The sequence below is a fragment of the Heliomicrobium gestii genome (genome assembly GCF_009877435.1).
In the GTDB taxonomy this organism is placed as follows: Bacteria; Bacillota; Desulfitobacteriia; order Heliobacteriales; family Heliobacteriaceae; genus Heliomicrobium; species Heliomicrobium gestii.
This window is the reverse complement of record NZ_WXEX01000006.1, coordinates 57,672-173,014: the sequence shown is the minus strand read 5'-3', so window position 1 is coordinate 173,014 and position 115,343 is coordinate 57,672. Positions and strand designations below refer to the sequence as shown.

Sequence of the window (115,343 nt, the reverse complement as noted above, 5' to 3'; positions counted from 1 at the left end):
AGGCCTCCCCAGAGGAAGAGCGATCTGTTGCAGAGGAAGCCGCCCGGCGTTTGTGTGACCGTTTTCCCGGTTTACAAATCGCCGGCACCGCCCATGGCTATATATCAGCATCAGAACAGGCGGCGCTCCACCTGCAGATCGACGCAGCGAAGCCCCGCCTGCTTTTTGTTGGTTTGGGCGCGCCCCGACAGGAACAATGGATTCGAGACTTTTTTCGGGCGACCACACTGAACGACATCGTTGCCATCGGCATCGGCGGCAGCCTCGATGTCTTCTCCGGACGTGTCCAGCGAGCGCCCCAATGGTGCCAGCAGTGGCATCTGGAATGGCTCTACCGGCTTGTCAAAGAACCGGCGCGGTGGAAGCGGCAGCTAAACCTGCCGCGGTTCGTTTGGGCCGTGCTGCGACAAGGGAAGCGATAAAGCCCCACGATTGGGAGATGAGACCAATGAAACGTGTCGGCTCCCTGGGAAGATCAATAGCGATGGGCCTGATCCTTGTCCTGACCTGGGGCGGACTGCCCATGGGGAAGAGTGCCTTTGCGGCGGGAGCGCCTACGGCGGCGACGGCGACAACGCAGGCCAGGCCCGAACTCTTAAACGACCGGACCCGGGATATCATCGGCGCGTCGCTGGTGGCTGTGCCGGAGGTCATCCACAAAAAAGGGATTCAAGGGCAGGGAGAGGTCATCGCCATCGCCGACAGCGGGCTGGACAGCGGCAATATGAATGATCTCCATCCAGACTTCAAAAGCCTGCCGGGAAACGTGCCGAAAGTCCTGAACATCAAGTCCTGGGCCGATGGACCCATCGCCGACGACAGCGGACATGGCACCCACATGGCCGGCATCGCCGCCGGCACGGGCGCGGCGTCACAAGGAAAATATCGAGGTGTCGCCCCGCAGGCGAGCCTCTATATCCAGGGGATCATCGACAAATCGGGCCAAGTGGCGCCGCCGGAAGATATAAGCAAACTATACGAACCCGCCTACAAAGCGAACGCCCACATCCATGTAGACGGATGGGGAACGCCGGGAAATACATACAACAAAACAGCCCTGGAGACAGACCGGTTTTCTTTCTTGCATAAAGACTTTCTCGCCGTATTCGGTGCAGGAAACAGGGGACCCGATCCGAACAGCCTGACCTGTGAGGGAACCAGCAAAAACGCCCTCGTCGTCGGCGCGTCGGCCAGCGCCCGCCCGAACGGTTCCTCCGGCGGCGGCGATATCCAACAGATGGCCGAGCTCTCCAGCCGGGGGCCGACGACAGACGGGCGAATCAAGCCGGATCTGCTGGCGCCGGGGATGGCCATCATCTCGACAGCGCCGCGTTTGCCCGGAGTTCCCGAAGATGAAGAACACCTGTACCGCCGGATGCAGGGGACAAGCATGGCCGCGGCGGCCACCGGTGGCGCGACAGCGCTGTTGCGGCAGTATTACCGGGAGATAGAGGACAGGAATCCTTCCGCGGCATTGTTGAAAGCTGCCCTGATCAACGGGGCGCGGAACTATACAGAAAACAAGTCCGCCGACAAAACCACCTTTGGTCTCCTCGATGTCGGCCGGACCATATTATCCCTTAATGAGCGGAGCTTTTCCTCGATTGACGATGTAGAAGGCATTGGCCCTGACGGGAAGAAAAGCTATGAAGTGAAAGCATGGACAGATCAAGCGCCCTTGAAAATCACGCTCGCCTGGACAGACCCCATCGATCAAGAGGGACGGCTCGTCAATGATCTCGATGTAACCGTTACCGCTCCAGATGGGACCACCTATACGGGCAATGCGCACATGGGTATAATCGGGCGGGACCAGAAAAACAACGTCGAGCAAGTCATCATCGCAAAACCCCAGTCTGGCACATACCGTGTAACTGTTACCGGCGCGCGGATCACCGTTGACCAGCAACCGTTTGCCTTAGTGATGGGGCAACCGTTACTTGAATCCAGCCCCTCCGGCAACGCCTCTTTGCAGGAGATGACTCGGAATCAGTCAGTGGCGCTGCAATGGGTATTCAATGACCAGTTGAAGAAAGAAGCTGAGGCGACCTTCCCCAGGGGAACCCAGTTCTATCAGTCTCCCCGATGCATCTATGCCATGTCGCGGGCCGTACGATTGCAAGGCGCAGAGGTGGCTGTCGCCGGAGGCAAAAACTATATCCTTCCGATAGAGCCCAGGTTGGCAGATCATGCCTATGCCCTTGATACGGCAGCAAAAATCACGGTCAACGGCCAGGGAACACCGATATGGCCCGTTGAGGCGAAAGGCGCCGCCGCCTTTGTCTGGATCCATCCGGGCAGTCAGAAAGCCATGCAAGTGGATGCGGTTTACCAAAAAACAGAAGGAAGACTTGAGCAATGGTCAACGGAAAAAGAAGAGTTGACGTTGATCGGCGACAAAAAAGTCTATCACGCCTCACCGGGATTGCCCATCCATACCGTCATAAAACCGGAAGGAGAGGCCTTTGTTCCGGGGCCGATCCTGACCAATCGCCAAGCTGACACGATTTTGCCGGGGAGCCAGGTTCGTCTGACCATTGACCCGCAACGACAGGAAGTTACCCAGATTGAGTCTGTGCGCACGGTCGTGCAAGGCCTGCTGACAAAGTCTCCAGATAGAGATCAGATGGAGATGGAAGGGTACGGCGCACTGCCCGTCCTGAGCGGCGCAACGATACGGCGCAACGGTGAGAAAGTAGACCTCCGGGAATTGCGCAGCGGCGACTATTTACAGGCGAACCTCGTCGGACAGGATAAAAAAGCCTATGGCGTGGCAGCCACAAGCGAGTCTCTCTGGGGAAAGATCGTTTTCGCCTCAGCGAAAGACAGGCTGATCTACTTCACCGACCAGTTTCAACGGTTGCACCGTTGTGAGCTAAAGCCGGATGCCGTGCTACAACGCTGGGATATGCCCGTTGATCTCACGGCGATTCCAATTGACGCATGGGGATGGATGACGCTCGGCAGCGACAACAAAATACAAGCGCTTCGTATCATTGAGAGCGCCGCGCCTCGCATGGCCTTGGTCCAGCAGTATGACAAACGGAAAAAAGAGATCGTGACCGCTAAAAATGAGCGGATACCGCTATTTTCTCTGACGGCTGTAACCAAGCAAGGCTTGCCTGTACCGGCCGAACTGATCGCGTCTGGCGCAACGATCCAATGGTCGCCCATTGCCGAACCGGCGAGCGCCGGAGCTCATTATGCCGGGGCGGTGACCGTAGCTGGAACAGGGAAACCGTCCAATGAGCCGCAGATCACCCTGAGCACATCGCTTATTCCCGTCGATCAACAGTTGTTTATTCTTGGCAAGACCAACGGAACCGACATATGGATCTATCCCAGCCTAGGAAATGAAAAAATCCATGTGCCTGTGCTCGCCAACGGGGAATATGCCTGGTGGACAGTGCCCAGTCCCGGAGAGAGCGGGTACCAAATCGTGGCGACTTCTGCGGGTGGGCAGGTGATCGGTAGGTATATGACCATACCAAAACGGAATGGCGGGGAGCTTAAAGACCTCTCTGGACACTGGGCGGAGAAATCCCTGACCCATCTGTGGAGACGGGGAATCATCCGCGGCTATCCGGACCGGACGTTCCGTCCCGATGAGCCCATTGACCGGCAGGAGTTGCGGCTGCTCTATGGACGACTCTTTGGCGGAGATGAAACCAGCGCAGCGGAAAGTGGTTTTTGGATGCAACCAGGCGTCGTCACAGGAAAGCAACTATTGCAATTTGTTCAAGAGAAGCGAGCACGTATGGGATTTCCGGACCGTTTTTCGGACGGGTCCCAAGTAGAAGAAAGTGAGTCGCTTAAATCGGACGAACCAGCGACGAGAGCATTAGCCGCCGTCTTACTGGACGAGTTGATACGAAAAATTGACAGGTACAAACAAATGGAAAGTGGACAGTAGCCATTATCCACCGGACAAAAGATAAACACCGCTTTTAAGCCGTCAGACTTAGAAGCGGTGTTTTCTTCTAGTAGTGTAAAATGGATGATTAAGGCATTGTGGGCGAAATGGAAACTGTTTTTTCAGATGACAATGGCCTGCGGTGTTTCACGTCTTCCCAGACAACACATTTGAAGGAATAATTCTGGTTCTTCGTAAGTTGGAAAGAAGCCTGGAGACGTTTATTTACTAAGTCGCCTGTCAGTGCGGCCATTTGAATGGGCTCGTTTCCGTCAAGTAAAAGAAATGCGATTGTAGCTGGACGGTCAATTCCCTTTGAACTTAAGGGAAATACGTTGGTGCTTATCGTTGCCATTGTACCGTCTATAGACAGGTCCGGATCAGATAAGTTAAAAAGAATTATGGGTTTATTCGGATCTGTGGGGGAACTAACTTTCGCTAATTCGTATGTCCCGTTGGTAATTCCCGCGTCGGAACCGTCAATCCGAACCTCGATGTTATCCCCTAAAATAGTGCCCACTTTGACGTAAGGCGTTATGGTGATGGCTTCTCTGTTTTGACGTGACGTGTTGGGTAGGGTGATTTGTAACACAGAATCGTCAATTTTTCTTACTTGACCACCGAAGTGCGTAATCACATCAAATTCGTCTGGATATACTTGCCAATAGACCATTTTCTCTACACTAACTGACGTGTCGTCAATCGTCACTCCTGGTGGAAACTCAATCGTTACCGTACCGTTAGACTGAAGATCCTCTGGGAAATCGGGATCCTCCTGTAAAGACAAAACCCCTAATTTTTGTTCATTCTTGTCGGCGTCGACAACGGGGAGGTCACTGACACTGTTATTTGTGGCCGCAAATGCGCTCGATGCAAAGGTCAGTGTTAGTAGAAAGAGAACGAATGCTCCAATCACGACTTTCCGATTCACCATAATCACCACTCCTTGCAAAATATTTATTTCCTAATATATCTCGAAATTACAAAAAAATCAATAATGACACAGCCTAACTTGCTACACATTAACCCAATTTTGACATTCCCAAAGTTCCCCGCCGACGAACCTAATTTGGGCCAGAAAAAAAGACTGTCGACAAAGTTCGTTGTCGACAGTCTAGTAATCGGTAGCATCATTGTCCATTTTCTGTTTCCATCATCAGAACCACGGTATGCGTGGCTGATTCCTGGTCCAAGGTAGTAATTTGCCGTTCTAACGATTGAATCTTATTTGACAAGGCAGGTTGTTGCGCCGCAGGGGTCGTGCTCAACTGACCTTTCAGGAAATTGACCTGTGTTACCATATCCTGATAGCTGTTCGTCACATCCTGATTGTCGCTCTTGTTTTCCACCAGCGCGCCAAGTGAGAGCGCCTGAATAAACGCTTGCAGTCGATCAGGCGGCAACTTAACCGTCAGGTTCTGAATGGTAAGTCCTTGAGACTGCTGCAAGCTCACACTGCCAAGCTGTCCGTTGACCTGGGCGATTGCTTTTTTCACGGCTTCGACGCTGGTGTCAAGAGAAGCGACGCGATAGCGAAGAAGTGTCCGTTGAATGACCATGGGCTTGCTTAACAGGTAGGTCCTCTCACTTTTGGCTACGGAGAGATCGTTTGCCGTATCCGGTGGGGGAGCGACCGGCGCAACCGACGGTTGGCTTTTTCCTACCGACGATTGTGGGGTCTGAACGGTCACTTTGGGAGCGTTGGCAGGAGAATTCCCAGACAGGTCGTCTGCCTGACTCGGGGTCTCGCCATTCGCTACAGAAGATTTGCTGACATCCCCTGCACTTTGTTTCGGCAGTGAGTCTGGAACAACATCTTGTTGCGCCACCACGGAAGGAGAAGGACCTGTCGGCGATGACGATTGCATCGCCACATAGACGCCACTTCCTGTCCCAAGGGCCAGCAGAAATACAGCGGCGGAAGCCACCCAGCGACGCATATCAACCGGACGGGTTGATGACGACGGTACGGGAAGCGGTGTTATCTGTTCCCGGGCGATGCGTTCCATTATTTGAGCGGCAAAACGATCAGGAGGCTGCATCTCCAGTGGAAGCTGCCGTAACGCCAGTTCGGCCTGCCGCCACAACTCAAACTCATGAACTTGTGTCATGCCGTTACGAACGGGCTTCATGATGCTCACCTCCTTTGTGTCGTCTCACCAGGCAGAAGAAAGCCAAACTGACCGGCTAACGATGATAAGACACTGCGCATCTGCGACTTGGCCCGGTTGATGCGAGACTTCACCGTGCCGAGAGAAGTCTCGGTCGCCGTCGCAATCTCTTCATAGGAATAATCGTAGATCTCTCGCAGAACCAAGACGGTCCGGTGTTCATCGGACAACTGCTGGAGCGCCTGATGAAGCATGGTCTTGAATTCTGCCGATTCGAAGGCTTCGAGCGGGTCGCCTGTCGTGGCAGCCACCTCTCGACTGGCCTTGGTGCTGTCATTCCAGTCCTCATCCAAAGACTCAATGACCACATTGCGGCCTTTGCGATTCATATTGATCCACGTGTTCACCGTAATCCGGTGCAGCCAAGTGCCAAAATCGGACTCTAACCGGAAGCTTCCGATATATCGATAGGCGCGGATGAACGCTTCTTGCGCCAAATCATTCGCATCATCGAGATTACCGGTCAGGTGTACGGCTAAACCGTAGACACGTTTTTGGTACAGTTCCACGAGCTGTGAAAACGCTTGGCTGTCGCCGGACTGGGCGGCGAGGATGAGATCTTTATGATCAGACAGAATTCCTCTCCCCCATCAATCACCAGAACAAAACCAGTGACATTACATTAGACAAGAGGAATGAGTGGAAAGTTCCACTCATTCCTTTCATTCTGCGTTTTTTTCGTAAACGAGGGTAGCTGCGCGGTCATAGGCGTTCCAGGAGACGGTGGCGCCAAAAGCCTCGGCAACCCAGCGCATCGGCAGGTAGAGGCGGTCATTCGTCATCTCAGGATAGACATCGATCAACGTGGCCTTGTCATTTACGAGCATTACCCGTTTGTCTGTGTACAATTTGACCTTCTGAGCGCCTCTGGTCAGTGTCACTTCATGGGTTTCATCATTCCATTGAATATTCTTGTCAGTTATCCCGAGTCCATTGGACAGATATCGGACCGGCACATAGAGACGGTCATTTTTATAATAGGGAAGCGCGTCCATTTGCCACTCGTCATTGTTGATCCGGTAGGTGTCTTTGCCGAGGGTAAAGGTAACCGACATAGGTTCCTTCTGCGTCTTCGGCGGTTTCGATGAGGCGGGAGTGGTGTCTTTCAGAAGCACAGGGCCTCTGTCGGTTCCGGCGACAATCTTTTGATTCGGCAAGATAACCAGGCTGGTTAAGGTCTGTCCTCCGGGGAGATGCACATTGATAGAAGCCCAGGAAGCTGCGCGATCTTTTGAAATATAGAGCTTTCCCTCTTTATCCGCCACGTACAGCGTCTGATCCTGATTGAAACTGGGCGAAAAGGCCAAGGCGGTAAAGGGAGGATGCTGCTCGATTCCGTCCGTCGCATCGGTCCAAGCCTCGCCACGGCTGGTGGACTTATATACCCTCCCGTGACCGCTGATTGCGAAGACGGAGTCGTCTTCTCTGTAATTCGGCGAGACGTAGTACTGTTCAAAGGTTTCCGCTCCCTGAACAGTCCGCCATGTAGAACCATAATCCGTGCTGCGTTTGTTGCCCACCTCTTGTTCTTCTCGGGTGAAGACGATCCCATCAGGAGTGGATGCAAAACGGTATCCGCCGTTTTCGGATTTCTGGATCCAGTTGGCGTCGCCGGCCGGGGTCAAGTTCAGTTTCCATATGTGCGTGCCGGGACGATTGATCCCGAAAATGACAGCTCCGTTCGAGGCGACAGCAAAATGTACGGTGTCCTCTGGGGCATTACAGACTTTTGACCACTGTTGCAGGGCGTTGTCCCATTTCTCAATCGTCAAGGACTTTTTATCCGCTCCCTTTAGCGCATACAGGGTTCCGTCGTCCTTGACATAAGTGTCCCAGACCTTGTCGTTGCTAAGCAAGGTAAACGCATCATCACTGTTGGCCCGGTAGAGTTTGCCGTCCATCAATAGATAGTACTGTTCCGGCGGCAGATCCTTCGTAGCTTTGATCACCTGTGCAGGAGTTTGCGGCCCTGTAGAACGCCATTCCATTGAAGCGAGGGCAGCAGGGACAAGAGACAGAAAGAAGATGGTCATTGCGAATAACTGAATTAGAAAACGTGTAGCCATGAAACCCCCTCCTTTTGATTTTAAGTACCTTCATTATATCGGTTCTGCGAAAGAGAACACAACTACCTGACGGTGCAGAGATGATAAGGAATAAAATGGATGAATGGCGATGGACAGAAAGGGGTCAGACGGCGCGAACTTTTATATCAGACGGCAAACAGACAACCAATCGACCTGATGACGATAGATAAAGGGGGGATGCTGCCGCGATAAAGACGACAGCACAAAGCCAAGAGACCGGAAGAGAAAAAGAAAGCAATCACTAAAATGTAGGAGGAACTTTTGTGAACAAGCTGAAAAAGACAGTCGCTTCTATTTCCACAGCCTTAATCATGACGACGATGCTGACTCCGGCAGCGATGGCCATGTCCAACAACTCTGTTGATATTGTAAAGAGCATCGCAGACGATGCGACCAGTGTCAAGCTGGGCAAACTGACCTTGAAAGAAGATAGCGATTTCACCAATGATATCCAAGGAGCGACTTCCTTCACCTATACACTGCCCTCGGGAATCAAGTTTGCCTCTAACGCTGTCTACGATATGGTTTACTACAACGACCCCGTTGATGGCGTCAAACCACTCTCCAACAGTGGCAGTCACTATGGATTCACTGTTACCAAAAGCGGCGACTACACCTTGACGATTCAAACGCCTTCCGGCCTCCAGGACAACAATATCCAAGACATGATCTCCATTCAACCGCTGATTAAAGTGGATGGATTTGACGGCGGCGATATTGAAGCGACCGTTAATCCCCTTGACTCCGGCGTCACCGGCGGCAAGTATGTTATCGGCCGTGTGGCAACGGGACAGAAGACCGCTGCTTCCTGCATCAAAGTCCAAACCATTGGTGAGCAGGATGCCCGTGGCGGTATCATTCGCATCGAAGAAAACTATGCCGGATCGCTGGAGAAAGTAACGGCGACGGATACCACAAAAGACCCCCTCTTTACCGTCAAACTGCCCAACAACTACAAATGGATTGACGATGCTCTGGATGCCAACGACACCCTGGTCAACGGCCTGGCCGGCTTCAGCGGCGTCACCTTCACGACCGTTGTCGATGGCGACCGCACCCTGAAGGTATATGGCGACCTCAGCGGCACCGGCGCCGACCGCGGCATCATTGAAATCACCCCTGGCATCAATGTCGGTTCTGATGCGAAATACGGCGATATCGTCGCTTCTGTAGAAGGAAAAACAGGCGACGTGTCCGACGCCGACATCACTGTGGCTACCTACGCCGACTATGGCACAGCCATCGCCGCCAAAGGCGAATTGAAAACCGCCCTGGCCGGTCAGTATGACAACGAATTGACCAAGCTCAGCATCAAAGAAAACATCGCCGGCTCCCTGTTCAAAGGACGTAAAATTCGCGTGGATCTGCCCTCTTGGGTCAAAGTGACCAACATCAAAAACTGGGACGTCAAAACGGGCGCCAGTGATGCCTTTGTCGAGCCGACCGTAAATGGCAAAGACAGCTATATCGAGTTCACCTACACCGGCAACGGCGTCGGAACCAGCAAAGCCGAACTCGAAGTAACGCTGGAAGTCTCCGTGAAGGGCGACGCCCAAGGGGATATCAAAGCTGTTGTATCCGGTCGTGCCGGCGCCCAAGGCGAAGCCATTCTGGGCAAAGCCGTGCAAGCCGTCACTGCCACCGCCGAAGCTCGGGAGCTTCGCGTCGGCGTCAAGAACCAAGCCCTGAGCGATATCGTCATCGCCGAGACCGATAAAGGCCGGATCATGAGCGACAAGATTGACGGCGCCTACCGGAACATCATGGTGGAACTGTCTGACGGCGTCGAATGGTCCTCCACCCCGACCGTCCAAGTGGTCGAAGGCAACCTGGAACTGGATACGGACAACATCTCCAAGGACGGCTCCTTCCTGACGATCCCTGTCAAAGCCGGCAGTACCCAAGCCAGCAAGGTCAAGATCTCCGATATCAAAGCAGACCTTAACCGGACCATTCCCGAAGGTGACGTCACCGCCAAGATCAAAGGCAGCGCCGTCGTGGAAAACGACAAAGACGCCGCTAAGTACTATGACAACACCGGCGCAGAAGTATCCGGCAATGCCGGCGTCATCGACCCCGGCGAATTCGACCAAAGCACCGCTGTCCAAGTGACCGTGGCCAAAGTCATCACCCCGGCTCCCGGCGAACAAAAACGCACCGCCCTCTTCCAAATCGGCAACAGCAAACTGAACATCGGCGGTGTGGAATCGACGATGGATGTAGCCCCCTATATCAAAAATGACCGCACCTACCTGCCCGTCCGCTATGTGGCCCAAGCTGTCGGCGTCAATGACAGCAACATGATGTTCAACAGCAATGACCAGAGCGTCGTCCTCATCAAAGGCGACCGCGTCGTGAAAATGACCATCGGCAGCAACATCATGACCGTCAACGGTGTTTCGATTCAGATGGATACCGCTCCCGAGATCGTCGCCCCCGGCCGTGTCATGCTGCCGGTTGGCTGGGTTGCTCAAGCCCTGGGCATCTCCGCCAAGTGGGATGGCGCCACCCAAACGGTAACCATTAACTAAGAGAGATAATATGGGAGCAGAAGCCGGATTCGTCCGGCTTCTGCTCCACTTTCTCATGCTTGAAGAGTTTGATTCGCCATAAAAAATGGAGAAATATAAGAGGCGAAACAGAACATAACGGAAAGAAAATTTTTTGATTTTTTTTCGACGTAGAGGGAACCTTTCTCTCCTCTGGGTTGTCTAAGAATGCGTAAGGATTTCAGTTAGGCGGAATTATGTTCCCGGCTGAAGTTCATGCGAATTAACACAACAAATAAGAGGAGGAACATTGGTGAGCTACACGAAAAAATTCGTTGCCTCTCTGGCAGCGGCCGGTCTGCTGACTGGTTTGATGGTTCCCTCTGCGTTCGCGATGACGAACAACTCGGTCGACATCGTGAAGAGCATCGCCGACGACGCGACGAAACAAGAACTCGGTAAACTGACTTTGAAAGAAGACAGCGACACCCCGAGCGACATGCAGCCTGGCACTTCCTTTATGTACACCCTGCCCTCTGGCGTGAAACTCGATGACAGCGCTACTGCCATCGGCGGCGACGTCTACAAGTATGTTTTCTGGAACGGTAACCAACTTAGCAGTTCTGGCAACCATGGCCTGACTGTTGCGAAGAGCGGCGACTACACGCTGACCATCAAATTGCCCCCCGCTGGTTCCGAGTACGCAACGTCTAGTGGCGTTGCTGCATCCGACTCCGTTGCCATCAAGCCCTACGTCAAAATTGACGGTTTCGACGGCGGCGACATTGAAGCCAACGTTACCGCTCTTGACTCCGGTCTGAGCGGCGGCAAATACGTCATCGGTCGTGTTGCCACCGGTCAAAAGACCACCGCTTCCTGCGTCAAGGTCGAAACGATCGGCGACAACAGCGGAAGCCAAGGCGGCATCATCCGCATCGAAGAGAACTATGCCGGTTCCATCGGTGCTGTAACCGCTACCTCCGGTACCCCCCTCTTCACCGTGAAGCTCCCCAGCAACTTCAAATGGGTTGACGCTACTTCCACTGGCACCGCCTCCGGCGACTCCTATGTCAGCGGTCTCGGTGGCTTCTCCGGCGTTTCCTTCACCACCAGCCTCGACACGGATAGCCGCACCCTGAACGTCTACGGCACCCTGCCTGCAACGACGACGGACCGTGGTATCATTGAAGTCAACCCGATCATCTCGCCTGACTCCGACGCTGCTTTTGGTGATGTGACCGCTAGCATCGAAGGCAAAGTGGCTGACAACGTTGATGACGCCGATATCGTCGTTGCGAACTACGCTGATTTCGGCACGACCGTCAAGCTGGTCGGCGATGTTGAAAACGTAGTTGCCGGTCAGTATGACACCAAAACTGCCAAGATCAACATCAAAGAAAACATTGCTGGTTCCTTGACCGGAAACCGCAAGGTTCGCGTTGACTTCCCGACTTGGGTAAAAGTCACCGGCATCAAAACATACACCGCGAAAACCACTGGCTGGGAAGCCGAGTCCGCTGTCAAAGCCAAAATCGACGGTAAAGACAGCTATGTAGAAATCAACTACACCGGCGCTCCCTCCCAGACCAAAGCTGAACTGGAAGTTCAGTTCTACCTCTCCGTCAAGGGCAACACTGACGGCGAAATCAAAGCCAAAGTGTCCGGACGCGCTGGCGCTGAAGGCGAACTGGTTGTTTCCAAAGCGACTCTGCCCGTCTCCGCCACGAACGACGCCAAAGAGCTTCGCGTTGGTGTGAAAGAGCAACCGCTGAACGACATCATCATTGCTGAAACCGATAAAGGCAACATCATGGATGACAAGCTGGGCGGCAGCGGCTACCGTGAACTGAAAGTCAAACTGACTGACGGTGTAACCTGGAGCGCTGTTCCGACCGTTGAAGTTGTCGAAGGTGACGTTGACCTCGACAAAGACGGCATCGCCAAGACGGACGATGACACCACCCTGACCATTCCCATCAAGTCCAGCGGTACCAAAGCTTCCAAGATTAAGATCTCCAACGTCAAGGTCGACCTGGACCGCAGCGTTCCCGAAGGTACCATTGAAGCGAAAATCGGTGGCAACGCGATCGTCGAAAACGACAAGACCGCTACCTCGATTTACTATCAAGGTTCCGAATACACCAGCTACTCCAGCCTGCCCTCGAGCACATCCGGTTCCAGCACCACTGTTGACTCCGGTGAATTCGATCAAAGCTGGGCTGTCAAGCTGGCTGTAGGTAAGGTCATCACCCCTGCTGACCAAAACCAAAAACGCACCGCCACCTTCAAGATTGGCGAAAGCAAGATGACCATCGGCGGCGTTGAAACCGTAATAGATGCCGCTCCCTACATCAAGAGCGATCGCACCTATGTGCCCCTTCGCTTCGTAGCGAAAGCCGTTGGTGTGGACGACAACAACATCTCCTACAACGCTGATGACCAGTCGGTTATCCTGATCAAAGGTGACCGCGTTGTCAAACTGCAAGTTGGCAGCAGCGTTCTGACCATCAATGGTGTTCCCATGACCATGGATGTCGCTCCCGAAGTTGCGGATCCCGGCCGTATCATGCTCCCCGTCAAGTGGGTTGCTCAAGCGCTGGGCATCACCGCCAACTGGGATGCTGCTACTCAAACCGTTACTGTCAACTAATTGATTGTTTAAGACAATCAAAAAAGAGCCGGGTTCATCTCGAACCCGGCTCTTCCCACTTCGTCAGCGTGAACTACTGGTCGTAAATTTTTTGAGGTGACTATTATGCGTAAATTTGTAGTCTGCGCCTCTGCTTTCCTTTTGTCCCTGGGCATGACACTGCCAGCCGTGGCAGCTACGACCACTACCGTCGTGAATGCGGCCCAAAGCCAAGCACAATTTACCTTCCAGCAAGCTGTTGATCAAGCCAAAAAAAGTAGCAAGTCCCTTCGGACGGCACAGTTAGACGTGGATCGCAGCTATGAAGTTCGCAACTATCTAGGCGATTCCGTGAAGGATACCTATCAGACGACCTCTCAGGTAGGATATTCGATGGATCAACAATGGTACGGCGCATTTATGGGCTTAAGTCAAGCCGATGTAACCTGGAGAATGAATAAAAGAAACCTTGAAGCTCAAGAAGACTCCATTGTAATGCAGACCTATCAACTCTACAATGGATTAATCCAAGCCCAAGACAAAGTAAAAAACTGCAAAATTCGACTGACCAATGCGCAGATTCAATACAATAATGCTTTTACCGCCAGTCAGGTGGGTACGATCGACAATCCCACCCTGGTTCAAGCCAAGGCAGCGCGCGCAGCCTCGGAAGCCGCGTTAGCTGCTGCCGAAAGCGCCCTTGATGACGCCTATCAGAAATTCAATATCTTGGTTGGGTTAAAAGCGGAGGAACGCCCCGTATTACTCGATAATCCAACCTTTGAGAAAATGAAGACCGATGACGTCGATTTTGTCATTAACAAAGCTGTCAATGACAGTCCGACTGTGTGGCTTGCTGAGAAAAAAGTGGATTTAGCTGAGGCGGCGTACAGCGCCTATTCCTATTCCTTGGGAGGGCGCACCGAGCCGGGTAAAGCCAAGTCTATCGATATTGATAAAGCGGCTGTATCAGCGTCAAGCACGAAAGAACAGATGGAAAAATTGGTGCGTACGATTTATCACAGCATCCAACAGTTGGAGGAGCAATACGGTGGCGCGCAGCAACAGGTTGCTGTGGCGGATGAAAACTTGCGTGTTGTTAAGGTGAAGTTTGATATCGGTATGGCAACCAAAGCGGATGTGGCTGCTGCGGAATCTAAGCTGGTTGATGCGAAGGAGAGCCTGCTTGATATTGTGATTAAGCACCAAAACATGGTCTATGCTTTTCAAAAACCCTGGGCCTACGCTGCCTCGTCTTCCTAAGTATTTCGAGCATGTCCTCAGATATGGGATGAGTATTAAAGCCGCATCAGAACGCATCTGATTGCGGCTTTTTTGTTCGTGTGATAAGCAATTTCTCAATGACAGTTTCTTTCAGAAGGAATTCAGACCTCTCTCATCGAAAGAAATCCCAATACAGCGATTTTGTAAAGCTAGCAAGAAATATAATATAAGGGAAAATGAGGGTTGGTTGTGAAGGTTGACGAGAAATCCGTAAAAGTGAGTGCAAATTATTTTGCCATATGTGTTGTTCTTCTGGTCGGGATTGCGCCGTTTTTTCGAGGATTATTTTTCGAAACGGAGATGGAGATCCATCTTCTGGGGACATCTGTGTTGATGCTGTGCGCTGTGGTATTAATGTTTTTTTCAGGAAAATCGTTACCTGATTCAAGCAAACGAGCAGTAAATCAGATTTGGCGGTCTCCTTACTTTATAGCATTAGGGTTCCTCATGCTGTGCTACGGACTTACCTTCTACGCGGCGATTAATCCTCGAATGGCTTTGTTTACATGGCTAAGACAAGTGGACTATTTAGTTGTATTTATTTTTGCCTTTATCGCTACCCTGTTTATGTATGAAGCAAAAAAGCGACAGGTAGGAAACTATTTGCTATGGTTTCTGCTTGCCATTACCATCATGGGAACCGCTGTGTCTGCTATCGCCATTGCAGCTGCACAGGGATTTGTTACTTTGAATGGAGCGATCATGGACAGTCGGCTTTGTTCGACGTTGCAGTATCCAAACACACTGGCGGCTTTTTTGACGGTGCCGTTCCTGACGGGGATCCACATTACTTCGTCTCTTCGAAACCGCTACGTAACTGCAGTATCGGCTGGTATGACCTTTTTGATCCTCTTGGCGGTTTTAGGCACGCAGAGTCGTGGCGCATGGATGTTGATTCCCTTGTTCATCTTTTTCTATTGGCTCGGCCAAAAGGAAAAAAAGACGAATCTGGCCTGCCTGGTGTTGCTATTTACGGTAGCTATCGCTGTTAGCTCCGGCACGGTCGGTCCGGAAGCCCAGCAGGGAAAACAGAACGGAATGGCGCTGGCGATTACCTTGGCGATTACGGCAGGGGTAGGTGCAGTTTGGCTTGTTGGGCTTCCACACCTGATTAATTGGGAACAAGCGGGAATCGCTGTAAGAGATAGTTCGGTTGGTTCGGAACAAAAACCAAAAAAGCGGTGGAACTCAAATATTGTCGCTATCGGCGGTATCGCCGTCCTACTGCTCGTGATTTTTGGAGCCTATATGCTTTTTTCCGGGAGCGAAAACCCCGTGCTACAGCGGATCGCCTCCATCAATACGGGCGACAACAACTTCAGAGAACGTCTGGTGTTTTATTCCGACGCATGGCGAATGGGTTTGGAACGACCGTTACTTGGCTGGGGGGGCGGCGGTTGGAAAGCCGGTTACCGGGCCTTTCAATCCTTTTTATACAATACGACGGAGGTTCATAATCACTTCCTGCAGGTTTGGGTAGAGACAGGTATCCTCGGTTTTCTCTCCTTTGTGTCCGTTTTTCTGATGATACCCTTTGGGCTGTACTCCCTCTTAAAAATCGATAGTGGTAAAAATGAATTGCATGCGTCATCCATTTGGACCATCGGAATCAGCGCTCTAGCGTTGGCGTTGCATTCAGCTTTTGATTTCAACCTGTCGCTGAGCGCGGTTTCGTTGCTTTTATGGGCGCTCATCGGTGTCTATGGCGCTTGTGAACTTATTGCGGGGACAGGTGTATCGTCGGTGTTCAATCGGGAAATAAATCAAACAACGTCCCGAGCGAATAAAACGAGAAGGTCTGGGGCTGTATCCTTCGCGCTCTTGAATGGCGCACTGTTCCTGTTAATGTTGCCTCTCGTCATTTTTCCATTCCTCTTTCGCGGCGCTGAATCGGAGATAGGAGCTTATCAATCCGCACTCAATCAAAAAGATTTTCAAGGCGCTCTCAATCATTTGCAGCAGACCATGGAAAGTGATCGGTGGAAATCCGATTATCCTATCGCAACAGCCCAACTGCTTGTGACAAACTACGAACGAGCCGCAGATGAGAAAATGAAAGCGCGCATGTTGGAAGAGAGTGAACGATTGGCGCGAAAATCTGTCGAGTTGGACGCCTACAATACAGGCGCCCACATGCTGCTGGCCCAGGTCTTAATCGCGCGAGGCAATTATGATGAAGCGCTCGCAGAGGCGGAACTTGGCAAGTCTCGTTCGCCCTGGCTGGTTACGGCCTATATGGACGCCGCAAAAGTGAATTCTGATGTGGCGATCCGGCAACGGCTTGCGCTTAGCCAGGGACAAGGGCAACCAAATTGGAAAGTGCAGTCGGAACAAGCGTTGAATCGCGTCCTTGAGATTGCGACCGAGGCTAGCAGTAAGAAGGAAACATTACCAGCAGCGTTGAAGAGTCTTTGGAGACATCCACCTGATTTGACGCTCACGCCGGAACTGGCCTTTATGGCCGGCAAAGCGGCGCTGCTGCTTGGCGACCCTGTGAAAGCCGAACAGATGCTGGCCAGCGCCACAGAGCAACGTGATGATGTGACAAAAACGTTAGTGGAGCTTTGGCGAGGGGCGGCAATGAAAAAACGAGGAGACAACAAGGGAAATGAGATCATCGAAGCGGCGCGCGTAACTTCTGTGATGGCATCCAATGAATATTCGGTAATGAAACAACTCGGATTGTGATGAACAGTTTACGATATAAAGACCAAGAAGTGACAGCGAAAACTTCTATCGTCATAAGGCTCCGATTTATGTAGGGATTACCAAAGAAAACCTGAATTAAAAGCAGGAAAAGCGCAGAGAGTCACAGAATTGATCCTCTTTAGTAATCAATCTGACAGGTGGATTACAAGATGTGGGCAATTCTCCAACCTCGAAAAAGCGCATTCCTGCTTATTTTTTTTGATTTTGTTGCCACCTGTTTATTACTCTGGTTGGCAGCGGAGTTAATGTTCCCGGAATCGCTGAAGCCTGAAAACTATGAGGCGATCATCGGAACTTTTCCGTGGATCTGTATCGCAGTCATCGGATCGGCCTTGTTAATGGATCTCTACCATATAGATGGTAGTTTTTCCCGATACAATGTATTCCTTTCTGCGGTCATTGCATCGGGTTTAATCGTCGTCATCAGCGGTGGCGCTAGTTTTTTTATGCGTCTATTTGCTTTCCCACGAAGTGTAATGCTGTTGTTTGGCGTTCTGTTCATTGTCTACTTTTATCTTTCTCGGTGGGCCTATCACCACATCGAAAGCGGACGACCAGGTGTTTTCCTCATCTCGCAAGAAGAGTTTGTTGAGGGAAGGCTAGATGAAGCTAACTTTGAAACCGACACGATCGTGATTCAGGATTTTTCTGATATGAACCTGCGCAAGCAAGCGATTATCGAGGCGGTCAAACATTGCCGAATACTGCGAGTCGAGGTAACGCCTACGGATATCCTCTTGCACGGAGGCAACCTGATCTCAAGAGACGGTCGCATCTATATAGAGGTTACGCCCGGCGTCGGCCAGACACAGTTTACCGATGTGGTTAAGCGAATTTTTGACCTTGCCATTTCGCTTGTTGTGTTCCCGATTTGTCTTCCCTTGATGGCCTTGATCGCTGCAGCCGTCTGGATTGATTCAGGCACACCGATTTTCTACACGCAAGAAAGGGTGACGATGCGGGGACGTCTCTTTCGCATCTATAAATTTCGCACGATGATCCCCGATGCTGAACGACTGACCGGCCCTGCCTTTGCTACAGAGAACGATCCCCGTCTTACAAGGGTAGGGGCCTATCTGCGTTGTTGGCGGTTGGACGAACTGCCCCAAATCATCAATGTTATTCGAGGGGATATGAGCCTCGTGGGGCCACGACCGGAGCGTCCGCATTTTGTGCAGGAATTTGCTAAAGAGATACCGGAGTATCACCTCCGGCACCTTATTCCTCCGGGCATCACCGGCATGGCGCAGATATATGGGCGATATTCTTCGAATGCGGAGGAGAAGCTGATATACGATCTCTTTTATTCGAAGCGACGAGGTCCTGTCAGTGATCTTATTTTATTGATAAAGACCATTAAGGTTGTCATGCAGAGAGATAAGGCGATTTAACGATAAAAGAGGCATCCGTATGTGCTTTGTAGTCCTGATTAACTAGGGTGTGAAGATTATGGACCATGTTGTTAAGGGGAGTAGCGGAAATTTGCCTCAAGAAGGTAAACTGAGGGTTCTCCAACTGATCACGCTATCAGAGACGGGAGGCGCCCAGAAGGTTGTATATGAACTCATTCGAGGGCTAACTGACCGTCGCCGGAAAAATGTTCCTGCCGATGATGTGATGGTAGAATATGAAGTCCTCTTGGCCTGCAAAGACAGCGGCGCATTAATCGAATGGGTGCGTGAATCCTGTCCAGAAGTTTCGATTGTACCCTTAAGATATATGCGACGTGAGATTCATCCCTTGATTGATTTGCGGGCATTTTGGGAATTGCGGCAATTGATTCGTTGTTTTCGCCCGCATATCGTGCATTGCCATAGTTCGAAGGCTGGGATCTTAGGAAGATTAGCTGCATTTTTTACTCATGTTCCCGTGACGATTTTTACGGTCCATGGATGGAGCTTCTATGGCATGTCTGGATTGAGCCAGCGTTTTTTTGTTGTGTTAGAGAAGTGGATGGCCCAAATCACAAACGCGATTGTCTGTGTATCCAAACGAGATGTTGAAGAGGGGATTTCAAGGACGATACTCCCGTCGCGGCATGAACTACAGATCAGTGAAAGTGGAGCATCGTCTTTGCGAGCGAAGGTAATCCACAACGGCCTTCCTTTGGGGAACGGCGAAGATGGCAAGACAGGTAACTTGGCAAAGCAACAGAATGAACTCGTAAGAGAGGCAATTGCAAAACATGCAGTTGCAACAGCTAGTCCGGATCTAAAACAATTGTCCACGGACTTTGAGAAAGAACGGCCGTTTATTGTGATTACTGTCGGTCGTTTGGCGAAAGCAAAAGATCCGTGGCTTTTTTTAGATCTGGTAGAAAAATGCGCAAATGAAAATCCCGATGATCTGTTGAATAGGGTGCATTTTTTTTGGGTAGGCGACGGTCCTCTTTATGAAGAAATGAAAAGTGAGATATGTAAAAGAAATTTGGATGGTTGGGTTACCTTGTTAGGAGAGCGACAGGACATTTTATCTCTGCTAAAGCAAGCAGACGTTTTTTTATTAACTTCTTGTATGGAGGCATTTCCCATTGCGATTCTAGAAGCGATGAAAGTAGGTCTTCCTATACTCTCGGTGGAAGTGGGAGGAGTGCGAGAACAAGTTGAGTCAGGGGTGACTGGACAAATCGTTCCATCGAGAGAGCCGGACGTTTTATGGAAAGAACTCAAAATGCTGCTCTGCGATGCTGAAAAAAGACAGCGCTACGGCGTCGCATCACAAACAAGATTTCAACGCTATTTTTCTGTGGACAAGATGCTTCAAGAGTATGAAGAGTTGTATCGTGAATCCTTAACAAATATCGGTTCTTGACATGAGACGAGTAATAAAGCTATGCTTTAAATGAGTAAAAAAAGTGCGCGTTTTGGAGCGACGTTATGCTGGAAAGCTTGATTACATCGAAGACAAGACTGCAATTATTGTTGCGTTTTTTTACAAACCCCAATAATACAGCCCACCTGCGTCAGTTGGCTGCTGATTTTGGCGAGTCCACCAATGCGGTTCGTGTGGAATTGAAGCGGTTGGTCGATGCAAAACTGCTGACCCATGCATCACAAGGACGAAAAATCGTCTACCAGGCCAATGCAGCGCATCCTTTGTTTCCTGACATCACCAGTATCGTGCGAAAGTCTCTTGGGATTGACAAGCTGGTGGAAATGGTGCTGGGGGGATTGGGAAATGTTTATCTTGCCTTACTGATTGGTGATTACGCGCGAGGGACTGACACTGGACTCATTGATATCATCATCGTTGGTGATGTAGATCAGGAGTATTTACGTCAATTGATTGAACTGGCGGAAAGTCGAATCCATCGTCGAATTCGTCCGCTTGTGTTAGGGTGGGAGGAGTATCAGTCGATGGGAGACAGGTGGAAAAAGGAAGAGCGCGTAGTGCTGTGGGAAACTGAGAAAGTGTTGCTTGGAAGTGAACGAAGATCGTGCGAATAGGAATAGATGCGCGTTACGGCCTTGTAAGCAAAAGACGGGGGATCGGTGAGTACATTCATCATCTGTTAGAGCATTATCCTCGTCTCCTGGAAAGTGATTGGGAAATTACGCTCTTTCTTGACAGTCAAGCCGACCCCGCTGAAATTGAGTATTTCTCCAAATTCGGCTGTTATCGCATTAGAACGCTCGCCACATCCCCCATGGTTTTGTGGGAGCAATGGGCGCTCCCTAATGCAGCCAAACAGGAGGGACTTGCGCTCCTTCACTGTCCCGCAAATATGGCGCCTTTTATCAAGCCTTGTCCCGTTGTTACTACGATTCATGATGTGATCGAGTTCCGGCGGAACACTTTTCAGGACGAGCGACTATCGCTGCGACACCGGATGAGCCGATTGTATCGAATGGGACTCTTGCCAAAGACTGCGGAAAATAGTGAGCGGATCATTACTGATTCATACTTTTCTCGTTCCGATATTTCAGACGTGTTAAAAGGCTCAGACGAAAAGATTCGTGTCGTATACTGCGGCGCCGACGTGGAATGGTACCAAAGTGATGAAAAAGAGGGTATTTTCTTTACTGATAAATGGAATGGATTGAGCAAGCGAAATTATATTTTCGCTCTCGGTGCTCTCGATAAGAGGAAAAATACTAGGGCGTTGATTCAGGCATTTTGCAAAGCGAGAAGTGATTTCCGGTCAGATATCGAATTGGTTATCACGGGAATTGAGCGCCCTGACGCTTTTGCGGATTGTCAAGTGGAAGGCGTGCGTTTGCTGGATTTTGTGACGCGAGAAGAACTCCGGGAATTATACAGGAACGCTCTGTTTTTTGTCTATCCGTCTCTTTATGAGGGTTTTGGTCTGCCGGTGATTGAGGCGATGCTGTCCGGAACGCCGGTGACTTGTTCTAAGACAACTTCTGTTGGGGAAATCGCAAAAGGGAATGCATTGCTCTTTGACCCCACCGATATCGATGATATGGCTTCAAAAATTCGGTTGATGGCTGAAGATGAATTGCTGAGAAGAGAACGAATAGAGACTGGATTCCGTTATGCACGGCAGTTTACGTGGGAAAAAGCCGCATCCGAAACCTTGTCCGTCTATAAGGAGGTCCTTGCGGCATGCAAGTGCTGATGCTGATGGATGAATGCCCATGGCCTCCAAATCAAGGCGATAAGATTCGTAATTGGGGGATCTTGCGAGCGTTGAGCCAATTTGCGCGAGTAGATCTGGTTATTATGCAACCGATTACGGAAGAAGCGCGGGATCGTCTTAAACAGTATTGTGCAACCGTAGAATCTTTTTTCGAGAAACATACGATTCTGAAGTACATGTATGGGATCCTGAATCTTCGAGCGCCTGTTACGTCGGCGATCCGACGCTCAAGCAGAACTCGTAAGAAGCTTAATGCCTTTGTTCATTCTAAGTATATCGATGGACAACACTATGATGTCCTTTGGGGAGCTCAATTAAAGACAGCCTGGTATGTGCATCACTTGCAAACAAATCCCCAACTTTCTCAAACCAAGTTCGTTCTGGACCTATGTGACGCCCTCTCCCTCTACCGAAGACGGATGGCAGAACAACACAGTGGTTCCTTTTGGAAATGGCTAAATCGGTTCGAGGCCATTCGGCTAGCCCGATACGAAGGAAGATTGATCACGGAGATGGATCTATCCTTTGTTGCTTCGGCCATTGACAGAGACTCATTACGGCTTCCACATACCGAGAGTAAAATCGCAGTCCTTCCGAACGGTGTCGATGGACCAAGCGGGGAAGAGTCTCTGCTTCGTAAAGAATTAAATAGGAATGACCAATCAAAGAAAACAATCCTTTTTGTCGGCAATATGAACTACCCGCCAAACAGAGATGCCATTGAGTGGTTTGGGAAAGCTATTTGGCCCATTGTACGCTCGAAACGAAGGGAAATGAATCTAAACATCGTGGGATCTGGTGCGCCGGAATGGTTGAAAAAGGAGCCGAACGTCTCTGTGAAAGGGTACGTTCCCAATTTAGAAGAAGAATATGAGTGCTCCGACGTAGTGATCTCACCGGTGCGCTTTGGCGCTGGGACGAGGTTAAAAATTATTGAGGCAATGATGAATGGTAAACCAATCGTTTCGACAACGCTTGGGGCTGAGGGGATTGGCGCGGAGCATGGAAAACACATGCTCTTCGCGGACACGCCAGAGGCGTTCGCAAAGGCGATAATGGCATATGTGGATGACGAAGAATATGCCTATCGGTGCGGAAACGATGCAAGAGAATCGGCGATGAACAACTTTTCCTGGGAAATAATTGGGCTAAATATTAAAATAAAGCTTGATGAATTACAGAACATCAAAAGAGCAGTGCGATGAAAAGAAAAAATGTTGTCTTCGTGGTCCAACGCTATGGAAAAGAAGTATTAGGTGGCTCAGAGTCGCTGTGCCGTCAAATCGCAGAACGTCTTGCACCTTGGTATGATTTGCAGGTGGTTACGACTTGTGCAAGCGATTATCTCACCTGGCAAGATGAGTTCCCGCCCGGAGAGACGCAGGAGAATGGCGTTTTAATACGGCGGTTTCCGGTTGATCACCCACGGAAAAAAACGTTTTCTCTATTAAACCGTTTGGTCTATCATAGGATATTGCCGAGTGTTTTTGAACGTACATGGATGAAAGCGCAAGGCCCATATTCGACACAGTTGCTCGAATATCTTGAGTCTATACAAGAAAAGACAGACCTATTTGTCTATTTTACTTATCTCTATGGGACGACGTACTATGGTCTAACCCGCATAAACAAAAAATCTATACTGGTACCGATGGCTCACGACGAACCCCCCTTAACATTAACCATTTTTGAGGAAATGTTCTCCAACGCACAGGCATTGCTTTTTCTTAGTGAGGAAGAAAAACAGCTTGTAGAAAGGCGATTCAATATACTTCCTCGACAGTTTGCTATCGGGGGAATCGGGATCGATTTACCCGAAGAAAAAAATCGACGAGAAAGAAAGAAGTATCTCCTGTATATGGGCAGATTGGATGCCGGGAAAGGAGTGGACCAGCTTTTTCAGTATTATGAACAGATGCTGAAAGAGATGGGGGGCGAGTCCCCGGACTTATATCTTCTTGGTAAAGGATCCTATCCGGTGCCGGAACATCCTAAAATCCGTTCACTTGGCTTTGTGAGCGAGGCAGAAAAATGGAGACTGTTACATGAAGCGATGGCCATGGTTGTGTTCTCTCGTTATGAGAGTTTGTCCATTGTTACTTTAGAGGCACTGGCTGCGAACACTCCAGTGTTAGTAAATGGTCATAACCCAGTGCTGGCTGGACATTGCCGACGAAGCCAAGGAGGGCGATGTTTCTACGATTGTCAAAGCTTCGTGAAAGCCGTTAATGAACTGGTAGAAAAACCGGGACTTATCGACATAATGGGCAAAAGCGGTCGAGAATACGTTAGCCAGTACTATACATGGCCCACAATGATCGCAACCTACAGAGCTCTCATTGATTCTGTCATTATGGGTAATGAGATAGGATAAACAAGATTATACATTATTAAAATGGAGGTTTATTTATGGCAAAGAGTGCGCTGATTACAGGGATTACGGGACAAGATGGAGCCTATTTGGCGAAGCTTCTTTTGTCCAAAGGATACGATGTGTATGGTCTGCTGGCCCGACGAAGCACGGATACACTTTGGCGTCTGCGTGAACTGGACATTGCGGAAAAGGTTCGTTTTATCGAAGGGGATGTCACCGACACAAATTCAATCTATCGGGCGCTGAGCAAGGCTAAGCCGAATGAGGTATATAACTTGGCAGCGCAAAGCTTTGTCGGCACCTCCTGGGAACAACCGGGATTGACGGCCCAGGTAACCGGGGTTGGTGTGCTGAATGTGCTGGAAGCCATCCGAAATTTTGATCCGTCGATTCGCTTTTATCAAGCGTCGACAAGCGAACTCTTCGGGCTGATTCAAGAGCCGGTGCAATCGGAAAAGACTCCCTTTTACCCGCGCAGCCCCTATGGCGTAGCGAAGTTATTTGGCCACTGGATCACCGTCAATTACCGGGAAAGTTTCAATCTTTTTGCCTGTAGCGGGATTCTGTTCAACCACGAATCACCCATGCGGGGTGTTGAGTTTGTCACCCGCAAAGTGACGCAAGCCGTCGCCCGGATCAAGATGGGATTGCAAAAGGAACTCCGCTTGGGCAATATCGATGCCAAGCGGGATTGGGGCTTTGCCGGAGACTATGTGGAGGCCATGTGGCTCATGCTTCAACAGGACATGCCCGACGATTATGTGGTGGCCACAGGCAAAACCACATCGGTTCGGGAGATGTGCCGCATCGCCTTTGCCCACGTTGGACTGAACTACGAGGACTATGTGATCATCGATCCCGCTTTTTACCGTCCTGCCGAAGTGGAGGTTTTGTTGGGGAATCCGCAAAAAGCGAAAGACGCACTGAACTGGGAACCGAAAACTTCATTGGAAGAACTGATTCAGATGATGGTAGATGCCGATCTGCGGCGTGTTCGCTTAGAGATGTCGGCAACGGATGCAATTCAGCGATAAGGAGTCGTTGCGTGTTATGAAGGTAATCGTGCTGGCAGGAGGCGGGGGAAGCCGACTCTTTCCGATCTCACGTTCAAGCTATCCCAAGCAATTCTTAAAAATTCATGGCGAAAAGTCTCTTTTGGCCCATACGGTGGAGAGGTTTACCCAGATCATCTCTCCTTCTGATATCGTTGTTGTCACTAACCGCGATTATTTGTTTCACGTCAAGAATGAACTGAAACAATGGGGCGGAGAAGGCGCCCATATCCTTCTAGAGCCTGTCGGAAGGAATACGGCGCCTGCCATCGCGCTCGCCTGCCGCTATTGTATGGATAAACTCGGTTGTGAACAGGACGAGGTCATCTTGGTGACCCCGTCGGACCACCTCATCGATCCTGTTTCTCGTTTCATTGAGAGCGTTCAAAGCGCGGAGTCGACTGTGAGGAAGGGATTCCTAGCAACCTTTGGTATTAAGCCAGATCGACCGGATACTGGTTTCGGTTATATTCTCGCTGGAGAAGCTAAGGAAAACTGCTGTCGAGTCGAGAAATTTGTGGAAAAGCCTGACCTCGCAACTGCGAAACAGTATGTAGCCCATGGGGGATATTACTGGAATTCGGGCATGTTTGCCTTTACGCCATCTGCGTTACAGCAGGAGTTGGAGAAGTATTCTCCAGAGATTTATAGCTACTTTTGTTCCGGCTATGATCACATGATGGAAACATTTGCTGAACTTCCGAATATATCGATAGACTATGCGATTGCAGAAAAATCGAGACAATTCGTTGTATTCCCGTTGCATATCTATTGGAACGACGTAGGCAGTTGGGATGCCATTTACGATGCGATGGAGAAGGATGACTCTGGAAACATCGTACGCGGTGATTGCACAGTCATTGAATGCCGTGATTCATTGTTTATGGGCAGTAACAGACTTGTCGCCGGTATTGGTTTGCAGGATATGATTGTCGTAGAAACGAATGACGCGGTGCTGGTAGCCAAGAAGGGCGAATCGCAACGAGTCAAGGAACTGGTCGACCAACTCAAGGCGAGTAAGCGGAAGGAAGCCTCTGAACATACGACAGTCCTCCGCCCGTGGGGCAGTTATGCCGTGATCACTGAAGGTCCCGGCTATAAAGTTAAACGCATTACGGTGAATCCCGGACAAATTCTAAGCTTGCAACTCCATTATCACCGTAGCGAACATTGGATCGTCATCAGTGGGACAGCGAAAGTGACGATCGCCGATGAGGTGAAGATGATCCACGAAAATCAGAGCGTTTTTGTGCCCAAATCGACATTGCACCGGTTGGAGAACCCCGGCCGCATCCCTTTGCAATTCATTGAGGTGCAGACGGGGCTGTATTTAGAGGAAGACGACATCGTTCGTTATGAAGATGTCTATGGCCGGATTCAATGAATTCAATAGCCTGGGATCACAATAGCAAACAAGAACGAGGGGTGTTATGAAGGCTCTAATCTTCGGGGCGAGCGGCTTTGTCGGCCGGCACCTTACAGCGCATCTGGTCGAATCGGGAATCGATGTTTTCGGCACCTATCATCGGAATGGCGCTCAAGACTTTCCCATCCGTTATTTTCAGTGTGACATGCGTGATGAAAATCGCGTCCATAGCATCTTGACGGAAGTGAAACCAGATTACGTCTACCTACTTGCGGGGCCGGCTTTCGTCTTGGACAGCTTCAACAACCCGCTTCGGACCTATGCGGAGATCGCCTGGGGCACTCTGCATGTACTGGAGGCGATACGAAGGTTGCAATTGCCTGCGCGGTTGCTCTATGTCAGTTCCTCAGAAGTATACGGCCAAAGCGTTCGTCCAGACCAGCTATTGACAGAGAATACGATTCCTCAACCGATGAACCCCTACGCCGCTGCAAAAGCATGGGGTGAGATCGCCTGTTGTCAGTACGCGGTCCAACACGATTTGCCAGTGATGATCGCCCGACCCTTCAACCACACTGGGCCCGGGCAGAACGAACGGTTTGTATGCTCGAACTTTGCGAAGCAATTGATATGGATGAAACAGGGGCGTATCCCCCATAAAATCTTCGTGGGCAACCTGAATGTCGAGAGGGACTTTCTGGATGTGCGCGATGTTGTGAGGGCTTATCACCTGCTGATGACGCGAGGGAAGTCGGGACAGACATACAATGTTTGCTCCGGGAAACCGATTCAAATCGGAGACATTCTGCGTTTGATGATTCAAATGTCCGGATTGGAAGAGGTAAAGGTTTGTGAAGAGTCGAAGCGTGTCCGGATGAATGATCGGATGCGGATCGCCGGTTCCTTTGACCGGCTGAATCAAGAAACCGATTGGAGACCTCGCTTTTCCATGGATGAAACATTACGCGATTTGCTCGCTTACTGGAAACAAAACATCTCAGTGCCTGGAGGAAGATCCGATGTATGATCTAAAGGGAAAAAAGGTTATCGTCACAGGGGGGGCGGGGTTTCTCGGCTCTCATGTGGTGGACCTGTTAAAAGAGCGTGAATGCGGCGAAATTGTAATTCCCCGGAGCAAGGAGTATGACCTGACCAAGGAAGACGCGATTCAGAAATTGCTATTTGAAGCGCAACCCCACGTGATCATTCATCTTGCCGCTGTTGTGGGCGGCATCGGCGCTAACCGGGCAAATCCAGGTAAATATTTTTATGACAATCTGGTGATGGGCGTCCAACTGATGGAGCATGCGCGCCGGCAAGGGGTCGAAAAGTTTGTCGCCGTCGGCACCATCTGTGCATATCCAAAATTTACACCTGTGCCGTTCAAAGAAGATGACTTGTGGTGCGGTTATCCCGAAGAGACGAATGCGCCTTATGGCCTAGCAAAGAAGATGATGCTGGTGCAATCTCAGGCATACCGGCAGCAGTATAGCTATAACTCCGTCTACCTGCTCCCGGTCAACTTGTACGGCCCACGGGATAACTTCGATCTGGAAACCTCCCACGTCATCCCGGCGTTGATCCGCAAGTGCATCGAAGCCAAGGAAGCGGGCAAGAAAGAACTCGTCGTCTGGGGGACGGGAATGGCCACCCGTGAGTTTCTCTTTGTAGAGGACGCAGCCCGGGCCATTGTCCTTGCCACGGAGAGATACGATGAGAGCGAACCGGTGAACATCGGTTATGGACAAGAGATCTCGATTCGGGACTTGGTCGAATTGATTGTCGATTTGACCGGCTTTGAAGGTTCTATCGTCTGGGATACTGAAAAGCCGGACGGACAACCGCGGCGTTGTCTCGATACGACTCGAGCAGAGAAGGAGTTTGGATTCCGCGCCGAAGTCGGCCTGCGAGAAGGATTGCGGAGGACGATCGATTGGTATTTAAATAAGTGTCAATGAGTTGGGGCGGTAACAGGACGAACCCTTTAGGGGGTGAGGATAAACAATGAGTGTAATGGAATTGATCAACCCGGTTCAGATTTACAAAAGACTTTGGGCCAATCGGGCATTAGTGATTCAGTTGACAACAAGGGATATCCAGAGTCGATACAAAGGATCCCTTCTAGGTTTATTCTGGTCCTTCTTGACACCAGTTCTTATGTTGTCAATCTATACATTCGTCTTTAGCGTTGTTTTTGAAGCACGTTGGGGAACCGGAAGTGGTAGCAAGGTAGAGTTTGCACTAGTTTTGTTCTGTGGTTTAAATACCTTTACAATGCTATCAGATGCTGTAGGCCGATCTACTACAGTGATATTAAGTAATGTAAACTACGTAAAAAAGGTTGTCTTTCCCTTGGAAGTGCTCCCTCTCGCGCTGGTAGGATCTGCAATATTTAATGGTGCCGTTGGCTATTTGGTGCTTTTGGTTGGGATGGCAACATTGATGGGGACCCTTCATTGGACGGCGATTTTTCTTCCCATTGTGTTGCTTCCTTTGTTGATTATGGCTTTGGGAGTTACCTGGTTTTTCGCTTCGACGGGTGTTTATATCCGCGATATGGGCCAAGTAGTGGGTGTTTGTCTGAATGTACTCATGTTTCTCAGCCCTATTTTCTACCCCTTGTCGGCTATCCCCGCGGAATTGCAAGGCATCTATTATCTAAATCCTATAACTTATGTTGTAGAGGATGTGCGTCGAGTTATGGTTTGGGGACTGATGCCGGACTGGGGAGTTTGGGTTATCGAGTTAATGGTGGGTTTGGTGGTTCTGGTATGCGGATTCACATGGTTCCAAAAAACACGAGAAGGATTCCCTGATGTCATATGACTTGATTTTTGGGGATTCCAGAGGAGTCGTCGCTTTGTGTTGACCGAAGGCAGAATTCCAGAGAAAAGAATAAAAAAGAGGGAACAGACAGGCAAACAGGTGGTCCCGCCTGAAATGCAGTCGCTGTCGGATGAAAACAGCCATTCCAATGGCGATATCCTTTTATCGGCTCAAGATGTGTCAAAGTGTTATCATCTCTATAATCGACCACTAGACCGCCTCAAGGAGCAATTGCTTTCGTCCGTAGGTAAGCGTTACGGTAAAGAGTTTTGGGCTCTTCGGGGTGTTTCTTTTCAAATCCGGCGCGGCGAAACTTTCGGGATCATCGGTAAGAACGGCAGTGGAAAAAGCACGCTTTTGCAAATCATCGCTGGCATTTTAAAGCCCACAGATGGGTTCTTGCAGGTTAACGGCAAGGTAGCGGCTTTGCTCGAACTGGGAAGCGGATTTAATCCTGACTTTACCGGTAGAGATAATGTGTACCTGAATGGATCCATTCTAGGCCTTTCGCGGATCGAAATAGAGCAGCGGTTTCAAGAGATTGTGGACTTTGCTGATATCGGCCCTTTTATTGATCAACCGGTTAAGTCTTATTCCAGCGGCATGTTTGTACGACTCGCCTTTGCAGTAGCGACCAGTGTTAATGCCGAGTTACTTTTAATCGACGAAGCACTGGCTGTAGGGGACGTTTTTTTCCGCCAGAAGTGTTATCGGCGTTTGGAGGAGTTGCGGAGGAAAGGAACCTCGATTATTCTCGTTTCTCACTCTATGGTTGATGTGGAACAGTTTTGTGAAAAGGCGTTGTTGTTGGATCGGGGAAGGCAGGTTTACTTAGGTAAATCTACGGAGGCGGTAAAGCACTATTACCTGCTCGAACAAGAACAGCGAGTAAATGAATATATGTCTCGTAATAATAATGAGGTAAGTGAATCGGGTACAACGGAGTTTAACGAACCAGAAGTGGTAGAAAGAATGGATGAATCATTCACATGGCCTGTCGAAAGTGCCTTTTTTGATATCGAGGAAAAAGACAATATTGGAAATGGATGGGCCTTTTGTACTCGGGTTGCAATCTGTGACCAAGGTGGACAACCTTGTCAGGTTTTTTCCCAGGGACAACAAGGAGTTTTTTATTATGAGTTCGAGATTAATCGGGATATTGAGGTGCCGATTGGCGGGTTGGTCATTCACAACGATAAAGGAATTATCGTGCACGGTAAGAACACACTTCAGTATGGAACCTCTGTACCCCGAAAAGTTAGAAAGGGTTCTCGGATACGTTTTTGTCAGGCTATTCGTTTTGATTTGGCAGTGGGGGAATATACCTTTATGGTTGCATTGGCGGCCTTGGATAGCGCTACGTATAACCGCCGAGGTATGATGCCGCATCAGGACTTGGAGGGGAGCGTGTTACGACTCGCCAATGTTCAAAACGCCGGTTCGTTTGCTATTGTCTTCAAAAAGCAGGGAGATCCTGTACAACTACAGCATCACGGCCTCTGCGATCTTCCTGGGGAATGCAGAGTTCAGATTCTTTCGTAGATGCCTCGCAACTTTTTTATGAGGGAGGGTTAGAATGAATCGAATTATCGTAGCTGAATACCCTAAGTCAGGTGGGACATGGTTTGTTAGTTTGTTGGGTGATGCATTGTCACTCGATAAAAGAGATATCTACGTCCAGGACGGGTATGACGCTTTTGCAGTGAACAAACATCCTTGGTACGTTGGTGCGGCTTCCTTAAATATCTCGGAGAACTGTGTGATCAAAAGCCATGAAAAACCGGGCTCGTCCCTGCATCCGCAGGGAAGCAAGGTAATCCACTTGGTTCGCGATGGTCGGGACGTCGTGGTATCTAAGTACTTTTTTGAACGCGATTTTTGTGTAAAAAATGGGATATATACAAAGTTTGATGTGCCTTTTGAAGACTATGTGGTCAATGTAGCCTCAGAATGGAAAAAATATGTTCTAGAATGGTTGGAGACTGATGCCCGTTTGGTTCGCTATGAGGAACTATTAGCGAACCCCGCTGAAACCCTGTCCAACACTTTAGACAAGTTGAATATGGTCGTTGAGAAGGAAATTATCGAGCGGGCTATTCGAGCGAACAGCAAGGAGCGGCTGCGTAGTGCCTTGGATAAAACCTTTGCGTACAATACCTTTGTCAGGAAGGGCATATCCGGCGATTGGATAAACCATTTTTCGGTAAGCAACCGTAGAGCTTTTCATGAGGTTGCTGGTGATGTGCTCATCCGACTAGGGTATGAGACAAACGCCAACAGTAAGTGATGAACAACTATTGATTTGGTGCTGATTTTGGGGGAATGAGCATGCTCCAAAGTGTCTTTGAACAAGAAAAGAAGTATTATAAACCGGTTATTTTAAATCCAAACACGTTGGCAGAGATTGCTATGGCGCCGGAAACATGGCAAGAGATCCTTCTGTTTCATCATGAATTAGTCAATGATGACTATACTGGCTATCTCGATGCCTACTACCGGGAATGTGTTCGCCGTTTTGGCCGGCATTGGAGATATATGGACATCGTAAATGTACTCTATGCCGCAGTTAAAACACTGAAGCCGCGCAACTACTTAGAGATAGGAGTTCGACGAGGTCGTACCGTCTGTACCGCTGCCCGTGCATGTCCAGATATGGAGATCGTCGCCTTTGACATGTGGATACAGGACTATGCCGGAATGGAGAACCCAGGTCCAGATTTTGTTCGGCATGAGTTGACGAAACACCGTTTTCAGGGAGAAGTCACCTTTATTGATGGAGACAGTAGCGTGACCGTTCCTGAATTTTTCAAAAATCATCCAGAAAAGACGTATGACATTATTACGGTTGATGGAGATCATTCCGAAGAGGGCGCTTTGCGTGACTTAGATAATGTTATCCCCTATTTGTCCGAGGGAGGCATATTGATCTTTGATGACATTGCCCACCCCGGACACCCCTATTTAAATAGGGTCTGGGTCGATCTGTTACTCAGGTATCCTTTTTTATCGGGCTTTGAATTCCGGGAAATTGGATACGGAGTCGGCTTTGCAATCCGGAACTCAATATGAACGGTCGAGACCGCATCTTGGTAACCGGCGCAAATGGCTTTCTTGGCTCTTTTTTTTGTAATTACTTTTCGGAACAGGGCCATGCTGTTCTTGCCTTAAGCCGAAAGTTCAGTGATACAAGTCCTTGCGTGTGGGAACGGTGTGAGATGACCTTACCTGACAGCAGGTTTGTCGAAAGAGTATGTAGCTTTCGCCCAACTGTGCTGATTCATTGTGCAGGGACTTCCTCAGTGGCGGTTTCCTACGAGGCCCCCTATGAGGATTTTTTGAACTCCCCGAGTACATGCGCCTTCGTGCTGGAAACATTACGCACCGCAGCCGATCATTGCTTTTTTGTTCTGGTTTCAAGCGCCTCCGTGTATGGCAACCCACCCCAGTTGCCGGTGGCGGAGTTGGCGCCAGTGGCGCCCCTTTCTCCTTATGGTTACCATAAGTGGATGTCGGAAAAAGTTGTCGAAGAATACTCTCGTTGTTATGGTATCCGAGGTCTTACTCTACGGGTTTTTTCAGCGTATGGGGAAGGCCTGCGCAAACAGGTAGTCTTCGATCTCTGCCGGAAGCTACTAACCCCGGGCGTGGATGTTGTTGAGGTCTTTGGAACGGGAGAGGAGAGCCGGGATTTTATCCACGTGGCAGACATCGCCTTAGCGATCGACACATTGCTTACTCATGGTGAGACAGGTGTATTTAACATCGCCAGCGGAAGCGAGGTTCCCATCCGAACATTGGTTACATTGATCAAAAGGTGTTTACAGGTTGAAAAGCCCGTTTGCTTCACAGGTTCTGTCCGGGTAGGTGATCCGATGCGTTGGCAGGCGGACATATCGAAGATAAGTCGACTGGGCTTTCAGCCGACTATTATGTTAGAACAAGGCATCAAGCGGTACTGCGACTGGTTTGTAAACAACTACTGGAGACCTAGTCGCTAGAGTACAGGGGATAAAAGGAGATAAGTATGATCCGAGATCTGAAGGTAGGCATCCCGATTATCGGCGGAAAAGGCTGGCTTGGCGGCGTTTCTTATATTGAACTGCTTGTTCGCGCCGTTGCGTTGCTGTCCGAGGATGAACGACCACAAGTACTATTGATCGTTCGTGATGATCAGAGAGAGGATTTTAGCCTACATCTAAGCTTTTTATCCTATTTTGACGGCATTGCCCTCGTTGGCGCCCGTAAAGAGGATATGGGTTTCGAACATTCCAGGATTATGCAGTTTTCTTCTGAATCTGAACTCTATGTATATCTGGACTTTATTTTTCCCGTAAATCTTGATGTGTTGTCAGATGTCTGTTCCGCTTCTTGGATCCCCGATTTTCAACATCAGGAACTTCCTGAATTTTTTTCGGTAACGGAACGTTTACAACGTGATCAAGCGATTCAAAAAATCGCTAAGTTGGCAAGGCTCATTGTTTTTTCCAGTAGATCTTCGCAAGCTATTTTTCATCGTTGTTTTCCACAATCAGCGGCGGAAACAAGGGTGCTGTCTTTTTATACCATCCCCAAAGGGGAATGGTATCAGACAGATCCAGTCTATGTGCAAAAAAGATATGGATTGCCTGAACGGTTTTTAATCTGTTGCAACCAGTTTTGGCTGCATAAGAATCACAGCACCTTGATGGAGGCGATCGCCATTCTCCAGGCGCGGGGAGTGGAGGTACAATTGGTTTGCACCGGTGCGACAAATGATTACCGTACTGCCGATTACATGCCAACATTAAAACGTTACATTAACCGTCTGAACATCTCCCATCGGGTGCATATCCTCGGAACAGTTCCTCGGGAAGACCAGATACAGTTAATACGCCGGAGTATGGCGGTCGTTCAGCCATCTCTTTATGAGGGATGGAGCACCGTTGTGGAAGATTGTCGCGCTCTTGGGAAAAGAATGATCCTATCGGAACTGGATGTCCATCGGGAACAAAATCCTGCTTATTCCGCTTTTTTTTCTCCCATGGATGCTACTGAACTTGCTGATAAAATTGGATTTGCTCTGGAGAAAGGCGAACCAGGTCCTGATCTTCAGCGTGAACAGGAAGCGAGAACCTGGGGAAACGAGCGGGCTCTTATGTATGCCAGGCAATTCTGTCAGATCGTCAGGGACGCTCAGGCAATTTTCAAGGAGCACAAAAGAATTGTTTCACTAAAATCTAAAAAAGTGGCATTATGGGACGTTGAGAAAGTTTCGCTGACCGATGGATTAAGTATTCCCGAACTGTTTCAGCAGGCGAGAGAAGATTTAATCGGTGAAGCCGCTTATTGGCTACAAGTGATTCTACAATACTGTCGACGCCAAAGTTCTGTGATGGTGGTCAACTCCGGTCATGGCGCACTGGTGGCTCTCTTGAATTATGCCGGATTTACTGCTGTTGGATTGGAAACACGCAAATGGTACGGAAAAATTAGCAACCTGATCTTCGACATCCCAGTACTTCCTGATGATAGGGAGGCGGAACAGGCGGCTTTTGATATATTGGTTGTTCTAGATGGACCTTCTGCGTTCGATATTGAGGCTGTGCTAACATCTGTCCGCAAAGGCGGCCTTGTCTTAGTTCAGGTTCCGGCAGGACAGGCGAGAATAGGCGAACTTGATATGATGATCCAACTCTTAGAGGAAAACGGATTCATTCACTTTCAGCGGAGGGAACAGGAGCATTGGTCTTCTATCCTGATTGCCTCATCTCAATCTATCAGTCCTGTTTTGGATGCGGAGTTAAGAGAACGAGTAGCCGAAGCGCCGTTAGAGAGACTGCTCCTAGGACTTATGGATGCCTTCCCATTAAAAGGGATGCTACAACGTCAATATGCGGACAATTTCCGATTAGAGAGCCGACTCGCCGAATCCGAGGCAGACCGAATGGCGCGGTTGTGTGCTATTAAGAAACTTGAGCAGCGTTTAAATGATAGCGAGGCAGATCGGACAGCGAGGTTGCATTCGATAGAGGAACTAGAACAGCGCTTGAGAGAGTGTGAAGCAGACCGAAACGCAAGACTAGAGATAATTAATCATTTAAATGAACAGTTGATCGCTAGTGAGAAGGACCGGGCCAATCGGCTAAAGGCGATTGACGAGATTAGCCGATTATTACGGGAAAGTGAGGAAGATAGGGCGGCGAGGCTACAGGTCATTCACGAGTTGGAACGAAGATTAGTTGAATGTGAGGCAGACCGAGCGGCACGACTTAAAGTTATCCATGAATTGGAGCGAAAGCTCTCTGACATAACGAGGTAGATATAGAATTCCTTTGAGGCAACGGGGCAACAGAGACGCCGCTATGTGTTCGAGAAAGGAGAAAGAAACATGAAAATAGCAATAGATGTTGTCCCCATTCGACCAGATGGAAGAATCGGGGGAGCTATGCATCTCGTTATGGAATTGATTAGAGGATTGGCGATACATCGAGAATTGGAGATAATGCTTTTAACAGCTTCCTGGAATCATCAGTTTTTTATAGATTCGTTTAAAGGGTATAAAGTAGAACATCACTGTATAGAGTGTCCGCAGCAGATGACATTGTTTGATAAAGTAAAACGGCGATTGCGGCAGTTGTTTGCCGGTCTAGACATAGATATATCCGGCGGAATTAAAGGTCCTTTGCGTAGTCGAGGAGTCGAACTGCTTTTCTGTCCCATGACAGCGGTAACCTATTACGAACCAGGGATTCCTACTGTTAGCCTTGTCTATGATATCCAGCATGAGTATTATCCGTCATTTTTTAGCCCGGAGGAATTGACCCACCGCCGGGCATTTTACAAGGTGGTCTGTAAAAAGGCAGATGCGATTATCTGTATTTCAGAATATACTAAGCAAACAATCATTGAGAAATTTAATTTGGCGAAAGACAACGTTTATGTTGCGCCTATCTGTATTCAGGACCGCCTAATCCCGCCAGAGACGGGAGAACAGCAGAGAATATTGCAGGAAAAGGGTCTCGAAGGTCTGCGTTACGGTTACTATCCGGCCAACTTTTGGAAACACAAAAATCACTTGATGCTGCTGACGGCGTTCTCGTCGTTCATTCAGAGGCATCCCGATTCTGACCTGCATCTTGTCTTTACAGGATGCTTGCGAGAGGACAATCCGGAAATCGATGACGCAATCCGGCAGATGGGCTTGCAGGAACGGATCCATTTTCTCGGATATCTGACAGAATCGGAACTAACAACAGTGCTTCATCACTGCGATTTTTTGGTCTACCCGAGCCTTTTCGAAGGATTTGGCATTCCCGTCATTGAAGCGATGGCTGTAGGCAAACCTGTGCTTTGCAGCAACCGGACAAGCCTTCCCGAGGTTGGCGGTGACGCCGCATATTATTTCGATCCGAGAATCCCCGCATCAATAGAGGAAGCGATCGACCGTATATCGACAGACGAGACACTACGAGAAGATTTGGTAAGAAAAGGGCATAGGCAAGCGAAAAAGTACCCGCGCGAAGCAATGATAAACGGGTACCTGCAGGTTTTACTGCAGGTAGTTCAGCAAGAGCAAAAAGACATCTGCACGGTTGATGGCGTTTACGTGGATAAATGGACAGCAGAAGATGTTCGAATTCACTTCATCGGTAAACCAAAGATGCGGACAGTAATGGCAGAACTGCTACATAGCGGTGGGAATCCTGCACAAACCATCGCAATTCACATTAAAAGCCGACAGGTGACAAGTAAACGTCAGCTTATCGCAGGACAACGAGAGGAAATAACATTTCAAGTGCCTCTTGGTGATGACAGTGTACACTTAGCCATTTTCCCGACATTTTGTCCTGCCGATAACGGCAGTCCAGATACTCGGCAGTTGGGGATCCAAATTGTTCGATTGGAAGTTTGGGATGACAAAGGGATAATGGAGACCTTGCTCTAAGGCTTTCAGCACGAGGAGGCTATGAAAACACATGATGAAATTATCAATTGTGACTCCTTCTTATAATCAGGGTCAGTTTATCGAACGAACCATCCGAAGCGTTATCGATCAGGGGATTGAAGGGTTGGAGTACCTTGTTATGGATGGGGGCAGCAAGGACGAAACGATCAGCATCCTGAAAAAATACGATGGATGCCTGCGGTGGGTCTCTGAGCGGGATGATGGACAGGCTGACGCTGTTAATAAAGCGATTCGACAAACCAGCGGGGAGATCATTGGTTGGATCAATTCTGACGATATCTATTATCCCGGAGCGTTTCAGAAGGTAATGGACTTTTTTGCCTCCCACCCAGAGGCCATGGTCCTTTATGGTCAAGCAGATCATATCGATATCCATGATAAGATTATTGAACCCTACTATACGGAAGAATGGGATTACCAAAATCTCCTTGATGTTTGTTTTATCTGTCAACCAGCCGTATTTTTTCGCCGACAAATTGTTGATGAGATAGGGTTGCTTAATCCTCACCTACAGTATTGTATGGACTATGAGTACTGGATTCGTATTGGTCGCCGATATCCCATGCATTATCTTAAAGCAAATCTTGCCGGTTCTCGGCTGTATGCGGATACGAAAACATTGGGAAGTCGGGTTAAGGTACATCGAGAGATCATTTCGATGGTTTATCATGAAACAAGAAAGGTTCCCTCACGATGGATATTTAATCTTGGACATGTAGTAGCGGAAGAAAAGGGACTGACCAGAACTAATGGTGAAGAAAACTTTCAGTTCGTATTAGAAGTCTGCAAGACTGCTATCCGTGCGCATATGCAATTACAAGGCAGGGTTCCCTTCAATGATCTTCGGGCTATGTTAGGTTGGGTTAAACACGCTTTTACTCAACGTAGAAAGGAAATGACGTCATGAAGATTGGTTATGACGTTAGTCAGACAGCGGAGAACAAAGCAGGTTGCGGCTTTTTTGCCGATCAGCTTATTCATGCGCTCGCTAGGGTGGATCGGAAAAATGAATATTTGCTTTATCCGACCTTTTTTGGATACCGCCATCCTGACTTTCTGAAAGCGACTTTCCCGGAGGAGAATGGCAATGTAAAGATGCTCTTGCGTGACCTTTCGTTTAATGAGGTTAACCATTGGTGGAGTAAGCGTGGTAATCGGATGGACCGCCTAGGAAATCCCGATATTATCCATTCGAATAATTACTCCTGTCCAAAAGATGTGAATGCGCGTATTGTTATGACCGTCTATGATTTGGTTTATGTAGAAGTTCCTGATCTGACGACAGAAGAGAACCGATTGGTGTGTTTCCAGGGTATTTTTGATGCTTCCATCTATGCCGATTATCTTATTATGATTTCCGAAGCTACGCGCAAGGCTTTTATTCGGCATTTTCCGCACTATCCTGAAGATCGTATAAAGGTTATACCTTTGGGTAGCCGTCCCTCGATTCGGAAAATCACTGTTGAGAAAGCGAACAATATCATAGAACGTTTATATACATCGGTTGCGCGCGAGGGTAACAGAGATAAAGTGAAACTGGACCAATTTTGGTTAGGTGTTGGCACGGTAGAGCCTCGAAAAAATTATCGACTTCTAATTCAAGCATATAATGAGTTAGTAAAGAGTGGTAAAGGGACAATGCCGCTATTTATCGCTGGTGGGAAAGGATGGAAAGAGTCGGACATCGGTGACTTTGTAAAATCTTGCGGCTTAGAGGAAAAAGTGCACTTCCTGGGATATGTCACAGATGAAGAGCTGTCGGCTTTATACAGTCGATGTTATGCCTTTATTTACCCAAGCTTTTATGAAGGATTTGGTCTTCCTATTCTCGAAGCAATGAATTGCGGTGCCCCGGTGATTACTAGCCAAACGACAAGTATGCCAGAAGTGGTAGGTGAGGCAGGACTGCTCATTGATCCTTATTCAATCAAGAGCCTTATCGATGCCATGTGGCTATTAGAAAGCGACAGTTCCATGAGAGATGTATTAATTCAACGAGGAGCCGAACAAATAAAGAAATTTACGTGGGATGAAGCAGCCAAGAGTACTCTAGAGGTTTATGAAAAAGTGGTAACGATGGAGCCGTGGTATAATCATGACAGAAAATCGATGTAAACCCAATTTGCCTAAAGTGGGTATCGCGGTTCCGAACCTAAACCAGGGTCGCTACCTGCGCGACTGCTTGAACAGTCTTAATGTTCAACAGGGTATTGATCTGCGTATTTGTGTTTTGGATGCAGGCTCAACCGATGACAGTTTAGAAATTATTAGAGAGTATGATAAAAAGGGACTACTTGCCGGTTGGCGCTCGCATTCTGATAATGGACAGGCGGCAGCGATTAATGAAGGCGCCCAATGGCTCGTAGACTGTGATTTTTTTGGTTGGCTTAACGCTGATGATGTGCTAGTTGAGGGTGCATTGGCTATAATGGCTCAAGCGCTCTTTGAGAATCCGAAGGCAGCCTCGGTCTACGGACTCGCATGGATACTCGCAGAAGATGGTTCGATTATTAGGGACTATCCAACCGAACCTTTTGACGTGGATAGACTGGCTAAAGGTTGCTTCATCTGTCAACCAGCAACATTGATACGTATGAGTGCATGGCAAAAGGTGGGCGGGTTAAATGCCGAGCTAGAGATGTGCATGGATTACGATTTATGGTGGAAGCTGAAAGATATTGGTGAGCTAATATATATCCCCAAGCGGTTGGCTGGTTCAAGGGATCACCCGTTAACAAAAACAAGACGGAAAGTAGGTCAGCATTTACAAGAAGCCCAAGCCATATTGCGAAAGTATTATGGAAGAGTTCCATACCAGTGGAGAATGGCTGAGGTGATTCATGAATGGGAACAGTACCATCAACGAAAACCGGTGACTGTTTTCGAACGGATTTATATTAAAATGATGTACCTAAAAAAGATATTCTTATGATCATGTTCGAAATGAGAGATTCTTATAAATAAGTCAATGGGAAGAGAATATGTGAAAATGTTCCATATGTGATTTCGCAACATTTGGAGGTTGGCTAATATTTCATGATTAAACAAAGGGAAGTAAATAATATACTAAACAGATTTACACCTTATTTGATTGCGTTGTTGGCATGTTCTATTGTTGTATACTGGCGATTTGAACTGTGGAGGGCGGACCTTTCCATTCCTTTTTCCTATCATGGTGATTCATTAGGTGTTGCTGCTACAATTAAAGCTTTTATTGAAAGCGGATGGTATACCTATACCCCATTCCTTGGGGCGCCTTTTGGACGTTCTCCTGAAGATTACGCCATGTTTGAAGGCCTAAGTTTTTTAATGCTAAAAGCGATAACGATGTTTACCAACGATTACGCAGTAACTCTCAATGTATTTTATTTACTTACTTTTTTGTTAACTACAGTAACGACATTATATGTGTTTAGGCATTTTGGGATATCTAATTATGTGGCAATACCGGTGAGTGTACTTTATTCTATTGCTCCCTATCATATTCTGCGAGGAACATTTCACTTTTTCTTATCGGTGTATTTTTTGGTTCCGTTAATCGTAATGGTTATTCTCTGGATTTACAGAGATGAAGATTTTCTTTTTAACCACCAACTTTCAATATCTAAGTTAGTAACAGCGAAATCCAAGAACTTACAAAGTATTCTCATTTGCGTTCTAATTGCTTCAACAGGTATATACTATGCATTCTTTGCATGCTTCTTTTTGATTGTTGTTGGAATTGCGATTTTCATTATCAAGAGGAAAATTAATAATTTAGTGTCTTCTTTTTTACTTATTCTTACAATGATTGCAACTGGATTGATTAATGCTCTTCCTAGTCTTATTTATCAGTTTTATAACGGAAAGAATTATGCAGTATCTCAAAGATTACCCTGGGAGACCGAAGTATATGCACTAAAAATCACTCAATTATTTATACCTCCAGCTGATTATGGTATTGGTTTGATCGCAAAAATTCGTAATGTATATTCTGCGTTTCCTCTTATTAATGAAAACTCCTTTTCTTACCTGGGGGTTATCGGTTGCATAGGTTTTCTTATTCTTACTGTTCTTCTTTTGTTTAATGAGAAGGAAGAAAATAAGCTATTACACGGAAGTGTTTTGAATAATTTATCTAGGTTAAATATTTTTGCTATACTTTTTGCAACTATTGGTGGATTTAGTTCGATATTCTCTATTTTAGTTACCCCTCAGATTCGAGCAAACAATCGTATTAGCATATTCATTGCATACTTTTCACTTTTTGCAGTTGCGATAATTCTAAACAACTTTTTTACAAAGTATGTTTATAGTAATGAACGACGGGTAGCCTTTTCTACGTTCATGTCATTTTTACTTTTGTTCGGTTCTATTGATCAGATTCCGAAAGCGATCACTCCAAATTATAATGAATTAAAGGCGGTTTTTTTGCGAGACGCTGCATTTGTTAGTAAAATTGAAGAAGTTACTAGCGATGGTGCGATGGTTTTACAGCTTCCATATATGTCTTGGCCGGAACATGGACCGCTCAATGAGAAGATGGGGGATTACCAACTTTATCGGGGATACCTCCACTCTAATAAGCTTCGTTGGACCTACGGCGCTGTTCGGGGGCGTCCGGAGGACATTTGGTATAAGGAAGTAACCGATAAACCGCTTCCTGAAATGGTTAAATCTATTACGGTGGCTGGCTTCTCAGGGATTTATATTGACCGTTACGGCTATAAAGATAACGGTGCGCAACTTGAACGGGAGATTGCTCTCTTACTAAATAAACGCCCTATTGAAAGTGACGACAAACGACTGGCATATTATGACCTGCGAGATTATCAAGAGTCCTTAAAACGAATTATTCCAGAGAAAGAATGGCAGACGGAAAAAGAGAAACTCTTAGAGCCTGTATTTGTTCAATGGAACCCTGGATTTTCGGCCATAGAAGGAACAGTACAAGCTAATTGGCATTGGTGTTCGTCAAAGGGGACTCTTCAGCTAATCAATGCGTCGAAACAAACAAAAACCATGCAAGTTGACATGAGCGTGAGCACAGGGTTCCCTGAAACTTCAGATCTATCGATTCAAAGCGACCTATGGAACGAACAATTGGGTATTAGCTCGTCTCCTACGAGGTATACAAAACAAATCTCAGTTCCTCCAGGAAGACATACTATACTATTTACAACCGACGCCCCACGAATACAGGCACCGTCAGATCCTAGAGACCTAAGGTTTAAAATCGACAAATTTTCCTTGAATGAAGTAAAAAGTGGCCTTTAATTGGTCGCCAGAGAGGAAAGTAACATTTATGAAAACGATCTTGGTCACTGGTGGAGCTGGCTTTATTGGATCGACCTTTCTTAATATGATGGTGAAAAGGTATCCCGACATTCGCTTTATCAATGTTGATAAACTTACGTATGCAGCAAACCTGCACAACCTAAAAGAAATCGAGAGTTTAGACAATTACGACTTTGTCCAATGTGACATAGCTGATGCGCTGACGGTTCATCGGGTCTTCGAACAGTATAAACCGGACACAGTTGTTCATTTTGCGGCGGAAAGCCATGTTGATCGTAGCATCCTGACACCGGGGGCTTTTATTAAAACGAACATCTTAGGGACCTATAACCTATTAGAGGCGTGTCGTCAGCTTTGGCAGACTGTAGCAGAGGGGAAGATCTTTCATCACATCAGTACCGATGAAGTATATGGCTCTCTCTCTGAAACTGGCTTGTTTACAGAAATGTCCCGGCTCGATCCGAGTAGCCCCTACTCGGCGTCAAAAGCCTCTAGTGATCTATTAGTTAAAGCTTACCATAAGACGTACCATCTTCCTGTGAAGCTCACGAACTGTTCAAACAACTACGGACCTCGGCAGTTTCCCGAAAAACTAATTCCTTTGATAATCCTAAATGCCCTAGCATCAAAACCACTTCCTGTATATGGTAACGGAAAAAACGTGCGAGACTGGTTGTACGTGGATGATCACTGTGAGGCTATCTGGTTGGTTATGACTGAGGGAAGACTTGGCGAAACCTACAACGTCGGTGGAAACTGTGAAATGAAGAACATCGATGTAGTCGAGTCGATCTGCCAGATTGTTGCTGAGGAAAGCGGATGTGATACGGAAGAGTTGCGCAGGTTGATCACCTTTGTGGATGACCGTCCCGGTCATGATCTTCGGTATGCCGTCGATACGTTAAAGATATCGACTGAACTTGGATGGGCGCCGAAAGAAACTTTTAATTCTGGATTAAGGAAAACGGTTCGTTGGTATATGGAGAACAGCGAGTGGATTGACAAGGCCATATCTAGAAAGTAACAAAAGTGAACCTAGTTATTCGTATTGTTAGACCAACTATTTAAAGGAGGTTATGTGGCTTGATTCGAAAAGGAATAATTCTTGCAGGCGGATCGGGTACTCGCTTATATCCGTTGACCCATGTCATCAGTAAACAATTAATGCCCGTATACGATAAGCCAATGATTTATTATCCCTTAACGACGCTCATGCTGTCCGGAATCACCGATATTCTGGTCATTACAACACCCCGTGATAGTGAAGCTTTCCAGACGCAGTTAGGCGATGGCAGTCAGTGGGGGATTAATATCAGTTATGAGGTGCAGGAGAGACCAGACGGTTTGCCACAAGCATTCATCATTGGACGTCATTTCATTGGTAACGATGGTTGCGCGTTGATCCTTGGGGATAATATTTTCTACGGACACCGGTTGAATGATTACCTTCTTCGGGCCTCGAACCAGTCGGAGGGCGCAACCGTATTTGGTTATTGGGTGAAAAATCCGGAAGACTACGGTGTCGTTGAATTTGACGTAGATGGCAAAGTATGCTCCATAGAAGAAAAACCGTTGGAACCCAAATCGAACTATGCGGTAACTGGTCTTTACTATTACGATCACAATGTGGCTGATATTGCCAGGGAATTAACCCCTTCAAGCAGGGGGGAACTTGAAATTACAGATCTTAATAAAGTATACTTACAGCGTGATCAATTGCGCGTAGAAAAGTTGCGACGAGGTATTGCATGGCTTGATACGGGAACTTATGAGACGCTTCTGCAAGCGGCTAACTATGTGGCTACAATTGAACAGCGGCAGGGGTTAAAAGTATGTTGTCCCGAGGAAGTGGCCTTTAATTTAGGTCTAATTGACGCGGAACAACTGGAACGCCTTGCGGAGACTATGAAAAAGAACAGTTACGGCCGTTATCTAATGAACTTGCCGAAGTTTGGTAGACAAGGGGATTGATACCATGGCCGCAACTTGGATTGCAGGCACAGGCAGTTATCTTCCAGAACGAGAAGTCAAAAATGAAGAATTAACGCAGTTTCCTTCTCATGCGCTGCAGATGATCCGGGAAAAAACGGGTGTATCATCGCGCAGAGTAGCCGATCCGAGGGATGCCACGTCAGATTTGGCTTTTCGCGCAGCCCTGGCGGCGCTGGCTGATGCCGGTGAGAGCCCAGGGGCGCTGGATGCGCTAATAGTGGCCACTTCCTCGCCGGACCGACTCCAACCCGCCACAGCCGCCCGGGTTCAAGCATTGTTGGGGGCGGATAAGGCATTTGCCTTCGATGTCAACTCCGTGTGCAGTGGTGGAATATTTGCCATGACTGTAGGCGATTCGTTGATTCGCAGCGGAATCTGTCAGCGTGTATTAGTGATTGGCGCTGAAATCTATACGCGCTTCTTAAATCCCAAAGACTTCTCCACCTTCCCCTATTTTGGGGATGGCGCTGGCGCTGTACTATTAAAACGACGCTTTGAAGTAAATGATAGAGGTATCCTCGCAGGGAATCTAAAAACCGATGGAAAAAGCGTCGATGTGATCCAGATCCCGGCAGGCGGTAGCATGAAGCCGGCTTGGCAAGTTACAGAAGCAAAGGACTATTACTTTTATATGAACGGCAAAGCGGTTTACCAGTTCGCCGTGACACAGGGTTCCCAGGCGATACTCGAATGCTTGGAGCAGGCAAATATACCAAAAGACAACGTGAGTTGTGTAATTGCTCATCAAGCCAATGTTAATATTCTAAAAGAGTTAGCGCATCGAACGAACATCCCTTTTGAACGTTTTTATGTGAACTTGGACAAGTATGGCAATACCGCCGGGGCGTCCACTTTAATCGCCCTGGATGAAGCGCGCCGGGAAGGCCGCTTCTCAAAAGGAGATATTGTCGTCATGGTCGCATTTGGAGGAGGTTTATCATGGGGAGCATTGGCCATCCGCATATAGCAGAAATCCGTAACAAAGTCTTTCAGGCTGTTCAACTGATTGAGACGGATTTTCGAAAAGAACAACTTAGCGATGAATTGACGCTAGAAGAACTTCCGAACTGGGATTCAATGACGGCTATTAATTTTAACATTAGCTTAGAAGAGGCCTTCGGTTGGGAACCTGGGACTGCAGTTTTTAAAGGAAGTAATCGGATCGGGGATGTGGTATCCTTCGCTACAGATAAACGTGTAAACGGATAGATGGGGGAATACTATGGGAAGCGAAGATCTTACACGGTTTCGAAACCTTACTTTCGAGGGCTTTCGGGAATTAGCCTGTGATCCATCCTTAACCCGCTATGAGCGCATCGGTTTTCCCAACTCATATCGGGAGGGAAAGGAAGAGGATATTTTTATTGATATTCTTGGCAAATTACCCAACTTAGCCAAAAATGAAAAAACGGTATTGGATATCGGGCCTGGTTGCAGCGAACTTCCGTATATGTTAATCGAGCAGTGCCGAAATCGCGGACATAAGTTGATCCTTATTGATTCAGAAGAAATGCTCCAGTTGCTTCCGGATGAACCGTTTATTAAAAAAATTCCAGCTTGTTTTCCTGCCGGATGCCGTCAGTTCATAAGCGAGTATGTGGAAAAAGTAGATGTCATCTTAACCTACAGTGTCTTTCATTACGTCTTCGCCGAGATGAACCCATTTGATTTTTTGGATAGCGCTATTTCTTTACTGTGCAATAACGGCGAAATGTTGATTGGAGATATCCCCAATATATCAAAGCGAAAACGTTTTTTTAGTTCACCAACGGGTGTTGCTTTTCATCGAAATTTTACCGGACGAAACGACACTCCTGAAGTTCGCTACAACACCATCGATTTTGGAGAAGTGGACGATTCAGTGCTGTTTTCTCTAATGCAACGATGCCGGATGTTCGGCTGTGATGCTTACCTGATGCCGCAGGCTGACAATTTGCCCATGGCCAATCGCAGGGAAGATTTCCTAATAAAGAAACCGTAAAGGATTGGTTGGGATGATAGAGAAAACACGGAAACTGGTAATCGTTGGTGACAGCGCATTTGCGGAAGTAGCCTATGAGTATTTTACCTATGATTCAGAGTATGAGGTAGTCGCTTTTTCAGTTGAAAAGGAATACATTATCAAGGAGTCCATGCTCGGTCTTCCTATCGTACCCTTTGAAGAGTTGGAACGTGATTACCCACCGGAGAACTATTTTGTCTTTGTAGCCATCGTCTATACCCAGCTAAATCGATTAAGGACTCGCCTGTACAAAGCCGCGAAGGAAAAAGGGTTTGCGATGGCCTCCTACATCAGTCCCCATGCGTTTGTATGGCGGAACTGTAAGATTGGAGAACACTGTTTTATCTTTGAAAACAATGTTATCCAACCTTTCGTTACCATAGGTGATAACGTAGTGCTCTGGAGCGGTAACCATATCGGTCATCACTCTGTGATTAGAGAAAACTGTTTTTTCTCCTCACACGTAGTGGTTTCTGGTTTTGTTAATGTTGGTAAAAACTGTTTTCTCGGAGTTAATGCGACCATAGCCAATAATATGTCCATTGGAGATGATTGTTTGATTGGAGCAAACGCACTCGTTGCGAAAAGTATAGAAAGTAATTCTATTGTGCGAGGAAAGTATGGAGAAATAACCCCTCAAGTGGCACTACGCATGTATGGCGTAAAGGAGTAATCATCTTGAAGTGGAAAAAGAAAGGGTTAATATATGCGCCTTCCGGAGATTACTGGTGGAACCAGTGTTTATACACGCATTTGCCTACTGTAGATGTAGTTGATAATTCCTATATTCGAGTATACTTCGCGTCGCTTGATAAAAAAAGGTATGGCAGAATAGGATATATTGACCTGGATATTGATAATCCCAATCGGATATTGAAGATAGCACCGGAACCGGTTCTTGATATTGGAGAAGCGGGTGGATTTGATGATTGTGGTGTAAACCCCTCATGTATTATTACGGTTAATGATAAAAAATTATTATATTATATTGGTTGGCAACGGAGCGAACGAATCCCCTACATGCTCTTTGCAGGATTGGCAATTAGTAAAGACGGGCAACAGTTTAAAAAACATTCTCGCGTTCCTATTTTGGATAGGACGAATGATGAACCCTATATTCGTTCTGCTACAACAGTTATAAATGAACAGGGGCGAATGAGGGTTTGGTATGTATCGGCATTACGTTGGATCAGTATTAGGGAAAAGGTTTATCCAAATTATGTAATAAGGCATGCCGAATCGAAGGATGGAGTAAATTGGGAAGCTAACCAGGGGATTTGTATTAATTTTCAAAACGATGATGAATTCGGTTTTGGGCGTCCGTGGGTAATAAAGGATGGAGATAAATATAGGATGTGGTATTCTATACGTTCCAAAACGCAGCCCTATAGGATCGGGTATGCCGAATCTAGTAACGGCTATACTTGGGAACGGAAAGATGATAAAGTCGGCATTAATCGGTCAGAATCAGGTTGGGATTCTGAAATGGTTTGTTATCCTTGTGTCGTTGACATAAAAGGAAATCGGTATATGTTTTATAATGGGAATCAGCATGGAGCCACTGGTTTTGGTTATGCGATTCTCGAACAAGATTAAAACATTAGATTTCATTCACTAAATAAATGGTTACTAGATTGGGGTCTTGTGGAATGCAGATAACTATAAGCAGGTATACCCCACAGTCTTATCGTCTTTGGAACGATTTTGTTTGTAATAACAGCAAAAACGGAACATTTCTAATTTGCCGAGAATATATGGATTATCATTGCGATCGTTTTGAAGACTTCTCGTTAATTGTGTCTGATGACAAAGGAAAAATTCGTGCACTTTTACCAGCGAACTTGTTCCAAAACACTATCTGTTCTCACGGCGGATTGACTTATGGTGGTTTTGTTACTGATGTATCAATGACAACTACTGTAATGTTAGAGGTATTTGCAAGTGTTTTGGACTATTTATGTGCACACAAAATTGAGAAATTAGTTTACAAGACCATTCCATATATATATCATAAACTTCCTTCTGAAGAGGATAGATATGCCCTTTTTTTATGTAACGCTAAACTTCTTAGACGTGATGTCTTAACGATTATAAATGATCGCAATAAAATTCAATTTCAAGAGAGGCGCCGACGGAAAATTAAGGTAGCTAAAAAAAATGGTTTGTTTGTTGAAGAAACATATGATTTTACTCGTTACTGGAATATATTGGAGCAATTACTTATGTCTAAATATCAAACGAAACCTGTTCATAGTCTTTTTGAGATCACGATGTTGGCATCTCGTTTTCCTGAAAACATCAAATTATTTGCTTGTTATAAGGAGACAGAGATGCTAGCTGGGGTGGTTATGTACGAAAGCGATCTTGTTGGGCATGTACAGTACATTGCATCAACTGGAGAGGGTAAGAATATGGGCGCTTTGGACTTAATCTTTGATTTTCTTATCAACGAGTACTACAGGCAAAAACCCTTTTTCGATTTTGGTATTTCGAATGAAAAAAACGGGCTCCTATTAAATCAGGGGCTAATTGAACAAAAGGAAGGATTTGGAGCACGAGCCGTGGTGCATGATCAATACGAAATTAGGATCGATGATAAATCATCAGAACTAATTAGGAAGGCTATTGTATGAAAAAACTATCGATTATTATACCGGTATATTACAATGAAGGTTCCTTACCGTACCTATATGACGAATTAGTTGAAATTGAAAAAGAACTTAATAAGCTGGAACTGGAACTGGAACTGATTTTTGTTGATGATGGTTCAACTGATCGATCTTTGCAAGAACTAATGACGATTAAGTTAAAAAGGGAAAAAACTAAAATAATTAAACTATCACGCAACTTCGGTGCTGTACATGCTTCCAAAACGGGATACCGGTTTGTAACAGGAGACTGTTTCATTGTTCTCGCTGCTGATTTACAGGATCCGCCTGAACTTATATTAAAGATGGTACGTAAATGGCTTGAAGGTCACAAGTATGTGATTGCAGTACGTGAAGCACGTCAAGATCCGTTTCTGACTACGCTTTTTGCCCGCTTCTATTACCGAGTATTACGTAAAATTGTATATAAAGACTTTCCCAAAGGTGGATTTGACGTTGCTTTGATGGATAAAGCCTTCTTACCTTATATGCAGAAATGTGCGAAAAACATTAACCCAAGTCTGTATTCTTATTCCCTAGGATTCAAGCCCTGTGTACTCGAATATACCCGTCGTGAACGCAAGTATGGTAAATCGCGCTGGACGTTCTTGAAAAAGTTAAAATTTTTTATTGACTCAATTTTAGGTTTTTCGATTGTTCCGATACGATTTATGTCGATTGGCGGTATTACTGTATCATTTCTTAGCTGTATCTATGGAACTTTAATTGTAGTTAGCGCATTGTTTGGAGAAAAGGATGTCCCTGGTTTTGCTACCCTAGCGTCATTGATGGCGTTTTTACTTGGGATAATTATGTTTATGCTGGGGATTATAGGAGAATATTTGTGGCGTGTTTTTGATGAAGTTAATAACAGACCTGAGTCAGTCATTGATGAAATATATTAAGAAAGAATACATTTTGTTTATAATTGCGGGTAGCATAAATACTCTATTGGGTTACCTAATGTATGCATCCCTGCTCCTGTTTTTTAACTACAATCTTGCGTATTCTATCTCCTATGGAGTGGGTATTTTTATATCTTACTTTTTAAATTCAAAGTATGTATTCAAAAGAAGGATAGAACTAAAAAAAGCTCTTCAATATCCTGTCGTTTATATCGTGCAGTACTTTATAAATTTGGCATTGGTGAACTTTTTTATAAAGATATTAGGGCTACATGAGTTAATCACTCCTTTATTGGTTGTATTTGTATCTATTCCGATTACGTTCGGTCTAAGTAGATACATTATCAAAGGTAGGAGGCGGGCAATGACGATCCATGATTGCAGACTCATTGAATTGCCGAAATTTACCGATCAGCGAGGCAGTTTAACTGCTATTGAGAATGAAAGGCAAATCCCTTTTTCGGTAAAACGGATCTTTTATCTGTATGATATTTCACCAGGGAATAATCGGGGCACTCATGCCCACAAGGAATTGCATCAATTTCTGATTTGCTTATCCGGTGGGTTCCAGGTAACTGTGGATGATGGACACAATCAAAAAATCGTTACTTTGGGGCATCCCTGGCAGGGATTATACATTCCGCCTATGATCTGGGCTACAGAACACTCTTTCCAGCCGCAATCTGTGTGTCTTGTCCTGGCTTCAGATTATTATGACGAAAAGGATTATTTTCGCGACTATAATGAATTTTTGAAGGCGGTACGTTCTTGATGAACTCCATACCATTTCTAAATCTTCAAGACGCTTATAAGGAGTTGCAATCAGCTCTTGATCATGCCTACCAGTGTGTCATGAGTTCTGGTTGGTATATCCTTGGTGGTGAGGTCGAGGCCTTTGAGAAAGAATTTGCTGACTACTGTGGCGCGAAAAGGTGCATTGGCGTAGCTAACGGATTGGAAGCGCTATTTCTCGTATTAAAGGCTTGGGGAATCGGTCCGGGGCATGAGGTAATTGTCCCCTCCAACACGTATATCGCCACTTGGTTGGCTGTATCGCAGACGGGTGCCATTCCGGTGCCGGTTGAGCCAACCGAAGGCACCTATAACATGGATCCCTGCCGGATAGAAAGCGCGATCACTGAAAGGACAAAAGCGATTATTGCTGTCCATCTATACGGGCAAGCTTCTGATATGGACGCCATTAATTCTATGGCTCAGCGGTACGCACTTAAGGTGTTAGAGGACGGCGCCCAAGCCCATGGCGCATTGTACAAGGGTAGAAAAACGGGAAGCCTTGGGGATGCTGCTGCCTTTAGCTTTTACCCGGGGAAAAATCTTGGGGCTTTTGGTGATGCGGGCGCTGTAGTGACCAATGATGAAACGCTGGCACAACAAATCAGGATGCTCAGCAATTACGGGTCAGCAGTAAAATATCATAATGACGTTCAGGGATACAACTCCCGACTCGATGAACTGCAAGCGGCTTTGCTAAGAGTTAAGCTTCCCTTACTTGATGAGTGGAATGGACGGCGAAAGAAATTGATTCAACGATACATGGACGCATTGTCCATGTGTCCGTGTATTCTACCTGAGACATTAGAACAATGCGATCCAGTCTGGCATCTTTTTGTCATTCGAACCAAGGAACGGGATGCAATGGCAGCGTTCTTGAGAGAAAAGGGAATTGGCACCATGATTCATTACCCGGTGCCGCCGCATCTACAGCCTGCCTATCGCACTCTTGGGTACGGACAAGGGGCCTTTCCCATTTCCGAAGCGATTCATCGGGAAGTGTTGAGTTTACCTCTTTGGCCTCAGATGAAATTAGAGGATCAGGATCGCGTTATCGCTGCAGTTAGGGAGTTTTACTACCGGTAAATTAGCAGTCAAACACCGGATAAGTTATCAATTGCAGTATGAGGGCTCGCGAACAAATGACAGGCGGGAAGCTATGCCTTCTATTGGATTGGCAGAACGGGATCTGAAAGCATCGAAATAATTCGCGAAGCCGTAGAAGAAGCACTTAAACCTGTCATGCTCTACTCCATCGGCAAAGTTTTTTCCGTTATGCTCCACTTGGCCCGCAAGGCTTTTTACCCAGCGCCGCCGCCCTTTCCCCTTTTGCATGTAGACACCACTTGGAAATTTTGCGATATGTACGCTCAACGCGAACGCATTACTGACGAATCGGGGATGGGCGTGATCGTCCATGTCAATCAAGAAGGCCTAGTTGCGGGGATTAATCCTTTTCATCACGGTTCCAGCTATTACACGGATGTGATGAAAACCAGGGTTTGCGCCAGGCATTAGAACGATTAGGTTTCGATGTCGTTTTTGGCGGCGCTCGTCGCGACGAAGAAAAATCCCGCGCCATATAGCGGGTTTTTTCTTTTCGTTCGGCTGGACACCGGTAGAATTCTAAGGAACAGCGACCGGAACTCTGGATTTGTACAACACCCACATCCATACGGGTGAGACGATCTGGTTTTTTCCCCCTCTCCAAATGAACGGAGCGAAACGCCGCAAATGCGGGTGGTCCGTTTCCACACCCTAGGCTGTTATCCATTGACCGGTACAATTGAAAGCACGGGGCATCGTTAGTGGAAATCATCGCGGAAACGTTTAATTCGCGATCGTCTAAGCGCTAAGGGCGTCTTATCGATTCGGGAGCATCCCGGCTCTATAACGTACAGGGAAAAAGGACCCATACTTTTCTTAGAAGAACAACACTGCAAAGATACCGTGCGTTTCATTACCTGCGGCAGTGTGGTCGACGAAATATCGACAGGCGGATCGGGTAGAAAATATCGGTCGTGTCGCCGAGGTGGCTAAGCTGATGGCTGATGCGGGTTTGATTGTCATGGTATCCTTTATGTCCCCCTTTCGCCCAGAACACCGGTTAGCCCGGAAGTGTTTGTCGAGGGCGAACTTATCGAGGTCTTTTCGATACTCCGTTGGATGAGTGCGAAAAACGGGATCTATAAAGCCCCCTAATTGTATTTGAGCTTAGACCCTCCAGTGGGCTACAATGAGAACACATGGAGGGGACAAGAAAATGAGACGAAATCGATACCCAAAAGAACTGAAAGAGCAGCTGATCCAAGAAGCCATGGAAGTGGGAAATGCAACACAAGTGGCCCGCCGACATGGGATCGATCCGAAACGACTGTATTATTGGATTCGTGAATCGCAACATAAGAGCTTCCAAGAAGCACCCGCGGATGCAAAGCAAATTGCTCCGTATGTGCCATCCGCACAAGAATTTAAGCAATTGGAATCGGAAAACATGGCGCTCAAAAAGTTACTTGGTGAGAAGGCTTTAGAAATTCAAATATTGCAGGACTTGATAAAAAAGAAGAACCCGGGCTATCGGAAAAACTAGAAGTTGCCGATGAATGGATAGTCCGGGAAGAAGCCAGCACCGCCTTTGTTTTGCGTGTCATCGGCATTCACGAAGCCACCTACTACGCTCGGCGCCAACGTCTACAGAGAGAACCGAAAGAGCGCACATATAATGGCGGACGGCCGCAACCAGGGTATTCATGGACACAAGACGGAAAGCGAATCAGCGATGAACAAATTAAGGAATACCTGATGGAACTCATCGCTGGCGAAGAAAGCGTCTACGGATATCGAAAGCTGGGGATCTGCCTCCATAAACAGCATCAGTTGGTCATCAATCACAAAAAAACCTATCGACTATGTAAGGAGTTGGATATCCTATCGCCACAACGGCGGGCTAAGGCCAAACATCCGCGCCGGCTGGCGCGCAACCGAACCATTACCGCCTCCAACGAACTCTGGGAGATGGACATCAAATACGGCTACATCGCCGGTGAAGATCGCTTCTTCTATCTCATGTCGCTCATCGATGTCTATGATCGCTCTATTGTAGATTACCACATTGGATTAAATTGCGAAGGTGCTGACGCGGCCAATACGCTGAAACGAGCGTTGTGGAAACGAAACTGCTTTGAAAAAGAAACGAAGCCAATTGTGCGAACCGACAATGGACCGCAGTTTATCAGCCGTGTGTTTGAGGAAACGTGTGATCAATACCAGGTGGAACACGAACGGATTCCCCCTAAGACGCCGAACAAGAACGCCCATATCGAATCATTTCATGCAAACCTGGAACGCGAGTGCTACATCAAGCATGCCTTTGACTCCTACCAAGACGCCTACCAGGTTGTCGGAGAATACATTGACTTTTACAACCAGAGGCGAATCCACGGCAGCCTCTACGATATGTCTCCTGCGGAGTTTTGTCGACAGCTGGCGGATGGGAATGTACCCGCCTTTGTTGTCACACTGTAGTATGGGTACCGCACCGTGGAGCCCGCAGGCCAAAGCGCAAAGCCCGACGTCGACCGCCTAATTGACGTACCCTATACAGGCCGACGTCTGTCAAGGGACGCCGAAGGCGTGGCGAAGCCCTTGCCCTTGATAGACGTGGGTCTGTATAGGACTCTGCAAGAGGCGGTGACGGCGGTTCCGAAAAACAGTAGAGTATCTATAATTTTGTGAAACCCTACGAAAAACGGCGAATAAGGGGTCTAGACTCTAGAATTAGGGGTTTGAACCGGGATCCCAAAGGCTTATACGCCAAGTCGCGACGAGGGGAAATAAAGAACTACACAGGTTTAGACATCATTTACGTGCAGCCTGAAACGCCTGAGGTGCATTTTGCGTAAGGTGGAAAGTGGATCCGAAGTCCGTGTAAAACAAATCCTGGTATATTTGAAGGCACCCCGGTGACGAGCCTTGGAGCACACTAGTAGAGGTATCAGTAGTGCCATATTTGGAGCGGATGAAAAATCTCTGTTTTTAAGAGGTGCGATCATGGACGAGATGGTAGAAGCGGTTTCACGGAATTCATTTAAAGCATACGACATTCGCGGCAAAGTGCCCTTAGAACTGAATAGCACGGTTGCTTATCGGCTCGGGCGCGCGTATACGGAACTGTTTCAAGCGAAAAAAGTAGCTGTCGGACGGGACGTTCGTCATTCTAGCCCAGAGTTGGTGAAAGCGCTGACAGAGGGATTGCTGGACGGCGGGTGCGATGTCATTGACATTGGATTGTGCGGAACAGAGCAGATTTACTTTGCCACCTTTCACTGGCAGTTGGACGGCGGCATCATGATCACCGCCAGCCATAATCCCCAAGGCTATAATGGGATGAAGTTGGTTCGCGCAAATGCCCGCCCGATTAGTGGGGACTCGGGGTTGAGGGAGTTAGAAGAGAGGGTTGTTACCAGCGCCTTTGCAGAGCCTGTCGGTGCTCATCGGGGAAACGTGCAGGTGTGTGAAGTGATGCCAGACTATGTCCAACATTTGCTTTCCTATGTCGATATCGCTGCCATGCGCCCCTTGAAGGTCGTTGTCAACGCAGGAAATGGCTGCGCCGGCCCGGTGATTGATGCATTAGAACGCTATTTACCCTTTTCGTTTGTAAAAATTCACCATGAACCCGATGGCGAATTTCCCAACGGGATTCCGAATCCCCTATTGCCTGAGAACCGGGATGCAACCGCTCAAGCGGTGCGTAAACATGGCGCAGATGTCGGCATTGCCTGGGACGGCGATTTTGACCGTTGCTTCTTATTTGATGAGAATGGCGATTTTATTGAGGGGTATTATCTGGTCGGCTTCTTGGCACAAGCTTTTCTTGGGCGTTTTCCAGGGGCGAAAATTGTCCACGACCCTCGGTTAACCCTTAACACGATCGAAATCACTAGGCAACTCGGCGGCGTTCCGGTGCAAAGTAAGACAGGCCATGCCTTTATCAAAGAGAGAATGCGTCTCGAAGATGCTATTTACGGGGGCGAGATGTCCGCCCATCATTACTTCCGTGATTTCGCCTATTGTGACAGTGGGATGATCCCCTGGTTGCTGGTGCTTGATATCATGAGTCGAGAAGGCAAAACACTCTCCGAACTTGTGCAAGAGAGGATCGACCGATATCCTTGCAGCGGGGAGATAAACCGTCGCGTTTCTTCCCCCCAAGTAGTCTTGGAATCGGTAGAGAAAGCCTATGCACCAGGCGGACAAATCGATCGAACCGATGGGATCAGTGTGGAGTATGCCAACTGGCGATTTAATCTTCGGATGTCGAATACAGAACCTTTGATTCGTCTTAATGTGGAGACTCGTGGCGATAGGAAATTGTTACAAAGAAAAACGGAAGAACTCTTAGTTATTATTGATGGTTTCGCATAGGACTGAGGAAATTGCCGATGAGTGGGGGACAGTGACTCGCTCCTATCAAATACCAAGTAGTAATATTGAATTTTTGTTTTCTTTCCCTTTAAAATTAAAGGGGTTTCTAGACAACCCTTTTAGGAGAATTATATGACCATGCCAAAAAGATCTTCCCTTGAATCCGAAAGCATCGAGATTATCCGTGAGGCCGTCGCTGGCGCCCGCAAACCGGTGATGCTCTACTCCATCGGAAAAGACTCCTCCGTGATGCTCCACTTGGCCCGCAAGGCCTTTTATCCCGCGCCGCCGCCCTTTCCCCTGTTGCATGTCGACACGACTTGGAAATTTCGTGATATGTACGCTCACCGGACCCGTATGGTTGCCGAGGCGGGAATGGAATTGCTTGTTCATATGAATCAGGAAGGGGTAACTGAGGGTGTAAACCCTTTTGACCATGGTTCCAGCTATTACACCGATGTAATGAAGACCCAAGGATTGCGGCAGGCGCTTGATGCCTATGGCTTCGATGTCGTTTTCGGGGGCGCTCGTCGCGATGAGGAGAAATCCCGCGCGAAGGAACGGATCTTTTCTTTTCGTGCTCCGGGACACCGTTGGGATCCCAAGGCCCAGCGACCGGAACTATGGAATCTGTACAATACCCATACTCGCCCGGGGGAAACCGTCCGGGTTTTTCCGTTGTCCAATTGGACCGAACTGGACATCTGGCAATACATTTATCAGGAAAACATCCCCATCGTGCCCCTCTACTTTGCCAAGGAACGTCCTGTCGTCAAGCGGGGGGGAACATGGATCTTGGTGGATGATGACCGGATGCGCTTAGAACCCGGTGAGTCGCCGGAGATGCGGATGGTCCGCTTTCGCACCTTGGGCTGCTATCCTTTGACCGGCGCCATCGAAAGTGCAGCCACCACGTTAGAAGAGATCATCGCCGAGACCCTTAATGCGCGCTCTTCGGAACGGCAAGGGCGCTTGATCGATTCTGACCAGCCCGGCTCCATGGAGAAGAAGAAGCAGGAGGGCTATTTCTGATGGCGGCCCAACAAGCAAAAGAGATCACCGCTTTTCTGAAGGAACAAGGCCGCCAAGATACCCTGCGCTTCATCACCTGCGGGAGTGTGGATGATGGAAAATCGACACTGATTGGCCGGTTGCTCTATGAATCCAAAGGCATTTTCGATGATCAACTCGAGGCGCTAGAGGGGGAGTCCAAGCAGTACGGCACTCAGGGCGAAAAGCTTGACTTCGCCCTATTGGTCGACGGCTTGCAGGCCGAACGTGAGCAAGGCATTACCATTGATGTTGCCTATCGCTTTTTCTCCACGGATCAGCGGCACTACATCGTGGCCGATACGCCCGGTCATGAACAGTATACTCGCAACATGGCCACTGGCGCATCGACGGCGCAATTGGCCGTGATCCTGATTGACGCTCGAAAAGGGGTCCTCACGCAAACCCGGCGTCACAGCCGGATTGTGGCGATGATGGGCATTCGCCATATCGTGTTAGCCATCAACAAGATGGACTTGGTGGGATTCGACGAGAGCGTATTCCGTTCCATCGAGGCGGATTACCGCGATTTTGCCACAGCTTTTACATTTAAAACAATTCAAGCAATTCCTTTGTCAGCGTTGGAAGGCGATAACATCGTTCGTTCCAGCGGACGCACGCCCTGGTATAGCGGACCGACGTTGATGCATTACCTGGATGCGGTGTCTTTTGAATCGGTTTCGGAACGTCAAGCCTTTCGGATGCCCGTGCAGTGGGTCAATCGCCCACATCTCGACTTTCGGGGTTTTTGTGGTCGTATCGCCGAAGGTGAAGTCCGCCCTGGTGATGAGGTGCGGTTGTTGCCTTCTGGCGTCACGAGTCGGGTGAAGGAAATCATCATCTGGCAAGGCGGACTTGAACGGGGGCAAAAGGGTGACGCAGTCACGTTGACCCTGTTCGATGAGGTGGATGTCAGCCGCGGTGATGTGATTGCGTCAGCGGAGCATCCCCCCGAAGTAGCCGATCAATTCCAGGCGAAACTCATCTGGATGTCCGAGCACCCGATGGTCCCGGGACGGCCCTACCTGCTGAAAATTCATCATAAGGAAGTCACGGCCACCGTCACCCGGATCAAGTATCGTGAAGAAATCAACACGGGGGCGCAACTCGCGGCGAATCAACTTGCCTTGAATGAGATCGCCATGGTGCATCTGTCGACTAGCCAGCCCATCGTATTCGACCCCTATGATGTCAATCAAACCTTGGGTGGCTTTATCCTGATCGATAAGCTCACTTTCGAGACCGTTGCCGCCGGAATGCTTACCTTCGCCTTGCGGCGCTCTTCCAACATTCACTGGCATGCCATGGAGATCGACAAGCAAGCCCGCGCTGGATTGAAGCAACAACGACCACGCTGTTTGTGGTTCACCGGTTTGTCCGGTTCTGGAAAATCGACCCTTGCTAACCTGTTAGAAAAGCGTCTCTATGCGGAAGGCAAGCACACGTATATCCTTGACGGGGACAATGTGCGTCACGGGTTGAACCGCGATCTTGGCTTTACGGAGACCGATCGCGTAGAGAATATCCGCCGTGTGGCCGAAGTGGCCAAATTGATGGTTGATGCCGGCTTGATCGTGATCGTTTCGTTTATCTCGCCTTTTCGATCAGAACGACGCATGGCGAGAGGGCTCTTTTCAGAAGGCGAATTTATCGAGATATTCGTGGATACACCGCTGGAAGAGTGTGAAAAGCGAGATCCGAAAGGTTTGTATGCCAAGGCAAGGCAGGGGGCGCTCAAGAACTTTACCGGCATTGACAGTGTCTATGAACCGCCGGAATCGCCGGAGATTCACGTACGTACCGAAGGGAACACTCCGGAAACCTGTGTCGCTCTAATCATGAAGATTTTTAGTAATAGCAAATAAGAGATTGGAGACCCAAAAGGATCGGTCTGTCTGTGCAGGCCCATTTAAGTATATGTTGATGAGCTGAATGATGCGTTCAGATATGAACCACAAGAAAATAAGTTCTAATGGGTTAGAAATGTCGGTTGACAAAGATTTCCTAGTGGAGTAATCTATGTTTAAGTTTAACAACTACCAACAAAGTCGTGATTATATTGTTGCAAAACCTGAAAGTATCAAGTCCGTCACAATCATTACAGGTCATGGACGAGATGGAAACCCGGAGGATGTGCCAATCATCGAGTTTGCCATGAGCGATGTAGTGAGTTTTGTTGGGTTTATTGGCTAATATGAATTGGAGGAACGATGATGAAACGAGCCAAGACGCTGTTTCGGTTAATTAGCGCAGGCATGTTACTTTTGACGCTATCAGGATGCAGTCATTCTGAAGCGCCGAACGCCGAGGGAACGACGCAAATCATGCTTGCTGCCTATACGGTTCCCAAAGAAGCCTACCAAAAGGAGATCATTCCGGCTTTTCAGAAACAATGGAAAGAGAAGACGGGGCAAACGGTAACCTTCAAAGAATCCTATGTTGGTTCCGGTGCTCAAGCACGGGCCATCGTCAATGGGTTGGAAGCGGATGTAGCCGCGTTGTCATTGGAAGGTGATATCGAGACGATCCGAAAGGCCGGATTGATCACTCACAACTGGAAAGATCGTCCCTATGCCGGGATGATTACACGCTCCGTAGTGGCGCTAGGCGTCAAGAAGGGGAATCCCTTGGGGATTCGTGAATGGCAGGATCTTGGCAAGCCGGGAGTGACGGTCCTCTATCCCAGTCCACGCACCTCCGGCGGCGCCATGTGGGATATCAACGCCATTTATGGCGCGGGCGTAAAGACGGCGGAAATAGAGACGGGAAAGAAAAATCCCGATAAGGGTGCGGAACTGCTGGCGTCCATTCAGAAGAATGTCAAGGTGATGGATAACAGCGGTCGGGAGTCGATGACCACCTTCGAAAAAGGGCTTGGGGATGTGGTGGTAACCTATGAAAATGAGTTGCTGCTTCGGAACATGGAACAACCACTCTATGACGTGATTTATCCGAAAGCAACGGTTCTAATCGAAAACCCTGTCGCGTTAGTGGATAAGAACGTAGAAAAACATGGAAATCGTGCGGCGGTTGAGGCTTTTGTCACCTTCTTACAGTCCCAGGAAGCGCAACGCGCCTTTGCCAAGTATGGTTTTCGTCCAGTCGTGCCCGAGGTGGTCGCGGAAACGAAAGATAAGTTTCCCCAACCGGAATGGCTTTTTGATATTCAGTATCTTGGCGGTTGGGATACCGTGTTTGAACAACTCTATGGGCCAAAAGGAGTTTGGACGGAAATTGTCGAAGGTAAAAAGGGTGCATAATCTCAACAATGGAGCTTGAATATGTGGACGGTAAGTAAAAACGCTGATACCCCGACAACGATCGCGGACATAAGCGGGTTCGCGCTGCGCGGCGGGGTGATTGGATATCTGTTGCTCATGGTGGTCATTCCGCTGGGGGGATTGCTTTCGCAAGCCTCCCTCGGCGGTTTGGCCGGTTTTTTTACTACCCTTCAATCGCCGGCCGCAGTGTTTGCGTTTAAACTAACAATCGCGCTCGGACTGGTGACAGCGTTGATCAATAGCGCAGCAGGGTTGGTCATCGCCTATGGTTTGGTTCGGTATGATTTGCCGGGAAAACGATTGCTGAATGCGCTGGTGGATTTACCGATGGCCATCCCAACGGCGGTGATCGGGATGATGTTACTTGGCTTATATGGGCTGCAGGGCTTGTTTGGTCGTTGGCTAACGGAACAAAAACTTGCGATAATCTTTGACTATCCAGGGATTTTACTGGCCCTGTTGGTCGTAACGTTCCCTTTTTCGATACGAACTGTGCAGCCGCTCTTAGAAGCCGGCTGCAGTCAGATGGAGGAAGCGGCCAAAACCCTTGGCGCCGGCCGCTGGCATATTTTTTGGTATATCTTGCTGCCTATGATCCGTCCGGGTCTGTTTTCCGGTTTTACGTTGACCTTTTCACGGGCGATTGCGGAGTTCGGTGCGATCGTGCTGGTCTCCGGCAACATTCCGCTGAAAACGCAGGTGGCGTCTGTGTATATCTATGGTTTAGTGGAAAGTTCTGATATCACGGGAGCGGCGGTGATGTCTGTCTGCTTGCTGACCCTTTCGCTGATGATGCTTTTGTTGCAGCATCGGTGGGCGCAAAAATGGGGGGGGATTCGCCGTTGATCCGTTTTTTTGTGGCAGCGTTCATTTATCTGTGGTTCGGAATTTTATTGCTTGCGCCGATGGGGGCTTTACTGGTGGAAGCCTTCACCGGCGGGGTTGCTGCTTTTTTGAGGGAAGTTATGCGGCCCGAAGCGGTGCACGCCCTTTGGGTAAGTATCGAAATAACGCTGGCAGTTGTCTTGATTAACGGATGTTTTGGTGTGTTGATCTCGATTGTTCTGGCTCGCCACAGGTTTCCCGGCAGGTCTTTGGTCAACAGCCTGGTCGATTTGCCCTTTGCTGTCTCTCCGGTTGTAGCGGGGTTAATGTTGGTCTTGCTTTACGGTCCGAATCGTTTGTTTGGGGCTTTTTTTGGTTTATGGGGGATAAAAGTCATATTTGCAATTCCCGGTATGATTCTCGCTACCGTTTTTGTTACGTTGCCTTTTGTGGTGAGGGAACTGGTTCCCTTATTAGAGGCCTTGGGGACGAGACAGGAAGAGGCGGCCTATACACTGGGCGCAGGATCGTGGCAGACGTTTTGGCAGGTTACTCTCCCGTCTATTCGCTGGAGTCTCGCCTACGGGGTTGTTATGACCGCGGCGCGTTCCTTGGGCGAGTTCGGGGCTGTTATTGTCGTATCGGGTAATCTCATTAGTGAAACCCAGTCTGCCACACTCTATATCTACCAGGCGGCTGCCGATTTTAATTTGCGTGGCGCCTATTCGGTGGCTCTCGTGTTATCTTTCCTTGCCGTTGCTCTTGTCGGGCTGTTGGAGTGGGTCAAAGGGCGGCGAGAGGGGAAGCCGTCCTTCTGAGTGAAAAAAGGTGTTTGTGATTGTAAAAATGGTCATGGAGGTGCACGCAGATGAAGATTTCGAAGAAAACAGACTACGCGTTGCGGGCTTTGTGCACCTTGGCGGAGTCCTATGGCGACGAGCCGGTATCCTTGCGGGAACTGGCCGAGAGAAACCGGATACCCAAACGCTTTTTGGAACAGATCATGTTGGACTTGAAAACGAAAAACTGGGTGACCAGTGTGCCGGGAAAGTACGGCGGGTATGTGCTCGCCTGTTCGCCGGAACAGATCACGCTCGGGCAGGTGGTGCGTCACTTTGATGGCATTCTAGCCCCGATTGGTTGTGTATCGGTCACACAATACCAGGCGTGCACCGAGGAGAGTGTTTGCAAATTCCGCCGATTGATGGCGGAAATTCGCGATTTCGTTGCTCGCCAGATGGATTCGACAACGCTGTTGGCTGTAATCGAAGGAAAACCGCTGTTGCCGCCGGGCCGGCCAGATGAGTTCTATTTGGGAAAATAAGTTGACTAGGGAGTAGGGCTACTGTCCCGAGGGAAGCTGGAAAGCTCAACAGGAGGCGCTTTTTTTTGACGGTTGAGGTGAAACAGTTAAGCAAGTCTTACGGGAAGGGACTTCCGCCGGCTGTTGACGAGGTTAGCTTCAAGGTGCTCGATGGCGGCATTACGGCGTTGCTTGGCCCAAGTGGCGGCGGAAAGACAACCTTGCTTCGGCTTATTGCGGGATTGGAGACGCCCAGTGCCGGTGAAGTGCATTTGGCTGGGCAGCGGGTGGATCATCTCCCGCCGCAAAAGCGGGAAATTGGCTTTGTCTTTCAAAATTACGCGCTGTTTATGCATATGACGGTTTTTGAAAACATCGCTTTTGGGCTGAGAATGAAGAAATGGACGAAAAGCGCCATTCACGATCGCGTGAATGAGTTGATGGGGGTTACGGGCATTGCTGGATTGGAAATGCGATATCCCAGCCAGTTGTCCGGCGGGCAGCAGCAACGTGTCGCCTTCGCTCGGGCGTTGGCGGCGAAACCGCGGTTGTTGCTCCTCGACGAGCCCTTCGCCGCTGTAGATGCCCAGATCCGGAAGGAACTGAGGCTATGGCTTCGCCAACTGCATGACGAGATTCCGGTGACGAGTCTATTCGTTACGCATGACCAGCAGGAGGCGTTGGAATTGGCAGATCAAGTGGCTGTCATTCAGCAGGGCAGACTGGAGCAATTGGGAAGGCCACAGGAGATCTATGAACATCCTGTCACCGCCTTTGTCGCGCGTTTCATGGGGGACGCGAATTGGCTCTCCGCCGAGGTGTCGCAAGGAACGGCAGTGGCCGGAGAATGGTCTTTTCCTGCACCCCAGTGGCCTGATGGCACCAGGGTCGATCTGTTGATCCGTCCGGAAGATGTTGAAATCAAACTGTGCTCAGGGGAAGAATGCGACCAAAGAGAAGTGGGGCAATCCTATTGTTTGGGGCAAGTGCAGTCCTTGACCTTTTTGGGTCAGGGGTTTCGAGTGGTTCTTCGGTTGGATAATGGAATGTTGCTAACAGCGTTACTTACGAATGAGAAAGGCGCAACTCTCCAAAGGGGTCATTCTGTTTTAGTCGGTGTGCAAAAGGGAAGGGTTTTTCTCGGTGAGTCGCCCCACAACCGATGAAACTTGTGGTAATATATTCAACACAACCCATTCTTTTTATTGGAGGCATTGTGCGTTGTTGAAAAAAGTGATCTCTATCGGTTTGTTCCTTACCCTTGCGGTAACGGTAACCGGATGCGGTTTCAACCAAACTAAGGCGGCAGACGAGACGACGAATTCCCCTTCGGCAAACAGTGGAGCCCAAGTAAATCCGGCGAATTCCGATGCAGCCGCGGGAAACGCACCGGTGAAGATGGAAGAGGTCCGCAAAGAAGCGGAAAAGGGTGACACATCTGCCCAGTACAAGCTCGGAACGATGCTGGTTAACGGCGACAACACAGAGAAAAATGTAGATGAGGGCCTAAAGTGGCTGAAGCAAGCAGCCGAACAGGGTGATCCCAAAGCCCAAAATAACCTCGGTGTTTTTTACTTTACCGGTAACGGTGTCGCGCCGAACGGGGAAGAGGCGGTAAAATGGTTTCAGAAAGCCGCCAATCAGGGGTATGACAAAGGGCAGTATCACCTGGGATATGCCTATTTAAATGGTGTTGGTGTGCCTCAAAACGCGACCGAAGCCTTCAAGTGGTTCCAATCGGCCGCTGAAAATGGGAACAAAGATGCCCAGATTGCCTTAGCCTTGATGTACGAAGATGGCGTGGGGACCTCTAAGAGCCGGGAACAGGCCCTCGCGTGGTACCAAAAGGCGGCGGCGCAAGGGGATAAAGGGGCCCAACAGAAGGTCAACCTGTTGAAGCAGGCGGCGGCCCAAGGCGCCGGCGGCGTAACCCCGGCGAAGTAGCACTACATAATAGCAGGGTTCAAATGAATCTACATATAACGAAACAAAACAGAGCAAATTCAAGGGAGGCTGTTGTTATGAAGAAAAAATGGAATGGCAAAGTCACTTCTTTGGCGCTAACCTTGTCACTCGCTTTGGCGACGGTTGTGATTCCCGGCGTTGCCAATGCAGGGGATTATACTGTCGGGAAAAACGGAGACGTCTGCAAGGAAACATCCCTTGATATGCGGCTTGAATTTCCAGCCAACACCTTTAAGGCAAAAGGCCAAATTAAGATCAAACCTGTCGATATCGCCAAAATCGCTCCGAACGATCGCTTTTATGTGACCCGGGTGATCGACGCGAACTTCAATAATGCTGCCGGCAACTATGTCGCCTCCTTAGAAAAGCCGATGCGCGTCATTTTCAATATCAGCGATATCGACTTCGCCCGAGCCAGTCAGATGAAAACCGATTTGCCGATCGGTCGTTTTCACGTCGGTTACTGGAACGAGGGTGAAAAGAACTGGGACCTGCTCTCTTCACGCATCTTCTGGGATGGCCATTATGGCGCGGTAGAAGCGGAAACAGGTCATGCCTCGGGAACTTACGCCTTGTTATGGTGCAATCAAGATGAGTCCCTCAGCCCGGTGATGGACAATGCGATCCGTGTTGCCGTTGACTACGAATTGCTCAATGCCCAACCGGCTCCCTATTCCAAAGACGGACGTACGATGGTTCCGCTGCGACTGGTGGCTGAAAAGCTGAAAGCCGACATAAATTGGACAGGCAGTGAACAACGGATCGATCTGGTTCGCGGGCTGGATACGGTGCAACTCTGGGTGGGAAAAACCGATGTGGTTAAGAACAAGAAGCCCTTGACCGTATCTGACCCGAGCACCATCGTTGCGCCGGAGATTGTCGATGGGACGACCTATGTACCATTACGGCTGATTTCGGAGGCCTTTGGCGTGAAAATCGACTGGGATGGCGTCACGAAGACGGTCTATATCAACAATTTTTAAGCTTTTCCCAATTGATTCCCCAACGGATCGGGTAGCCCGGTCTAGAAACGACTGCAGGGAGGCATCGGGGCCTCTTGCAGTCGTTTTTTGAGTGGAATGTCCTTTATGGTTGTAATGGGTGCAATGATGATAAAATAAAGGCATCGCTGTGCGGAAGCTGATGAGATTGAAAGTAACCTTTAACAGTGAAGTATCCCGTCACAATTGACGGAAAGGTCGCTAAAACAGACACATGGCGGCAGTTCGGAGTAACACCGACCCACTGGCGAAAAAATCTGCGAAACATGTTGTATGAACTTTTAATAGCTCGATAACTTTCATATCGGTGTGCTTTGTATATACCATTTTTTCATGTCCATATCGATAAATCTGGATTTTTGAACAACGGGGGATCGAAGCTTGAGTGACTGGTTGCCTGGAAAATGCCTAGTCATCATCCCCGCCTATAATGAGGCGGAAAATATCGCCGGTGTTCTCGACGAACTGAGACAGGTCACGCCGTGGGTGGATGTCGTCGTCATCGACGACGGCTCGCGTGACAAGACGGCGGAGATAGCCGCCCACCATGGCGCTGTCGTTCTTCGCCATCCTTTCAATCTGCGCTACGGGGCGGCGCTACAGACGGGATTTAAGTATGCTGTTCGCTATGGCTACGACTACGTCATCCAGTTTGACGGCGACGGCCAGCATGATCCGGCCAACATCCTCGACATGGCGCGGGCGATGAAGGACACCTGCGCCGATATCGTCATCGGGTCTCGTTTCGTCGACAATAAAAAACACACCAACTGGATGCGCGGCTTGGGCATCAAGATTTTTTCGCTCCTGATCAAGCTGTTGACTCGGCAGGATGTGGCTGATCCCACCTCCGGTCTGCAATTGCTGAACCGCCGTGTCTTCTCCTTCTATTCACGACCCAACCAGTTTCCCGTCGATTTTCCCGATGCCAATGTGCTCGTGTTGATGATCCTGGCCGGGTTTCGCGTGACCGAGCGGCCGGCCTCGATTCGAGAGCGGTTGCACGGCGAGAGCATGCACACGGGCTTGAAAGTCGTCAAATACCTTGCGACGATGATGTACAGCATCTTTATCGCCATCATCAAGGGACGAGCCTACCGGAAGGTCCTGGCCGTCAACGCGGAAGGGAGCCATTCCCGGTGAGTCTAAAACTGATCTGGTTTGTTCGACTGGTCGCCTTTGCCTTTGCGGTCTATGTCATTCGGAAGGTAAAACAAAACCGCCTCAGTGAAAAGGAGTCCATGTACTGGATGGCGGGCACGTTGGCGATCCTCTTTTTGGCTCTTTGGCCGAAACTGGTGGACATCGCTGCGGCCTATCTGGGAGTGGCCTATCAACCGGCGTTGCTCTTTTTCCTGGGCATCCTGTTCATTCTGGTCATCCTCTACCGTCAGGCCAGCCATATCTCCCAACTGAAAGAATCGAACAAGGAACTGGCGCAGATGGTGGCCTTGCTTGATGCGGAAGTGCGGGCTTCGAAGGCAGTGGGAGAGGCGAAGGCAAGCGATGCAGGCGCGGGCCTTACAGATACGCGCCCAACAGCGCGCTGAGCAAATGCGCAATTTGACAGCCATTCCAAAGAATGAGGGACAGAGTTCCATCATGTGTGCTTGTTTTACGCCCATAACCCCGCTATAATGGGGAGTGACTTCTGGCAATGGGGGAGAGTCCATGTCCAGGCCAATCCGGGTTTTACACATCATAGGCGGCGGAGAGATAGGCGGCGCCGAGATCCACATCCTGGACTTAGCCAGACACTTTTCTCCGCAAGAAGTGGAACTGCGCCTCTGTTGCCTCTTTCCGGCGCCGCTCTTGCAGCGCGCCCAAAAACAAGGCATCCTCGCCACCGCTGTGCCGATGCGCAGCAAGGTGGATCTCATCGGTTTTTGGAAGGTCCTGCGGCTGATTCGTCAGACGCAACCGGCCATCGTCCATACCCATGGGGTGAGGGCCAACCTGATCGGACGATTGGCGGCGAAAGTGGCCGGTGTCCGCTGCACCGTGACGACCGTTCATAGCGTCTTAGCGAACGATTATCCCGACCAGTTGTCCCGGTGGATCAACTTCTGGTCCGAGAAGCTGACGGCCGCCTTGACCGAGCGCTATATCGTTGTGGCCGACTTTCTGAAGAAAAACCTCTGCGAGCAGGGGATCGCGCCGGCGAAAATCACCGTCATCCACAACGGTGTCGACGATGAAAAATATACGAATGTTCAAGACAAGCGGGATCTTCGCGCCGAGTTGGGGATCGCTGCCGATGCGCCCCTGGTGGGGATGGTGGGACGTTTCCATCCCGTCAAAGGTCACAAGTATTTGATCGAGGCGGCGAAGGAAATCCTTAAAATCAACAGCAACGTCCGTTTCCTGCTGGTCGGTGACGGCTTTCACCGCGATGTTATCGAGACGGTCATCCGGGAAGAAGGGCTGGAATCTTGCTTTTTATTCACCGGGTTCCGCGAGGACATTGCCGATATCTATCGCACCTTGGATGTATTGGCCTTGCCCTCTCTTTCCGAGGGGCTTAGCCTGACCTTGATGGAAAGCATGCTCTGTGAATGCCCCGCTGTCGTGACGGCCGTGGGCGGCAATCCGGAAATCGTCATTAATGAAAAGAACGGCTTGGTTGTCCCCTCGGGAGACGCCTTGGCCTTGGCAGCCGCTTTGGTCCGGTTGATCGAGAACCGGGAAGAGGCGCGCAAGTTTGGTGAGGCCGCCCGCAGGACGATCGAGGAGCGCTTTACGGCCAGGCGGATGGCCGAGCGTACGCAGAATCTCTATCGGGAATTGGTGAAAGATCAGTAACTTTTGTGAAAGTCAGTAACTGTTCCCTTGTCCGTAAGCGCTCAATGTTCAGGCGCATGGTCATCCAGACCTAAGCATGCGAGAATATCTCCATTACGACATGAGAATGGAGGTATCGAAGTGACATCGCAAGAACAGCTGGCCATCGTGACCGAATGTCGGGCAAGTGGCATGACCGCGAAAGCATGGTGCGAAGAAAGGGGCATTAATTACCGCCAGTACGTGACCTGGGCAACCAAGCTGAACAATAAATCGAATCATCCACCGCAGCAGTGGGCGGATGTAACGTTGGTAAAAGAACGCGCCGACAGTGAAATCAAGATCCAATGCGGGAAATGGATCATCAGTGTCGACCATGGGTTCAGTCCTGTGCTGTTGACCGACGTGCTGAAAGCCATGGATGCCCTATGCTAAAAGACATCCTCGATTACAAGGGGATTTACCTAGCTTGCGGTTCTACCGATTTGAGGCGCTCCGTCGATGGCTTGGCCATTATCGTGAAACAGCAATTCAAGATGGATCCCTTCGGCAACTATCTCTTTCTGTTCTGCAACGGAAGTCGGAATCGGCTCAAAGGCCTAAGCTGGGATCGCAACGGATTTTCGTTGTACTACAAGCGGCTCGATGGGGCGGGCGCCCGGTTCCAATGGCCGAGAGAGCCGGCAGACGTACGAAACATCACCGTATCGCAACTTCGCCTGCTCATGGAGGGTCTCTCCATCGATCCGCCGAAAGGGTTTGGCGAGGTCACCGCCAGGGACTTCTGTTGACGAATCGGCCGTGCCACCCCGGAATCGGATGGGATACAGGAACATTTCATGGTATACTAGGCCCCATGGAAACGATTGATAAGACGGGCCTTTCGCCCGATGTAACTGCATATATTACAAGATTGGAAGCGCAAGTAGAAGAACAGTCGGTGCGTATCGATCGACTGATGGACATCCTGGCGAAATTCCAAAAGACCATGTACGGCCAATCCAGCGAGAAGAGCAAGTACGTGATCGCTGGGGAGGATGCGGATCAACTCTCCCTGTTCAATGAAGCGGAAGCCGAAGTCAGAAGCAAAGCGCCCGAGCCGGATAAGGTCTCCATTGCTGGGTATACCCGCAAAGCCAAGCGCACCAAGGAAGAACTGGCTGCAAACGTTCCCGTTGTCGAGATCCTCTGCGAATTGGATAAAGAAACGCTGGCCTGCGCCGAATGCGGCGGAAGCATGCGGGATCTGGGCAAAGAGACGGTTCGGGAAGAACTGGAGATCATCCCCGCCCAGGTACGGCTGCTTCGGTATGTCCGACACAGCTACGTTTGTGAATGCTGTGAGAAAGAAACGGGAGAAGCCACAATCGTCAAAGCACCGACGCCCGCGCCGGTGATCAAACGGAGCCTCGCGTCGGCATCAACGGTGGCCCATGTCATGTACCAGAAATACGTAAACGCGATGCCCCTGTATCGGCAGGAAAAGGACTGGGCCCATCAGGGCGTGGCTCTTTCCCGAGCGACGTTAGCCAACTGGATCATTCGATCGGCCATCGATTGGCTGATGCCGCTGTGGGAGACGATGAAGGCGCATCTTCTTGCGCAACCGGTCGTTCACGCCGATGAGTCGGTGATCCAGGTGCTGAAAGAGGCCGGGAAGAAGCCCACATCGGAATCGCGGATGTGGGTGTACTGCTCCGGCCAGGCCGAGACAAAACCGGTGGTGCTCTTTGAATATCAGCCCTCCCGATCCGGGGAGCATGCACGGCGGTTTCTGGACGGCTTTCATGGCTACCTGCAAACCGACGGGTACGGCGGATATGACAAGGTGCCGAAGGTTACCCGGTGCGGCTGTTGGGCGCACTTGCGACGCAAATATCAAGAAGCGATGCCACGGAAGGAGTCCTTGGAAGGCTCCGCCGCTGCGGTGGGATTTGAATACTGCAACCAGCTCTTTTCCATTGAGAGAGAGTTGGAACCGCTTTCTCCGGAGGAACGGAAGAATCAGCGTCAGGAACGGTCCAAACCCGTGCTTGAGGCCTATTGGTCATGGCTGGAGACCGTCAACGCGCTCAAAGGCTCGAAGCTGGCCGAGGCGATTACCTATTCCGTCCATCAAAGAGCATCACTGAGTTCATTTTTGGAGGACGGTCGCATTGCCCTATCCAATAACCGGGCCGAGAATGCGATTCGGCCATTTGTCATCGGCAGAAAAGGATGGCTCTTTGCCGACACCACGAAGGGCGCCAACGCCAGCGCCGTGGTGTACAGCATTGTGGAAACGGCGAAGGCGAATCAGCTCAATGTCTACATGTACCTGGTCCACATTCTGAGCAAACTGCCGGCAACGGATTTTACGGCAAATCCATCCCTGCTTGAGGACTTTATGCCTTGGTCGGAAAAGCTGCCGACCTACTGCCGAAATGCAAAATAATTGATGGTAGATGCGAAACCCCGGTACGAACGGATAATCGTACCGGGGTTTGTTGTCTATGCGCCCGTTCATTGAGCGCTTACCCTTGTCCGCTTACTCGCCCTTTGGGGTAGTCGGCTGTTTTGTGAGAAGAAAGACCGGTGGGAATTGTCCCACCGGTCTTTTCAGGTTTTGCTTCAGTTACTTGATACTCGTAGGGGATGAACTACGGCTGGGTGCTTGATGAAACGAAATCGGTATAGTACAATGAGGCCAATGGAAAAGGAATAAAAAGGAAAATTGGTTGAATAAAGGCTCAAATCGTTCGGTAGTCAACCGGTATCACTGGTTATGGTGGTTTGAATGTTGACTACTTGTTTCGTAGAACAAATGAACGAATCTTGTGAGCGGCTCAGTGTGGATAAATCGTGAATCGATGACGAAAGCGATGTTTGGAGGGAGCACTGGTGGAAAACAGAGATATCCGTTGGGTGCAACGGTTTTCAAACTATCAAAAAGCTTTAAGACAACTCAAGGAAGCGGTAGATTTAATGAAGTCACGTGACCTAAGCAACCTTGAAAAACAGGGAACGATTCAGGCTTTTGAATTCACCTATGAATTAGCATGGAAGATGCTGAAGGCCTTTCTAAAAGACAGAGGGAACACGCAGATCTATGGCGCGAGAGATGCTTTCAAGGAAGCCTTTCAACTGGGACTTATTGAGGACGGTCAGCTCTGGATGAACATGATTCAGAGCAGAAATATGACAAATCACGTCTATGACGAGGGCACGGCAAACGAGATGATTCAGTTGATTCGCGATCGGTATTTCGAGGCCTATGAAAAATTGCGGATGAAGATGCATGAACTATACCTGCAAGAGGATTCCCAATGACACCATTAGGGCCTCGCCGGCAACGACACCAGGTAGACGCCGAAGACGATGACCGCCACGCCGGCCCAGCGGGTCCAGGGGACCGTTTCCTGAAAAACCAGCCAGCCGAGAAAAACGCCGAAGACGAAGGCGAGGCTTTGTAGGGGATAGGCGAGGCTGAAGTCCATGCGGGAGAGGATGGCGAACCAGACGCCTGTGGCGATGACATAGAGGGCCAAGCCGCCCATGATCCAGGGGGAGAAGGCGAAGGCGCTCAGGCTGGATAGGTTTGAGAGACTCGATAGGCTGAAGCCCCCGAGCTTTTGCAGCCCCACCTTCCAGAGGGTCTGCCCGGACAGGAGGAGCACGACGTTTGTCAGGATGAGCAGCAGCGAGTCCCAGGCAAGCACCGGTTTTGGCATGGGGAATACCTCCCAGTAAAGTATCGACGGTACGGATAAGGTAAATGATCGGGATGTGGAAAACGATAAAGATGGGGAAGTCAGCGGTTCAGCGGGATTTGAAACGATCGAGATGGGCAGAGACAGGGAAGCCACTCCAGCGCGGGAGTGGCTTTTTTACGTTCATCTGTGAAATCAATCGGGTGACAAACGGGAAGGCTCCCTCAGCCCCCACAGGAGGGCGGCGCACAACCAGAAGGAGGCGACCATCAGGGGCACTTCGAAGACGTTCTCCACGGCGTTGTGCAGCACCACACCGAAGAGTCCGCAGGCGACGCCGATGGCGAGGGCACGGCGAGACGGTGGGGCATGGACGGCTGTTCCGAAGCCGGTGCGGATGACCGCCACCATCAGTGCGATGAAGGCAAAGAGACCGAGCAACCCCGTCTCCGCCGCTGTTTTCATATAGTAGTTATCCGTATAGAGCGTTCGGTATGGCAAAAAATCCTTGTTGTGTTCAGCCGCTGCGCCGCCGTAGCGGCCCAATCCGATGCCGAAGATCGGGCTCTGTTCCACCTTTTCCAGGGCCAGATCCCAGCGCTCCAGCCGCCCGTCCTGGGAGGATTTGTGGAGGTATTCCGGGCTGAGCAGGTAGCTGATCCGGTCGCCCACCGAGGGGGAGGCGATGGGAAGCAAGATGGCGCCGACGATCAGGAGGGCGATCAGCCGGCGATCCTGCAAGACGCTGAAGAGGATGATCGCCGCCGCCAGGGCGAGCCAGGCGCCGCGGGAAAAACTGAACACCATGGAGGCGCCCATCATCCCGGCGCAGCCCAGGTAAAAGAGGCGCTGCCAGGCGTTGCCCCGGTAGGCCAGCCCGAGAGCGATCGGCGTCGTCAGGACGAGGATGCTGCCCAGGATGTTCGGGCTGCCAACGATGGAAAAGGCGCGGGTGGCGATGCTGCCGAGTTCCGCCTGGTCGACCCAGTGCTCCGGCATGGGAACCTTGGCGATGAACTGGTAGACGCCGAAGGCGGCGATGGCCGTTCCAACCAACGTGAAGAGGATCAGGATCAAACCAGCCTGCCGGGGGCTGCGGATCAACTGGACGGCGATGTAGAACCAGAGCATGTGCTGGACGATGACGCGCAGGCCGTCGATGGGAATGATGATCCGGGGGTAGCTGGAATCGATGAGAAAGAGGAAAAACATCAGGCAGATGAAGGCGGTCAGGGCAAAGAAGGTGGGATGGATGCGCCAGCGAAAGTCCTTCCGGACGAGCCATTGACCGATCAGGGCAACGGCGAGCGAGACCAGCAGGAGGTCGTCCCAGAGGCTGGTAAGGGCTGTCTCTTTTAATCGCAGCGCCCAGTCGATGACGGCATAGCTGATGAGCCCGTAGAGGCCGAGTTCCGGACGGAGGAGGATCAGCGTGGGAACCACCAGGACCGCCGGAACCAGCAGGACCAGCGGGTTTTGGATTTTCAGCGAATAAAAGGCCAGCCCGGCGCCCATGAACAGGAGCAAGAGGTACATGACCTGGGCGCTGGCGCCGGTTAAGGCCGGCGCAACAGGGTGGTCTTTCTCCCGGCTCGCTTTATCCCGGCTCACCCGATCGCGGCATACCAGTTCTTCCGGCAAGAGGGAATGGAAGAGACGTCCCAGGAGTGAATCTGTCCACACCGTTTGGACGGTGGCGCTGGAATGAGCGTACAGCATGAGCAGAAAGATGAGGGCCGTCAGGACGAGGCCGGTTTTCGCCGTAATGGCGCCGAGGGCCGCATAGGCGAGGAACAGCCCGGCCAGATAGGCCAGCCCGGCCCGGCTGAGCCCCTCCAGTTGCCACCCTTCTGGACAGGCCAGGTGCCGGACGATGTCCGCCACGACGCTCCCCTTGGTGATGCCTTCTGTCCAAGCGATGAAGGCCTGGCGCAGCCCTTCGATGTTTCTGCCCAACGTCGAGAAAGATGACGCAAACCAAGAGGAGGCCAGGCGGGATTGCAGCCTCGCGGCGGGATCACCGCCGAGAAATCGTGCGACGCCGCCCTTGCCCGCCGTGGTGATGGCTCCTTCCAGCCCATCATGAAACCGGCTGGACAGCCAGAAGGGTTCCAAACGCTGCAGCCAACCGGAAAGAATCAAGACGATCCGGCCGGCGAGACTGTTGACAATTATCCGTTGAACCGTTTGAATGGTATTCAGGGAATTCACCTACCCATCATTTTCGGAGTAAAGGATGACCGGAGTGGATATTGTCTGTATCGGCGCCGCCGAATGGCACGGCATCTGGGCGCGAGCCCAGCAACTGATGGTGCGGTTGGCCAACCGGGGGCACCGGGTTCTCTATGTCGATCCCCCTATCACCTACTTGGCCCCATTGAAGAACCGGGACCTGTTGAACACGCGCTGGCAAAGCGCCGGGCGGCTGGAAGCGGTCGACCCGGGCCGGATCTGGCGGCTGGAACCGCCGGTCTTTCTCCCTTTTCATGGGATGCGGCGGATGATCAACCGGATCAACCAGCGCCGGCTCGCCGGAACGCTGCGACGGACCTTGCAGCAGTTGGGCTGGGACCAGCCGGTCCTGTGGACCTATCTGCCCGGTTCCTGCGATCTCCTGTCCGCCGGCATCGACTGGCGCTACCTCGTTTATGATTGTGTCGACGATCATGCCGCATTTACCGGCCTCATCGATCCGGCGGTCATGGTAGCGATGGAAAATGACCTCGCCCGCCGCTGTGACGCCGTCTTCGCCTCCGCGGCGGCCTTGCAGGAAAAGATGCGCCTCGTCCGTCCCGATGTGACCCTGGTCGCCAATGCGGCCGATGTGGAGCACTTCAGCCAGGCGGCGACGGCTCGACCGGACGACAAGGACCCTGCCGATCTGCCCGCCGGGTTTCGTCATACGATCGGCTTTGTCGGCGGCATCGGCGACTGGATCGATACGGACAAGCTGGCTGAGGCTGCCCGGGCCCACGGGGATTGGGCGCTGGCCTTGATCGGTCCCGTCGAGACCGATGTGTCGGCGTTGCAAGCGCTCCCCAACGTTTTTTTTCTCGGCCGGAAACCCTACTCGGTTCTGCCCGATTATGTGCGTCGCTTCGATGTCTGTCTTTCGCCGTTCCGGCTCAATGAACTGACGATGAGCGTCAATCCCGTCAAGGTGTACGAATACCTGGCGGCCGGCAAGCCCGTCGTCTCGACCGCCTTGCCCGAGGTGCTACCCTTTTCCCCGGTCGTCACCGTCTGTCAGCCGACCGATTCCTTTACCGGTTGCATCGAGGCCGCTCTGGCCGAAGACAGCCCGGAAAAACGAGCGGAACGGATGGATCTGGCCCGGCGCCATTCATGGGATGCCCGTCTGACGGCTATGCTGGAAAAAATCGGGGAATGATGCTTACTGCTTGTCCAGGAGATTGACCTTGGTGACGGTGCCGAGCAGTTGCGTCTTTTGGGTCTTATAGTAGTATTCCTTGCCTGCTTTGATCTCCTGGTTGCCGACGCGCAGGTCGGCCGTTGCCGAGCGGGAGACGCCGCGGAGGACGACATAGACATCTTTCAGGTAGGGATCATCGGCCACAACAAGCTGCCCCTGAGCTGTCGTTTGGGAGAGACGGGTGGGCACGACCTGAATCGATTCGACATGGACGTCCTTCGGATCAAAGACAACGCCGCTGCCCACGAGCGTTTCCTTCGGGTCCAGGTTGGTCGCCACTTCCGGCAGCACCCGCTTGACGACGACCTCGAATTGAACGGCTGTGTCGGTCGTTTGCACCATCGTTTTTGTCTTCGTCGCCAAACCGGCCACGAGGGCGACGACAGCCAACAGGATCAGCAGGTCGAGCGGGTTGATCAGTCCAAAGAGCCGTCCTTTTTCGTTGACGAGTTTCATCGGGGAAATAAGCCTCCTCAAAATCGTTTTATCGATGTCTTCTGTGGCTTGTCACCGGTAAGAAGCAGAGTCGCAGAAAACATACACTCTTTCGACGCTAGGCGCGCTGATCCTCTTTCACGTGGGGAACATCACCTGGGTCGTCATCGAATATTATGCAGAGAGGAAGAATTGTGGCAATGAGGGAAAAAGTGAATTTATCGGTTCAAGACATTCAGGGGATTCTACCCCATAGACCGCCCTTTCTCCTGGTTGACCGGATCATCGAACTCGAGGTGGGCAAGTGGGCCGTCGGTTTGAAAAACGTGACCATGAACGAGCCTTTTTTCCAAGGCCATTTCCCCGGTCACCCCGTCATGCCTGGCGTTCTGATCGTCGAGGCCTTGGCCCAGACCGGCGCCGTTGCCTTGTTGAAGATGCCCGAATATGCCGGCAAGATCGCCTTGTTCGCCAAAATCGACGGGGTCCGGTTCCGTCGCCCCGTTGTTCCCGGCGATACGCTGCGCCTGGAAGCGGAGATGACGGCCTTGCGCAAAACCATCGGCAAAGCGATGGGACGGGCCTACGTGGAAGACCAACTGGTTTGCGAAGCGGAGATGACCTTTGCCATCGAGCAATAGTTAAGCCCCCGTCCCATTGTATTCCCTAGTTCATTGGAGTAAAATAGCAATTGAAATGTCTTTCAGGCAGAGGAAAAATTGTATAGTTTCTGGTTCAATTTGTATTAGGAGGCGACCTAGGTGTCGATGGCACTGGCAGTCTGCGCTGCCTTCCTGCTTGCCCTTATGCTGACGCCGTTGGCGCGTCGGGTGGCGTTCCTCATCGGCGCCGTAGATGCGCCCGGCGGGCGCAAGGTGCACCAGCAGTTGATGCCTCGCCTTGGCGGATTGGCGATTTTTGGTGGCTTTGTGCTGACCGTGTTGGCCATGGCGGTCTTTGACAGCGATTACCTGCGTTCAGAGATCATGGGCATGCTGGTCGGCGGCGCCATTATCGTCTTTGTGGGCATCCTGGACGATACGCGCGATCTTCCGGCGAAGGTCAAACTGCTCGGTCAGGTTGTGGCCGCCCTATCCATCCTTCCCTTCGGTCTGTCCGTCGATTTCGTGACCAACCCCTTTGTCGGGCCCGACGTGGTCGAACTCGGGTGGCTGCGCGCGCCGATCACGGTGCTCTGGATCATCGGCGTGACGAATGCGGTGAACCTGATCGACGGTCTCGATGGCTTGGCGGCCGGCATTGCCGCGATCGCCTCGGTGACGATGGCCGTTGTCGCGTGGACGCAAGGGCAGCTCTTGGTGGCTTCCTTGGCGCTCATCTTGGCTGCTTCGGCGGCTGGGTTTCTCAAGCATAATTTCCATCCGGCCCGGATTTTTATGGGTGATACGGGGGCCATGTTCCTCGGTTTCATTCTCGCCTGCCTGTCGATCATGGGTTTGGCCAAGGTCGCCACGGTCATTTCCGTATTTATTCCCATCCTTATCGTGGGCATTCCTATCCTGGATACGGGATTTGCGATTTTTCGACGGGTGCAAAAGGGACAACCTATTTTTCAGGCCGACAAGGATCACCTCCATCACCGGCTGTTGGCGCTCGGTTTCAGCCATCCCCAGACGGTGATGATCATCTATGGCATCAACACGGTTCTCGGCGCCACGGCGGTTTTTCTCACCACCGTTTCGACGGCGCAGAGCGTCTTTATCCTCATCTTGCTCGCCAGTTTGATTCTTGTCGCCGCCGATCGTGTGGGCATCCTGGGCCGCTCGCCGAGCGCGCCTGAGGTCGCCGCCAGCCGTATCGGAGTCGATGTGGAAGACGAGTCGAATTAAGTTGCATGTTGGTCAGGCCAAGGTGGAGATGCCATTGGTGGAAGCCAGTGGCTCTTCTTATTCCCGAACTGGATAGGGGGATACATAGTTATGGATGAAAAAGGGCTTCCGAAGGCGGGACAACCCGGTCTGACCCTGGAAGAGCGGGGGGTTCTTTTCAGCCAATCGGCAAGTCGCTCGCGTTTCCGGTTTCGGGCTCGACTGGTAGGGGGAGGGCTGGCCCTGGTGCTGTCGGGGTTTGTCCTCGGTCAGGTGGTTATGGCCGGCGCATCGCCGGGAACGGCCGATGACCCGCTGGTGTCCAAAAGTTATCTCGACAAGCTGCTTGGCGGCAACCGGGCGGAATTGCATAACCAGATCGTCGCATTGAATCAACGCGTGGAAACGCTGCAGAAGGCCCTCGAGAAATCGGGGCAAAAGGTGGATTTGCCGCCGATGCCCCAGGGATTCCAAAACACCCCCTGGGACACAACCGATCCGGGTGGCAACGGCGCCGTCAGTTCCTCGACGGACGGTACCCCAAGCCGTTCCACGACAGCCGCCACAGGGAATACGGATGGCGCGAACACCCCGTTGCCGGCTGCGACGACGCCGGGTCTGCGGGAGGGCTCGATCACCTCGCCCTCCGGCGTCAATGTGCGTTTTGGACCGGGGAAAGACTACACGGTGATCACCATCCTGCCCTTTGCGACGCGGGTCACCATTTTGGCCTCCATCGATGGCGTCTCTGATGAGGATAAATGGTACAAAGTGAAAATGCCCGATGGGCGCGAGGGGTTTGTCCGCCAGGACCTCGTTTCGGTCAAATAGGCACTATTCCATCAATCGAAAGGGCGGTAATCTTCGTTGAAGTTGATGGTCACCGGCGGCGCCGGTTTCATCGGATCCCATGTGGTCGAACGCTCCATCGCCCGGGGCGACGACGTTCTCCTTATCGATAACCTTTCAACGGGAAAGCGAGAGAACATCCCCGAGAAAGCGACCTTCATACCCATGGATGTGACTGATGAGAAGATCCGGGACATCATCGCAGCCGAAGCTCCCGACGCGATCATCCATCTCGCAGCCCAGGTGGATGTGCAGGTTTCTTTGCGGGACCCGCTCGAGGATGCGAAGGTCAATATCCTGGGCACGATCAACCTGCTGGAAGCCTGCCGGCAAAGCGGGGTCAAGCGGGTGATCGTGGCGTCATCGGCTGCTGTGTACGGCGACCCGGTGCGTCTCCCTGTCGATGAAGACCACCCGCTGGCGCCGGCCAACGCCTATGGGATCAGCAAGCATACGCCTGAACATTATTTGCGGCTCTACCGGGAATTATACGGTGTCGTGGGAACGGCCTTGCGCTTCGCCAATGTCTATGGACCCCGGCAAGACGCCGGCGGCGAAGGCGGTGTGGTGGCCATCTTCACGGAACGGCTTCTGCGCGGCGTCGCGCCGGCGATCTACGGCGACGGAGAGCAGACGCGCGATTTTGTCTTTGTTGACGACATCGTCGACGCCATGTTGCAGATCCTTGATGCGGGCGAAGACCGGTTGCGCCATACCGTTTACAACGTCGGGACAGGGCAGGCCACCAGTGTCAACGCGCTGTATGAACTGATCCGGGCGCAGGCCGGCGTTGATCTGGCGCCGAAGATGGCCCCGGCCCGCCCGGGCGATATCCTGCACAGCTATCTGGACAGCCGGCGACTCTTCGATGCGGTTGGCTGGACGCCGAAAACAGCGCTGCGGCAAGGGTTGGCCCAGACGGTCGCCAGTTGGCCCTCTGTACGGTGATCGCTACCGCCACCTGCCTGATTCCTTCTTCTATCGCCTTTGATCCAAGACAATAACCAATCGAATAACCTTCGGCGGAATCGCCGGTGACATCAGGAGTTTGGCAGTGGGCCTTCTTCCCGATCCGTCACCGGCTTTCTTTTTGGATGGAATGCAATGTTTTTTGTGGAGAGGAGGGGATTTATCGGTTTTTGAGTCGACAAGATAAGACAAAATGGCGGCATGAACAGCGGTATTCTTCGACTTATTTTTAGGGACAGGCTTTTTCGGGTCATGCTATGCTTACTCCGCCAGCCGGTTGATGAGCTGGTGAATGCGAAACATCGATCGGAGGGGTTGTAGCAATGGAATTGACTTTCCTTTCCAAGCAAGGCGAGTTGTCTATTCCGCGTGATGTTCGGGAAGCCTTTCCACAGGGGGGCTTGGTCCGTTTCCATATCGATCAGGAGGGCCGCCTGGTGATTCGGCCGATAACCCATCTCTGTTGTATCCAACAAGAAGAAGCGGTTTCAACGGAAAAAGCCGGATGAAACACCTTCTTCCAAACGTTACTGGATGAAAGGGTGTCGAACAATGACGATAAAATTTGGCACCGATGGCTGGCGAGCCATCATGGCCGAAGAGTTTACCTTTGGCAATGTGGAGATTGTCGTTCAGGCGATCGCCGATTATGTTCGCGGCGCCGGGATCGCCGATCGTGGCGTCGTCATCGGCTATGACAATCGATTTCTTTCCGATAAGTTTGCGCTGCGGGGCGCCGAGGTGTTGACGGGCAACGGAATCCCTGTGTTGCTGCCAACCTCGGCCTTGCCGACGCCGGTGACCGCCTTTGCGATCACCCACCACCAGGCCGCCGGGGCGATCATGTTGACGGCCAGCCACAACCCGCCCGAATACAACGGCATCAAGTTCATTCCCGAGTATGCCGGACCGGCGCTGCCCGATATTACCGACCGCATCGAAGGCCGGGTGCGCGAACTGGTGTCATCGGAAGGGCCTGCCGAGATCAAACGGATCCGGCTCGACGCGGCCAGGGCGCAAGGGCTGGTCCGTGAGATCGCGCCCATGGCGCCCTACATGGACCAGTTGGCGACCATCGTCGATCTGCCCGCGCTCCAGGCAGCGGGGCTGAAGATCGTCATCGACCCCATGTGGGGAGCGGGGATCGGCTATCTGGAGGCGGTGATGGAACGGTCCGGCCTCGCCTATGAGGTCATCCACAACCATCGCGATCCCCTTTTCGGCGGCAGCCTTCCTGAGCCCTCGGCGGCCGTGCTGACCGAGCTGCGGCGCAAGGTGGTCGAGTCGGGGGCTCATCTGGGACTCGCACTGGATGGCGACGCTGACCGTTTTGGCGTGATCGACGCCGACGGCGCCTTCATCTCGGCCAATCAGGTGCTGGTGCTTCTCTACCACCACCTCCTGACCCACCGGAATCTGACGGGGCCTGTCGCCCGAACAGTGGCGACGACACACATGCTCGATCGCATCGCTGCCCGCCATGGCTTTACCGTCGAAGAGACCCCCGTCGGGTTCAAGTACATCGGCGAGTCGCTGCGGGAAGGGGAAACCCTCCTCGGCGGTGAGGAATCGGGTGGTTTGTCGGTGCGCGGTCACATGCCTGAAAAAGACGGCGTCTTGGCGTGCGCCCTGATGGCTGAGGTTCGGGCGGTCGCCGGCCGCCCGCTGACAGAGGTGCTGGCCGAGATCGATCGGGAATACGGGCGGCTCGTCTCGCAACGGCTCGATCTGCATACCCTCCCCGAGATCAAAGCGGAGATCCTGACGCGTTTGAATGAGTATGCGCCCACCCATTTGGCCGGCGTAGAGGTGATCAAACGGGTGACCATCGACGGCGTCAAGCTGCAGTTGGCCGATGGCGCCTATGCGCTGGTGCGCGCCTCTGGAACGGAGCCGCTCTTCCGCCTCTACGGGGAGGCAAACAGTGAAACTCAGTTACGGGAGATCCAGGAACAGGTGAAGCGAGACCTGCGGCTGTAGCGTCTGCAAAGGGAGTTCTTTTTGCCGACCCTTTTGACACACGCAGGTGGCCTGGTGACGACATTTGCGCGACAACAGAACGGAAAGGTGTTTTCTGAGGAAGGAGTCCGCGCACGCACGCGGACTCCTTCCTGCCTTTGGTCGGAGCACCAGGCAGGAGAAAAGGCGGAAACTGTCGAACCCAATCATTAATTCTAAGATTAGTTCTGAGATATCCTCATTTTACAGATGAAAGAGACCGGTGAAACATCTGGGTCGAAGCGGTGGACCGATGAACGGCGCCCCGGCAACCGCTTCACAAATCCGGTTGGAAAGAAGGATTGGAGGGGCGGCCGTGCCCGAGGCCAGCATTTTAGATAAAATCATCCGTCAGACGATGGAATCGATAGAAAACGCCAAGGAACAGATTTTCGCCATAGCCGAGGATGCCCGGGCAGAATGCGGTCGTGTGCAAAAAGACCTCATTGAGGTTCGGGAAAAGGCGTGCGCTGTCATCGCTCAGGTGGACGTACTGACCCTGAAGGAACGACAGGCCCGGTTGCGTCTGGTGGAAGTGAGCCGCGAACTGGAGCGGTACAAAGAAGAAGACATCCGCCTCGCCTATGAACAGGCCAGAGATATCCAGGTCAACCTGGCTGTGCTGCGGGAACGGGAAGGGCAGCTGCGGGTGAAGCGCGACGAACTGGAGCGACGGTTGCGGCACCTGGAGGGAATGGTGCAACGAGCAGAGCAATTGATGAACCAGGTCGGCGTGGTGCTTGAGTTTATCGGCGGCAACCTAAAGGATCTGCACGTCAAGGTCGAGGAGGCCCAACTGCGCCAGCAGGCGGCCGTGCGCATCATCATGGCGCAAGACCGGGAACGGTTGCGCCTGGCTCGGGAGATCCATGACGGTCCTGCCCAGGGGATGAACAGCTTGGTGCTGCAGGTGGAACTCTGTGAGCGGCTGTTGCAAGTCGATCCGGAACGGGTGCGGCGGGAATTGCAGGATTTGAAAGGGATGCTTCGCGATAGTTTGAGAGAACTGCGCAAAATCCTCTATGACCTGCGTCCTCATGGACTGGATGATCAGGGGTTGATGGAAGCGATTCGGCGGTATACCGCTGATTTTTCCGAGCGAACCGGCTTGGCGATCGAGACGCGCTTCTTCGGCAAAGCCCGTCGTCTAGAGCGGGCCTATGAGCTGGCTGTTTTTCGCATGATCCAGGAGGCGCTGCAGAATGTCTGGAAGCATGCCAAGGCCAAAACCGTCCACGTCGTCTTTGAGATAGCCCCGCAGGCCCTGTCCGCCATCGTCCGTGATGATGGCGTCGGTTTTGATGCTGAAGCGATGTTGTCCGGTCTTGGCGACCGCTATGGACTCTGGGGCATACGGGAAAGAATTGAACTGCTGGACGGTGAATGGGAGATCCTGAGCCGCCCCGGACAGGGAACACAGATCAAGTTTCGCATTCCGCTACAGCCGGAAAATGACGGGGGGTGATGCCTGATGGAGCCGATCCGCGTCGTATTGGCCGATGATCACACCCTGCTTCGCCAGGGGTTGCGCAAGATATTGGAACTGGATCCCCAATTTCAGGTGTTAGATGAGGCCGGCGATGGGCAAGGGGCGATCAACCTCGTCCGGCATCTGAAGCCGGATGTGGTCCTGATGGATATTCACATGCCCGGTGTGGATGGTGTTGAAGCCACCCGCGTTTTGAAGCGGGAACGTCCCCAAACAGGGGTCATCATCCTGACGGCGCACGAAGAAGAAGACCATATCATCCACCTGATCGAGGCCGGTGTCGACGGGTACCTCCTGAAGGACGTGAGCCCGGAAACCCTGTATGGCGCCATCGTCACGGTGGCCCGTGGCGGTTCGGTGCTCAACCCGGCCATCGTGCAGAAGGCGCTGGGCAAGGGTCGACCTGGGGTCACTCATCCCGCCGATGAACTGACGGAACGGGAGAAGGAGGTTCTCCGTCTGATCGCCCAGGGCGCGACCAATGCCGTAATCGCCGGCTCACTCTTCATCAGTGAAAAAACGGTCAAAAACCACATCACCAACATCTTTCGCAAGCTCCAGGTCAAGGACCGCACACAAGCCGCCTTGTACGCCATTAAAAACCGGCTGGTGAAACTCTAATCAAGCAATCGCTTTCGCGGATCGCCTCCCGCCGCTCTTTTGCGTCGGGAGGTTTTTCTTTTGATGAAAAAAGAAGGAAATCCATTTATCATAACGAATGGAATAAATGAAAATAAATGGGTATTCAAGGGGTGCGCCCGATGGTCTGCTTGAAAGGGTATGTATACTTGGCCCGGGGAAGAGGACAGAGTTGGCTCGGGTTTACCCATGATCCCGCCCTGGATCTGACCTTGTTGGGGCCGGAAGGGCTTGAGGTGCTCATTTCCCTCACCCCGAGCCTGCCCATCGGGATCGCCCTTTTTATCCTTCAGGAACTGCGGATGTCGATGCCTGGCGATGGCCCTGTCCGTTCATCGGCCTTGACGCGCAAACTTGCCGGGCTGTGGAACGGGTTCAGCCGCCGCATTGGATGGGGCTTATTTCCTGTTCCTGAAGCCGATCAGGGACAGGAGACGACCGAAGGGGCGACCGGCGACGATGCCCAGCGCCGTCGGGGGCGATGGTGGCCATGGGCTGCCGCGGAGAAGACAACGCCCCCGTCATCCATGGCCGGTGATCGGGAATTGTCCCGCCTGTCAAGCCGGACGGCCCACCTGCTCAAACGTTTCGGCTACGCCCCCCTGTTGACCTCCGGTTTCCCCCTCCATGTGTTCCGTCCGACCGGGGAGACAGGTCCCGGCTACCGGTTAGAGGATATCCGCCATCTGGCCGAATGCCTGGAGGGGCGACTGTTGTTCACGGCAGAACTGGAAAAGGCGATTGCGGAGAGGGAAAGGGAAGGTGGCGTCAACCGGAATTTCCCCATCGGGCAGTTGGAGGATCTTCTGCAGATCCTGGCGCTGGCCGGCGCTGTCGAGATCTTCCCATCTATCCTCCTGAACAGTCCCGATGATGCTCGCTGTGTCCGCTGTGGCCAGTCCGGTCGCATTTCAGTCAGCCGCTGTGTTCGCTGTGGCCGGGAACAGTGTTATTACTGTGAGGACTGCCTGCCCATGGGCGAGGCGAGACTCTGTCGCCCCCTCTATGGGTTGGCCGGCGATGAGGAGTGGCTGGACCGCTGGCAGAGCGAGTTGTTGCCCTGGTTGACCGGCGCCGCCGACGGGGGCGGCCGAACCGGAGGGGACAAGCCACGCCGTCCCGATGCCCAGCGAGAGGATGTGCCGTTGCGCGGCCCCCGGCTGGCCTTCCCCCTGAACCGGATGCAGGAAACGGCCAGCCTGCGTCTCGTGGAATGGCTACATGCCGGCGCTGCCGTGACGGATCGGCCAGTTGGCAATGGCGGTGACGGGCGAGCGTCGACGGAACAGCGATTTTCCGCAAATGGCGCCCTCGTCTGGGCCGCTTGCGGCGCAGGCAAGACAGAGGTCTCCTTTGCGGCCATCAGCCAGGTGCTGGGGCGGGGAGGGAGGGTGCTCTTTGCCGTGCCGCGCAAGGACGTGGTGCTGGAACTGGCGCCAAGGATTCAACAGGCTTTCCCTGGCGAGCGGATCGTCAGCCTCTACGGTGGAAGCGCCGAGAAGTTCGGCCACAGCCGCTTGGTGGTGGCCACGACCCATCAGGCCATTCGCTTTTATCGCACCTTTGACCTGGTGGTGCTGGACGAAGCGGACGCCTTTCCCTACCAGGGCAGCGCCATGCTCTATCATGCCGTCAGCCGGGCCCGCAAGCGGGATGGGCGGATCATCTTCATGACGGCGACGCCCGAACGACAGATGAAGCAGGCCGTTCAGGAAAAACGGCTCACCCTGGTGACCATCCCCGCCCGTCATCACGGCTACCCATTGCCCGTCCCCCGGATCATCCTGGAAAAGGAGTGGCGCTGGCAACGGGAACGGATGATGTTCCCGGAAGAACTGCTGCGTTTTTTACACCGCTCCGTTGAAGGGGAGTTCGCCCAGGTTTTTCTCTTTGTCCCCTCTGTTTTCTTGGCCCAGCAGGTCGGCGAATCGCTGAAAGCGGCGACCCGCATGCCGCCCTTCAACGATTTTAAGGGCGCCTGGGTGGAATACAGCCACTCCCGCGACCCGGATCGAGAGGCGAAGCGGCAGCGCTTCAGCCGCCAATTGTTCCCTCTCTTTGTCACCACCTCGATCATGGAGCGGGGCATCACCGTTCCCCGGGCCAATGTGGTCGTGTTGTTTGCCGAGAACGAACGGGTTTACGACGAGCGGACGCTGGTGCAGATGGCGGGCCGTTCCGGACGTTCGACGGAACGCCCCTATGGAGAGGTGTGGTTCATGGGCACGCGGGTCACTGCGGCGATGCAGGAAGCCGTCGATACGATCCACTGGTTGAATGAACAGGCCCGGCGAGAGGGCTTCCTGCGCCCCGCCGAAGAAGCCCGGGAGGCGAACTGACCCATGGGCGCTTCCTTCAAGATCAGCGATCTTTTTTCCCTGGACACCTTGTTTCCGCCGGCGCCGGACTGCCTCTTCTGCCGGCAGGCGATCACATTAGGGGGCGCAGGCCGGCTCGGCCTCTGCCGGCGCTGCCTGAGGGCGATCGAAACCAGCCGGATGGGGCTGGCGCGCTGCAATCGCTGCGGCAAGTATGTGCAAGCAGAGGGCCGTTGTGTCGACTGTCGCCTGCGGGAACCCTGCTTTTTGCAGGCCTGGAGCATCGGACCCTACGAAGGGCTGCTCCGGCAGTGCGTCCACGACCTCAAGTACCAGGGCTTTCGCGGCGTCGCCCGTCCCCTTGGACGATTGATGGCGGAACGGCTGTGGGACCATGTCCCCGGCAATTCCTGGCACAGCGCTTGGGGGGAGTTAAAGGCGGCTGTTTTGACACCGATTCCGTTGCATCCGGAAAAGCTTTACCGGCGAAACTTTAACCAGGCCCAGTTGTTGGCCGAAGCCGTCGCCGACGCCACCGGGTTTCCTGTCGCCGACCTGTTGGGCCGTCGCGAAGACCGGACGGCCCAAGCGCGCCTCAGCCGGCAGGAACGGTTGCGCAACCTGCGCGGACAGTTTTTTGTCCAAGCGCCTCCGGAGGGAGACGAAAGACAGGAGAATCCCTTGAAATCGTCTTTACTGGCGTCGCCATCGGCGGTCATCCTTGTCGATGACGTCTACACCACCGGCGCCACGGTGCAGGAGGCCGCTCAGACGCTTCAGCAGTGGGGGGTTCGGCAGGTGTACGCGCTCACGGCCGCAGCCGGCATGGGGGTATAATCATTGCCTTTAGAGACCCACCATTAGGCCTATTGTCGCCCTTCCCCCTTTTCAGATATAATGGAAAAAAGTCGAGAGCGGGTGACCTAGATGAACGTGAGAAACTGTCCGCGCTGCAACCGGATTTTCGTTCCCCAGGGCCGCCGGATCTGCCCGGTATGTGTTCGCGAAGATGAGGAAAAGTATGAACGGGTGAGGGAATTCCTCCGGGATCATCCCGGTGCGACATTGCTTGAGGTGATCGCCGCCACCGAGGTGGATGAGGATACGGTCCTCCAGTTCATCAAAGAAGGGCGGATCGAAGCGTCTCAACTCCAGGGCGCCAGTCTGCATTGTGAGCGATGCGATGCGCCGATCAGCAGCGGCACACTGTGCCCATCCTGTCAGGGCGCCCTGGCGAAGGAACTGCAAAAAGCGGCCGGCTCCCTCCGACCCTCCTCGCCTGGGGAGCGCGAGACGAAGAGTCGTCCCAAGGACAAGATGTTCACGGCAGACATGAAAGACTAAGATCTGATCCGTTCAGAAAACCGGTGTTGGGCCGGTTTTTTGTTCTTTTTATCCTTTGCGATCAATCGCATGCCTGGCGCTAAAGTTTTCGCGCGGCGGCAACGATACTAGAAAGTGAGTAACGCATAGAAGCAACAGGCTTCCGATAGATGGCGGGGGTGGCAGCGATGATCATCTCATCGAACCAGATCCAACATGCGCTCCAGGTCTATGGAGCGAAACGGGTCGATAAATCAAAAAATGTGCAGGAAACGGAGAATGGGCAAGGCTGGCGCCGAGACTCCCTGAATGTCTCCGATGAGGCACGACTCCTGCAGGCGAGCTTAAAAGCGATGCGGGAAGCGCCGGAGGTGCGGGCCGACCGGGTGGCCTCCCTCAGCGAAGCCCTGCGTTCCGGCGCCTACCATGTGACGGGGGAACAGATCGCCGAAAAAATGCTGGGTCGCAGTTTGGCCGACCAAACCGACCTGGAATAAGAAAAAGGTGAGGACGTATGCCTTCGAATCAGCAGGTCCCCTTGGGTGTCGCGGGGACAGACACCCAAGAGGGCCTTTTTGAGCAAGTGGTGCAACTGTTGGAGATGCACCACCGGTTGCTGAAGGGGCTGAATGCATTGGCCCAGAAGAAAGAACAATCGCTGGTGAAGGCAGATGTGGCGGAGATTCAAAAGCTCACCGACGCCGAGAACACCTTGATTCTGCAGTCCGGACTGGTGGAAAAACAGCGGCAGCAGGTTACGGTTGCTCTGCTCGCGCGCATGGGCATGGCCGACGACGCCCGCCTCTCCGACCTGTTTGACCGATTGCCCCCCCAAGGACAGGAACGGTTGGACAGATTGCGAAGCGACATCAACACTACGGTGTTGGAACTGGAGCGGCAGAATCAGCGCAACAAAGAGCTGATTGAAAAATCGTTGCAGTTTTACGATACCTACTACGATATGCTGCGGCGCGCGACAGAGGCGCCGGCGCCCGCCTATGGACCGCAGGGAGACGGCGAAGCGATCACACGCTCTTTGATCAACCGTAAGATTTGAATACTTCGGTCATTATTGGGGCGCCCATTGACCACAGGACAGCGCCACGATACCGATTTGCGATGGGAGGATCGCCATGCCGTCTACTTTTTTTGGCCTTGAGATTGCCCGTCGGGGTCTGATGGCCAACAAAACCGGACTTGACGTGACCGGCCATAACGTTACCAACTCGGGGACAGAGGGATACTCTCGGCAGACGGCCGTTCTGGGCACGACGCCGTCGCTTTTTCAACCGTCCATGCATCGCGCAAGCTATGCCGGACAGATCGGAACCGGTGTGAATGTCGACCAGATCAAGCGGTACCGCGACAGCTTCCTTGACATGCAGTACCGCAACGAAAACCGCGCTCTCGGCTACTGGGGTGTTCAATCGGACACACTGGTAAAAATTCAATCGATTTTGAGTGAGGAAACCAACACCGGTCTGTCCCAGGTGATGGACCAGTTTTGGCAGGGTTGGGAGGACTTGACGGCTCACCCGGAACAACCGGCGGCGCGCGGTGTCGTCGTTGAGCGGGGCAAAGCCGTTGCGGAAACCTTTTCCCATATCAGCCGCCAGGTCACTCAATTGGAAACGGACTTGAACGACAAGCTGATGTCGACGGTGGATACGATCAACTCCTATTCCGGACAGATCGCCGACCTGAACAATCAGATCCAGGCCATTGAGGTGTCCGGCGACAAGGCGAACGATCTGCGGGACAAGCGGGATCTGCTCCTCGACAAGTTGTCCTCGCTCATCGATATCACCGTCTCAGAAGATAAATCGGGCATGGTCAGCGTGGGAGGCGGCAACGGGACCCTTGTTTCGGGCGGTTCGACCAAAAAGCTGATGGTTGTCGACAGCCCCGACGCGAACGGCAAGAGCCTCTATGAACTTAAGTGGGACAGCGGCATGGTGGCGTTGCCGAACAGCGGCGCACTGAGGGGGATCCTTGAATCCCGAGGAACCATGGTTCCTGCCGGGTACAGTTCCCGCTTCGGTTCCGATAATTTTGATTGGCAGGCGAAGGTGAGCAACCCGAGCGCCGCGCAGGTTGTCGATGTGACGGCCAGCACCGTCGTCGGCACCTACAAGCTGAATATTACGTCAGCGGGGACCAATGCGGCTTTGCCTGCGATGACCTACACAGCGCCGTCCACGGGTCATAGCGAGACCTACAAGATAACGGGAACCGATGGCGCCCTTTGCCAGTTTCAAGTCGCTTCTTCAGACACCATCGATGATGTGGCTGCCAAGTTTAACGCGCTGACCAGCCATACCGGGGTTACGGCCACCGTGTCAGGAACAACGATCCAATTGACAGCGGTCGATGCCGGCAGCAAGACCTTCAAGTTGGACCGGTATGATGACGCCGCCACTCCCGCGCTGATTAGCTCTAACAGCAGCGCCGGCGGCTCCAATGTGGTGATTTCCAGTCCTGTCACCCTTGATGTGGGCGGTGGCGTGACGCAGAGCGTCGCCGTATCTTCGGTCAGCGGCAATCAGGTGACCTTGGCGAACGGACTTGTCCTCAATCTCAACGGCGCGTCCGGGTCAAATGTCGACGTACAGATCTCCAAGCGCGAAGGCATGATCGCCGACATCCGGCGGAAGCTGAACAAGATGGCCACCGTCTTCAGCGCCGAACTGAACAAAAAGCATATGGAAGGCGTATCGCTGGAGGATATTAAAAAAAGCCCCAACAAGGTGCTCGGACCGAGCGGGATTCGGTTTTTTGTGGATGCTACGGCTTATCAAACGAACTCCACGTATGTTGACCCGACAAACATGGAGAACATGATTGTCAACCCGCTTCTCGACAACTCATCCAAAATTGCGGCCGCCCGTTCGGACATCAGCAAGACGCCCCCGCCGACGACGGCTATCCCTTATGAGGGCAATTCAGACAACTCATTGCAGTTGTCCCAGTTGAAGTACAAAAAACTAGACGAGTTTCCCCAGCCGTCGACCGTTGACGATTACTACCGGACCGTGTCGGGGGACTTGGGTGTTTCCGGTCAACAGGCTGACCGGATGGAGAAGAACCAGACGACGCTGACCGATTTGGTGAGAAACCAGCGGGATTCGGTCAGCAGCGTTTCCCTCGACGACGAGATCACCAACATGATCCGCTATCAACAGGCCTATAACGCCTCAGCGCGGATGATCAACGCCGTCGACGAGATGCTTGACAAGATGATCAATCTGGGCGTCGTTGGCCGATAACAGAATCCTTGAATAACGATTCTGCGAATGCGATGTGAGCGCTGAAGGAGGTAAAGGCGGTGCGTATCACCCAGGCGATGATGACGAATGGGTTTATGCGGAGTCTCAATAGCATCTTGGGAGACATGGACAAATCGGAATACCAGCTGACCTCGGGAAAAAAGAACCGGTTGCCACAGGACGATCCCGTCGGGTCGGTGCAAACGATGACATACCGGAGCGCTGTCTTGCAGACAAACAAATACCTGGACAACGCGACGGAAGCCGGCACGTGGCTGGACAACACCGATACGGCCTTGAATGAAGTCACGAGTGTCATCCACCGGGTTCGCACCTTGATGGAAGAGGCCAATACGGACACGGCGACGGCCGAGTCCCGCCAGGCCATCGCGGAGGAAGTGGATCAGCTCGTCGACCATGTCAGCCAGATCGCCAATACCACCGTCGGCGGACGTTATATCTTCGGTGGAACCAATACGGGAAACCCTCCGGCCGTCGTGGGCGGAACGGGCTTTTACACATGGAACGGCAATGACGGAGAGATCGCTGTGGAGATTGACGCCAAGGCCACGGTGGCGATCAATTCCATCGGAAAGCGCATCTTTGCCGACAGCAGCACCGGCGCCAATGACGGTCTGCTCAACTTCCTTAAATCGGTATCGAATACCCTGAAGACAGGCGCTCAGGCGAACAATCTCGGTCAACTGGATAAGCTGGCCGACAAGGTGCTTGAGCAGCAGGCCTCTGTCGGCGCCCGCGAGAACCGGATTGAGTTTACCAACAACCGGCTCCAGAACTTCAAACTGACGATGACCAATACACTGGCTCAAGTCGAAGACGCCGATATGGCCCAGGTGATCACCGACTTTAAAACTCAGGAAAGCGTGTACCGCTCCGCCCTGTCGACGGGGGCGCGGGTCCTGCAGCCGAGCCTTGTGGACTTTCTCCGATAAGGTGAGAGGAGGGTAACGGGGATGAATGTGCCGAGAATTCAAATCGATCAACAGTTCACCCGCATTCAGTCCCATACCCAACCGCGCCGGTTTGAACTGACCAACACGTGGGCCAAGCTGGATGCCGAGCATACCAATCCGCGCGTCGAGCTCAACCGCACACCGCCGCGGGTGCTGATCGATCAGACGGCGGCGCGGGCAAGTGTCGGATATCGCACCAGCAATGATCTCGAAGAGGATTTCGCCTCCCGGGCCATGCAGTACAGCTATGAGCACATCGCGCGCAAGGCGGCAGAAGGGGATCGCATCGGCGCCATTGAGAATCGAAGCGATCCGATTCCCGACATCGCCTGGGAGAACGCATTCCCGGAAGGCCCCGAGCTTACGATCGCCAGTTTGCCCGGCGCCCGTCCCCAGTTTCAGTATCAGCCCGGACGTGTAGACGCACAGTACGTGCCGGGTGATATCCGTTACCATGTGACGCCAGGGCGGGTGCAGGGAGATTACCAACCCAGCCGGGTGATCACCGAAGTGGTCCAGAAAGGGTATGTGAAAGTAATTCCGCCGCCGCCGAAATTGTCTCTTCAGGTCTAGCGAGAGGCATTCGCGCGTTGATTGCATCATCATGGATAGGCGGAGTGGGGAGGCGTTTGTATTGCAGGTGCATTCGAGCCGCTTTGGAACCGTCGAATATCATCCCGAGGACATCATCCGTTTTGAAGAGGGTTTGCCGGGATTTGAGAGAGAAAAACGGTTTATCCTCATCCCTTATGAAGACAAAGGGCTCTTCTTCTTTTTGCGCAGTTTGGACAACCCTGATCTCGAGTTTCTGACTGGTGATCCCTTTGCCTTTTTTCCCGATTATGAGTTCAAACTGGCGGCGGCGGACCAGCAGGAGCTGGCTCTTGGACGATCAGAGGATGCGCTCACCCTGGTCATCTTTACCGTAACGGATGATCCCAGGGATATCCGTGTCAATTTAAAGGCGCCTGTCGTCATCAACCGGGAAAAGCGATTGGCCAGGCAGGTGATCCTCGATAACGAAAAATACTCGACCCGCCACCGACTGGAGGCTTCATAGGGTTGGCCTGGGGGAAGCCTGAGACGGTTTAAGAAACGGGGAGAAGAGAAATGCTGGTGCTTACGCGCAAAGCCGGGGACACCCTGCTGATCGGGAATGACGTGGAGGTTGTTGTCCTCGAAGTTCGGGGGGAACAGATCAAAATCGGCATCCGGGCGCCCAAGGATGTGCGCATCCTGCGGAAAGAAGTTTTAGAAGCGATTGAAGAGGCGAACCGGGCCGCTGCCATCGCCGGAAACACAGATGCGTTGGCCCGCCTTGTCGGAGGGCTTGCTGTGCCAGGCAAGGCGGAAGAAAAATAACCTGACCGTAATCAGGAAACAAGAATGAAATCTTGCGTTTTTCAAGGCCGCGCCAGAGCGGCCTTTTTATTTTTTAAGTTCACTTGCGATTCTATTTTGATTTTTAACGAAAGCACCCTTTGCATGAAAAAAAGAGAACGGCGGCGAAAATCGGATGTGAGTGCCTCATTCCGTCGATTGACGCCTTTTTTTTATTTGCTGGGTCCAACGATAATAACCATGTAGCCGCTCTGACGAGCGAGGCCAAGGAAGGCAATAAAATTCACGGAGGAATGCAAGATGATCATCAACCACAACATCAGTTCGCTGAACGCGCAACGTCAGCTGGGTGTCACCGACTTTTCTATGAACAAGTCCCTGGAACGCCTCTCCTCGGGTCTCCGGATCAACCGCGCTGGCGATGACGCTGCCGGTTTGGCCATCTCGGAAAAGATGCGCGGCCAGATCAACGGCCTGAACCAAGCGGTGCGCAACTCCCAAGACGCCATCTCCCTGATGCAAACGGCGGAAGGCGCGCTGAATGAGACCCATAGCATCCTGCAACGGATGCGGGAGCTTTCCGTCCAGGCTTCGAACGATACGAACGTCACTGCGGACCGGCAGGCCATCAAAACAGAGATCAATGAATTACAGAGTGAACTAAACCGGATTGCTCAAACGACAGAGTTCAACACCCAAAAGCTGTTGAGCGGCGGTTTCACAAACAAGACCTTCCTCATCGGCGCCAATAGCGGTCAAACGATCACCATCAGCATCACCGGTGTGACGTCGACCAAGCTGAGCGTGAACAGCATCTGTGTCAGTGACTCCTCGCACGCGCAGAGCGCCATCACCTCGGTGAACAATGCCATCGCCACCGTTTCCACGATGCGGTCGAAACTGGGCGCCTGGCAGAATCGCCTCGAACACACCATCGCCAACTTGAACGTGGCTTCCGAAAACCTGCAAGCTGCCGAATCCCGTGTCCGCGATGTCGACATGGCCAATGAAATGTCTGGTTTTACGCGCAGTCAGATCCTCAGCCAGGCCGGCACGTCCATGCTGGCGCAAGCCAACCAGAAACCACAGGGCGTGCTGTCGTTGCTCCGTTAATCACCAAACCGCTTCCACGAAGAAGCCTGCCGGCGCAGCCTGGCAGGCTTCTTGCTATTATTGAACAATGAAATAGCGAGAAAAATAGAGATATTCGCATGTAATGAAACTAATTTTCGAAAATCAAAGGCAGATCACCCATAAACGCCGTTACAAAGTTTAAACCTTTTTTCGACAAGAACGATAATAACACTGTAACTTCCAATACATAGCAGGCCAAGGATGGCCACAGAGAATCAAGGAGGAAAAAACCATGATCATCAACCACAACATCAGTTCGCTGAATGCGCAACGTCAGCTGGGTGTCACCGATTTTTCCATGAACAAATCTCTTGAACGGCTTTCCTCAGGTCTGCGCATCAACCGCGCTGGTGACGATGCTGCCGGCCTGGCCATTTCAGAAAAAATGCGCGGCCAGATCAACGGCTTGAACCAGGCTGTTCGGAACTCCCAAGACGCCATCTCCCTGATCCAAACGGCAGAAGGCGCGCTGAACGAAACGCACTCCATTCTTCAGCGGATGCGTGAACTGTCTGTCCAGGCGTCGAACGACACCAACGTGACGGCTGATCGCAACGCCATCAAGACAGAAATCAACGAACTCCAGAGCGAACTGAACCGGATTGCCAATACGACCGAATTCAACACCCAAAAACTGCTGAGCGGCGGGTTCTCGAGCAAGACCTTCTTGATCGGCGCCAACAGCGGTCAAACGATCACCATCAGCATCACCGGTGTGACGGCGACCAAGCTGAGCGTGAACAGCATTTGCGTCAGCGACTCCTCGCACGCACAAAACGCCATCACCTCGGTGAACAATGCCATCGCCACCGTTTCCACGATGCGGTCAAAACTGGGCGCCTGGCAGAATCGCCTGGAGCACACGATTGCCAACCTGAATGTGGCTGCGGAAAACTTGCAAGCTGCCGAATCTCGGGTTCGGGACGTCGATATGGCTTCGGAAATGTCGAACTTCACTAGAACGCAGATCCTCAGCCAGGCCGGCACGTCCATGCTGGCGCAAGCCAACCAAAAACCGCAAGGCGTTCTCTCGCTCCTGCGCTAATCTTGAAGATGATGCGAAAAGCCTGCCGGATCAGTCCGGCAGGCTTTTCAGCAATCGATAGTCAATGAAATAACTATCTAGAATAAGATATCAGCATATAATCGAATAAAATCTCGCATAATCATCCTAAAACGCCTAAAATCACCTTGTTTCAATATTAAACTCTACTTCCAGAGCAGCGATAATAAGAATGTAGACCTTTATCACATACCAGGCCAAGGACGGCCGGGAAAAAAATCAAGGAGGAGAAAAAGAATGATCATCAACCACAACATCAGCTCTTTGAACGCGCAACGGCAACTGGGTGTCACCGATTTTTCCATGAACAAGTCCCTGGAGCGGCTGTCTTCGGGCCTCCGCATCAACCGTGCTGGCGATGACGCTGCCGGCCTGGCCATCTCGGAAAAGATGCGCGGTCAGATCAACGGCTTGAATCAGGCTGTTCGGAACGCGCAAGACGCCATCTCGCTGATTCAAACGGCGGAAGGCGCCCTGAACGAAACGCACTCCATCCTGCAACGGATGCGTGAGCTGTCCGTTCAAGCCTCCAACGACACCAACGTCACCGCCGACCGCAACGCCATCAAGACGGAAATCAACGAACTGCAGAGCGAACTGAACCGGATCGCCAAGACGACCGAGTTCAACACACAGAAACTGCTCAGCGGCGGTTTTTCGAGCAAGACCTTCCTGATCGGCGCCAACAGCGGACAGACCATCCAAATCACCATCACCAACGTGACGGCCAACGCCCTCGGTGTCAGCGGCACCCTGAGCGTCAGCAACACAACCAAGGCTCAAGCGGCCATCACCTCCGTCAATACGGCCATCGCGACGGTTTCGACGATGCGGTCCAAACTGGGCGCCTGGCAGAACCGCCTCGAGCACACCATCGCCAACTTGAACGTGGCTTCGGAGAACCTGCAAGCGGCCGAATCCCGCGTCCGTGACGTTGACATGGCTGCCGAAATGTCCAGCTTCACCCGTAGCCAAATTCTCAGCCAGGCTGGCACTTCGATGCTGGCGCAAGCCAACCAGAAGCCCCAAGGCGTTCTCTCCCTGTTGCGGTAATCATTAGAATCCGTTCCTAATCGATCGGTGATATCATAGATCACCGGGCCGGCCAAGGAAGGCTGACACAAAATAATCAAGGAGGAAAAAATCATGATTATCAACCATAACATCAGTTCGCTGAACGCGCAACGCCAACTGGGCGTCACTGATTTTTCGATGAACAAATCCCTGGAACGGCTGTCTTCGGGCCTTCGCATCAACCGCGCTGGCGATGACGCCGCCGGTCTGGCTATTTCGGAAAAGATGCGTGGTCAGATCAACGGCTTGAACCAAGCTGTTCGGAACGCCCAAGACGCCATCTCGCTCATTCAAACGGCTGAAGGCGCCTTGAACGAAACGCACTCCATCCTGCAACGGATGCGTGAACTTTCTGTCCAAGCCTCCAACGACACCAACGTCACTGCTGACCGCAACGCCATCAAGACGGAAATCAACGAACTGCAGAGCGAACTGAACCGGATCGCCAAGACGACCGAGTTCAACACCCAGAAGCTGCTGAGCGGCGGCTTCTCTGCCAAGACCTTCCTGATCGGCGCCAACAGCGGTCAAACCATCAAAATCACCATCACCAACGTGACGGCCAGCGCCCTCGGTGTCAGCGGCACCCTGAGTGTCAGCAACACGACCAAGGCTCAAGCGGCCATCACTTCTGTCAATACGGCCATCGCGACGGTTTCGACGATGCGGTCCAAACTGGGCGCCTGGCAGAACCGCCTCGAGCACACCATCGCCAACCTGAACGTGGCTTCGGAAAACCTGCAAGCCGCCGAATCCCGCGTTCGTGACGTTGACATGGCTTCGGAAATGTCCAGCTTCACCCGCAGCCAGATTCTCAGCCAAGCCGGCACCTCCATGCTGGCGCAAGCGAACCAAAAACCCCAAGGCGTGCTGTCGCTCCTGCGGTAAGCAAAACGTAATCAAAAAAAAAGGCCGGCCGGTCAAATCGGCTGGCCTTTTTTGATCATAATGTTTTATCCGGGTGACTCCGATGATATATGAAACGTGATAGGATTTGTTTTTTTTGAAAGGAAGTGGAGCACTGTGGAAATCGGGACGAATGGGATGGCTTTCTCTTCAATCTCTCCCGTGGGAGCAAATGTTCCCGTGAACAGCGGCAGTCCTCAGCCTTCCAAAGGAAATGGGGATGACACGGCCGTTCAACCAGAGGTGGAGAAGAAGCCCGGACAAGAGAAGACGACACCGGATAAGACCAGCTCAGCCTTGCAAGAAGAGGTGAAGCAGAAGTTAGAGAAAAAGGTAAATCACCTCAATGACATGATGGAGCCCTTTAATTCCCATCTGAAGTTTGAAATTCATAAGGAAACCGGAAATATCATGGTTCAGATCATCGACAATCGCAACGATAAAGTAATTAAGGAGATTCCGCCGAAAAAACTGCTCGATATAGCGGCAGCGATTCAAGAAGTCGTCGGGCTTTTTGTGGATAAGCGGGTTTAGGCTACCGCGTAGGATTGGGAGGGTGTACCATGAGTAATCTTCAGATTAGCGGGCTGGTTTCAGGTATCGATACGAAAGGTATCATTGACAAGCTGATGGCCGTCGAATCACAACCGCTTGTCCAGATGGAGAGACAGAAAAAGATACTGCAATTTCGAAAAGATGCCTTTTTTGAGTTTAAGCTCAAAATGAATTCCTTGCGCGATAAGGCGGAGACCCTGTATCGAAACACCGGTTTTTCGGCCACCACAGGCACTACCAGCGACACGAGTGTGGCCACCGTCAAGACCGGTACAAACGCCGTGGCCGGCACCTACAACCTGGATGTCACGACACTGGCAACAAACGCCCGGATTTCCGGAAAAGAAAGCATGATGGGGGTTCTCGCTGCCACCAATGCGGCGCTGACGGGCAGTTCCGCTGTCGCCGCCGCCGATTCAAGCGTGAAATTCTCCGACTTTGCCGCCAGCAACAGCCTGAGCAATGTGCAAAGCGGTCAATTTACCATCAACGGAGTGTCGATCACGGTTGTCAAGGGCGCCGACACGGTCAACTCGGTGTTGAACAAGATCAACGACTCCAATGCCGGCGTGACAGCCAGCATCAATTCGAGCAATCAGATCGTTCTCACTCAGAAGACGGCCGGCAAGTCGCAGACGATCACGCTGGGCAGCGATTCGAGCGGCTTTTTGGCGGCTACCGGTTTAAACAGCGGCACGGCGAGAACAGGGCAGGATTCACCGGAACTGCGCACCTTGGACAGCATCAACACCGATCCTGACTACGCGGGAACGGGAACCATCTTTACAGGCGGTTTTTTTAAGATCAACGGGTACACCATCAGTTACAGCACATCGGACACGGTCCAGTCGATCTTGAATAAGATCAACAACGGCGCCACCGGTGTAACGGCTTTTTATGACCGGAACAAGGGCCAGATCAGCTTTACCTCCGAACAGACAGGCGCAAATCAACAGATTGTGCTCGATGAGCCCGGCGGCGCCGGCGCTCACGGGAATTTTCTTCACGCCATGCTCGGCGCCGACGCGAGCAAGAACATGGCCGACGGCGCTTTCGACTGGGCGACGGACGCGCCGAACGCCAAAAAAGTCGCCGGCACAGACGCCACCTTCAAGATCAACGGCGCTGACATGAAGAGTTCCAACAACACCGTATCTTTCAACGGGATGGACATCTCCCTGCTGAAACAAGGGGCGACGACGACCATCACCGTAAATCCTGACCTCGACAAGGTTACCCAGAATATTCATGACTTTGTGGACAAATACAACGAAACCGTCGACTATCTGTATAACAAGCTCGGCGAAAAGTCCTACCTGTACCACGCTTCCGGTCAAGATGCGAACACGAACCCGACCGACGATGAATTGAAGACGGGCCTGCTCAAATCACAGAGCATTGTTCGCGACGCCTACGACCAGCTTCGCCGGATGGCTTCCGGCAGTGTCATCGGATTGCCCGACGAGATGAACAGCCTCTCAGACATCGGCATCACCGGCAAGAAGTACAGCGAAGATGGGGGCAAAAGCGGGCAACTGACGATTGACGACGATAAGTTGAAGGCGGCATTGCGATCCAATTTTAACGGCGTCATGTCCCTCTTTCAGCAAAAACAAGTCCAGGTCGCCGATTATACGCTGACAACGACGCCCGGCACGACGGAGTATAAATTGCCGAAGACAGGTATCACCTATGGCTCGCTCCCGACCCAGCTCGTTTCCGGATCGGAACAGTTCTCTTTTATCGACGGAACGCCGGGAGACCACCAGTACACCGTCGATTGGAACAACGGCATCGTCAAATTCGGTTCTGATCCGGGGGCGCTGACCTTCTCCAATCTGTACTTCACCTACAACCCGAAGACGGAGTATACGGCCGGTTTAGCCACCCGGATACGGTTCTATACGACAGATACCACCAAGACCGGCGGTTCGCTCGATGCGATCACCGGCAGCAGCGGCAGTATCGAGAAAGAGTTGAAGGTCGTCAACACGGATATGGATAATCTTCAACGGCGTCTGGAACAGAAGCGCAAATCCTACGAACAGCGGTTTACCGCGATGGAAACGGCCTTGTCCAAGATAAAATCCCAGACATCGGCCCTCGCCTCCCTGTAGTTGAAAAACCCATAGGAGTGGATAGAGAGATGTTTACTGGCACTCCGCACCAGCAGAATGCAGCCCTGAACCAGTACCGGAACACGGCTGTGCAGACGGCGGCCCCGGAAAAGCTTTTGCTTATGTTATACGACGGGGCCATTCGCTTTCTTCATCAGGCGATCAAGTACATTGACGAGAAAAAGCCGAATGAAGCGCATCAGAATATCGTTAAGGCTCAGAATATCATCGTCGAACTGACGGTTACCCTGAACATGGACTATCCGATTTCCCAAAACCTGCGGAGCCTCTATGATTTCTTTTTTCAGCATCTGGTTCAGGCCAATGTCAAAAAAGACACGAAAATGATTATGGATATCATCAAGCTGCTTTCCGAACTGAGAGATACCTGGGAGGAGGCGGCGCGCATCGCCAAGACCCAGTCATCCTCTGGTGGTGGGGCATGAGCGCAGCCATAGCGGCAGTCTGTAACGAAATCGACCGGCTGACGAAACAGGCGGAAATCATCACAGAAGAGATTGCGACGCGTATCGCCGACAGTCAGTTTGAAGACATGGATTGGTTGATGGCCCGGTTGGATGATCGGGCACAGGTTTTAGACCAGATGAGCGGTCTTGTCGACCTGTGGAAGAGAACGGCGACTCCAATCACCCCATCCCCTTCGTCACCTGCTCTGGGGCGCCAAAAGGATGAATGGCGGGAAAGCTTTGCTCAACGGATGCAGCGCATCTGCGCCGTCGATGGCGCCATCACCGAGCGCCTGATTCGCCTCAAAGGACAGTGGACGAAAGAATATCGCTCCCTTTTTCTCTCGCCTGCCGCGGGCAATTACGGATTGCTCCCGGACATCAGCGCAAAATTGTATGATCGCCAAGGCTAAAGGGGGCATGGAGGACATTGAGCAACATGTATCAAGAAATTATTGAATCCGGCGTCGAATACCTGCCTCGACTGATTGACGGTCTCCAAGCGTCCGCCGCCTTCTTTCGCCAGGGGAGCGAGACCAAAGGGATTGAGCAGTTCACCAAGGCCTTTGACGGGTTGGAGTGGATTGCGGCGGTGATCAACGGACTTCCTCAATTATCAAAGGGACAAGTGTTGCCGACCGATGTGTTTGAATCGATCCGCAGGACACTGGCGGAACTGGAAGAAGCTTGGTCGGTGCAGGATTTTGTCACCATTGGCGATTTGACAGAGTATGAGTTGGTCACCCATCTGCAAGGCTTGTTGGAATGGTTTGATGGGCAGGCAAAACTGCTGGGCCTAGGCCCAACCCAATGACTCGCGACGCATTGAGGCCGGACGTGCAAGACGCTTTGGGGGAAGACCTGTTGCTCGAAATGGGTCGAAAGAACAATTGGACCCTCTATCATCGCGCAACAGGTCGTTACCTGCATAGCCGCTTTGATCCGGTCGCAGAGGCGGAGAACTGGGTATCCGGTCATCTGGGGGAAGAGAAACCCCAGCGGATCGGGATTTATGGCTTTGGCCTTGGGTATCACGTGTACGCCGCTGCCCGGCGCTTCCCTGGGATTCCCATCGATGTGTTTGAGATTGACCCGCGACCGGCGGGAGCGGCAAAGGCGCTGGGGCTGTTCGAAGGTGAACCGTCCTTTCGCTTGCATACGGGTCAAGGGGCGGAAAGCGCCCTCGGTGAATGGCTCGAGACCTACGATGAAAAAGACGCCTTCTGGGTGCATCGTCCATCGCTGGATCTCATCCCGGAAGCGCGCCGGCGGGTATCAGAGATTTTAGACAGCATGTTGGCGATCCGTATGGCCTACGAGCGATTTGGGAGCCTCATGCATCAAAATTGGGAGCAAAACCAGGACACCTTGCGCACCCAGGCCGGATTCCGCGACTTTCTCGCCGATATGGGAGCACATGACACGGTGCTGGTCGCCGGTGCGGGGCCTTCCCTGGATCTGGTCATGCCCTTTCTGCCGGAATGGAAAAAGAGCGCCTTTCTGCTCGCCGTGGGTTCGGCTGTGGGGTCCTTGCGTGAGCATCTTTGCTTTCCCGACGGCGTCGTCATCAGCGATCCCCAGGATTTCGTCATGAACCAGGTGATTGTCTATGAAGATGTTGTTTGGCCGGCCTTGCTGCTGTTGCCGACCATTCATCCGCGAATCTTTCGGGAGTATCAAGGCAAGAAGTATGTCCTAGCCCAGGAAGGGTTGCAATATGTCGAAGATTGGGCGAAAAGGCGGGGAGAGGACACCCTGCCAACGGGTGGCTCTGTCATCACCCTGGCCTTACATGTGGCTCTGAAAATGGGGGCGAAACGAATCGTTTTCATGGGAATGGATTTTGCCTATACGGGGGGCAAAAAACATGCCCATCAGTCCCCCCATATGCTATACGACGCTTTAGCGAAAACGGACAACTGCATAATGACACAGACAAATGACGGAGGCGTCGCGTCGACAACACGGGCGCTCACTAAGTTTCGCCGCTATGTGGAATCACTCATTCGGCGCCGTAACGATGTGGATTTTATCAATACCGGCGCCGGCGCTGTGATCGAAGGCGCGAGGTGGGTTCCGACGGAACGGGTGGGCGAATTGCTGAAGGATGATTTCGCCAGATAAACGGTAAAGGAAGAGCTGAATGCCGATTATTGATGATAAAAGCGGTAGCAGCGGCAAACAGCCGCCGGTGGAATACTGGCTGACCAATTTGGCCGCACTCCAAAGGCACAGGGCTCCGCTCTATCGACAGTTGGACACCTACGCCCGAGAACTGGGATTATCCGTAGAAAATCTCCCGCAAGGCATCTTCGGCAAAACCTTCGAACTGTTGCCCTGCCGGCGCCAGGGGTGGACACTGGTGTACAAGCAGAATGAGCAAAAGGCCTACCTGCACAGCCAGTACGACCCCTTGCGGGAAGCCGCTGATTGGGCGCGCAGCACCTTGGCGGGACATAACCGCCAACAGCAAGGAAATAAAGACCACCTGATTGTGATGGGAATCGGGTTGGGTTATCATGTGACAGAATTGGTGCAGCACAAAACGATCGAAGGGTATATCGTTGCTGTCGATTCTTCGCTTGAGCACCTGATCGCCGCCTTGTCGGTTCAAGATTGGTCAGAAGCGTTGGCGAATCCTTCTTTCATCCTTGCCGTTGGACCGGACAGCAAAGATTTTTCCGAATTCCTGGCCAGCGCGATCAGTTTTTATGAAGTGGATTCTGTTCGCATCGTCGATTATCGGCCAGTCGTGCGGCTGGATGAGGCCTTTTATCAGAAGATCATTGAAGATGTTTTGTTTGTCCTAAATCAAATCAGCGCCGAATTGGCGACGTTGATGCACTTTTCCGAGCAGTGGCTGGAGAATATCTTCAATAACCTTCCTGTGCTGTGCCGTTCCGCCGGGATTGCAGATTTCGCCGGAAAGTTCAAAGGGGTTCCGGCGATTGTCGTCGCTGCGGGGCCGTCGCTCAACAAGGTCCTGCCGGAGTTGCGCCGTTGGAAGGAAAAAGCCCTGCTCTTTGTCGTGGGAACCGCCTTGAAGCCGGTCATGAAAGCCGGCATCGAACCGGACTTTATCGTCAGCATCGACGGCGGCTCGCCGAATTACTATCACTTTACCGACGGTGAAGCGAATGAACCCTTGTCGATAAAAACCCCGCTGATTTACGATCCGAAGGTATTTTGGCACATCTGCAACATCCACGAAGGCCCCAAGATTGCCGCCGTCACCAGCGACTTTATGGGCGAGTGGCTCTACGCCTTTGGGCCTTATCTGGAGCAAAAAGTCGCCGCCGGTCCCTCCGTCACTAACGTGGCCTTTGAATTGGCTCGCCGGATGGGGTGCAACCCCATTTTCCTCACTGGTCTGGATCTGTGTTATCAGACGGGCTTTACCCATGCGGAAGGAACAGCCTGGCGCAAAACAGAAGCAAAATCGGAGCGGAAGTTGCTGCCGACAGTGAACATGTTTGGCGAACCCGTCAACACAACCTGGGCCTTCCAGATTTTCAAGGATTGGTTTGAGAAAGAGATCCCCAAAACGCCCGATGTCCGCGCCTATAACGCGAGTGTCGGCGGCCTGGCCATTGAAGGCGCCCCCTATGCGACAAATGACCAGATCGAAGCGCTGCTCGATGGCGCAGCCGATTTGAGCGAGGTCAGGGAGCAGATCCGCGAGCTATTGGCGACAACACCGCCCATCATCGATCGCGATCGATTGAAGGCTGATCTGGGGGGCTTGCAGGAAGAACTGGACCGCGCCAAAAAGCTGGCGCAGCGGGCCCGCGATCTCTCCAAACGGATGGGACGGCTGTACGATCGCAAGGAACCGGGCGCGATTGAGCGCAGGATCGGCGGGATGCTGAAAGAGTTGGAGACGATCGATGAAGAACTGAAGGGCATGGGCAATATGAATGTGATGCTCGCCTTGCCTTTTCAGAGTCTGTATTTCGAGTATTTTCGGCGGATCGAGGTTCCGGAAGACGCCGATGAACGCGCGACCGGCCTGAAGGTGTCTGAAGCCGGTCGTATCCTCTACGACTCCATCGTCAAGATGGCGGAAAAATACCACAAGATGTTAAGCAAGACCCTCGAGAGATTCGGTGAAGAACAGTCAGGATAGGGATGAAGGATGAACGAAAGCTACCTAAAAAATAAAATCGTTCTCGTGATCGGCGTCACCGGTTCTCTGGGCAGGGTGCTGCTTCCCAAAATTCTCGCCCATTCACCCAAAGCGGTGCGTCTCTTTAGCCGTGATGAGGCAAAACTCTTTGAGCTTCAGCAGGAATATGGTCCGCGCAGCGACCTGCGCCATTTTATCGGCGATGTCCGTGACGCCGAACGGGTCAGGCGGGCCGCCGAGGGCGCCCAGGTCGTTTTCCACCTGGCCAGTCTGAAGCATGTCCCCCTTTGCGAGTACAACCCCTATGAGGCGGTGAAGACGAATGTCGTCGGCACGCAGAATGTGATTGAAGCGGCATTGGCCAACGGTGTGGAGCGGGTCGTCTATACCAGCTCTGACAAGGCTGTCAGTCCGACCAACACGATGGGGGCCACCAAGCTCCTGGCGGAGCGGCTCATCTCTTCGGCGGTGCAGTGGCGGGGAACGCGCAAGACGATTTTCTCGGCGGTCCGTTTCGGCAATGTGCTCAACAGCCGGGGGAGCGTGATCGAGGTCTTCAAAAAGCAGATCCGCAAAGGCGGACCGGTGACAGTCACCGATCCGGAGATGACGCGATTTATGATGACCTTGTCCCAAGCGGCCGATCTGACCGTGCGCGCCGGCGAGTTGGCCCGAGGCGGAGAGGTTTTCGTTTTGAAGATGCCTGTCATCCGCCTCGGCGACTTGGTGGAGACCATGGTGGAGAACTACGCCCCCTTGGTGAATCGAAAGCCGAGCGACATCGCGATCGATTATATCGGACTTCGCCCCGGCGAAAAGCGTTTTGAAGAATTGATGACCCACGATGAGAGCGTGATCGCCCGGGAATTGCCGGATATGTTTCTCATTCCGGGCTGGAGCGGAGATGTGAAACAGGAAGCAGATAAAGCGATTATTTCCAGCTCAGCGCTGCTTGAACCCATCTCCAAGGAAGAGGTCTATCGTCTCTTGCATGGCGAGGGCATCTTCCAACTGGACAACTAGCCCGCTCATCAACGAGAAGGCTCAGTTGTCACCATTTTCAGGGATCAGTGAGGGAAACATCGGATGAGTAAAGTTGCATTGATCACAGGGATTACCGGTCAAGACGGCGCCTATCTGGCGGAGTTTTTATTAAGCAAGGGATACATCGTCCACGGTATCAAGCGGAGGGCATCGTCCTTTAACACGGAGCGCATCGATCACCTCTACCAGGATCGCCACAGTTCCAATGTCCGCTTTACCCTGCATTACGGGGATCTGACGGATTCGACGAATATCATCCGGATCATCCAAGATGTCCAGCCCGACGAGATCTACAACCTGGCTGCCCAGAGCCATGTGCAAGTGTCCTTTGAAACGCCGGAATACACGGCCAATTCTGACGCGATTGGGACCCTGCGGCTGTTGGAGGCCTTGCGCATCCTGGGGCTGGAGAAAAAGACGCGCTTCTATCAAGCGTCGACGAGCGAACTCTTTGGGAAGGTGCAGGAGATCCCCCAGCGGGAGACGACACCCTTCTATCCGAGAAGCCCTTACGGGGTGGCCAAGATGTACGCCTACTGGATCACCGTCAATTACCGGGAAGCTTACGGCATCTATGGCTGCAACGGAATCCTGTTCAATCACGAGTCGCCCATTCGCGGCGAGACCTTTGTGACGCGAAAGATCACCCGCGCTGCCGCCCGGATTCACATGGGGCTGCAAGAAAAACTGTTCTTGGGCAACCTGGACGCCAAACGGGATTGGGGCTTTGCAGGCGATTTCGTCCAAGCCATGTGGCTCATGTTGCAACAGGAACAGCCGGACGATTACGTGATCGCCACCGGCGAAACCCATAGCGTGCGCGAGTTTACCGAACTTGCCTTCGCCCATGTCGGCATTCCCCTCCGGTGGTCGGGCCAAGGGGTCGATGAAAAGGGCATCCATGGGGAGACGGGGAAGGTGCTCGTTGAGGTGGACCGCCGCTACTTCCGTCCCACCGAGGTGGACATCCTGCTGGGTGACCCTTCCAAGGCTCGAAACGAGCTGAAGTGGCAACCGACCGTGACCTTCCCGGAGTTGGTCACGCTGATGATGACAGAAGACCTCAAGCGGGTGCAACGGGATGTGCTTTGCCAAAACCACGGTTTTGACGTCAAGCACAACGACGAATAACCGGAGGCGATCCCATGACAGGGTTCTTTGCGAATCGCAGGGTGCTGGTGACCGGCGGCGCCGGTTTTCTCGGTTCCTATGTGGTCGACGGCTTACATACGCGCGGGTGCCAAGCGATCTTTGTTCCCCGCAGCAAGGACTATGACCTGACTCAACTGGAGGATATCAAAAGGCTCTACGAGGAATGCAAACCCGACATCGTCATCCATCTGGCCGCTGTCGTCGGGGGGATCGAAGCGAACCGCAAAAACCCCGGCAAGTTTTTTTACGACAACCTGATCATGGGCGTTCAATTGATGGAGTGGGGACGGGTTTACGGGGTAGAAAAGTTTGTCGCCGTCGGCACGGTCTGCGCCTATCCCAAGTTCTGCCCCCCGCCTTTTCATGAAGACGATCTATGGAACGGGTACCCCGAGGAGACGAACGCGCCCTACGGTCTGGCGAAAAAGATGATGCTGGTGCAGAGCCAGGCCTATCGCCAGCAATACGGTTTCAACTCTATTTTTTTGTTGCCTGTCAACCTGTACGGGCCGCGGGATAACTTTGACTATGAGACATCCCATGTCATCCCGGCGCTGATCCGGAAGTTTATCGAGGCCAAGGCTGCGGGAACGCAGGAAGTGGTGTTCTGGGGCGACGGCACACCGACGCGCGAGTTCTTATTTGTGGAAGATGCCGCGGAGGGGATCTTGCTGGCGACGGAGCACTACAACGAATCGTTGCCCGTTAACCTGGGAACAGGCAGCGAGATCGCGATCCGGGAACTGGCCGAGTTGATCGCCGGGATCGTCGATTACCGGGGCGACATCCTCTGGGACACGAGCCGACCGAACGGTCAGCCGCGGAGAATGTTGGATACGTCGCGGGCGAAGGAGAAATTCGGATATCAAGCTCGTGTGTCCCTTGAGGAGGGCTTGCGCGAAACGATCCGCTGGTATCTGGAGAATCGACAGAATCGATAGAATAGAATCGGTAACCGTCGATTCGGCGCGGCCAGCTGGGGAGTGGGCGTATCGCCATAGAAATAGGATTAGATAAGGCGCCTGTGAGGTGGACGTATGTTGGTAGAACCGACGGGGAACCGGAAACGGCAGAAAATCGTAGATAAATCACACTTCGGCGCCATATGCGAACGGCTGCGTGACGAAGGAAAGAAAGTGGTCCTTTGCCACGGTGTCTTTGATCTGCTTCATCCCGGCCATATCATTCATCTCGATCAAGCGGCGTCGCTGGGCGATGTGCTGGTTGTCTCTGTCACATCGGCGCCCTATGTCAACAAGGGGCCTGGACGCCCCTATTTTTCGGACGAGCATCGGATGACCTCCCTGGCTGCGTTGGAATGCGTCGATTTTGTGGTGCTCTCGGAACAGGCGACAGCGCTGGAGATCATCGAGATCGTTCGTCCCGACGTGTATGTGAAGGGCAAGGAGTACGCCGAGGCGAAGAATGATGTGACGGCCAACATCGATAAAGAGATCGAGCAAACGCGTCGCTGTGGCGGCGATGTCCATTACACGGAAGGCGACGTGTTCAGTTCCACACGGTTGCTGAACCGTCATTTTGATGTCCTCCCGCCGGGTGTGCGGGAGTTTGCGGAAGAACTGACGGGCAGGATCCGCTTTGACGAGGTGCGTCGTTTTGTCGAGGCCATGGCTTCGCTAAAGGTGTTGGTTGTCGGCGATATCATCATCGATGAGTATGTGATGTGCCAGACGATGGGCTTGACCTCGAAGGACCGGGCCATTTCGGTGCGCTATGACGGCGAGAACCGCTTCCTGGGGGGGAGTTTGGCCATCGCCAGGCACCTGGCCGGTTTTTCCCAGAATGTGACCGCCACAGGGATCCTGGGTGGGGAGTCTCACATCCATACGCTCATGCTCAATGAGTTGAGCCGCGAGATGTATCTGGACCTGGTCTTTGACGCCGATTACCGCACCATCGTCAAGCGGCGCTATGTGGAGCGCCACGGCATCCGCAACGAGTATGAGAAGATGTTCTCCATCAATTACTTCCCCGACGAAAGGACAGCCGACGGAGAGAAGCGGGAGCGCTATCTGGAAAAACTGCGTCGCACCGTCGCCGATTACGATCTGGTCGTTCTCTGTGATTTCGGGCACGGCGCCATTGACCAGCAGGTGATGGAGATTGTTCAGGAGAAGGCGCGCTTTTTGGCCGTCAACTGCCAAACCAATTCGGCCAACTACGGGATGAACCTGATCACGAAATATAAAAAAGCCGACACCTTCACGATCGATGAACGGGAACTGCGCCTGGCCATGGCCGATCCCCGCGGCGCCGAAGGCGCCTTGCTCACCCGGCTGAGTCAACAACTGGGCGCCCGCCAGGGATGGGTGACCTTGGGCTCGAAAGGCTCCGTCGCCGTTGATCGCGAGGAGCGCCGCTTTGTCCATCCGGCCCTCACCTTGACCGTCCTCGACACCGTTGGCGCCGGCGACGCCTTTTATGCATTGAGCAGCATGTCTGCCTACCTGGAAGCTCCCGTTGAGATCGGGTCCCTGTTGGGCAACATCGCAGGATCGATCGCCTCCAACTACCTGGGCAATTCCCAATCCGTTCGCAAGGGCGATCTGCTCAAGTTTGTTTCTACCGTATTGAACATCTAAAAAAATTTATGTAGCGCAGGTGATCGCATGCTTCGTTCTATCGTTACCGGCGGCGCCGGTTTTATCGGCAGTCATCTCGTCGAACTGTTGCTGGCAGAGGGGCACCATGTCATCGTCCTGGACAACCTCGCCAACGGCAGGCTCGGTAACCTGCCTGCCCGCCCTGAGCGCGGGACGCTGGAGTTTCACCGCGTCGACATCAGCGCCGACCCCTCCCAGTGGGAGGCGCTGTTTCAAGGCGTCGATTACGTCTTTCACCTGGCTGCTTTGGCCGATATCGTGCCGTCGATCCAAAACCCCTTGACCTATTACCGGGCGAACGTGGACGGAACGGTTCATGTGCTGGAGGCAGCGAGAAAACACCAGGTCCGCAAGCTCGTCTATGCCGCCTCGTCCTCCTGTTACGGCCTCGCCAAGCAATTTCCCACACCTGAAACGGCGCCGATCACGCCGGAGTACCCCTATGCGCTGACGAAGTGGTTGGGCGAGCAGTCTGTTCTCCACTGGGAGAGGGTATACGGGCTGCCGGCGCTGTCGCTTCGCCTGTTTAACGTCTATGGACCGCGGGCGCGCACCTCGGGAACCTATGGCGCCGTCTTCGGCGTTTTTTTGGCCCAAAAAATCCACGGCAAGCCCTTCACCGTTGTCGGCGATGGGACGCAGCGGCGGGATTTCACCTTTGTCAAGGACGTCGTCAACGCCTTTTGGATGGCCGCCCAGTCGCCCTTTTCCGGCGAGGTGATGAACGTCGGCAGCGGCGACAGCTACAGCATCAATCGTCTCGTCGAACTGCTCGGCGGCGAGGTGACCTATATCCCGAAGCGCCCCGGCGAACCGGACTGCACCTTTGCCGACACCGCCAAGATTCGCGAACGGCTCGGCTGGAAACCGAAGTATTCCTTCGAAGAAGGCGTGCAGGTGATGCTGGAGCATATCCGCTACTGGGCAGACGCCCCGATCTGGACGCCCCAGCGGATCGAGGAAGCCACCAAAGACTGGTTCCGCTATTTGAGTAAATGAGGGTTGGGAAGGTGACACCGCTGTTTGACCGGTACATGGACGCGATCAAGCATCTTTTGGATCAATCGGAATATTACATACAGCGCGAGAAGGTCGAACAACCGCTTTTTATCGACGAGGTAACAGAACGGATCCGGCGATGCCGGCAGAGCAACGGAACCGTCTATTGGGTCGGCAATGGCGGCAGCGCGGCGATCGCCGCCCATGGGGCCATCGATTGTCTGAATTCGCTGGCCATGAAGGCGATGGTGTTCAGTGATGATGCCGCCTTGACCTGTTTCAGCAATGACTTCGGCTATGCCCAGGCCTTTGCCCGGCCGCTGCGGTTGTTTGCGCAAGCGACGGATCTGTTGATCGCCATCAGCAGCTCGGGAAAATCGGAAAGCATACTGAATGCCCTACAGGTGGCGCAGGAGCGGAATTGTCCGGTCCTCACCCTGTCGGGGTTTGCCTCTGACAACCCCCTGCGGCAGCGAGGCGACTACAACATCTATGTGCCATCGAACCACTATGGGCTCGTCGAATCGGTCCATGGGGTTCTTTGTCATGCCATTTTGGATACATTTTCGGCCATAGAGAAGGGTGAGGCGAGATGGTAGACCAACTCCGGATTGACACGCATAAACTGATATATCATCCGACCCGTGTCAGCGAGTGGCTGCAGGGGAAAAACATCTACCCCATCTATGTGGAGATCGCGCCTTCCGGCGCCTGCAATCACCGCTGCATCTTCTGCGCCCTCGATTACATGGAGTACCGTCCCGTCTTCCTGGACAAAGAGCTGATCCTGTCCAACCTGAAAGAGATGGGCGAAAAAGGCGTCAAGAGTGTCATGTACGCCGGCGAGGGTGAACCGCTCCTCAACCGGCACACGCCGGAGATCGTCTGGCGCACGAAAGAACTGGGCATCGATGTGTCCATGACCTCCAATGGGGTGCTCTTTTCCCGGGAGGCCGCCGAGGAATGCCTCGGCTGTTTCAGTTGGGTGCGCTTCAGTGTCAACGCCGGATCCCCTGCATCATACCAGACCATCCACCGCACCCGGAGCAATGATTTTGAGCGTGTCCTGGAAAACCTCCAGAACGCCGTGGCGCTGAAACGGGACAAGGGCTATCGAACCACCATCGGCGTGCAGATGCTGCTGATCCCGGAAAACACGGGCGACGCCTTGCCGTTGGCCAAGACATTGAAAGAGATCGGCGTCGACTACTTCTCCATCAAACCCTACTCCCAGCATCCCAAAAGCCACGCCGCCTTGAGCACCGCCTTTGACTACGAGCAACACCTGGGGCTGGAGCGGCAGTTGACCGAACTGAAAAGCGATGACTTCCAGATCATCTTCCGCGCCAAAGCGATGCAGAAATTGAAGCACGACAAGGCCTATGAGTGCTGCTGGGGATTGCCTTTCTGGGCCTATATCGACGCCAAGGCCAATGTTTGGGGATGTTCGGCATACCTGGGAGACGAGGATTTCTGTTACGGCAGCCTGAAGAGCGAATCCTTCGCAGCCATCTGGGAAGGGGAGCGGCGGGCCGAGAGCCTGAAGAAAGTCGCCCAGATGGACATCCGGCAATGCCGGGAGATCTGCCGTCTTGACGAGATCAACGGCTACCTGCAACAGTTGAAAAAACCGGGCGACCACGTCAACTTCATCTAACAGAGACGGGGAACCGGATCGATACATCCATCGGAGCGAATAAATATGGAGGTCTGACCATGACAAGGGAAGCGACTCCGTACAGCACCATCAAGATCTTTGCCCATACGGACAAGCTGGAGGCGATCCGTCGCGGGGAGCGCGTCGCCCCTGTCTATATCCGGATCAAGCCCACCAACGCCTGCAACCACAAGTGTGACTACTGCCATTACGCCTCCGGCAAATACCTCGATCTGGAGGGCGCGGAACCGCAGAACCACATCCCCTATGACAAGATGATGGAGATCGTCAACGATCTTGGCGATATGGGCGTCCGGGCCGTCACCTTCAGCGGCGGCGGAGAACCGCTCGTCTACCCCTATATCCTGCCGGCCATGAAGGGGCTGCTGGAGAGAAACGTGGAGATCTCGGTGATCACCAACGGAAGCCGGCTCAACGGCGAGATCGCCGATGTCCTCACCCAGGCCAAATGGGTGCGCATCTCCTGTGACGCTGCCGATGGCAAGCTCTACGCCGCCAACCGGCAGATCCCTGAGACCGCCTTCGCCGAAGTCTGCGCCAACATCGAGCGTTTCGCCAAGATCAAGCCGGCCGATTGCGAACTGGGCATCAACTTTGTCATCACTCGGGAGAACGCCGATCAGGTCTATGGGGCAGGCAAGCTATTTCGTGACCTGGGCGTCAACCACATCAAATATGCGGCGCGGATCACGACCGATGTCCATGGTTATCACGCGTCAACGAAAGCCCATGTCATCGAACAGTTGCATCGGGTCACGGCCGAACTGGCCCGCCCCGGTTTTTCGATCATCAACAAATATGAGGAAGACTTCAGCCTCTCGGCGAGCTTCCAACGGGGCTACCGGTTCTGCGCCATCAAGGAGATCGTCACGGTCATCGCCGCCGACTGCAAGGTCTACTACTGCCATGACAAGGCATACCTGAAAAACGGGATCGTGGGCGACCTCAAGGAAAAGTCCTTCAAAGAGGTGTGGTTCTCGCCTGAGACGATCCAAAAAGTGCAGTGCTTTGACGCGGAGAAGGAGTGCGCTCACCACTGCGTCTACGATGACCGGAACATCCTGATCAACTCATTCCTGTCCCTGAACCGCAATCACGTCAATTTCATCTAATCACGGGGGAATATCGTCCAAACCGCGGAGCGGGAGATAGGATATACACAGCGGGAAGGTGCAAGTGTGGAAAACAAGTTGGATTTGCATGGACTGCAGGCGATCGCCGCTGAGCTGCGGCAGACGGTCTTTCAGACGCTCTGCAAAACCGGCGGCGGACATATCGGCCCGTCCCTGTCCATCATCGAGATCTTGACGACGCTCTATTTCGGCGGCGTCTTGAAGTATGACCCCCGAAATCCCCAGGATCCCCGGCGGGACCGCTTCATCTTGAGCAAAGGCCATGCGAGCCTGGCGCTCTATGCCGCCTTGGCGAAGGCCGGTTTTATTGATGCCGAGGAGTTGGACGAGTACTGCCGTCCCGGTTCTCGCCTGGGGGGACATCCGAACATGCATGAGGTCCCCGGCGTGGAGGCCTCGACGGGCGCCCTCGCCCATGGCTTGTCCTTTGCCGTCGGCGCTGCTTTGGCGGCCAAGCTGGACGGAACCGATAACCGGGTCATCGCCCTGCTTGGCGACGGCGAATGCCAGGAAGGCGCCATTTGGGAGGCGGCCATGTTTTCGGCCCACCAGCGTCTCGGCCAACTGACGGCCATCGTCGACAACAACAAATTGCAGGCCATGGACCGGTTGGACAACATCATCGCCATGGATCCCTTTGCCGACAAATGGCGCGCCTTCGGCTGGGAGGTCCTTGAGGTGGATGGCCATGACATCCCGGCCCTGCTGGACGCCTTGGACCGCGCCAAGATCGACAAGGACGGCGCGCCCAAACTGATCGTGGCCCACACCGTCAAAGGGAAGGGGATCTCCTTCATGGAAGGCGTCCCGCTCTGGCACGTTCGCATGCCCAACGAAGAAGAACGGACCATAGCCGCCCAGGAGTTGGCGCTGGACCGGAAGGGAGCCCTGTAGATGAGAAACGCTTACCTTTCGACGCTGTACGATCTGGCATCGGAGAACCCGGCGATCATGGCCCTTGTCGCCGACAACGGGGCCATCGTCTATGACCGTTTCCGCGCCGATTTCCCGAATCAATTCATCAACTTCGGCATCGCCGAGGCCAATATGGTATCGGCGGCGGCTGGCCTGGCCAGTTGCGGCAAGATCCCCTTTTGCTACACGATCATCCCTTTTCTGACGATGCGCGCCTATGAACAGGTGCGCAATGACGTGTGCTTGCAGAAGCAGAACGTGAAACTGGTCGGCATCGGCGCTGGCTGTGTCTACAGCACCCTGGGGCCGACCCACCATGCCATCGAGGATCTGGCGATCATGCGGGTGTTGCCGAACATGACCATCTTCTCTCCGGCCAGCCCTTTGGAATCGAAAAAGGTGACCGCCGCCGCCGCCCACATCGACGGGCCCGTCTATCTGCGGCTGGGCACGGGTCGGGAGCCGGAGATCTATGATCAGGATTACGACTTCCAGGTGGGCAAAGGCATCGAACTGACTGGCGGCGATGACGTGACCCTCTTTGCCACCGGCTCGATCGCCTATGACGCCTTGCAGGTCGCCCGTGAACTCGCTCAAGAGGGGATCGGCGCTCGCGTCATCAACCTGCCGACGATCAAGCCCATCGACGCCGAACTGATCGTCCAGGCCGCCCAGGCGACAGGGGCGGTGTTGACTGTCGAAGAGCACAACATCATCGGGGGCCTCGGCTCGGCCGTGAGCGAGGTCTTGATGGAAGCGGGCGCGATGGTCCGCTTTGCCCGGCTCGGCATCAGGGATCACTTCTGCAAGGGCTATGGCGCCCATGGCGACGTGAAGAAGATGAACGGCGTCTCGCGGGCCGATATCGCTGAGGCGGCCCGTTCCCTGGTGCGGCAGAAGTGACCGGAGGCTGGCGTGAGGCCGGGGCCGGTCGGCCCCGACCGGTCCTATTTTAGACGGGTGGTGGAGACATGGCGGAGTTCGATTTCGTCTCTGATTTACATAACCGGACGAAGCGCGATTACATCAGCCGCGGCGTCCAGATCGACAAGGCCCACTGCGCCGAGGTCTCCAAGCAGTTTGGCTTCGATTACTGGGATGGCGATCGCA

The 115,343-nt window shown here is 52.0% G+C and carries 108 protein-coding genes and 2 pseudogenes (2 of these 110 cut by a window edge); 103 read left to right on the top strand and 7 right to left on the bottom strand.

The window, feature by feature from the left end:
- Both GTO89_RS08800 and GTO89_RS08795 read left to right on the top strand, forming a co-directional pair.
- Positions 1 to 422: the 3' portion of a WecB/TagA/CpsF family glycosyltransferase gene (locus GTO89_RS08800; protein WP_235920339.1), read on the top strand. Its footprint begins 397 nt before the window's first position; the window shows 422 of its 819 coding nt (coding positions 398-819); its start codon lies beyond the left edge, outside the window; the stop codon is at positions 420 to 422.
- A gap of 26 nt (positions 423 to 448) precedes the next feature.
- The gene (locus GTO89_RS08795) at positions 449 to 3,913 is read left to right on the top strand and encodes a S8 family serine peptidase (protein WP_161261700.1); all 3,465 of its coding nucleotides are present in this window, start codon (positions 449 to 451) and stop codon (positions 3,911 to 3,913) included.
- A gap of 88 nt (positions 3,914 to 4,001) precedes the next feature.
- Here GTO89_RS08795 and GTO89_RS08790 read toward each other — a convergent pair whose 3' ends face one another.
- The 4 genes from GTO89_RS08790 to GTO89_RS08775 all read right to left on the bottom strand — a co-directional run bounded on the left by GTO89_RS08790 (position 4,002) and on the right by GTO89_RS08775 (position 8,150).
- Positions 4,002 to 4,847 carry a hypothetical protein gene (locus GTO89_RS08790; protein ID WP_161261699.1) on the bottom strand — a complete coding sequence of 282 codons (846 nt, stop codon included), beginning with the start codon at positions 4,845 to 4,847 and terminating at the stop codon, positions 4,002 to 4,004.
- A 196-nt stretch (positions 4,848 to 5,043) separates the two neighbouring features.
- Positions 5,044 to 6,045 carry a DUF4349 domain-containing protein gene (locus GTO89_RS08785; RefSeq protein WP_161261698.1) on the bottom strand — a complete coding sequence of 334 codons (1,002 nt, stop codon included), beginning with the start codon at positions 6,043 to 6,045 and terminating at the stop codon, positions 5,044 to 5,046.
- A gap of 5 nt (positions 6,046 to 6,050) precedes the next feature.
- Positions 6,051 to 6,638 carry a sigma-70 family RNA polymerase sigma factor gene (locus GTO89_RS08780; protein ID WP_328793891.1) on the bottom strand — a complete coding sequence of 196 codons (588 nt, stop codon included), beginning with the start codon at positions 6,636 to 6,638 and terminating at the stop codon, positions 6,051 to 6,053.
- A gap of 108 nt (positions 6,639 to 6,746) precedes the next feature.
- On the bottom strand, positions 6,747 to 8,150 hold the full coding sequence (locus tag GTO89_RS08775; RefSeq protein ID WP_161261697.1) for a copper amine oxidase N-terminal domain-containing protein: 1,404 nt from the start codon (positions 8,148 to 8,150) through the stop codon (positions 6,747 to 6,749).
- 284 nt (positions 8,151 to 8,434) lie between these two features.
- Here GTO89_RS08775 and GTO89_RS08770 point away from each other — a divergent pair, with 284 nt between their 5' ends.
- The 60 genes and pseudogenes from GTO89_RS08770 (at position 8,435) to GTO89_RS08480 (ending at position 72,003) form a co-directional block, all read left to right on the top strand.
- Positions 8,435 to 10,702, top strand: a complete 2,268-nt coding sequence (locus GTO89_RS08770) for a stalk domain-containing protein (protein ID WP_161261696.1) — start codon at positions 8,435 to 8,437, stop codon at positions 10,700 to 10,702.
- 271 nt (positions 10,703 to 10,973) lie between these two features.
- A complete protein-coding gene (locus GTO89_RS08765) occupies positions 10,974 to 13,310 on the top strand; it encodes a copper amine oxidase N-terminal domain-containing protein (protein ID WP_161261695.1) in 2,337 nt (778 codons plus the stop codon).
- A 105-nt stretch (positions 13,311 to 13,415) separates the two neighbouring features.
- A complete protein-coding gene (locus GTO89_RS08760) occupies positions 13,416 to 14,552 on the top strand; it encodes a TolC family protein (protein WP_161261694.1) in 1,137 nt (378 codons plus the stop codon).
- Positions 14,553 to 14,762: 210 nt separating this feature from the next.
- On the top strand, positions 14,763 to 17,261 hold the full coding sequence (locus GTO89_RS08755) for an O-antigen ligase family protein (protein ID WP_161261693.1): 2,499 nt from the start codon (positions 14,763 to 14,765) through the stop codon (positions 17,259 to 17,261).
- Between the two features lie 170 nt (positions 17,262 to 17,431).
- Complete coding sequence (locus tag GTO89_RS08750) at positions 17,432 to 18,673, top strand: sugar transferase (RefSeq protein ID WP_161261692.1); 1,242 nt, start codon at positions 17,432 to 17,434, stop codon at positions 18,671 to 18,673.
- Positions 18,674 to 18,731: 58 nt separating this feature from the next.
- The gene (locus GTO89_RS08745; RefSeq protein ID WP_161261691.1) at positions 18,732 to 20,093 is read left to right on the top strand and encodes a glycosyltransferase family 4 protein; all 1,362 of its coding nucleotides are present in this window, start codon (positions 18,732 to 18,734) and stop codon (positions 20,091 to 20,093) included.
- 65 nt (positions 20,094 to 20,158) lie between these two features.
- Positions 20,159 to 20,728, top strand: a complete 570-nt coding sequence (locus GTO89_RS08740) for a winged helix-turn-helix domain-containing protein (RefSeq protein ID WP_161261690.1) — start codon at positions 20,159 to 20,161, stop codon at positions 20,726 to 20,728.
- Positions 20,719 to 21,861 carry a glycosyltransferase family 4 protein gene (locus GTO89_RS17830; RefSeq protein ID WP_161261689.1) on the top strand — a complete coding sequence of 381 codons (1,143 nt, stop codon included), beginning with the start codon at positions 20,719 to 20,721 and terminating at the stop codon, positions 21,859 to 21,861. The genes GTO89_RS08740 and GTO89_RS17830 overlap by 10 nt, the downstream gene beginning before the upstream one ends.
- Complete coding sequence (locus GTO89_RS08730) at positions 21,849 to 23,087, top strand: glycosyltransferase (RefSeq protein WP_161261688.1); 1,239 nt, start codon at positions 21,849 to 21,851, stop codon at positions 23,085 to 23,087. The genes GTO89_RS17830 and GTO89_RS08730 overlap by 13 nt, the downstream gene beginning before the upstream one ends.
- Complete coding sequence (locus GTO89_RS08725) at positions 23,084 to 24,256, top strand: glycosyltransferase family 4 protein (protein WP_161261687.1); 1,173 nt, start codon at positions 23,084 to 23,086, stop codon at positions 24,254 to 24,256. The genes GTO89_RS08730 and GTO89_RS08725 overlap by 4 nt, the downstream gene beginning before the upstream one ends.
- A gap of 35 nt (positions 24,257 to 24,291) precedes the next feature.
- Positions 24,292 to 25,290: a GDP-mannose 4,6-dehydratase gene (gene gmd, locus GTO89_RS08720; protein ID WP_161261686.1), complete on the top strand. Its 999-nt coding sequence runs from the start codon at positions 24,292 to 24,294 to the stop codon at positions 25,288 to 25,290.
- A 16-nt stretch (positions 25,291 to 25,306) separates the two neighbouring features.
- The gene (locus GTO89_RS08715; RefSeq protein ID WP_161261685.1) at positions 25,307 to 26,692 is read left to right on the top strand and encodes a mannose-1-phosphate guanylyltransferase/mannose-6-phosphate isomerase; all 1,386 of its coding nucleotides are present in this window, start codon (positions 25,307 to 25,309) and stop codon (positions 26,690 to 26,692) included.
- Positions 26,693 to 26,738: 46 nt separating this feature from the next.
- Complete coding sequence (locus tag GTO89_RS08710) at positions 26,739 to 27,701, top strand: GDP-mannose 4,6-dehydratase (RefSeq protein ID WP_161261684.1); 963 nt, start codon at positions 26,739 to 26,741, stop codon at positions 27,699 to 27,701.
- Positions 27,694 to 28,632 carry a GDP-L-fucose synthase family protein gene (locus tag GTO89_RS08705; protein WP_161261683.1) on the top strand — a complete coding sequence of 313 codons (939 nt, stop codon included), beginning with the start codon at positions 27,694 to 27,696 and terminating at the stop codon, positions 28,630 to 28,632. Before GTO89_RS08710 ends, GTO89_RS08705 begins: the two co-directional genes overlap by 8 nt.
- Before the next feature lie 46 nt (positions 28,633 to 28,678).
- Positions 28,679 to 29,500, top strand: a complete 822-nt coding sequence (locus tag GTO89_RS08700; protein WP_204758197.1) for an ABC transporter permease — start codon at positions 28,679 to 28,681, stop codon at positions 29,498 to 29,500.
- A 36-nt stretch (positions 29,501 to 29,536) separates the two neighbouring features.
- Positions 29,537 to 31,042: an ABC transporter ATP-binding protein gene (locus tag GTO89_RS08695; RefSeq protein WP_161261682.1), complete on the top strand. Its 1,506-nt coding sequence runs from the start codon at positions 29,537 to 29,539 to the stop codon at positions 31,040 to 31,042.
- Positions 31,043 to 31,076: 34 nt separating this feature from the next.
- Entirely contained in the window at positions 31,077 to 31,787 is a 711-nt protein-coding gene (locus GTO89_RS08690; RefSeq protein ID WP_161261681.1) for a sulfotransferase domain-containing protein, read from the top strand.
- 41 nt (positions 31,788 to 31,828) lie between these two features.
- Complete coding sequence (locus GTO89_RS08685) at positions 31,829 to 32,569, top strand: class I SAM-dependent methyltransferase (protein ID WP_161261680.1); 741 nt, start codon at positions 31,829 to 31,831, stop codon at positions 32,567 to 32,569.
- Entirely contained in the window at positions 32,566 to 33,498 is a 933-nt protein-coding gene (locus GTO89_RS08680) for an NAD-dependent epimerase/dehydratase family protein (protein ID WP_235920338.1), read from the top strand. Before GTO89_RS08685 ends, GTO89_RS08680 begins: the two co-directional genes overlap by 4 nt.
- 26 nt (positions 33,499 to 33,524) lie before the next feature.
- A complete protein-coding gene (locus tag GTO89_RS08675; protein WP_161261678.1) occupies positions 33,525 to 35,798 on the top strand; it encodes a glycosyltransferase in 2,274 nt (757 codons plus the stop codon).
- Between the two features lie 69 nt (positions 35,799 to 35,867).
- Positions 35,868 to 37,424: a glycosyltransferase family 4 protein gene (locus GTO89_RS08670; RefSeq protein ID WP_161261677.1), complete on the top strand. Its 1,557-nt coding sequence runs from the start codon at positions 35,868 to 35,870 to the stop codon at positions 37,422 to 37,424.
- A 31-nt stretch (positions 37,425 to 37,455) separates the two neighbouring features.
- The gene (locus tag GTO89_RS08665; protein WP_204758198.1) at positions 37,456 to 38,352 is read left to right on the top strand and encodes a glycosyltransferase family 2 protein; all 897 of its coding nucleotides are present in this window, start codon (positions 37,456 to 37,458) and stop codon (positions 38,350 to 38,352) included.
- Positions 38,349 to 39,560 (top strand): glycosyltransferase family 4 protein, encoded by a 1,212-nt coding sequence (locus tag GTO89_RS08660; RefSeq protein WP_161261676.1) that lies wholly within the window; start codon positions 38,349 to 38,351, stop codon positions 39,558 to 39,560. Before GTO89_RS08665 ends, GTO89_RS08660 begins: the two co-directional genes overlap by 4 nt.
- The gene (locus tag GTO89_RS08655; protein WP_161261675.1) at positions 39,541 to 40,377 is read left to right on the top strand and encodes a glycosyltransferase; all 837 of its coding nucleotides are present in this window, start codon (positions 39,541 to 39,543) and stop codon (positions 40,375 to 40,377) included. Before GTO89_RS08660 ends, GTO89_RS08655 begins: the two co-directional genes overlap by 20 nt.
- A 104-nt stretch (positions 40,378 to 40,481) precedes the next feature.
- A complete protein-coding gene (locus GTO89_RS08650; RefSeq protein WP_161261674.1) occupies positions 40,482 to 42,701 on the top strand; it encodes a hypothetical protein in 2,220 nt (739 codons plus the stop codon).
- A gap of 28 nt (positions 42,702 to 42,729) precedes the next feature.
- The gene (gene rfbB / locus GTO89_RS08645; protein ID WP_161261673.1) at positions 42,730 to 43,746 is read left to right on the top strand and encodes a dTDP-glucose 4,6-dehydratase; all 1,017 of its coding nucleotides are present in this window, start codon (positions 42,730 to 42,732) and stop codon (positions 43,744 to 43,746) included.
- Positions 43,747 to 43,805: 59 nt separating this feature from the next.
- Entirely contained in the window at positions 43,806 to 44,693 is an 888-nt protein-coding gene (gene rfbA, locus GTO89_RS08640; protein ID WP_161261672.1) for a glucose-1-phosphate thymidylyltransferase RfbA, read from the top strand.
- A 4-nt stretch (positions 44,694 to 44,697) separates the two neighbouring features.
- Positions 44,698 to 45,681 carry a 3-oxoacyl-ACP synthase III family protein gene (locus GTO89_RS08635; protein ID WP_161261671.1) on the top strand — a complete coding sequence of 328 codons (984 nt, stop codon included), beginning with the start codon at positions 44,698 to 44,700 and terminating at the stop codon, positions 45,679 to 45,681.
- The gene (locus GTO89_RS08630) at positions 45,654 to 45,923 is read left to right on the top strand and encodes a hypothetical protein (protein ID WP_161261670.1); all 270 of its coding nucleotides are present in this window, start codon (positions 45,654 to 45,656) and stop codon (positions 45,921 to 45,923) included. Before GTO89_RS08635 ends, GTO89_RS08630 begins: the two co-directional genes overlap by 28 nt.
- A gap of 13 nt (positions 45,924 to 45,936) precedes the next feature.
- Entirely contained in the window at positions 45,937 to 46,695 is a 759-nt protein-coding gene (locus GTO89_RS08625; RefSeq protein ID WP_161261669.1) for a methyltransferase domain-containing protein, read from the top strand.
- Between the two features lie 13 nt (positions 46,696 to 46,708).
- Positions 46,709 to 47,389 (top strand): acetyltransferase, encoded by a 681-nt coding sequence (locus GTO89_RS08620; RefSeq protein ID WP_170294439.1) that lies wholly within the window; start codon positions 46,709 to 46,711, stop codon positions 47,387 to 47,389.
- A 5-nt stretch (positions 47,390 to 47,394) separates the two neighbouring features.
- Positions 47,395 to 48,312 carry a glycoside hydrolase family protein gene (locus GTO89_RS08615; protein ID WP_161261668.1) on the top strand — a complete coding sequence of 306 codons (918 nt, stop codon included), beginning with the start codon at positions 47,395 to 47,397 and terminating at the stop codon, positions 48,310 to 48,312.
- A 53-nt stretch (positions 48,313 to 48,365) separates the two neighbouring features.
- Positions 48,366 to 49,349 carry a GNAT family N-acetyltransferase gene (locus GTO89_RS08610; protein ID WP_161261667.1) on the top strand — a complete coding sequence of 328 codons (984 nt, stop codon included), beginning with the start codon at positions 48,366 to 48,368 and terminating at the stop codon, positions 49,347 to 49,349.
- Positions 49,346 to 50,269 carry a glycosyltransferase family 2 protein gene (locus GTO89_RS08605; RefSeq protein WP_161261666.1) on the top strand — a complete coding sequence of 308 codons (924 nt, stop codon included), beginning with the start codon at positions 49,346 to 49,348 and terminating at the stop codon, positions 50,267 to 50,269. Before GTO89_RS08610 ends, GTO89_RS08605 begins: the two co-directional genes overlap by 4 nt.
- Positions 50,223 to 50,603: pseudogene (locus GTO89_RS17960) on the top strand (GtrA family protein); the annotation flags it as partial. The gene GTO89_RS08605 and the pseudogene GTO89_RS17960, both read left to right, overlap by 47 nt.
- 30 nt (positions 50,604 to 50,633) lie before the next feature.
- Positions 50,634 to 51,041, top strand: a complete 408-nt coding sequence (locus GTO89_RS17360) for a sugar 3,4-ketoisomerase (RefSeq protein ID WP_170294447.1) — start codon at positions 50,634 to 50,636, stop codon at positions 51,039 to 51,041.
- Complete coding sequence (locus tag GTO89_RS08595) at positions 51,041 to 52,147, top strand: DegT/DnrJ/EryC1/StrS family aminotransferase (protein ID WP_161261664.1); 1,107 nt, start codon at positions 51,041 to 51,043, stop codon at positions 52,145 to 52,147. The genes GTO89_RS17360 and GTO89_RS08595 overlap by 1 nt, the downstream gene beginning before the upstream one ends.
- Before the next feature lie 156 nt (positions 52,148 to 52,303).
- Positions 52,304 to 52,647, top strand: a pseudogene (locus GTO89_RS18020) (phosphoadenosine phosphosulfate reductase domain-containing protein).
- A 458-nt stretch (positions 52,648 to 53,105) separates the two neighbouring features.
- Positions 53,106 to 53,231 carry a hypothetical protein gene (locus GTO89_RS17820; protein ID WP_328793883.1) on the top strand — a complete coding sequence of 42 codons (126 nt, stop codon included), beginning with the start codon at positions 53,106 to 53,108 and terminating at the stop codon, positions 53,229 to 53,231.
- A gap of 93 nt (positions 53,232 to 53,324) precedes the next feature.
- Positions 53,325 to 53,651, top strand: a complete 327-nt coding sequence (locus tag GTO89_RS08580; protein WP_161261663.1) for a transposase — start codon at positions 53,325 to 53,327, stop codon at positions 53,649 to 53,651.
- A complete protein-coding gene (locus tag GTO89_RS08575) occupies positions 53,603 to 54,586 on the top strand; it encodes an IS3 family transposase (protein ID WP_328793890.1) in 984 nt (327 codons plus the stop codon). The genes GTO89_RS08580 and GTO89_RS08575 overlap by 49 nt, the downstream gene beginning before the upstream one ends.
- A gap of 206 nt (positions 54,587 to 54,792) precedes the next feature.
- Positions 54,793 to 54,963 (top strand): adenylyl-sulfate kinase, encoded by a 171-nt coding sequence (locus GTO89_RS17950; protein ID WP_407929491.1) that lies wholly within the window; start codon positions 54,793 to 54,795, stop codon positions 54,961 to 54,963.
- Positions 54,964 to 55,111: 148 nt separating this feature from the next.
- On the top strand, positions 55,112 to 56,488 hold the full coding sequence (locus GTO89_RS08565) for a phosphohexomutase domain-containing protein (RefSeq protein WP_328793882.1): 1,377 nt from the start codon (positions 55,112 to 55,114) through the stop codon (positions 56,486 to 56,488).
- Positions 56,489 to 56,620: 132 nt separating this feature from the next.
- Positions 56,621 to 57,520, top strand: a complete 900-nt coding sequence (cysD, locus tag GTO89_RS08560; RefSeq protein WP_161261661.1) for a sulfate adenylyltransferase subunit CysD — start codon at positions 56,621 to 56,623, stop codon at positions 57,518 to 57,520.
- Positions 57,520 to 59,403 (top strand): sulfate adenylyltransferase subunit CysN, encoded by a 1,884-nt coding sequence (cysN, locus tag GTO89_RS08555; RefSeq protein WP_161261660.1) that lies wholly within the window; start codon positions 57,520 to 57,522, stop codon positions 59,401 to 59,403. Before cysD ends, cysN begins: the two co-directional genes overlap by 1 nt.
- A gap of 154 nt (positions 59,404 to 59,557) precedes the next feature.
- Positions 59,558 to 59,731: a hypothetical protein gene (locus GTO89_RS08550; RefSeq protein ID WP_161261659.1), complete on the top strand. Its 174-nt coding sequence runs from the start codon at positions 59,558 to 59,560 to the stop codon at positions 59,729 to 59,731.
- Positions 59,732 to 59,751: 20 nt separating this feature from the next.
- A complete protein-coding gene (locus tag GTO89_RS08545; protein ID WP_235920336.1) occupies positions 59,752 to 60,798 on the top strand; it encodes a sulfate ABC transporter substrate-binding protein in 1,047 nt (348 codons plus the stop codon).
- Between the two features lie 21 nt (positions 60,799 to 60,819).
- Complete coding sequence (locus GTO89_RS08540) at positions 60,820 to 61,665, top strand: ABC transporter permease (RefSeq protein ID WP_161261658.1); 846 nt, start codon at positions 60,820 to 60,822, stop codon at positions 61,663 to 61,665.
- Complete coding sequence (locus tag GTO89_RS08535; RefSeq protein WP_235920335.1) at positions 61,662 to 62,462, top strand: sulfate ABC transporter permease; 801 nt, start codon at positions 61,662 to 61,664, stop codon at positions 62,460 to 62,462. The genes GTO89_RS08540 and GTO89_RS08535 overlap by 4 nt, the downstream gene beginning before the upstream one ends.
- A 50-nt stretch (positions 62,463 to 62,512) precedes the next feature.
- The gene (locus GTO89_RS08530) at positions 62,513 to 62,968 is read left to right on the top strand and encodes an RrF2 family transcriptional regulator (RefSeq protein ID WP_161261656.1); all 456 of its coding nucleotides are present in this window, start codon (positions 62,513 to 62,515) and stop codon (positions 62,966 to 62,968) included.
- Between the two features lie 65 nt (positions 62,969 to 63,033).
- Complete coding sequence (locus GTO89_RS08525) at positions 63,034 to 64,113, top strand: ABC transporter ATP-binding protein (protein ID WP_161261655.1); 1,080 nt, start codon at positions 63,034 to 63,036, stop codon at positions 64,111 to 64,113.
- Between the two features lie 67 nt (positions 64,114 to 64,180).
- A complete protein-coding gene (locus GTO89_RS08520; protein WP_328793889.1) occupies positions 64,181 to 64,891 on the top strand; it encodes a tetratricopeptide repeat protein in 711 nt (236 codons plus the stop codon).
- A gap of 77 nt (positions 64,892 to 64,968) precedes the next feature.
- On the top strand, positions 64,969 to 65,895 hold the full coding sequence (locus GTO89_RS08515) for a copper amine oxidase N-terminal domain-containing protein (protein WP_161261653.1): 927 nt from the start codon (positions 64,969 to 64,971) through the stop codon (positions 65,893 to 65,895).
- A 399-nt stretch (positions 65,896 to 66,294) separates the two neighbouring features.
- Complete coding sequence (locus GTO89_RS08510) at positions 66,295 to 67,056, top strand: glycosyltransferase family 2 protein (protein ID WP_235920334.1); 762 nt, start codon at positions 66,295 to 66,297, stop codon at positions 67,054 to 67,056.
- A complete protein-coding gene (locus GTO89_RS08505; RefSeq protein WP_161261652.1) occupies positions 67,053 to 67,463 on the top strand; it encodes a DUF2304 domain-containing protein in 411 nt (136 codons plus the stop codon). The genes GTO89_RS08510 and GTO89_RS08505 overlap by 4 nt, the downstream gene beginning before the upstream one ends.
- 121 nt (positions 67,464 to 67,584) lie before the next feature.
- Positions 67,585 to 68,715 (top strand): glycosyltransferase, encoded by a 1,131-nt coding sequence (locus GTO89_RS08500; RefSeq protein WP_161261651.1) that lies wholly within the window; start codon positions 67,585 to 67,587, stop codon positions 68,713 to 68,715.
- 120 nt (positions 68,716 to 68,835) lie between these two features.
- The gene (tnpA, locus tag GTO89_RS08495; RefSeq protein ID WP_161261650.1) at positions 68,836 to 69,129 is read left to right on the top strand and encodes an IS66 family insertion sequence element accessory protein TnpA; all 294 of its coding nucleotides are present in this window, start codon (positions 68,836 to 68,838) and stop codon (positions 69,127 to 69,129) included.
- Positions 69,123 to 69,485: an IS66 family insertion sequence element accessory protein TnpB gene (tnpB, locus tag GTO89_RS08490; protein ID WP_161261649.1), complete on the top strand. Its 363-nt coding sequence runs from the start codon at positions 69,123 to 69,125 to the stop codon at positions 69,483 to 69,485. The genes tnpA and tnpB overlap by 7 nt, the downstream gene beginning before the upstream one ends.
- A gap of 65 nt (positions 69,486 to 69,550) precedes the next feature.
- Positions 69,551 to 71,128 carry an IS66 family transposase gene (gene tnpC, locus GTO89_RS08485; RefSeq protein WP_161261648.1) on the top strand — a complete coding sequence of 526 codons (1,578 nt, stop codon included), beginning with the start codon at positions 69,551 to 69,553 and terminating at the stop codon, positions 71,126 to 71,128.
- 446 nt (positions 71,129 to 71,574) lie between these two features.
- Positions 71,575 to 72,003 carry a nucleotidyltransferase substrate binding protein gene (locus tag GTO89_RS08480; protein ID WP_161261647.1) on the top strand — a complete coding sequence of 143 codons (429 nt, stop codon included), beginning with the start codon at positions 71,575 to 71,577 and terminating at the stop codon, positions 72,001 to 72,003.
- A gap of 5 nt (positions 72,004 to 72,008) precedes the next feature.
- On the opposite strand, the gene GTO89_RS08475 is transcribed toward GTO89_RS08480, so the two are convergent.
- Positions 72,009 to 72,404 carry an EamA family transporter gene (locus tag GTO89_RS08475; protein WP_161261646.1) on the bottom strand — a complete coding sequence of 132 codons (396 nt, stop codon included), beginning with the start codon at positions 72,402 to 72,404 and terminating at the stop codon, positions 72,009 to 72,011.
- A gap of 174 nt (positions 72,405 to 72,578) precedes the next feature.
- Positions 72,579 to 74,594, bottom strand: a complete 2,016-nt coding sequence (locus tag GTO89_RS08470; RefSeq protein ID WP_161261645.1) for an O-antigen ligase family protein — start codon at positions 74,592 to 74,594, stop codon at positions 72,579 to 72,581.
- A gap of 25 nt (positions 74,595 to 74,619) precedes the next feature.
- On the opposite strand from GTO89_RS08470, the gene GTO89_RS08465 reads away from it, so the two are divergent.
- Positions 74,620 to 75,774, top strand: a complete 1,155-nt coding sequence (locus tag GTO89_RS08465) for a glycosyltransferase (RefSeq protein ID WP_161261644.1) — start codon at positions 74,620 to 74,622, stop codon at positions 75,772 to 75,774.
- A gap of 3 nt (positions 75,775 to 75,777) precedes the next feature.
- Here the strand turns inward: GTO89_RS08465 and GTO89_RS08460 are convergent, their stop codons facing one another.
- Positions 75,778 to 76,272 (bottom strand): DUF4330 domain-containing protein, encoded by a 495-nt coding sequence (locus tag GTO89_RS08460; protein ID WP_161261643.1) that lies wholly within the window; start codon positions 76,270 to 76,272, stop codon positions 75,778 to 75,780.
- A 179-nt stretch (positions 76,273 to 76,451) separates the two neighbouring features.
- Here GTO89_RS08460 and fabZ point away from each other — a divergent pair, with 179 nt between their 5' ends.
- From fabZ to GTO89_RS08260, 40 genes are all read left to right on the top strand, one after another.
- Positions 76,452 to 76,892, top strand: a complete 441-nt coding sequence (fabZ, locus tag GTO89_RS08455; RefSeq protein ID WP_161261642.1) for a 3-hydroxyacyl-ACP dehydratase FabZ — start codon at positions 76,452 to 76,454, stop codon at positions 76,890 to 76,892.
- 126 nt (positions 76,893 to 77,018) lie between these two features.
- Positions 77,019 to 78,101 (top strand): MraY family glycosyltransferase, encoded by a 1,083-nt coding sequence (locus tag GTO89_RS08450; RefSeq protein WP_161261799.1) that lies wholly within the window; start codon positions 77,019 to 77,021, stop codon positions 78,099 to 78,101.
- Between the two features lie 90 nt (positions 78,102 to 78,191).
- On the top strand, positions 78,192 to 78,911 hold the full coding sequence (locus GTO89_RS08445) for an SH3 domain-containing protein (RefSeq protein WP_161261641.1): 720 nt from the start codon (positions 78,192 to 78,194) through the stop codon (positions 78,909 to 78,911).
- A gap of 45 nt (positions 78,912 to 78,956) precedes the next feature.
- Positions 78,957 to 79,877: an SDR family oxidoreductase gene (locus tag GTO89_RS08440; RefSeq protein WP_328793888.1), complete on the top strand. Its 921-nt coding sequence runs from the start codon at positions 78,957 to 78,959 to the stop codon at positions 79,875 to 79,877.
- 344 nt (positions 79,878 to 80,221) lie between these two features.
- Positions 80,222 to 80,407 carry a hypothetical protein gene (locus GTO89_RS08435; RefSeq protein WP_161261639.1) on the top strand — a complete coding sequence of 62 codons (186 nt, stop codon included), beginning with the start codon at positions 80,222 to 80,224 and terminating at the stop codon, positions 80,405 to 80,407.
- A 43-nt stretch (positions 80,408 to 80,450) separates the two neighbouring features.
- Positions 80,451 to 81,878 (top strand): phosphoglucomutase/phosphomannomutase family protein, encoded by a 1,428-nt coding sequence (locus GTO89_RS08430; RefSeq protein WP_161261638.1) that lies wholly within the window; start codon positions 80,451 to 80,453, stop codon positions 81,876 to 81,878.
- 334 nt (positions 81,879 to 82,212) lie between these two features.
- Positions 82,213 to 83,361 carry a sensor histidine kinase gene (locus GTO89_RS08425; protein WP_161261637.1) on the top strand — a complete coding sequence of 383 codons (1,149 nt, stop codon included), beginning with the start codon at positions 82,213 to 82,215 and terminating at the stop codon, positions 83,359 to 83,361.
- Between the two features lie 6 nt (positions 83,362 to 83,367).
- Positions 83,368 to 84,006, top strand: a complete 639-nt coding sequence (locus GTO89_RS08420; protein WP_161261636.1) for a response regulator — start codon at positions 83,368 to 83,370, stop codon at positions 84,004 to 84,006.
- 140 nt (positions 84,007 to 84,146) lie between these two features.
- Positions 84,147 to 86,363: a DEAD/DEAH box helicase family protein gene (locus tag GTO89_RS08415; protein ID WP_161261635.1), complete on the top strand. Its 2,217-nt coding sequence runs from the start codon at positions 84,147 to 84,149 to the stop codon at positions 86,361 to 86,363.
- Positions 86,364 to 86,366: 3 nt separating this feature from the next.
- A complete protein-coding gene (locus GTO89_RS08410) occupies positions 86,367 to 87,179 on the top strand; it encodes a ComF family protein (RefSeq protein WP_161261634.1) in 813 nt (270 codons plus the stop codon).
- 90 nt (positions 87,180 to 87,269) lie between these two features.
- Positions 87,270 to 87,686: a TIGR03826 family flagellar region protein gene (locus GTO89_RS08405; protein WP_161261633.1), complete on the top strand. Its 417-nt coding sequence runs from the start codon at positions 87,270 to 87,272 to the stop codon at positions 87,684 to 87,686.
- Positions 87,687 to 87,853: 167 nt separating this feature from the next.
- Positions 87,854 to 88,162 carry a flagellar biosynthesis anti-sigma factor FlgM gene (gene flgM / locus GTO89_RS08400; protein WP_161261632.1) on the top strand — a complete coding sequence of 103 codons (309 nt, stop codon included), beginning with the start codon at positions 87,854 to 87,856 and terminating at the stop codon, positions 88,160 to 88,162.
- Between the two features lie 17 nt (positions 88,163 to 88,179).
- Complete coding sequence (locus GTO89_RS08395; protein ID WP_161261631.1) at positions 88,180 to 88,722, top strand: flagellar protein FlgN; 543 nt, start codon at positions 88,180 to 88,182, stop codon at positions 88,720 to 88,722.
- A gap of 76 nt (positions 88,723 to 88,798) precedes the next feature.
- Positions 88,799 to 90,931, top strand: coding sequence for a flagellar hook-associated protein FlgK (gene flgK, locus GTO89_RS08390; protein ID WP_161261630.1), 2,133 nt, complete (start codon positions 88,799 to 88,801; stop codon positions 90,929 to 90,931).
- Between the two features lie 59 nt (positions 90,932 to 90,990).
- Positions 90,991 to 91,884 (top strand): flagellar hook-associated protein FlgL, encoded by an 894-nt coding sequence (gene flgL / locus GTO89_RS08385; RefSeq protein ID WP_161261629.1) that lies wholly within the window; start codon positions 90,991 to 90,993, stop codon positions 91,882 to 91,884.
- Between the two features lie 21 nt (positions 91,885 to 91,905).
- Positions 91,906 to 92,478, top strand: coding sequence for a DUF6470 family protein (locus GTO89_RS08380; RefSeq protein WP_161261628.1), 573 nt, complete (start codon positions 91,906 to 91,908; stop codon positions 92,476 to 92,478).
- Positions 92,479 to 92,545: 67 nt separating this feature from the next.
- Positions 92,546 to 92,965 carry a flagellar assembly protein FliW gene (gene fliW, locus GTO89_RS08375; protein ID WP_328793887.1) on the top strand — a complete coding sequence of 140 codons (420 nt, stop codon included), beginning with the start codon at positions 92,546 to 92,548 and terminating at the stop codon, positions 92,963 to 92,965.
- A 50-nt stretch (positions 92,966 to 93,015) separates the two neighbouring features.
- Positions 93,016 to 93,267 carry a carbon storage regulator CsrA gene (gene csrA / locus GTO89_RS08370; RefSeq protein WP_161261626.1) on the top strand — a complete coding sequence of 84 codons (252 nt, stop codon included), beginning with the start codon at positions 93,016 to 93,018 and terminating at the stop codon, positions 93,265 to 93,267.
- A 279-nt stretch (positions 93,268 to 93,546) separates the two neighbouring features.
- Positions 93,547 to 94,359, top strand: a complete 813-nt coding sequence (locus GTO89_RS08365; RefSeq protein ID WP_161261625.1) for a flagellin N-terminal helical domain-containing protein — start codon at positions 93,547 to 93,549, stop codon at positions 94,357 to 94,359.
- Between the two features lie 253 nt (positions 94,360 to 94,612).
- Positions 94,613 to 95,425 (top strand): flagellin N-terminal helical domain-containing protein, encoded by an 813-nt coding sequence (locus GTO89_RS08360; RefSeq protein WP_161261624.1) that lies wholly within the window; start codon positions 94,613 to 94,615, stop codon positions 95,423 to 95,425.
- Positions 95,426 to 95,680: 255 nt separating this feature from the next.
- The gene (locus tag GTO89_RS08355) at positions 95,681 to 96,496 is read left to right on the top strand and encodes a flagellin N-terminal helical domain-containing protein (protein ID WP_161261623.1); all 816 of its coding nucleotides are present in this window, start codon (positions 95,681 to 95,683) and stop codon (positions 96,494 to 96,496) included.
- A gap of 93 nt (positions 96,497 to 96,589) precedes the next feature.
- Positions 96,590 to 97,405: a flagellin N-terminal helical domain-containing protein gene (locus GTO89_RS08350; RefSeq protein WP_161261622.1), complete on the top strand. Its 816-nt coding sequence runs from the start codon at positions 96,590 to 96,592 to the stop codon at positions 97,403 to 97,405.
- A gap of 135 nt (positions 97,406 to 97,540) precedes the next feature.
- Positions 97,541 to 97,957 (top strand): flagellar protein FlaG, encoded by a 417-nt coding sequence (locus GTO89_RS08345; protein ID WP_161261621.1) that lies wholly within the window; start codon positions 97,541 to 97,543, stop codon positions 97,955 to 97,957.
- 29 nt (positions 97,958 to 97,986) lie between these two features.
- Positions 97,987 to 100,095, top strand: a complete 2,109-nt coding sequence (gene fliD / locus GTO89_RS08340) for a flagellar filament capping protein FliD (protein WP_161261620.1) — start codon at positions 97,987 to 97,989, stop codon at positions 100,093 to 100,095.
- A 29-nt stretch (positions 100,096 to 100,124) separates the two neighbouring features.
- The gene (gene fliS / locus GTO89_RS08335) at positions 100,125 to 100,541 is read left to right on the top strand and encodes a flagellar export chaperone FliS (RefSeq protein ID WP_161261619.1); all 417 of its coding nucleotides are present in this window, start codon (positions 100,125 to 100,127) and stop codon (positions 100,539 to 100,541) included.
- On the top strand, positions 100,538 to 100,975 hold the full coding sequence (locus GTO89_RS08330) for a hypothetical protein (protein WP_161261618.1): 438 nt from the start codon (positions 100,538 to 100,540) through the stop codon (positions 100,973 to 100,975). The genes fliS and GTO89_RS08330 overlap by 4 nt, the downstream gene beginning before the upstream one ends.
- 26 nt (positions 100,976 to 101,001) lie before the next feature.
- Positions 101,002 to 101,376 carry a hypothetical protein gene (locus tag GTO89_RS08325; RefSeq protein WP_161261617.1) on the top strand — a complete coding sequence of 125 codons (375 nt, stop codon included), beginning with the start codon at positions 101,002 to 101,004 and terminating at the stop codon, positions 101,374 to 101,376.
- Between the two features lie 23 nt (positions 101,377 to 101,399).
- A complete protein-coding gene (locus tag GTO89_RS17815) occupies positions 101,400 to 102,686 on the top strand; it encodes a motility associated factor glycosyltransferase family protein (protein ID WP_161261616.1) in 1,287 nt (428 codons plus the stop codon).
- A 19-nt stretch (positions 102,687 to 102,705) separates the two neighbouring features.
- Positions 102,706 to 104,688: a motility associated factor glycosyltransferase family protein gene (locus GTO89_RS08315; protein ID WP_161261615.1), complete on the top strand. Its 1,983-nt coding sequence runs from the start codon at positions 102,706 to 102,708 to the stop codon at positions 104,686 to 104,688.
- Positions 104,689 to 104,697: 9 nt separating this feature from the next.
- Entirely contained in the window at positions 104,698 to 105,711 is a 1,014-nt protein-coding gene (locus GTO89_RS08310) for a UDP-N-acetylglucosamine 4,6-dehydratase family protein (RefSeq protein WP_161261614.1), read from the top strand.
- Between the two features lie 63 nt (positions 105,712 to 105,774).
- Positions 105,775 to 106,863, top strand: coding sequence for a GDP-mannose 4,6-dehydratase (gmd, locus tag GTO89_RS08305; protein ID WP_161261613.1), 1,089 nt, complete (start codon positions 105,775 to 105,777; stop codon positions 106,861 to 106,863).
- Positions 106,864 to 106,877: 14 nt separating this feature from the next.
- Complete coding sequence (locus GTO89_RS08300) at positions 106,878 to 107,825, top strand: GDP-L-fucose synthase family protein (protein ID WP_161261612.1); 948 nt, start codon at positions 106,878 to 106,880, stop codon at positions 107,823 to 107,825.
- Positions 107,826 to 107,924: 99 nt separating this feature from the next.
- A complete protein-coding gene (locus tag GTO89_RS08295) occupies positions 107,925 to 109,487 on the top strand; it encodes a PfkB family carbohydrate kinase (RefSeq protein WP_235920333.1) in 1,563 nt (520 codons plus the stop codon).
- Positions 109,488 to 109,514: 27 nt separating this feature from the next.
- Positions 109,515 to 110,507: an SDR family oxidoreductase gene (locus GTO89_RS08290; protein ID WP_161261610.1), complete on the top strand. Its 993-nt coding sequence runs from the start codon at positions 109,515 to 109,517 to the stop codon at positions 110,505 to 110,507.
- 11 nt (positions 110,508 to 110,518) lie between these two features.
- Positions 110,519 to 111,106 (top strand): D-sedoheptulose-7-phosphate isomerase, encoded by a 588-nt coding sequence (locus GTO89_RS08285; RefSeq protein ID WP_161261609.1) that lies wholly within the window; start codon positions 110,519 to 110,521, stop codon positions 111,104 to 111,106.
- Complete coding sequence (locus tag GTO89_RS08280; RefSeq protein ID WP_161261608.1) at positions 111,100 to 112,164, top strand: radical SAM protein; 1,065 nt, start codon at positions 111,100 to 111,102, stop codon at positions 112,162 to 112,164. Before GTO89_RS08285 ends, GTO89_RS08280 begins: the two co-directional genes overlap by 7 nt.
- Positions 112,165 to 112,223: 59 nt before the next feature.
- A complete protein-coding gene (locus GTO89_RS08275) occupies positions 112,224 to 113,297 on the top strand; it encodes a radical SAM protein (RefSeq protein ID WP_161261607.1) in 1,074 nt (357 codons plus the stop codon).
- A 66-nt stretch (positions 113,298 to 113,363) separates the two neighbouring features.
- Complete coding sequence (locus tag GTO89_RS08270; RefSeq protein ID WP_328793881.1) at positions 113,364 to 114,212, top strand: transketolase; 849 nt, start codon at positions 113,364 to 113,366, stop codon at positions 114,210 to 114,212.
- The gene (locus GTO89_RS08265; RefSeq protein WP_161261606.1) at positions 114,213 to 115,136 is read left to right on the top strand and encodes a transketolase family protein; all 924 of its coding nucleotides are present in this window, start codon (positions 114,213 to 114,215) and stop codon (positions 115,134 to 115,136) included.
- 68 nt (positions 115,137 to 115,204) lie between these two features.
- Positions 115,205 to 115,343 carry the beginning of a class I SAM-dependent methyltransferase gene (locus GTO89_RS08260; RefSeq protein ID WP_161261605.1) on the top strand. 524 nt of this gene lie beyond the right edge of the window, so 139 of the gene's 663 nt are visible here — the first part of the coding sequence; the start codon lies at positions 115,205 to 115,207; the stop codon falls past the right edge of the window.

What these genes read in the sequence shown, in the direction of transcription:
- GTO89_RS08795 (WP_161261700.1), top strand. Translation starts at nt 449, where the DNA reads ATGAAACGTGTCGGCTCCCTGGGAAGATCAATAGCGATGGGCCTGATC.
- GTO89_RS08790 (WP_161261699.1), bottom strand. Translation starts at nt 4,847, where the DNA reads ATGGTGAATCGGAAAGTCGTGATTGGAGCATTCGTTCTCTTTCTACTA.
- GTO89_RS08785 (WP_161261698.1), bottom strand. Translation starts at nt 6,045, where the DNA reads ATGAAGCCCGTTCGTAACGGCATGACACAAGTTCATGAGTTTGAGTTG.
- GTO89_RS08775 (WP_161261697.1), bottom strand. Translation starts at nt 8,150, where the DNA reads ATGGCTACACGTTTTCTAATTCAGTTATTCGCAATGACCATCTTCTTT.
- GTO89_RS08760 (WP_161261694.1), top strand. Translation starts at nt 13,416, where the DNA reads ATGCGTAAATTTGTAGTCTGCGCCTCTGCTTTCCTTTTGTCCCTGGGC.
- GTO89_RS08750 (WP_161261692.1), top strand. Translation starts at nt 17,432, where the DNA reads ATGTGGGCAATTCTCCAACCTCGAAAAAGCGCATTCCTGCTTATTTTT.
- GTO89_RS08745 (WP_161261691.1), top strand. Translation starts at nt 18,732, where the DNA reads ATGGACCATGTTGTTAAGGGGAGTAGCGGAAATTTGCCTCAAGAAGGT.
- GTO89_RS08740 (WP_161261690.1), top strand. Translation starts at nt 20,159, where the DNA reads ATGCTGGAAAGCTTGATTACATCGAAGACAAGACTGCAATTATTGTTG.
- GTO89_RS08730 (WP_161261688.1), top strand. Translation starts at nt 21,849, where the DNA reads ATGCAAGTGCTGATGCTGATGGATGAATGCCCATGGCCTCCAAATCAA.
- GTO89_RS08725 (WP_161261687.1), top strand. Translation starts at nt 23,084, where the DNA reads ATGAAAAGAAAAAATGTTGTCTTCGTGGTCCAACGCTATGGAAAAGAA.
- gmd (WP_161261686.1), top strand. Translation starts at nt 24,292, where the DNA reads ATGGCAAAGAGTGCGCTGATTACAGGGATTACGGGACAAGATGGAGCC.
- GTO89_RS08715 (WP_161261685.1), top strand. Translation starts at nt 25,307, where the DNA reads ATGAAGGTAATCGTGCTGGCAGGAGGCGGGGGAAGCCGACTCTTTCCG.
- GTO89_RS08710 (WP_161261684.1), top strand. Translation starts at nt 26,739, where the DNA reads ATGAAGGCTCTAATCTTCGGGGCGAGCGGCTTTGTCGGCCGGCACCTT.
- GTO89_RS08705 (WP_161261683.1), top strand. Translation starts at nt 27,694, where the DNA reads ATGTATGATCTAAAGGGAAAAAAGGTTATCGTCACAGGGGGGGCGGGG.
- GTO89_RS08700 (WP_204758197.1), top strand. Translation starts at nt 28,679, where the DNA reads ATGAGTGTAATGGAATTGATCAACCCGGTTCAGATTTACAAAAGACTT.
- GTO89_RS08690 (WP_161261681.1), top strand. Translation starts at nt 31,077, where the DNA reads ATGAATCGAATTATCGTAGCTGAATACCCTAAGTCAGGTGGGACATGG.
- GTO89_RS08685 (WP_161261680.1), top strand. Translation starts at nt 31,829, where the DNA reads ATGCTCCAAAGTGTCTTTGAACAAGAAAAGAAGTATTATAAACCGGTT.
- GTO89_RS08680 (WP_235920338.1), top strand. Translation starts at nt 32,566, where the DNA reads ATGAACGGTCGAGACCGCATCTTGGTAACCGGCGCAAATGGCTTTCTT.
- GTO89_RS08675 (WP_161261678.1), top strand. Translation starts at nt 33,525, where the DNA reads ATGATCCGAGATCTGAAGGTAGGCATCCCGATTATCGGCGGAAAAGGC.
- GTO89_RS08670 (WP_161261677.1), top strand. Translation starts at nt 35,868, where the DNA reads ATGAAAATAGCAATAGATGTTGTCCCCATTCGACCAGATGGAAGAATC.
- GTO89_RS08665 (WP_204758198.1), top strand. Translation starts at nt 37,456, where the DNA reads ATGATGAAATTATCAATTGTGACTCCTTCTTATAATCAGGGTCAGTTT.
- GTO89_RS08660 (WP_161261676.1), top strand. Translation starts at nt 38,349, where the DNA reads ATGAAGATTGGTTATGACGTTAGTCAGACAGCGGAGAACAAAGCAGGT.
- GTO89_RS08655 (WP_161261675.1), top strand. Translation starts at nt 39,541, where the DNA reads ATGACAGAAAATCGATGTAAACCCAATTTGCCTAAAGTGGGTATCGCG.
- GTO89_RS08650 (WP_161261674.1), top strand. Translation starts at nt 40,482, where the DNA reads ATGATTAAACAAAGGGAAGTAAATAATATACTAAACAGATTTACACCT.
- rfbB (WP_161261673.1), top strand. Translation starts at nt 42,730, where the DNA reads ATGAAAACGATCTTGGTCACTGGTGGAGCTGGCTTTATTGGATCGACC.
- GTO89_RS08635 (WP_161261671.1), top strand. Translation starts at nt 44,698, where the DNA reads ATGGCCGCAACTTGGATTGCAGGCACAGGCAGTTATCTTCCAGAACGA.
- GTO89_RS08630 (WP_161261670.1), top strand. Translation starts at nt 45,654, where the DNA reads ATGGGGAGCATTGGCCATCCGCATATAGCAGAAATCCGTAACAAAGTC.
- GTO89_RS08625 (WP_161261669.1), top strand. Translation starts at nt 45,937, where the DNA reads ATGGGAAGCGAAGATCTTACACGGTTTCGAAACCTTACTTTCGAGGGC.
- GTO89_RS08620 (WP_170294439.1), top strand. Translation starts at nt 46,709, where the DNA reads ATGATAGAGAAAACACGGAAACTGGTAATCGTTGGTGACAGCGCATTT.
- GTO89_RS08610 (WP_161261667.1), top strand. Translation starts at nt 48,366, where the DNA reads ATGCAGATAACTATAAGCAGGTATACCCCACAGTCTTATCGTCTTTGG.
- GTO89_RS08605 (WP_161261666.1), top strand. Translation starts at nt 49,346, where the DNA reads ATGAAAAAACTATCGATTATTATACCGGTATATTACAATGAAGGTTCC.
- GTO89_RS17360 (WP_170294447.1), top strand. Translation starts at nt 50,634, where the DNA reads ATGACGATCCATGATTGCAGACTCATTGAATTGCCGAAATTTACCGAT.
- GTO89_RS08595 (WP_161261664.1), top strand. Translation starts at nt 51,041, where the DNA reads ATGAACTCCATACCATTTCTAAATCTTCAAGACGCTTATAAGGAGTTG.
- GTO89_RS17820 (WP_328793883.1), top strand. Translation starts at nt 53,106, where the DNA reads ATGGCTGATGCGGGTTTGATTGTCATGGTATCCTTTATGTCCCCCTTT.
- GTO89_RS08580 (WP_161261663.1), top strand. Translation starts at nt 53,325, where the DNA reads ATGAGACGAAATCGATACCCAAAAGAACTGAAAGAGCAGCTGATCCAA.
- GTO89_RS08565 (WP_328793882.1), top strand. Translation starts at nt 55,112, where the DNA reads ATGGACGAGATGGTAGAAGCGGTTTCACGGAATTCATTTAAAGCATAC.
- cysD (WP_161261661.1), top strand. Translation starts at nt 56,621, where the DNA reads ATGACCATGCCAAAAAGATCTTCCCTTGAATCCGAAAGCATCGAGATT.
- cysN (WP_161261660.1), top strand. Translation starts at nt 57,520, where the DNA reads ATGGCGGCCCAACAAGCAAAAGAGATCACCGCTTTTCTGAAGGAACAA.
- GTO89_RS08550 (WP_161261659.1), top strand. Translation starts at nt 59,558, where the DNA reads ATGTTTAAGTTTAACAACTACCAACAAAGTCGTGATTATATTGTTGCA.
- GTO89_RS08545 (WP_235920336.1), top strand. Translation starts at nt 59,752, where the DNA reads ATGAAACGAGCCAAGACGCTGTTTCGGTTAATTAGCGCAGGCATGTTA.
- GTO89_RS08540 (WP_161261658.1), top strand. Translation starts at nt 60,820, where the DNA reads ATGTGGACGGTAAGTAAAAACGCTGATACCCCGACAACGATCGCGGAC.
- GTO89_RS08530 (WP_161261656.1), top strand. Translation starts at nt 62,513, where the DNA reads ATGAAGATTTCGAAGAAAACAGACTACGCGTTGCGGGCTTTGTGCACC.
- GTO89_RS08515 (WP_161261653.1), top strand. Translation starts at nt 64,969, where the DNA reads ATGAAGAAAAAATGGAATGGCAAAGTCACTTCTTTGGCGCTAACCTTG.
- GTO89_RS08500 (WP_161261651.1), top strand. Translation starts at nt 67,585, where the DNA reads ATGTCCAGGCCAATCCGGGTTTTACACATCATAGGCGGCGGAGAGATA.
- tnpB (WP_161261649.1), top strand. Translation starts at nt 69,123, where the DNA reads ATGCTAAAAGACATCCTCGATTACAAGGGGATTTACCTAGCTTGCGGT.
- tnpC (WP_161261648.1), top strand. Translation starts at nt 69,551, where the DNA reads ATGGAAACGATTGATAAGACGGGCCTTTCGCCCGATGTAACTGCATAT.
- GTO89_RS08475 (WP_161261646.1), bottom strand. Translation starts at nt 72,404, where the DNA reads ATGCCAAAACCGGTGCTTGCCTGGGACTCGCTGCTGCTCATCCTGACA.
- GTO89_RS08465 (WP_161261644.1), top strand. Translation starts at nt 74,620, where the DNA reads ATGACCGGAGTGGATATTGTCTGTATCGGCGCCGCCGAATGGCACGGC.
- GTO89_RS08460 (WP_161261643.1), bottom strand. Translation starts at nt 76,272, where the DNA reads ATGAAACTCGTCAACGAAAAAGGACGGCTCTTTGGACTGATCAACCCG.
- fabZ (WP_161261642.1), top strand. Translation starts at nt 76,452, where the DNA reads ATGAGGGAAAAAGTGAATTTATCGGTTCAAGACATTCAGGGGATTCTA.
- GTO89_RS08450 (WP_161261799.1), top strand. Translation starts at nt 77,019, where the DNA reads ATGGCACTGGCAGTCTGCGCTGCCTTCCTGCTTGCCCTTATGCTGACG.
- GTO89_RS08445 (WP_161261641.1), top strand. Translation starts at nt 78,192, where the DNA reads ATGGATGAAAAAGGGCTTCCGAAGGCGGGACAACCCGGTCTGACCCTG.
- GTO89_RS08440 (WP_328793888.1), top strand. Translation starts at nt 78,957, where the DNA reads ATGGTCACCGGCGGCGCCGGTTTCATCGGATCCCATGTGGTCGAACGC.
- GTO89_RS08435 (WP_161261639.1), top strand. Translation starts at nt 80,222, where the DNA reads ATGGAATTGACTTTCCTTTCCAAGCAAGGCGAGTTGTCTATTCCGCGT.
- GTO89_RS08430 (WP_161261638.1), top strand. Translation starts at nt 80,451, where the DNA reads ATGACGATAAAATTTGGCACCGATGGCTGGCGAGCCATCATGGCCGAA.
- GTO89_RS08420 (WP_161261636.1), top strand. Translation starts at nt 83,368, where the DNA reads ATGGAGCCGATCCGCGTCGTATTGGCCGATGATCACACCCTGCTTCGC.
- GTO89_RS08415 (WP_161261635.1), top strand. Translation starts at nt 84,147, where the DNA reads ATGGTCTGCTTGAAAGGGTATGTATACTTGGCCCGGGGAAGAGGACAG.
- GTO89_RS08410 (WP_161261634.1), top strand. Translation starts at nt 86,367, where the DNA reads ATGGGCGCTTCCTTCAAGATCAGCGATCTTTTTTCCCTGGACACCTTG.
- GTO89_RS08405 (WP_161261633.1), top strand. Translation starts at nt 87,270, where the DNA reads ATGAACGTGAGAAACTGTCCGCGCTGCAACCGGATTTTCGTTCCCCAG.
- flgM (WP_161261632.1), top strand. Translation starts at nt 87,854, where the DNA reads ATGATCATCTCATCGAACCAGATCCAACATGCGCTCCAGGTCTATGGA.
- GTO89_RS08395 (WP_161261631.1), top strand. Translation starts at nt 88,180, where the DNA reads ATGCCTTCGAATCAGCAGGTCCCCTTGGGTGTCGCGGGGACAGACACC.
- flgK (WP_161261630.1), top strand. Translation starts at nt 88,799, where the DNA reads ATGCCGTCTACTTTTTTTGGCCTTGAGATTGCCCGTCGGGGTCTGATG.
- GTO89_RS08380 (WP_161261628.1), top strand. Translation starts at nt 91,906, where the DNA reads ATGAATGTGCCGAGAATTCAAATCGATCAACAGTTCACCCGCATTCAG.
- csrA (WP_161261626.1), top strand. Translation starts at nt 93,016, where the DNA reads ATGCTGGTGCTTACGCGCAAAGCCGGGGACACCCTGCTGATCGGGAAT.
- GTO89_RS08365 (WP_161261625.1), top strand. Translation starts at nt 93,547, where the DNA reads ATGATCATCAACCACAACATCAGTTCGCTGAACGCGCAACGTCAGCTG.
- GTO89_RS08360 (WP_161261624.1), top strand. Translation starts at nt 94,613, where the DNA reads ATGATCATCAACCACAACATCAGTTCGCTGAATGCGCAACGTCAGCTG.
- GTO89_RS08355 (WP_161261623.1), top strand. Translation starts at nt 95,681, where the DNA reads ATGATCATCAACCACAACATCAGCTCTTTGAACGCGCAACGGCAACTG.
- GTO89_RS08350 (WP_161261622.1), top strand. Translation starts at nt 96,590, where the DNA reads ATGATTATCAACCATAACATCAGTTCGCTGAACGCGCAACGCCAACTG.
- fliD (WP_161261620.1), top strand. Translation starts at nt 97,987, where the DNA reads ATGAGTAATCTTCAGATTAGCGGGCTGGTTTCAGGTATCGATACGAAA.
- fliS (WP_161261619.1), top strand. Translation starts at nt 100,125, where the DNA reads ATGTTTACTGGCACTCCGCACCAGCAGAATGCAGCCCTGAACCAGTAC.
- GTO89_RS08330 (WP_161261618.1), top strand. Translation starts at nt 100,538, where the DNA reads ATGAGCGCAGCCATAGCGGCAGTCTGTAACGAAATCGACCGGCTGACG.
- GTO89_RS08325 (WP_161261617.1), top strand. Translation starts at nt 101,002, where the DNA reads ATGTATCAAGAAATTATTGAATCCGGCGTCGAATACCTGCCTCGACTG.
- GTO89_RS08315 (WP_161261615.1), top strand. Translation starts at nt 102,706, where the DNA reads ATGCCGATTATTGATGATAAAAGCGGTAGCAGCGGCAAACAGCCGCCG.
- GTO89_RS08310 (WP_161261614.1), top strand. Translation starts at nt 104,698, where the DNA reads ATGAACGAAAGCTACCTAAAAAATAAAATCGTTCTCGTGATCGGCGTC.
- gmd (WP_161261613.1), top strand. Translation starts at nt 105,775, where the DNA reads ATGAGTAAAGTTGCATTGATCACAGGGATTACCGGTCAAGACGGCGCC.
- GTO89_RS08300 (WP_161261612.1), top strand. Translation starts at nt 106,878, where the DNA reads ATGACAGGGTTCTTTGCGAATCGCAGGGTGCTGGTGACCGGCGGCGCC.
- GTO89_RS08290 (WP_161261610.1), top strand. Translation starts at nt 109,515, where the DNA reads ATGCTTCGTTCTATCGTTACCGGCGGCGCCGGTTTTATCGGCAGTCAT.
- GTO89_RS08280 (WP_161261608.1), top strand. Translation starts at nt 111,100, where the DNA reads ATGGTAGACCAACTCCGGATTGACACGCATAAACTGATATATCATCCG.
- GTO89_RS08275 (WP_161261607.1), top strand. Translation starts at nt 112,224, where the DNA reads ATGACAAGGGAAGCGACTCCGTACAGCACCATCAAGATCTTTGCCCAT.
- GTO89_RS08265 (WP_161261606.1), top strand. Translation starts at nt 114,213, where the DNA reads ATGAGAAACGCTTACCTTTCGACGCTGTACGATCTGGCATCGGAGAAC.